Origin of the sequence: Haloarcula marismortui ATCC 43049, assembly GCF_000011085.1 — an archaeon.
Taxonomy (GTDB): domain Archaea; phylum Halobacteriota; class Halobacteria; order Halobacteriales; family Haloarculaceae; genus Haloarcula; species Haloarcula marismortui.
This window is the reverse complement of record NC_006396.1, coordinates 54,187-169,529: the sequence shown is the minus strand read 5'-3', so window position 1 is coordinate 169,529 and position 115,343 is coordinate 54,187. Positions and strand designations below refer to the sequence as shown.

Genomic DNA, 115,343 nt, shown 5'->3' with positions numbered 1-115,343 from the left:
CATCCCGACCGAAGTCGTCGAGCGCGACGCGGACGAATCGCGCGAGTCCCACGAGGAGCGCGTTCTCGACGCCCTTTCGGAGTACGACTTCGACCTTGTCACGCTGGACGGCTATATGCGCGTCCTCAGCGAGACGTTCCTCGAAGGGACACCGACCGCGTTGAACGTCCATCCGAGTCTCCTGCCGAATTTCACCGGGGCGAACGCCCACGAGCAGGTCCTCGACGCCGGCGTGAAGGTGACGGGCTGTACCGTCCACGTCCTTGATGAAAGCGTCGACGGCGGCCCCATCGTCACGCAGGAACCGATTCCCGTCTTCGAAGATGACGACGAGGACAGTCTCAAAGAGCGCGTGCTCTATGAAGGCGAGTTCACCGCCTACCCGCGCGTCATCGAGTGGTTCGCCGAGGACCGCGTCACCATCGACTGGGATGAAGGGACGGTCTCAGTAGAGGGCGACGAGGGCGGAGACTTCCCTGCCCGCCGCATCGTCTCGGATGACCTCGCATCGAGTCTGCGCTATGGGGAGAACCCCCATCAGAACGCCGCGCTGTACACTGACACGACCGTCTCGGAGGCCAGCGTCGTCCACGCCGACCAGCTGAACGAGGGCGCGAAGGCGCTGTCGTACAACAACTACAACGACGCCGACGGCGCGCTAAATCTCATCAAGGAGTTCGAGGAGCCAGCCGCCGCGGTCATCAAGCATACCAATCCTGCGGGCTGTGCGACCGCCGACTCCGTGGCCGACGCCTACGAGAAGGCGCTGTCGACGGACCCGATGAGCGCCTTCGGCGGCATCGTCGCGCTGAACCGCGAGTGTGACGCCGCCACCGCCGAGCAGATCATCGACTCCTTCAAGGAGGTCGTCGTCGCGCCCGGTTACACCGACGCCGCGCTCGACGTGCTGTTCGAGAAGGACAATCTCCGCGTTCTCGATGTGAACGAGAACTTCGAGGTCACCGACAACCTGACCGAAAAGCCCCTCGTTGGGGGCCGACTCGTTCAGGAGCGGGACACCCAGCACCTCTCAGTCGACGATCTTGAAGTCGTCACCGAGCGCGAGCCGACCGACGAGCAGATCGAGTCGATGCTGTTCGCCTGGCACACGCTCAAACACGTCAAGTCCAACGGCATTCTCTTCGCTGACGGGACGGAAACGGTCGGCATCGGCATGGGGCAAGTGTCCCGGGTCGACGCCGTCCGACTGGCCGCGATGAAGGCCGACGAGCACGCAGAAGGGAAAGACGCCGAGGGCGCTGTGATGGCCTCGGACGCCTTCTTCCCGTTCCCGGACGGTATCGAGGAGGCCGCTGACGCCGGTATCGAAGCGGTCATCCAGCCCGGCGGCTCGAAGAACGACGAGAGCGTCATCGAGGCCGCGGACGAACACGACATCGCGATGGTGTTCACCGGTCAGCGGTCGTTCAGACACGACTGAGCAGTAACGAGGGGGTGTCCGAACCTCGATAGACGAGTGCAGCGAGTCTATGGGTGGTTCCGTCACGACTGATGGCGGACTTTTTCCGGGGCGTTGCCGGGCTGACTATCGGCAACGAAAGAGGTTTGATACCGGATACTGAATCAGCGACCGATGGCAGATAATGAAGACAGGGAGGAGGCTGTCCGCGACGCTGTGGACGTCTCTCGAAGCGGTGCGCCGGCGGGTGGGAGTGTCATCCGGGACCGGTTCTCCGCCGACGAGATATTCCAGCGCATCATTGTCGCGGCAGACGAGGAGGTAACAGTTGGGACCCGCGAGATGTTCTTCGCCGGCGTCGCGGGCGGGTTCGCTATCACAGTGACGTTCATGCTGTACGCGTCATTGTACGCGAAGACCGGCGGCGACCCGATATTGAGCGCGCTCCTGTATCCACTCGGGTTTGTCTTCATCATTCTCGGGGATTATCAGCTCTACACGGAGAATACACTCCCACCGGTCGCGCTCGTCCTCGAACGGCTGGCGAGCATCCCGTCGCTGCTCCGTATCTGGGTCGTCGTCCTGATTTCGAACCTCTTCGGCGGGATGCTCGGCGCGCTCGCGCTGGCGACGACCAACGTTCTCTCCGCCGACGCGGCGGCGGCTGCCGCCGGGTTCGCGCAGAAAGCTATCGAGACATCCCAGATAACGCTGTTCTCGAAGGCAGTGTTCGCCGGCCTCATCGTCGCCGGCGTCGTCTGGGTCGATTACTCGCTGCGGGACAGCATCTCGCGGCTCGTGTTGATATACATCTCGTTTCTGGCGATTCCGTTCGGAAACCTCTACCACGTCGTCGTCTCTGCGACGGAGATGTTCTATCTGGTGTTCATCGGCGAACTGGCGCTGTCTGTCGGCCTCTGGCAGTTCGTTCTGCCGGTACTCCTCGGCAACTCCGTCGGTGGCGTCGTCCTCGTGACCGTCGTCAACTACTTCCATACGACTGAACGGCGACTCGAAACGGCGCGGGACGAAGGACCCAAGCGCCAGCTCACTCTCCGAGAGTGGATCTGGGGCGGATGGTCCGCCTCCGGCCGCTCATACGTCCCGGCAACTGACGAAGTTCCCAGAACCGATCCGGAGTCACGAGAGAACGAGCGCTGACACAAACCATTTTAACGCCCTCCGGCTATCGTTGGTGTGAACTGGGTGAAAGATAACCGGCTACTGCTTCTGTTTGCCGCCGTCGTTCTGACGACACTGGGGACCGTCGGGATTGGGATCGTTGGTGTCGTGGCAACACTCGGGGCGCTTCTCGGTGGCGGCGCGGTTGTCCAGACGTTTGCCACGTTCCTGCTTGGCACATTGTTGCTCGTGGGCGTCGATATCGTTTTGTCGGTCGCGCTGGTCCGTGCGCTGGCCCGGCGGGCGTCGGTTCCGAAGAGCCAGCGCGTCGCTGGTGGTCTCGGCCGTCTAGAATCGATTATTCCACCGCTGGCGTCGCTTGGGCTCTCCGATGTGTTCGCGCCACCGGAGCCGACGGTTGAGGAGCGACACGAGGCGCTGACGCGCCGGTACGTCGAAGGGGAACTCTCCGAGGCCGAATACGAGCGGGAACTGCAGGCGCTTCTCGGCGAGGGCGAGAGGACGGAGACGGAACTGCTGGATGACGACATCGCGACTGACCTGTCGCGGCCCACGGCGACCGACACCGAATACGAGCCGGCCCGGGAATAGCACTGAGCGGGTTTTACATGGTCGCCCGACGACAGGTCAGGTATGGACGCACCTACGTTTCTTGAAGTCGAGGTGGAACGGGACGCCGTCGCCTCGGTGCTTGACGCTGTTCCCGGCGTCGCTGTTGTCGACGACGCCACTGCTGTCCCATCACCGGGACCAGCAGAGCCGGATGAGGCCGAGGATTCCGGCCCCAGTCTCACGGACCGCCTCGGGTCGCTGTGGCGACAGTGGGGGCTGCTCGGCACGGGGCTGTCCCTCATCGCGCTCGGCGGGGCTACGGTCGGCCTCTGGTGGTACCGTCGCCGCAACGCTGACGAAACCGATGTTGGTAGTGCTGACGAATATGCGTCGGAATGGGACACGGAAGGCCCGGATGCGACGGCATCACCGGCCGAGTCAGCCGTTGACACGCCATCGCCAACCGAAACGGAGTTCGAGCCGACAGCAGCGGTAGAAGAGGCCGAGGACACGCAAACCCCGGAGACCAAAGAGACAACGCTGGCCGCAGAGATGCCACAAACTGAGTCCGGGCATCGACAGCAGGACCACGGGAGAGAGACCGAGCCGGCTGGCGTCACCGGGTCTGAGATGGGAGCGGAGACGCTGGAGCGAGAGAAACCGGAGCACGATGAGACAGACACCGATGAACGGCCGGAAGCGAAGATCGACCCGGCACCGCTGCTTGGGGCCGCGTTCCTGATTCTGTCGAGCGCGCTCGGTCGGTGGGCCACGCGCGACCGGAACGAACAGGCGTAATTGTCGCTCGCAGGACAGCGAAGGCCGACGGCTGGCGGGCTGTTCGGGGCGTCTTCACGCCGGAGACACGTGCCAGTCCGACAGGCTAAAGCGAGCGGCTCCGATAGCCCGACCATGGAGTTCCACGAGGCCGCGAACTTCCTCTTCGAGTTGCGCCGGTTCGCCCCGCGAGCCGGTACTGATGCCACGCAGGACCTGCTATCGTCGCTCGGTGACCCACAGGAGGGGCTTCGCTGCATCCAGATTGCGGGGTCCAACGGAAAGGGGTCTACCGCGCGGATGGTCGAACGAACGCTACGGGAAGCCGGCCTCGATGTCGGACTGTACACGTCCCCACATCTCGACGACGTGCGTGAGCGAATCCGTATCAACGGCCGGAAGCTCTCCGAAGCCGCCCTCGTCGAGTTCGTCGAGTCGGTCAGAGCGGACATGACCGAACAGGCCGCGGCCAACGACTCGCCCACCTTCTTCGAGACGATGACCGCGCTGGCACTGTGGGAGTTCGACCGTCAGGACATCGACATCGCAGTGCTGGAAGTCGGTATCGGCGGCCGATACGACGCCACGAGCGTGGTCGACCCGGTCGCCAGCGCTGTCACGTCCGTGACGCTCGAACACACCCACATCCTCGGCGACACCGTCGAAGAAATCGCGTACGACAAGGCCCACGTCGCCCCAGAGGACGCCCCACTGGTGGCTGGGACGACTGGCGACGCGCTGGCCGCCGTCCGCGAGGTCGCCGACGACGTTGTGACTGTCGGCGAGGGCGACGATGCCGACGTGACGGCCACGTACGACGGTCGTGAAGGGCTGGAAGGGGCAGTCTCAGTCGACGGTTCCGGCTGGCGCGTCGATACTTACCTCCCGCTGCTGGGCGCACATCAGGCACAGAACGCCGGAATCGCAGCCACGCTGTGCCAGCAAGTCGCGGACATCTCACAGACGGACCTCGAACGCGGCCTGCGAAACGCCCACTGGCCCGGTCGGTTCGAGGTGATGAACGAGTCGCCGCTGGTCGTCCTCGATGGGGCTCATAACCCCGGAAGCATCGAGCGCACCGCGGAGACGCTATCCTCGTTCGACTACGACAACCTCCACGTCGTCATCGGTGCGATGGTCGACAAGGACCACGAGCGCATCGCCGCGGCGCTGCCGGACCCGGACCACGTTGTCGCTTGCCAACCCAACGTCGACCGGGCGGAGTCCCACCACGTCGTTGCGGCCGCGGTGGAGAACGCGACCGATGCCACGGTCGAGACGCGCAGCGACGTTGCAGGGGCGCTCGATATCGCACTCGACGCCGCGGATTCCGGCGACGCGGTCCTCGTGGTGGGGTCGCTGTACGCCGTGCGGGAGGCCCGGACTAATTGGTCACGGTCGCTAGTCCCCAAACAGGTGGATTCGCTGGCCGAGGCTCGGGAAACCATCGAGAGCGCCCATATTACCGATACCGGGGCCTGGCGGATGCGAGGCAAGGGCGTCCACCGCGTCCTGCGTACCCGTGTCCAGCCGCGACAGGCTCAGTACCTCAAGGAGGAACTGCTGTCGCTGGGTGGGGAATGTGCCGTCTCTGGGCTGGACGGACAGGGCGAGGAAACCCTCGACGTGGTCATGATGGCGACGATGGCCCAGTACAAGCGCCTCGCGGAGAAGCTGGACGGCCAGCCCTACGGGCTCGCGTCGTTCGCCGACGAACTGCGGGGGGCGCTGTCCATCCAACAGTCCGAGCCCGACACGTCGGCAGCGTATCCCTGGGACGACGGGACGGCCGTCATGGGTATCTGCAATATCACTCCGGACTCCTTCCACGACGGCGGCGAGTACAATGCCGTCGAGGATGCCGTCGCCCGCGCCGAGCGGATGGTTGAGGCCGGTGCGGACATCCTAGATATCGGCGGGGAGTCGACTCGACCCGGTGCCGAACCAGTCCCGGTCGAGGAGGAAATTGACCGCGTCGTCCCGGTTATCGAGCGGCTTTCGGAGCTAGATGTCGCCATCTCCGTCGACACGCGGAAGGCCCCTGTCGCGCGAGCGGCACTCGACGCCGGCGCGGACATCCTGAACGACGTGTCCGGCCTCGAAGACCCCGAGATGCGCCTCGTCGCCGCCGAGTACGACGTGCCGGTGGTTGTGATGCACTCCATCGAGACACCAGTCGACCCGGACAGCGACATCCACTACGACGACGTGGTCGAGGACTGCATCGACCAGCTGACCGAGCGCATTCTGCTCGCCGAAAAGGCCGGGCTCGACCGCGACCAGATTATCGTCGACCCCGGCGTCGGCTTCGGGAAATCGCCCACGGAAGATTTCAAACTGCTCGACCGCCTCCCGGAATTCGAGGCACTCGGCTGCCCGATTCTGGTTGGGCACTCCCACAAGTCGCTGTTCGGGCTGGTCGGGCAAGAAGCGGGCGACTGTCTGGAGGCGACCATCGCCGGGACGACGCTGGCGGCCGAACGGGGGGCCGACATCGTTCGCGTCCACGACGTCCCGGAGAACGTTGCTGCTGTTCGCGTCGCCGAGGCAGCCCGTGATCCACAGAAATTCGAGGACTGATTCTGACTGCTGAACAGGCGGCCGGATAATCGCCGGACGTGACTGCCGACCCCAAATTTTTAGCCCTTCTGTTTATATTTCTCAATGGTGAGAATTAGGGGCGAACATATAACCCCTATGTCTGTTGACCTTTCGCCATGGCATCTCAGCACGAGCGTACAGGCCCACGAGCGCGTATCACTGAATCTGACAGGGCAGGCGTCGACGGTGTGACGCTCACCGACCGTATCGGGCTGGACGCCGGAGAGATACGCTGGCGGAAGGAATTCACTGGATTTGACGGGTCGGACGTCGACAATCTCACCGCGATGGCAGACGAGACGAACGCCCGAGCCGAAGCTGTCGTCGACGACTTCTACGATCATCTGCAGTCATTCGACGAGACTGTCGAGATTTTTGGGCGGTCAACCAAGTCAGTCGACCAGCTCAAAAACACACAGACGCAGTACCTCCGCGACCTAGTCGCCGGGACCTACGACAAACAGTACTTCGAGAACCGGGCCCGTATCGGGAAGATTCACGATATGCTCGACCTCGGCCCGAAAATATATCTTGGGGCCTACAGCATCTATTTCGAACACTTCCTGCGGACAATCGTCGAAGACCTGCAATCAGGCGACGCTGCCCGGGACGAGGCCCTCGAAGAAATGCAGTCGCGGGCGCTCTCCGTATTCAAACTCCTGAATCTTGACCAGCAGGTCGCGATGGACACCTACATCGACTCGTACAGCCAGCGTCTGGAATCGGCAATCGATGACCAGCAAACGCTGATGCAGGAAGTCGAAAGCGGACTACAGGAGCCAATCGACGAACTGAGCGCCTCAGCCGAGGAGGTCGCACAGACGAACAAGCAGATTACCATGACGGCCGAAACCCAATCCGAGTCGATGGACGAAGTGGCGGGCGAGGTTGCGGATATGAGCGCGACAATCGAGGAGATTGCCTCGACCGCGGAGGAGGTGGCGAGTACCAGCACATCGGCCGAACAAAAGGCTGAACGCGGGAACGAAGCCGCACAGCAGGCCGCGACCATGATGAACGATGTCGACGACGCCGTCGATACGGTTTCCACAGACATCGCCGGCCTCCGAGAGCAGGCCGACGAAATCGATGACATTGTCGAAGTGATAAACGACATCGCTGACCAGACCAATATGCTCGCGCTGAACGCCTCCATCGAGGCCGCACGCGCCGGAGAGGCTGGCGATGGGTTTGCTGTCGTCGCCGACGAAATCAAGACGCTCGCCGGGGATTCACAGGAACACGCGAACCAGATCGAGGACACCGTCACGGAGATTCAGGACGAGACCGTCGACGCCGTCGAAAGCCTCGAAACCGTGACCGAGCAGGTGACTGAGGGCATCGACCAGGTCGAGACGGCAGCCGAACGGCTCGAAGAGATCGTCTCGGCGGTCAACGAGGCGTCACAGGGCATTCAGGAGGTCTCTGCGGCGACCGACGACCAGGCGGCGTCGACAGAAGAGGTCGCCAGCATGGTCGACGAACTGTCGAGCGGCATCGACGATATGTCGGCACAGCTCGACGACCTCGCGGCGACGAACGAAAGACAGACAGAGAAGATTCAGGACGTGGCCGAGACCGCACGTCGACTCGACACAGATACAGCGTAACTTCGAGCGCCAGCCAGCCACATAATCAGAGGGGTGGAACCGGGTTGTACCCGCTCACACACCACCCAAAGAGCTATTCCGGACTGTCGAGAGCACCGCGTATGAACCGACGCGACATCGTCCGTGAGGGCTATGACGATATCGCCGCAACCTACGCGGCCGAGCGTGACGGCGAGGGTCGCGAGCGCGGTCTGGTCGCGGCCCTCGCGGACCGTCTGCCCGCCGAGAGTCGGGTCCTCGATGCCGGCTGTGGCGCTGGGACGCCCGCGATGGACGTTCTCGCAGCCAACCACACTGTCACGGGGCTGGATATCTCTCGCGAGCAGCTACGAACGGCGCGCAAGCGGGTCCCCGGACCGCGGCTCTGTCAGGGAGATCTGGCAGCGCTGCCGTTCCCAGCAGACACGTTCGATGCGATCGTCTCACTGCACGCGGTCATCCACGTCCCGCGAGCGGAACACGCCGCCGTCTTCGCCGAGTTCGAGCGCGTGCTCGAACCGGGCGGTCGGCTACTGACCGCGCTGGGCAACGAACAATGGGAAGGCAACAACGAGGACTGGCTGGAGACCGGGACCGAGATGGCCTGGAGCTTCCACGGCCGCAAGCGCAATCGCGAGCTACTGGCCGAGGCCGGCTTCTCCGTCACCGACGTCGAGACCGTCGACGACGAACTCGGTGGGGTGTTCGCGTTTTTCCGGGCGCGAGCGTAGCCCTATCCCTGCTCACTCCGTCTTTGCCGGTGGCTCGACGGCCTCGGCCTCCGTCTCGGTCACGCGGATGCCCTTCGAAGCGAGGTGGCGCATCTGGCGACGGACGAAGTCCTCCTCGGTCGTCCCTCGCGTCGCGAGAATGACCATCCGGGCGTCACCAGCGGGGCGCATCGTCCGCCCGGCCCGCTGTGCGCCCTGTCTACGGGACCCACCCAGTCCGGAAGCGACGAGCGCGAGTTCGGCGTCCGGCAGGTCGATACCCTCGTCGCCGACGCGGGAGACGACCAGCGTGGTCAGTTCGCCGCGGCGGAACTCGTCAAACAGCTTCTCCCGGCGGGCGTGTGGCGTCTCGCCGCTGATAAACGGCGCATCGATGGCCTCACTAATAGCCTCACCCTGGTCGAGGTACTCGATGAACACTAGCGCCTTCGCGGCCGGGTTCTCGGCCAGCGCGTAGCGTATCTCGTCGATTTTTCCGGTGTTGCTGGCGGCGGCCTGTCGGCGGTCGTGGCCCGACGTGGAACTGTACTCGGACTGTTCGGTTTCGTCCCCCCACGGCACGAGACGGATCTCGACCTCCGGTTCGGCGACGTAGCCCTCGTCGAACAGTTTGCCCCAGTCCGTCCCGATTGGCGGACCGATGAGCGTGAATATCTCCTCCTCGTCGTCGCTCTCTCTGGTCGGCGTGGCGGTCAATCCCAACCGGTGTTTGGTCTGGAGGTCCGCGCTCCGGCGGTGAATCGGCGAGGGGACGTGGTGGACCTCGTCGAAGACGATGAGGCCCCACTTGCGCTGGTCGAACAGCTTCCGGTGGCGGTCCATTCCGGCGGTTCGATAGGTGGCGATAGTGACGGCGCGTATCTCCTTTTCACCACCGTGGTACTCGCCGATATCGTCGTCGGTCAGGGAGGTGTGTCGGACCAGTTCGTCGCGCCACTGTGTCGCAAGTTCGCGCGAGGGGACGAGAATCAGCGTCTCGCCGCCGATGGCGGCCATCGCACCCATCGCGGCGACGGTCTTGCCCGACCCGGGCGGGCCGACGAACACGCCCGAGCCCTGTTCGGTGAACCGCTCCACCCAGTCCTGCTGGTAGTCTCGCAGGCGCAGGCGCAAATCCATCTCGATGGCGTCGCCCGTTTCAAGATCACGGTCGTCCCGGACCGGATAGCCTGCCTCGTACAGCGTGCGCTTGATTTCGGCGGTCGCGTCCTCGTTGACCCACGACTCCGAGTCCGAGATGGGGGCTCGGAGGTGGTCGTCGTCAAGTTTCGGGCGTGCGACATTGCCCATCAGGTCGTCGCTTTCAGCTTCGAGTACGACGTACCCGTCTTCGTGAGTCTTCAGGCGGAACTTCCGGGCTCGTTCCCACTGGCTCGTCACCCATTCTTCGAGGTGAGGCGAGCGCTCGCCCAGCACGTCCCGCATCGTCGTCAGAAGGTCGTCTAAGGACTCGTGGGGCGCGGCCCAGATATCCTCCTCGCGGAGTTCGTACACGTAGCCGCCCGAGCGGTTGGTGTCTTGCAGGCGGGCGAACTGCGAGAGCTGTGCTCGCGTGAACTGGTCGGGATGTTCGACGACGACTTCCCGGCGGTCGGGAAACAGGACCACACGCTCGCGGTCGGTCACCTCGGCAATATCTGTCGGATACCACACGGACTCGACCTCGGACACGTCCTGACGCTCGATGTCGCCGTCGTCGGCGAGACGCTCCAGTGCCGCCCGTGCCTCGTCGGGCGTCAGATCCGTTTTGCGAGAGAACTCCGTCGCCGTCAGATGCGGACGGCCGACGGCGTCGATGGCGTCGTAGACGGCGTCGAGTTCGAGTTCCGGGGTGGAGTCAGAGTCGTCGTCTCGGTCGGCTGGCTCCTCGTCTGTCACTACCGAATGGAGGGGACCGACGCTCAAACGGGTTTCGTCTGGACCGTCCCTGACGCGGGTGTGAATACATACCTTAATATAGCGCCACCTAGACCTGCCGGCATGGTTGAGGGAATCGCGGCTGGACCGTGGTCGATCGTTCCAGCGCTCGTCGCCATCGGTCTCGCCTGGTACACCCGAGACGCGCTTATCGGGCTGTTCGTGGGCATCGTCATCACAGGCGTCCTTGTGGGCGCATTACACCCACAGGCAGTGGGGGTCCCATCGGACCTGATCACCGCTGGCGGTGAGGTGGCGACCGTCCAGCCACAGGCCGAGGACGGGAGTCCCTGGACGGTCGGCGTCGGTGGCATCGTACTTGGCGGTATCTTCGGACTGAAGCTCGTTCCGGAAATAATCGCCACGGCCCCGCTGTTCGGGGAGTGGTACGTCAAGAACGTCCTGCTCGCCATCTTTGCCATCGGTGGGCTGATCGGACTGATGATTCGAGCCGGTGCGATACAGGGCGTGCTGGAGGCCCTGGTGGCGCGGGCCGAGTCCGCCGCAGACGCCGAGAAGGCCGCGTTCCTGGCCGGTATCGCAATCCACATTGACGACTACTTCAACTGCCTCGTGGTCGGTTCGATGATGCGGCCGCTGACCGACAAGTTCGACGTCTCGCGGGCCAAGCTGGCCTATTACGTCGACTCAGCGGGGTCGCCGGCCTCCCGGCTCGCGTTCTACTCGACGTGGGGGGCGGCGATGGTCGGCTTCATCGGGGGCGGCCTCGTCGAGGCACAGCAGCAGGGGACGCTGCCGTCCGGGATGACAAACTTCGTGAACACCGGCGGCGAGCAAGTTACCGCGGCGACCGGGGCCGTCTGGCCGCTGTTTTTCAACACGCTGTTTACTGGCTTCTATTCGTGGATCGCGCTCGGCCTCGCCGGCCTCGTCGCGTGGCAAGTCGTGCCAAACATCTACGGGATGGGGACCGAGGAGTCCCGAGCGAGAAACGAGGGGAAGGTCGTCGGCGACGACGCCGACCCGATGATTTCCGCTGAGATGGACGAATACGAGGTATCCGAAACTGCCACGCCGGACTGGCGGAACTTCGCCTGGCCGATCCTCACGATGATTGTCGTCGGCCTCGGCGCGATGTTCTGGCGGGCCAGCCCCGTCATCTACGTCAAGGGGAAGGAAGGGATGGGGGCCACGCTGCTCCAGCTCGGCAGCTGGCAGCTAATCACGCCGCCAAGCGGTCCCTGGGCGTTCAACATCGGCGGCGTCCAGCTCGGTCTGGCCTCGTTCTCCGCGCTCATCGTCGGCTTCCTGCTGTATCGCTGGAAGGGCGACATCCCGTCGAACGACGACGCGACTGATGCGATGATGGTCGGCTTCAAGGGCATCCTCCTTGCGGCCGTCATCCTGATGTTCGCCAGTTCCATCCAGAACGCAGTGACGATACTGGGTGTTTCGTCGTTCGTGACGAACGTCTTTGGCGGCGTGCCGGCGTTCATCATTCCGGTGGGCGTCTTCCTCGTGACTTCCTTCGTCAGTTTCTCCGACGGGTCATCGTGGTCGACCTACGGCATCATGTTCCCCATCGCCATCCCGCTGGCGTTCTCGACGGGCGCGAACCTCCCGCTGGTCCTCGGCGCGGTGTTCAGCGGCGGCATCTTCGGTGACCACACCTCGCCAATCAGCGACACGACCGTCTTGGCCTCCTCAACGAGCGGGAGCGACCACATGGTCCACGTCAGGAGCCAGGCACCTTACGCCCTCATGGCGGCGGGTATCGCGGCCGTGCTGTTCCTCGTGTTCGGACTGGTGCTTCCAGAAGGGTTCCGCGTCATCCCGTACTGACGGGCGGCGATTTGTCCCCGTCCTCACCGCGTCTGAGCCCCGTGCCGATTAGAAAAGACCGGCATCCTCAATTTGCTTCTCGTAAAGGTCCTCGTACCTCGCCCGGACCTGCGCGTGGTCGAACTCGGCGCAGGACTCGTCGACGGTCCGGCGTTCGAAGCCGGCCGATTCGGTGATTTTGTCGGCGATTTCCTGCGGGTTCGTCACTCGGAACGCACGGTCGCGCTGCTCGATGAGTTCGTGAGCAGACGACTCGGCCTGGTACTCCACGATGCCGATACAGCCACAGGCCATCGCCCAGAGGAGATCTGTGGCGAAGCACTCCCGGAACGCTGTCTGGACAAACACGTGCGCACCCTTATAAATCGAGACGCGCTCTTCAGTGTCGCACGCGCCAGCGAAGGTCACGCGGTCGTCGATACGGAGGTCGGCCGCCTCCTGTTCGTAGTGCGCTCGTTCCGGCCCATCCCCGATGATCGTCGCCGACCAGCCCTTCTGCCTGAGCTCCGCCAGACCCAGCAGTAGCGATTCGACGTTCGCACTGCCGTCCAGTCGGTGGGCGTACACCACGTCAATTTCCTCGCCAGCATCGACTTCACTGACGAGGTCCATGTCGATGCTCTGTGGGAGTATCGCAGTCTGGTCCGCGGTCGCCCCCCGTTCGCGGACCCGCGTGCGGACGAGTTCGGAGGGGGTGATGAGACAGTCGGACGCCTGGAGTGCAAGGCCAGCCCGGCGGTTTTCGGGCACATTCTCGTCCCCGAACCACTCCGTGAGAAGCGGCGCACGCGAAAGCGTTGCACCGGTCTTGGCCGCGAGCGCGACTGACGCTGGCGTCGGGTGAACGTGAACGACATCCGGGCGGTATCGTGCCAACATGACCGGGAGGCGGACACAGAAGGAAGGGACAGTCGGCGAGACGGTAACGGCGCGGTACGTGATGCCGTCACGCTCGCGCTGATTGTCGAACCCCGGCCACCACTGCGAACAGAACACGGTCACGTCGTGGCCGGCAGCGGCGAGTTCGGTAGCCACCCGCTCCAGCCGGGTCCGGCCCACTGTGTCCCGGTACTGACTCGTCTCCATGGCGACGACCGCGACACGCATACAGGGGCGACGACGTGGCCGCTCAAAAAGCCCCCGTTTGTAACAAAAGGTTTTGCCCGTGCCTGCCCTCCCTCCCGTTGTGACCGCGTACGACCTTTCGCGCTATCTCAACGTCCGGAGCGCCTACGGCAGCTCGTTCGCGCCGGACGGGACGCTCGCTTTCCTGATGAACACGACCGGCGTTGCCCAGCTCTGGTCGCTTCCCGAACCCCACGGCTGGCCCGAACAGTTGACGTTCTACGACGACACTGTGAGCTTCGTCGACTTCTCGCCCGAACGCCAGGAACTCGTCTTCGGCATGGACGAGGGCGGCAACGAGCGGGCGCAGCTATACCGGCTCGACGCGGACGGGCACATCCACGAACTCACTGGGATGCCCGACGCGAAACACCGCTGGGGCGGCTGGTCGCCCGATGGTGAGCGGTTCGCGTTCGCGTCGAACCGCCGCGACGAGGCCGTCTTCGACATCTACGTACAGGACCGCGACGCGACCGGCGACGACGCGGAACTGGTCTGGGAGGGCGACGGCTGGTTCTCCGTCGGCGGCTTTTCGCCCGACGGCGAGCGCCTGCTGGTCAGCGAGGCCCACTCCAGTTTCGACCAGGACATCTACGTGCTTGACATCGACAGCGGGAACCGCAGCCATCTCACGCCACACGAGGGGAAGGTCCGCTACACGAGCGCGTCGTGGGGACCGGAGGGCGAGGCGGTGTATCTCGTCACCGACGCCGAAAGCGACACGCTCGAACTTGCCCGCCTTTCGCTTGAGGGCGACCTCGACATCGTCCGCTCGGACGACCAGTGGAACATCGACGGCGTCGCGCTTGACAAGGACAGTGGCCGTCTCGTGTACTCGCGCAACATCGACGGCTACAACGAACTCACCGTCGGCGAACTGACAGGGCCGACAACCATTGAGACGTTCCCGACGCCGGACCTGCCGGGCGGGCTGGCCGGGGGCGTTTCGTGGGGACCCGATGCCGAACGGTTCGCCGTCAGCGTTACCGGGCGGACGGTCAACACCAACGTGTTCGTCGTCGAGACTGAGACCGGCGAAAGCGAGCAGTGGACGGCCGCCTCGACGGCCGGCATCCCGCAGGAGACGCTCATCGAGCCTGAGGTCGTCCGGTTCGACTCCTTCGACGGGCGGGAGATTCCGGCGCTGTTCTCGCCGCCGGACGGTGCAGCTGACGGGGCCGGTGCTGACGGCGACACGCCCGTCATCGTCGATATCCACGGCGGCCCGGAGAGTCAGCGCCGACCGTCGTTCTCGGGCCTGACCCAGTACTTCCTCTCGCGGGGCTACGCCGTCTTCGAGCCCAACGTCCGCGGGTCGACCGGCTACGGGAAGGCCTACACGCACCTCGACGACGTGGAAAAGCGGATGGACTCGGTAAAGGACCTGCGGGCCGGCGTCGACTGGCTCCACAATCACCCGGCTGTCGATCCCGACCGAATCGTGGCGATGGGTGGGTCTTACGGCGGCTTCATGGTGCTTGCGGCACTGACTGAGTACCCGGACCTCTGGGCGGCCGGCGTCGACGTAGTCGGCATCGCCAACTTCGTGACGTTTCTGGAGAACACCGGTGACTGGCGGCGGGAACTCCGCGAGGCCGAGTACGGGTCTCTTGATACGGACCGCGAGTTCCTCGAATCCATCTCGCCGATCAACAACGTCGACCGAATCAACGCGCCGCTGTTCGTCCTCCACGGGGCCAACGACCCGCGTGTCCCGGTCGGCGAGGCCGAGCAAATCGCCGAGCAAGCGGCCGAACAGGGAGTTCCCGTGGAGAAACTCGTTTTCGATGACGAGGGACACGGCATCAGCAAGCGGGAGAACCGCATTGAGGCGTACACCGCTGTCGTCGAATTCCTCGACGACCACGTCTGAGCGAGTCATACTAACGTTGTCGCGGGTCCACTGTACGCGTGTTGTCACCGGTGCACCGGGTAGTTTCAAACCATGAGAGTGTTCAGGCGGATTTATTATGCTGCCGAAGCACCGTTTCGTATGGAGATAGCCGAGCGCTCGCGAGCACGGGTGCAAGAGCGTCTCGCCCGGCTCGAACAGGAGTTCGGCTCGACGCCGGTGGACCAGACCACCTTTTCGGTGGGCTCGGAGGCGTACCAGCGTGCTGTCGAGCGCTCACGGGAGGGGCAGGTCGACGTGCACGCGTTCGTCCACAACGAGTCGGGCGACGTGTTGCTGAGCGACGCTGACGGGTCCTGGGAGATCCCGCAAGGCCAGACACAGGGGGCCGAGCGGCCGGCGACAGCGGTCGAGCGGGTCGTCACCGAAACGGCCGGCGTCGCGTGTACGATTCGGGACGCGGTTCGAGCGACCATCTGTGGCGTGCGAAACGAGGCGGACCCGGACGCCGAGACGGTGTACCGGCTCAGTATCGTGTTCGACGCGGAGATCAAAAGCACCGCGGCCGAAAGCAGTGGCGCTGAGACGACCGGCGAGGCTGAAGCGTCGATCCGGTGGGACGACGCGGGCGATATCGCGGTGGCGGAACTGGTTTAGATAACGCCGGTGACCGTCGCCGCTTCGATGGCCGCTTCTTCACTCATTCCGTCCCCGAGCACCGTGTAGCGGTCGCGGATCTGATGGGCCGTGGTCAGCGCTTCGATCACCGTCTCGTCGTCGATGCCGAGTTCGTCTGCCGTCGTCGGCGCGCCGATGGCCGCCAGCGCGTCTCTGGCGTCTCGCCACTTGCCTTTCTGGCCGCTGTGGAGGTACTCGGTCATTATCGAGCCGACACCGACCTGATGGCCGTGGAGCGCGCCGTCGGGGACGAGCCGGTCCAGCTGGTGGGAAAACAGGTGTTCTGCGCCGCTCGCCGGCCGGGAGGAGTCAGCGATGGACATCGCGACGCCGGAGGAGACGAGCGCTTTCACGACAATCCAGGATGACTCCTCGAGCCCCTGCTTTATCGAGTCAGCGCTCTCGACGAGCATCTCGGCGGTCATCTGGGAGAGCGCGCCGGCGTACTCCGAGTAGTGGACGTTCTTCAGGCGATGGGCGAGCTGCCAGTCCCGAACCGCAGTGTAGTTCGAGATGATGTCGGCACAGCCAGCAGTGGTCAGCCGCCAGGGGGCCTCCGCCAGCACCTCGGTGTCGGCGATGACGGCCAGTGGTGGTTCGGCAGCGACGCTGTGGCGCGTATCACCTTCGGGGACAGAGCCGCGGCCGGAGACGATGCCGTCGTGGCTCGCGGCCGTCGGGACCGAGACGAAGCCCAGTCCCAGGTCGTCGGCCGCCATCTTCGTGATGTCGATAGCTTTCCCACCGCCGACACCAAGCAGGAAGCCCGCGTCGATGTCGCTCGCGTGGTCGATGACCTGCTGGACGGCGTCGAAACTGGCTTCTTCGATGACGATCTCGGATGGGTCGTACCCCTCGTCCTCGAACTGTGCGACGACCTGCTTGCCAGCGACATCGTGCGGCGTCGGACTGGAGACGACCAGCGGCCGGCCAGTCAGGTGGAGTTCGCTGACGGCCTCTATCGTCTGCCCGAGGACTCCGTGCCCGACCACGACGTTCCGGGGGAGGCGAATCCAGGTGCGTTTCTCGAACATGGTTGCCTGTCTCCGGGCACGCGTGAAAACAGTTTAGGTGCGCAGCATCAGTCAGGGCGCCGAAACCGAACCGGCGGCAAATCTTTTGACAAAGATTACACACCAGTTTTCCAAAAACAATTATTAACATCCACGGTTGGGTGCGCCTGTCATGGCACATGACACGACTGATGACGGCATGCAAGCGTCTCGGCGGACGTTTCTGAAAGCGACCGGCGTGGCCACGGCAGCGGCTGCCACCGGCGCAGGTGTTGGAACCGCCGCGGCGCAACCGGACGTCGATTCGCTCGTCGGCGACCTCACACTGGAGCAGAAAGCGGCCCAGATGACGCAGGTCGCGATTAGCTCCTTCGAGGCGGAACCCGAGGAATCGAACGTCCCCGACAGCTTCGGGGTTGACACGGTCGGCGAGTATTTCAGCGAACTCGGCGTCGGGTCGATCCTCTCAGGTGGGGCCGAACCGCCGAGCTTCGACGGCGAGACCGTGGTTCAGGGAATCAATGCCCTACAGGAGTACAACCTGGAAAACGCCGACCACGACATCCCATTCCTTTACGGCGTCGACGCGACACACGGGAACGGCCTGCTGGCAGGGGCAACGGTGTTCCCCCAACGGCTGAACATGGGTGCGACGCGCGACCTGAGCTTGATCGAGGCGGCCGAACGGCACACGAGCGACGCGACGGCGTCGATGGGCGCACACTGGACCTTCGCGCCAACGACTGATCTACAGCGGGACCCCCGCTGGGGCCGTTTCTTCGAGGGCATCAGCGAGGACCCGAAACTCGAAGCGGATGTCTCGCGGGTGCGAGCACGGGCGCTTGAGGACGACGACCGGCTGACGGCGTGTGTCAAACACTTCGCGGCCTACTCGATCCCGAACAACGGCAACGACCGCGCACCGGCCTCGACGTCGCTGCGTGACCTCCGGACGAACATCCTCCCGCCGTACCGGGAGGCACTGAAATCCGAACCCGGGACGGTAATGGTCAACAGCGGGTCGATAAACGGGGTTCCGGCCCACGCCTCTCACTGGCTGTTGACGACGCTACTTCGGGACACCTACGGCTATGAGGGAATGGTCATCTCAGACTGGGACGACCTGAACCGGATGATCACGAACCACGACTACGCACCCGACTTCGAGACGGCGACCGAGATGGCGATCAACGCCGGCGTCGACATGTACATGATCGGTAACGGCGGTGACGCGCCGGGCCCGGTTCAGTTCATCGACACCGTGGTCAGCCTCGTTGAAGACGGTGCGATTCCGATGGAGCGCATCGACGAGGCAGTCCGGCGGATCCTCGAACTAAAGGCCGACCTCGGCCTGTTCGAGCAGCCGACAGTCGACGAGTCCCGCATCGAGACCGTGCTCGGCGGCGCACAGGAGACCGCCGAGACGATGGCAAAGGAGTCGATGGTCCTCCTGAAAAATACTGATGACACGCTCCCGCTATCCGGCGACGAGAGCGTCCTGCTGACAGGCCCCGGCGTCGACAGCAACGGCAACAACACCCGCGCGCTGATGCAACACGGCGGCTGGACGCTCGGCTGGCAGGGGGCCAGCGCCGGCGGCCCGTTCCCGCGCCAGAACCTCCTCGAAGCGGAACTCCGCGCTCGCGTCGGCAGTCTCACGCACGTTCCCACCTCGTACGAGAACACCACCTGGTGGGCCGGCGAGGGCGACGGCGGGAACCAGCAGAGCGACGAGAACGGCAACTTCGACTTTACCGCCGAGCAGCGGTCACGGGTCGAGTCGGCTGGACCTGAATCCGATGTCGTCGTCGTCGTGCTCGGCGAGGGAACCCACAACGAAGGGTTCGGTGACCGGGACGAACTGGTGCTCGACGAGTCCCAGCAGGCGCTTCTCGACACCGTCGTCGAGTCCACCGACGATTCGGCGCCGATCATCGGCGTCATGCTTGCCGGTTCGCCACGGGGGTCTCCAGAAACGTTTAGCCAGCTTGACGCCCTCCTGTTTGCCGGCCAGCCCGGCAGCGACGGCGGGGTCGCTATCGCCGAGACGCTGGTCGGCGAGTACAATCCCTCCGGGAAGCTCCCGTTCAGCTGGCCAGAGAACGTTGGTACCACACCCGTGCAGTACACCCGTTACGACCCAACATCGACAGGCGGGACAGATAACACCGCAATCTACGAGTACGGCCACGGGCTCTCCTACACCGACTTCGAGTACGGGAGCGTCTCGGTCACTCAGCCCACTGTCGGCAACCCGGCGAACCAGTCCGAGGTGACCGTCAGCGTCGAGGTGACAAACACCGGCCGGATGGCCGGCGAGCACATCGTCGAGGTGTTTAACACCCAGTCCTATGGCTCAGTGCTCCAGCCGAGACGCCGGCTGCTCGGTTACGAGCGCGTCTCGCTGGGCCCCGGCGAGTTGACCACAGTCGACGTGACTGTCGACCTGACGGCGCTGGAGGTCGTTCCCGGTGACGTGCTCGGACTTGGCCCGAAGGTCGTCGAAGCCGGTGAGTACGAACTTACTGTCGGCCAAGACGGCCCGACGGCCACGCTCACGGTCCAGAACACGGCGAGCATCACCGATCCCGACCCCGTTCCGGGCCTCCCGGACGGGTCAGGGAGTACCCCCGGTCGGGGCAATAATGGGAACAATGGTAACGGCAACAACACCAGCCGCGACCCCACCATGGAAGACGTCGTTGACTTGCTCGACGAGGTTCGTGGGAGATCCTGAGACAGGTCCCGCAACCTACGCCGGGGTGTTCCCGCCGGCGCACCGGACCCCGAATACCCACTACGCACAGACACATGCCGGCCCGCTCCCACACCCACCAATCATTATGTATGTTCGATTAGATTAGCTGAAACAGCGATCCAGTGACAGAGAATCAGCCAGCACGGTTTCAGCAGGACATCCATGCCTGACTCCACACGCCAACCCAGCGCGCCCGTTCGGGACCGACTCCAGCAGTATGGCCTCTCCGAGACAGAGGCGGAAACGTACCTCGCTGTGGTCGAAAAGGGACCGGCAACAGCCCGAACGGTGGCCGAAACGGCGGGGGTCTCCAAAAGCTACGTGTACGACATCTGTGATTCGCTGGCCGTGGACGGCTTCGTCAGCGTCGACGACCATCGGACGCCGACGGTCATTCGCGCGACACCCCCGTCGGAGGCTTTCAGCGCGCTAAAACGCGAACTGGACACACTGGAGGCGGCAGTACAGACCCGATACGAGGACACCGCGGCCGAGAATAACACCTTCGAGGTGGTCAAGTCCCGACCGACCATCGTCAAACGGCTGGAGCAACACATCGAAGCGGCCGACTGCGAGGTTATCCTTCAGATCCCGGCCCGACGACTCCCCGATATCCGCGACCCGCTCCGCCGTGCCCGGGAGCGGGGCATCCTCGTGCTCCTGACACTGTCGAGTTACGACCGGGCGACGATGGAGTTGGACCTGAAGGAGATCGCCAACGCCGTCCGAATCGGCCTCGACGGCGCGCCTTCGTTGCTTGCGACGGACCAGCAGCGCGGGTTCGTCTCTCCGTCGACGATGCTCAGCTGGGACCACGACGAGACGAACGCGATCACGTTTACGCAAGAGGCTGTCGCAGCAGTGTTGGTTGGTTCCTACCTGGGCAATTACTGGCCGATAGGCGAGGAGGTCCTCGTTTCGCGACCCCCGTCACTCCCGGCTCGGTACGATATGTTCCGCCCCGTCGTGTTCACGACCACGCTTGCGCTCCGGGCTGGTGAGTCCGTCGTCGCCGACCTGTACGCACGGCCGACGGGCTCCGACGACGACTTCGAAGTGATATCCGGTGAGGTGGTTGATGTCCGACAGAACCTCGTTGCGCCCCACAACAGCGATTTCGGGTTCGAGAATTCGCTGGTCGTCGATACCGGAGACAGCCGCATCACCGTCGGCGGATACGGTGCGTTCTTAGAGGACTACGAGGTCAAGCACACGACGCTCCGCCGGGCGTAGTTGTCACTCGGTTAGGCGGTCAATAAGCGCTGCTTCCGTGTCACGGTCAGGTCCGAACTCACGGCCGGTTCGGTCGTTCTCCAGATGTTCGGCGACGGTCACCGCCAATGCCGTTTCGTGGGGCGTCGACGACCAGCCCAGACCTCGGAGCTTTGCCGTCGACAGCAGATGCGGTGAGTCGCGGTAGATGGGGAAATCGTCGGGGGCAAGCCCCGCCGCCCTGAGTTCGCGCTCGCCGACGCCGATGGTCTCGACATCCGTCTCGTGCACTCTGGCAAGCAGGTCGACCCACTCCCGGAGCGTCGGCGCGTGCTCGTCGCCGACGTTGTAGGCCTCGCCAGCCGTCCCTCGCTCCGCGACGAGACGGAGCGCACTCGCCACGTCCTCGACGTAGGCCATCTGCCACAGGCTGAGGCCGTCGCTGGGAACGACGACCCGGTCGTATTCGGCCACGCGGTCGACCCAGTAGGCGAACCGCTCGGTGTAGTCGTAGGGACCGTACACGACGGTCGGCCGGACGCTCATCGCCTGTACGCCGTCCTCCGCGGCAGCGAACACTTCGCGGTCGCCTTCGGCCTTCCGTGGCCCGTAGGTCTCCGCGCTGTCAGTTGTGGCCTGCTCGGCAGTACAGCCTGCAAGCGGCGTCTCCCCCTCCCGCTTGGGCGTCCGTTCAGCCCCGTAGGCCGCGCCGCTTGAGATATACACGTACGCGCCGACATCGGCAAACACGTCGGTCGCCACTCGGACATCCTCCGGAAAGTACGCCACGCAGTCGACGACTACGTCCGGGTTGACCCGCTCGCGAGCAGTTTCGAGTGTGTCCCGCTCACGTCGGTCACCTTCGATGTGGGCAACCTCAGCGTTCGTGAACGGATTCTGACGCCGTCCGCGGGTGAGCATTGTCACGTCGTAGCCTGCGTCGCGGAACTCGGTGACTGTGTGCCGACCGATGAACCGACCGCCGCCGATGACGAGGACACTGTCCATACGCCGTTCTCGGACGGGACCAGCAAAACAGTGTGGCTCACCGCCAGCGTCTGCCGCGGTCTGACAGTCGACACCGAGTGTTTGCTGGAGAGGCATGACGACCGACCCTCTCCAGAGAACAGCACGGCTAAAAAACGAATGAGGTGCGCCCTCGCGTCTGTGGTCAGTTGCCGGCCGTCGCGTTCGTCACGTTCGTCGAGAACCCTGTATCGGCGCTTGACGTGTTCCCGCCCCTGCTCCGGCCAGTCTGCAGGATGATGGGTGTTCCTTCGTCGTCAGTCGCCAGGATGACCTTATCCGAATCGTCGATGCTCTGGACGTACTGCTGTTTCAGCACGACCGGGTTCTCCCGAAGCGCCTCACCGCGAATCTCGATAACTCGGGCGTCGGCTTCGGCCTGAATCTCCTGCCGTTCCTTGTCGCGTTCGGCCTGTTGAATCTCGAATTTCTTCTCTTCGACGCGTTGCTTTGCGATTTCCTTGTCGTTGAGCGCCTGATCGTACGAGTCCGGGAGGTCAACGGTACGAACCTGTACTTCTTCGAGGACGAGCGCTTCGCCCTCGAACGCGGATTCGAGTTTCTGCTGTGCCGCCGCGCCGAGTCGCTCGCGGCCGTCGTTGGTGTATATCTCGCTCGTCTGGATACCTGCGGCCTCATTCCGGAGTTGCGACCGGACAGACGGTCGAATAAGTCGCTCCTCCGCCTGGCCGACGGTCCGCCATTCGGTGACGAATCCCGACGCGTCTGTTTCTTCGATCTTGTACCGGACGGTGATGTCGATGTCGACCGTCGTCCCATTGATGGTCTGAACGGTCACCGCATCGGCTTGTGACGGTCTGTCGCCTTCGCCCTCAGTGTTGGCCATGGTGTAGGTCCGGGGTCGGATTTCCACGTCCTGAACCGAGTCCTTGACTGGCACGATGATGTGTGCGCCCGGCTGGAGTTGATCGCCGGTTACCGCGCCGAACGATTTCTGGACGCCGACGTGGCCTTCGGGGACCTGATGATAGCCACCGAACAGCGCCGTTGCGACAGCGAGGGCGACAACGACGCTGACGGCAATGCGGAGGCCACGGCCGACATCGATATCGATGTCCGACCCGGAATCGGGGTCAGGACCGGGGATGTCACTCATGCTGTGCTCCGATGCGATACGACGGGTGGTTGTACGGGGACCATGTCCAGCACTTTGGCCCGACAGCTATAGGACCAGCGATTGATTGTCACGGTGTCACATTACGACCACAGAACGCGGCTCGATTGTGGCGGAAAAACAGCGCCCTTGACGACAGACAAAACGTCGAACAGTGGCGCTTCAGTCGTCTGTCGAGGCGGCGAAGTCAGCCTCGGCGGCTTCGGCGCTCGCCGCGGCCTTGGCCGGCGGCTCGTTGCGCACGTCGTCGCGCTCGCGGTCGGCGATGACCTCAGCGTAAGCGTCGGGCATCACCTTCGTGAAGTTCTCAACTTCGGCGTCCCAGTCGTCAAGCAACTCCGCCGCTCGGTCGGAGTCGGTGTAGGCGGCGTGGTTTTCGACGAGTCGAGTAATCATCTGGCGGTCCTTGCCTTCGAGCGTATCGGCCAGGGACACCATGCCGGTGTTTGCCTTCGCTGCGAACTCGCCGTCGGGGTCGTAGACGTACGCGACGCCGCCGGACATCCCGGCCGCGAAGTTCTTGCCCGTCTCGCCCAGCACGACGATAGCGCCACCGGTCATGTACTCACAGCCGTGGTCACCGACACCCTCGACGACGCCTTTGACCCCGGAGTTTCGGACGGCGAAGCGCTCGCCGGCCATGCCGTTGACGTAGGCCTCGCCCTGCGTCGCGCCGTACAGCGCGACGTTGCCGATGACGATGTTCTCCGACGGATCGAAGGGTGCCTGATCCGGCGTGTTCACGATGAGCTTCCCACCGGAGAGCCCCTTGCCGACGTAGTCGTTGGCCGTCCCAGTCAGTTCCATCGTCACGCCCTGTGCGAGGAACGCGCCGAAGGACTGGCCGGCCGTGCCGTCGAAGTCGACCCGGATAGTGTCGTCCGCGAGGCCGTCACTTGCGTGCTCGCGGGAGATGCGGTTCGAGAGCGTCGCCCCGACCGCACGGTCGACGTTGGTGATATCGGTGTCGATAGCGACCGGGTCGCCGCTGTAGATGGCGTCCTCGGCGGCGTCGATGAGGTCCCAGTCGAGTTGTTCGTCGACCTCGTGGGTCTGCTCGCGCTGCTTGTAGCGGCCGTCGTTGTCGGCCGGCTCAGCGATGACGCCCGAGAGGTCGAGCTTCTGGGCCTTGGGCTGGCTCACGTCGTCGCGCTGCTTGAGTACGCTCGGTCGGCCGATCATCTCGTCGATAGTCTCGAAGCCGAGTTCGGCCATGATCTCGCGCAGTTCCTGAGCCACGAACGTCATGTAGTTGATGACGTGCTGTGGCTCGCCGGGGAAGCGCTCGCGGAGGTTCTCGTTCTGCGTGGCGATGCCGACCGGACAGGTGTTTTCGTGGCACTGCCGAGCCATCACACAGCCCGAGGTGACCATCGAGGCGGTCCCGAAGGTGTACCCCTCGGCACCGAGCAGGGCGGCGACGGCCACGTCACGGCCGGTCTTCATGCCGCCGTCGGTGGTCACCTTGATGCGCGAGCGCAGGCCGGTGGCCCGGAGCATCTGATTGGCTTCTGAAACACCGAGCTCCCACGGGAGGCCAGCGTTCTTGATTGAGGTCTTCGGCGACGCACCGGTCCCGCCGTCGTGGCCCGAGATGTGGACTACGTCGGCGTTGGCCTTGGCGACGCCAGCCGCGATGGTCCCGATACCGTCTTCGGAGACCAGCTTAACGTTGATGTCAGCCTCGGGGTTTGAGGCCTTGAGGTCGTGGATGAGTTGCTTCAGGTCCTCGATGGAGTAGATATCGTGCAGCGGCGGCGGCGAAATGAGGCCGACGCCCGGCGTCGCGTACCGCACGTGGGCAATCATCTCGTTGACCTTCTTGCCGGGCAGGTGGCCACCCTCACCGGGCTTGGAGCCCTGTGCCATCTTGATCTGGAGTTCGTCAGCCGACGCGAGGTAGTCGGAGGTAACGCCAAAGCGGCCAGAAGCGACCTGCTTGGTCGTACACTCCTTCTCGGTGTCGAACCGTTCGGGCGGTTCGCCGCCTTCGCCGGTGTTGGCGTTGGCCCCGAGCCGGTTCATTGCGATGGCGTTGTTCTCGTGCATCTCGGGCGATAGCGACCCGAGCGACATCGCCGCGGTCTCGAAGCGCTCGACAATGTCGTCGACCGGCTCGACGTCCTCGATGGGGATGGACTCGCGGTCGGAGTCGAATTCGAGTAGGCCACGCAGCGTCTGGAGTTCCTCGTTCTGGTCGTTGACCAGTTCGGCGAACTCTTTGTACGTATCGTAGTCGCCCATCCGGACGGCTTGCTGGATCTTGCCGACCGTGTTGGGGTTCCACTGGTGGTGGATGCCGTTCGAGCGGAACTCGTACTCGCCCTGTCGCGGCATATCGGGCTCTTCCTCGCTCCAGGCGACATCATGGCGCTGGGTGAGGTCGTCCTCGATTTCCTCGATACCGATACCGTCGGTCCGGCAGGTCGTCCCTTCGAAGTACTCGGCGATGAAGTCCGAGGAGAGGCCGACGGCCTCGAAGATCTGGGCACCCTGATAGGACTCGACCGTGGAGATACCCATCTTGGCCATCGTCTTCAGCAGGCCGTCCTCAACGGCAGTGATGTAGGCATCGATGGCATCAGCCAGGTCCGCGCCGTCCGGTCCGGCCACCAGGTCCTCGATGGTCTGGTAGGCCAGGTACGGGTTGACCGCGCCGGCTCCGTAGCCGATGAGCGTCGCGAAGTGATGGACCGCACGCGGGTCACCGGACTCGACGACGAGCCCGACGTGGTTGCGGAGACCGTTGCGGACGAGATGGTGGTGGATGCCACCGACGGCAAGGAGGCTCGGAATCGGCACGCGGCCTTCGCTGGCCGCACGGTCCGAGAGCACGAGAATGTCGTGTTCCCGTGCTGCGGCGTCGGCTTCGGCCCGCACGTCTTCGACGGCCTGGCGAAGGTCGCCGCCCTCTTTGTAGGTGATATCGATGACCTTCGTGGACATGCCGTTGGCGTTCAGGTCCTTGATCGACTGCGTCTCCTCGTCAGTGAGGATTGGCGAGTCAAGCACGAGCTGGCGGGCGTGGCCCTGGCTCTCGTCGAGGATGTTACGCTGATGGCCCAGCCGGGACTCCAGTGAGGTAACGAGTTCCTCGCGGATGTAGTCAAGCGGCGGGTTCGTCACCTGAGCGAACAGCTGCTTGAAGTAGGTGAACAGCGGGCGGTTGAACTGCGAGAGAACCGACAGTGGCGTGTCATCGCCCATAGAGCCGACGGGGTCTTTCCCCTTCTCGGCCATCGGCTCAATGAGGTGGTCGACCTCGTCGTACGTGTAGCCGTACATGGCCTGCTGGCTCCGGAGTGCATCCGCAGGGTCCCGGGGTGCGTTGTCTTCGCGGTTGGCAACCTCGTCGATGTCGACCTGTTCTTCGGCGACCCACTCACCGTACTTGTCGTCGGCGATGTCGTCGAACACTTCCTCGTCGGGGATGACGCGACCCTCTTCGGGGTCAGCGAGGAAACACTGGCCGGGCTGGAGGCGCCCGCGTTCCTTGATTTCGCTGGCGTCGTGTTCGAGCGCACCGGCTTCGGAGGACATCACGAGCGTGTTGTCCTCAAGCACATCGTAGCGGCACGGGCGCAGCCCGTTCCGGTCCAGCACAGCGCCAATACGGTCGCCGTCGGTGGCTGCGACGAGGGCCGGGCCGTCCCAGGGTTCGACCAGCGAAGCGTGGTAGTCATAGAAATCACGCCGGTCGCCAGTCACGTCGTTCATCTCGCCGCGCCAGGCCTCGGGGATGAGCATCCGGAGGGCGTGGGGGAGGTCGCGGCCACCCTGCAGGAGCAGTTCGAGCGCGTTGTCGACGCTCGCGGTGTCTGACTGCTCGGGGTCGTCGATGATGGGCTTGATCTTCTCCAGATCGCCCTCGAACTCGTCGCTCTGGATGTCGGTTTCCCGAGCGCGCATCCAGTTGATGTTCCCCTGAATCGTGTTGAACTCGCCGTTGTGGATGACGCGACGATACGGATGGGCGAGGTGCCACGCGCCCAACGTGTTCGTCGAGAATCGGGCGTGGACCATCGCGAACGTCGACTGCATCTGCTCGTCTTCGAGGTCAGGGTAGTAGTCTTCGAGTTGTTCGGCCTTGAGCAGGCCCTTGTACACCACGACATCGGTTGCAAGCGAGACGACGTAGAATCGTTCGTGGCCCGGCGGCTTTTTTTCCTCGACTGTGTTTTCGAGCGCCCGGCGGCCGATGTATAGCTGGTTCTCGAAGGCGTCCCCGGTTTTGCCCGTTGCGGAGGTAACGAAGAACTGAACGATGTCGGGCTCGGATTCGAGCGCCGTCGCGCCAAGATCGCTGTTGTCCGTGGGAACGTCGCGCCAGTCGAGGACATCGAGGCCCTCAGCGGCGAGTTCCGTCTCGACGAGGTCTTTCAGACTCTCGGCGACCTCGTCGTCTTGCGGGAGAAAGAGCGTGCCGACGGCGTACTCGCCAGCGGGTGGCAGGTCGGCGTCGACTTCGGCAGCGAAAAACTCGTGTGGAATCTGGAGCATGATGCCTGCTCCGTCGCCCGTATCTTGCTCTGCTCCTGTCGTCCCTCGATGTTCGAGGTTGTCGAGGAGTTCGAGTCCGTCCGATACAACCCAGTGGTCGCTCTGGCCGTCGAGGTCCATGACGACTCCGACACCACAGTTCGACCGTTCGTCCGTGGGATCTGCAAGCCCGGCGTCGCCTGCAGAGAGACCTGTCTGTCGCTCAACCATGTGTTTCACGACTGGGGATGCAACTATAAGAGGGTAATCCTAATGGTATTAGTGTTGTTTAACCCCACATTAGGGAATATATATTTATAACGATTGTTCGAACTGTATCATCATTTATAAGAAGTCGTCTGCAGGCCGGCGGTTCACTTGGTGTTCAGCCGAGCACGGGTGCAGATGACTGCTCGATACCAGAAACGTAGGCCGTCATGTCAGTTGTCGTTAACATTCCGACGACTCCTTCCGTCTCATCAACGACAGGAAGGTGGTGGACACTGTGGTCCAACATCACGCTTGCGGCCGCCTCAACCGGGTCGTTTGCCGTCACTGTAACCAGATCCGTCGTCATGAATTCGGACACGTCTAACCCCGCCGTATCGCCACCCTTTGCGGCGATTTCGACGAAGTCCGTGGAGGTGAGAATCCCCAGCAACGCTCCGTCAGCGTCGACGACAACAACAGAACTGATGTTCTCGTCAAGCATCCGCTTGGCGACCGCTTTCGCGTTCGCGTCGGCGGCAACAGTGGTGACAGGCGATGACATAATTCGTCCGACAAACACGTCGTCCATGACAGTCGATAACATAGGCCGAGATATAACCGTGTTGGTTCCGGATATCTATCCATTTCACCTGCTGAGAAATATATAAGGTCTTAATATTCTGCGCTCGCCACGATGTATGCACCCCTTCAACTATTGGCCTCCTGTCTCCGATATCCCACTCCAACTGGTCGGTTGCATCAGGGCTGTCGGCCTTCCATTGCTGTCGTAAACTGTCTGTAGAACTGTATTTCCTACGACGGTATCTGTTCGCCGTTTGGCGTTTGTATGACTGTAGTCTGACGGCGATTTATATACATAGGGACAGCAGTGATTATCGGGGGCACGGAGGAAAATGTCACACGCTCCCCGACCCCATCCTTCCTTCATACTGCTAGCTGTACCTTCGTGAGAACGCATACTCCCTCAGCGGTGGCAATATGCTTCACGGCAGTATCAGCCGGCATCTATCTATACAAGCCCATCGTATATGAATTAAACTATGTCTGGTCATGCTCCCAGCGTCGCTATCGCCTGTCAGGGCGGCGGCAGCCACACCGCGTTCACCGCCGGCGCGCTGAAGCGACTGCTACCCGCTGTCGACGCTAATTACGAACTCGTGGGACTGAGCGGAACCTCCGGTGGCGCACTCTGTGCGGTCACCGCGTGGTACGGCCTGCTCAGCGCCGGCCCTGACCGCGCGGCCGACATGCTGGATGATGTCTGGTGCGACGTCGCCGCGGCCGACCCTGGCGAGTTTCTAGTCAATGAGTCGCTCGTTTGGCGCTCGCGCCTCCAACAGCTCATGTTCCCCATCCCGGAGGTCTCGCCGTACGCAGTGCCGGGCAATGCCGGCCAAGATTGGTATCTGGACCTGCTCGACCGACACATCGACTTCGACGACTTCGACTCGCTCGCGGCTGCGACCCCGCCGCACGTGACCATCGGTGCGGTTGACCTCAACAGCGGCAAGTTCGAAACCTTCTCAGACGACGCCATTACCCCGGAGACGGTGCTCGCGTCCGCCGCGTATCCGCTGCTGTACGAGGCCGTCGAGATGAACGACCACTGGCACTGGGACGGCCTGTTCTCGCAGAACCCGCCAGTCAAGGAGTTCCTGACCAGCGAGCGGCCAAAGCCCGACGAACTCTGGGTCATCCAGATCGAGCCACAGACCTACGACGGCGTCCCGACCTCGCTGGCGGAAATCACCGACCGCCGGCAGGAACTGTCCGGAAACATCTCGCTGAATCAGGAACTGGACTTCATCGAAACAGTGAACGACTGGGTACGGGCTGGCTATCTCCCCGACGAATACAGACACGTCGAGATCCGACACCTGCGACTCGCCAGGAAGCACACTCCGTCTTCGAAGGTGGACCGTGACCCGCGGTTCATCGAGGACCTGCTCGAACGCGGCGAGCGCGAGGCCGACGACTTCCTGAACCGGATCGCCTGATGCCCACTCGCTCCGCTCGGGCCCGTTCAGTAGCTCTTGGCGAAGTAGGCCGTCTCGTTCCGACCTTTTACTTCCTCGGGTGCGCTCGTGATACGCTCGCACCGCTCGTCGCAAAACGTCGGCGAAAACTTCGGTCCCTCGCTCCGCTCGGGCCCGTTCAGTAGCTCTTGGCGAAGTAAGCCGTCTCCTCGGCGTCCTCACCACAGATGGCGCAGTCCTCGTGGATCGGCTCCTCGTCGCGGTCAAGGGGCACCATCACGATTTCGGCCGCGATAGCGTCCTTGATCGGCTCCTCGCAGTCCTCGTCGCCACACCAACCACATTTCACGTAGCCGCCGTGCTGGCCGATAGTGCCGAGGATTTCCTCGCGGGACTCAGCCTCACGGATTTCGCCTTCCAGCGTCTCCTCAGCGCTGGCATATAGCTTGGCGTGGACGGTGTCGAGGTGGTCGGTAACGGTGTCGGCGATGCCGTCGCGGTCGACCGTCTCGGTTTCGCCGTCGGGCCGGTGGACCAGCGTGGCCTCACCGTCCTCAACCTCGTGGGGGCCGATTTCGACACGGAGGGGAACGCCGTGGAGTTCGTGTTCGTTGTACTTGAATCCGGGATTGCGGTGTTCGCGGTCGTCAAGTTCGACCCGGACGTCGGCCTCGTCCAGTTCGGCGGCGAGGTCGGCGGCGTAGTCAATGACCTCGTCCTTGTTGTCCTCCTGCCAGATCGGGACGACGACGACCTGATCGGGGGCGAGCGCTGGTGGAAGGACGAGCCCCTGGTCGTCGGAGTGGGTCATGATGAGCGCACCCATCGCGCGCCAGGACAGTCCCCACGAGGTCGTGTGGGCCGTGTTCTCCTCTTCGTCGGCGTCGGCGTAGGTGATGTCGAACGCCTCGCCGAAGGAGGTCCCGAGGTAGTGAGAGGTGGCGGCCTGCACGGTCTTGCCGTCGGGCATCAACGTCTCGATGGTAGTCGTCGTGTGCGCGCCGGGGAATTTATCGTGAGGGGGCTTGCGGCCCTTCAGCGGCGGCATCGCCATGACCTCCTCGTAGAGGCGAGCGTACTGGTCCAGACGAGTCATCGTCTCCTCCCACGCGCCGTCCTCGTCGGCGTGGGCGGTGTGACCCTCCTGCCAGAGGAACTCCTTGGTGCGGAAGAACGGCTTCGTCTCCGTTGCTTCCCACCGGACGACCGAACACCACTGGTTCAGTCGCATCGGGAGGTCCCGGTGCGATCGAGTCCACTGTGCCATGAACGGCGCGATGATGGACTCGCTGGTAGGCCGAACCGCGAGACGCTCTTCGAGTTCATTGTGGCCGCCGTGGGTTACCCACGCCACCTCGGGGTCGAACCCTTCGACAACGTCTTTCTCTTTCTCAAGATAGCTCTCGGGGATAAACAGTGGGAAGTAGGCGTTCTGCACGCCAGTGTCCTTGAACCAGCCGTCGAGGTTGTTCTGGATACGCTCCCAGATAGCGTAGCCGCGTGGGCGCGTAACGATGAACCCGCCCATAGGGGCGTAGTCCGCGAGGCCGGCCTTCTGGACGACCTCGGCGTACCACTCGCCGGGTGAATGCTCCTTGCTCTCGGTGATGCCGAGTTCCTGCTCGCCACTCATTAGGTGTGTCGTGGCCCACGGCGCTAATAAACTCCCCGAAGGGTGGTGAGCCGCTGGCACGCCGACCGACCCAGTTCGATGCCCCACTCCGCGCCGCGAGGACCGTTGTATCGGGGCCGGTATCAGGCCTGTTCAGCCCGAATGGAGAGGGCATCTCCGGGCCCAGGAGTGCCGAAAGTTGACGCCGCGGACCCGCCGCGAAGGAACAGTTCCTGATACGGGTCGTCCCCGCCTGCTGACCCCGGGACGATAGCGAGGGACCCTTCCGGAACGTTCGACACAGCGTCCCTGACGACGGCCTCACAGGACTCGCCGTTGAGTTCGACAGTGACTGTGTCGCTCTCCGGTGTGAACGCTGAGTGGCGGATCGAGGTCTTGACGTTCCCGTAGCCGTCGACGTGACAGACCACGGACTCGGGCGGGGCCGGCACGTCGTCGAGTGACCGCTCCGCCCCGAGAGATGAGTGATTCCCGTTTGCGATTTCGGCGACGCGGCGCGGGAACACGTCCCGCGAGCGGAACTGACCGGTGTCCGCCGGCAGTTCGATCTCACGGAAGGTCGCGGCGTGGTCGGCAATAAACGAGAGGTTGTAGCCGGCATCGACGGCGACGACGGGGACGCCGTTGTCCAGTTCGAGATAACAGAGCGCCCCGCCGGTGTCGGCTCGCTCTGGCGTCGACTCTGTCGTTCGTGGTGCCGTGTTCGAGTAAATCAGCAGGTCGTCGAACGTCGGATTGTGGACACCGAGTTGCGCGATCCAGAATCCAGTGGCGACCGTCGAGAATGGCTTGACTTCGGTCGACTGAACGGTCATCGTCGGGTCAGCGGCAGTGAGACGATGGACGACTTCTGAGAAGGCCGGGTCGGCCGGGCCGTAATCCGCGATGAGATGAACGAACGTGCTCATGTGAAGCTCCGGTCACCACCACGTCGGTACGCCTGTATAATCTTGTGCCTTGGTACCAGATGCAGAACTATCGAGCGTCCCTGACGACGCCGACTCAGGCACCGATTGTCGTCAGGGAGGCGATGGAGTCGGCGACGCGGCGTTCCATCCCTGTCCCAGCGAATCCCGGCACGGGGTCGACACCCTGTGCGTAGAACTCCGATTCGCTTTCGACAAACTCGACGCAGAGTGCCCGCGCGCCGAAGCGGTCTAGCAACTCCCGGACGCGGGCCGCAAGCGTCACCTCGACGGTCTCCTCGCTGATGATACGGTCCAGCCCGGACACTTCCGACCGGACCTGAATCGCTCGCAGATGGGTTTCGCGGCCGTCGTTGACGGCGAAGTACTTGTACTCCACCGGCTCCTCCTGAACACAGGCCTGGTAGAAATCACCCTCGTCACTGTTTACCGGCACACCGTCCCAAGAGTAGCGAGTGCGGGGGATGTAATCGCAGTCGGGCTTCTCGAACCAGACGGTCGGCACCTGACAGCCGACCTGCTCCAGTCCGTGCAGGGCGACGAGTCGGCAGGCAAGCGCCGTCGTCGGCAGGAACCCGTTCCACGTCTCAACGCCAACGCTGTCGGCGTACCGAAGGGCGCTGAATGACTCCGGCCCGAGCGTTGTATTGACGAGTGCAGATAGGTCGTCGATATCGGCTTTGGCCACCGGGTTTCCGGGGCGGAGAAACTGGATGTCAAACCCCCGAGCGGAGAGCCGCTCTGCGACGGCACCAAACACCAGGTGTTCAGGCTCGCAGATGAAGCCGATGCAGTCCATACCGCCACGTCTCAGCGGTCCGATAAAAAAGTCGCGCAAAACCGAACGACTGAGGCACCGTGGTTGCGAAGTGACGGCCTGATGAACCTGCTCAGTATTGGAGGGCATTCCGGTGCCGAGAGCTGGGACATCGTCGCCGTCGTTGTCCTCTCTGCCGTGGCCGGTGCAGTCCTGTGCGGGCTCGCCCTGGCCGCGTACCGACAGCGCGGGACGCGTGCATATCTGCTGATTGCGCTCGCACTCACCGCGCTGTTCGTCCGGCCACTCATTGCGCTGCTATCTGGGTTTTCAGTGGTTTCAGCACCGACCCACCATCTCCTCGAACACGCGCTCGATACCGTCTTTGTCGTGCTCGTCCTCGGCGCAGTGTACTACGCCCGGACAGTCGAGAAACGCCTCGATGAGGAGGGACTATGAGCGACACCAGAGTTCGGATTTACCGGCATATCGAGTCGAATCCGGGCGTCCACTTCCGAGAATTAACACGGGCGCTGGACCTCGCAACGGGACAGGTCCAGTACCACCTGTCCCGGCTTGACCGCGTTCACAGCGAGTCGGTCAACGGGCGCACGCATTACTACACGTCGTCATTTGACTCATGGGAGCGCCACGCAATCGCCTTCCTCCGTCGCGAGACGGCGAGAGACATTCTCCTTACGCTCATAGAGCGCGAAACCGCTCGCCCCGACGAGGTAGCCGACCACCTTGATATCGCCCGGAGTACGCTCGAACACCACCTGCGCGGTCTGGTCGAATACGACATCGTGGAAAAGCGCCGAGACAGTGGCCGGGTGACGCTGGCGCTCTGCCGGCCGGACCTGACGGTCGAACTGCTCGCGGCAGTTGAGCCCACGGTATCCAGCCGCCTGTCGGGCCGCTTCACCCGGCTACTCGACCGGCTGTTCGAGAGCGAGTAGCCCGGTTTCCGTGGGCAGCGGGTGCTTTCGAGTCCTGTACCACAATCCAATTGCACGGGCAGCCCATAGCGTCGATGATGACTGAACGTGGGATTTCCCGACGCGAGTTCGCCAAGAGCGCCGTGGCCATCGGCGGCACCGCGGCGCTGGCTGCCTGTCTCGACCGCGGGTCGGGAACTGTACCCAAGGGAACCGACGACCCCTCGTCTCTCCCGGCGCGTCAGCACGCCTGGGACGCGTCGCTGGCGACGGACGACGCGGGGAACAACCGACTGTCGCGACACCACGTCCTCCTATTGCTTGACTACGCCAGCGACGGACCGCCGACCGATGCCGACCGCGAGCAGGTCGAAGCGGCGCTTCGAGACCTCGAACGGGCCTACGAGTGGAGCAACGAGGGACTGCTGTTCACGCTCGCATACAGTCCGGCCTACTTCGACCGCTTTGAGGCCGACGTAGCCGGTGTCGACCTGCCCGAACCAATGGCGCTTGCCCCCTTCGAGGACCCAGAACTCGACACACCAGACGCACTGCTACACCTCGCGAGCGATGACGAGCGGGCCGTTATCGCCGCCGAGGAAGCGCTGAAAGGCAACCGAGACACGGTGAACGACCACGAGATGAGCGCTACCTTCGAGGGTGTCCTGCGCGAGGCGGAGCGCCGGACGGGATTCGTCGGCGCCGGTCTGCCCGCCGAGAATCAAGACGTCGACGGGGTTCCGGACTCCGAACCGGTCCCCGAGGAGGCCCCGCTGTGACGGGATTCGTCGGCGCCGGTCTGCCCGCCGAGAATCAAGACGTCGACGGGGTTCCGGACTCCGAACCGGTCCCCGAGGAGGCCCCGCTGTTCATGGGATTCAAATCCGGGTTCAAGGAGAACCAGGCTTCCGAGGACCGGGTAACGGTCGATTCGGGGCCGTTCGCCGGCGGCGCGACCCAGCACCTCTCGAAAATCCGGCTGCAACTCCAGCAGTGGTACGAACAGGACTCCCGAGACCAGCGCGTCTCGAAGATGTTCTGTCCGGCCCACGCCGCCGAGGACAAGGTCGAAGGCGTCGGCGAGAACCTCGGCACTGACAACGGTGCCGGTGAGTGCCCACAAGACGTGGTCGACAGCGGCCGGCGAGAGGGCGTTGTCGGCCACGCACAGAAGATGTCCCGCGTCAGAGAAGACGGAACACCGACGCTCCTCCGCCGGGACTTTAGTTCGACCGACGGCGGTGAAGCGGGATTGCACTTCCTCTCGCTACAGCGTTCTATTGCCGACTTCGTCGCGACAAAACAGGCGATGAACGGCACCGATGTCGCGAACGACTCCGCTGTCGGGCAGCGAGTGAACAACGGTATCCTCCAGTATATGACGGTCACGCGACGCGGGAACTACCTGCTTCCGCCACGCTCGCTGCGTTCCCTGCCCCGAGCGAACCCGGACACGTGAGCGGTAGGCGGAGCCACGCAGTCCTGCTTTCGGCCGCCGTACCAGAACGGTCTTTCAGATGAGGACCCAAAGACGGTCTATGAATCGACGACAGTTCCTCGCCAGTGCCGGCCTCGCCGGCACGACGGTCCTGGCGGGGTGTGGCTCGCTGAGTTCCCAGTCGACACGCGCTCCACCGCTGGTCGAGAACCGCCCTGACGCCACGTACCGCCCAACCCACGCAGAGGGGATGGGGATGGCCGGCATAGCGCAGGCGGGCGAGTACATGGTCGGACTGAGCTACTCCTTTCCCCACCGGTTCTGGACAGTAACCGGGACGACAGCCGAAAAGGTCGACATCCGGAGCGAGGACAGCGTCCACCTGATGGCGACTATCTGGGACCCCGAAACGGAAATGGTACTCCCAGTGTCCGCCGGCCTCTCAATCACAATCGAGCGCGACGGCGAGACAGTCGCCGACAAGTCCCCGTGGCCGATGATCTCCCAGAACATGGGGTTTCACTACGGCGACAACTACACACTCGGTGGCGACGGCGTCTATCAGCTCTCGGTCCGCGTCAACGGGATGGGCGAGCGCCGGCTGGGTGCCCTCGAAGGCCGATTCAACGAGGCCGGCGAGGCGACGGTCGAATTCGACTTCGCCCAGAACACGCGCGACCAGCTCTCCTTTGAGGAGTTCCCGGACTCACAGGGCGAACGCGCGGCGGTCGACCTGATGAACATGGATATGGTGCCAACCTCGCAGGTCCCCGAAGTGTCGGCCCTGCCCGGAACGGTCCTCGGGACGGACAAAGGGAGTGACGGCGTCTACGCCGTTACGTGGCTGCAGGACGCGGCGTTCCTTGCCGACGGTGAGTCGTACCTCGCCGTCTCGGCTCGGACACCGTACAACCGCGTTCCCCTCCCGATGATGTCCCTCGACGGAACCGTAGAGGCCGACAGCGAGACGCTGTTTGAAGACGCGCTGACCGCCGCGGTCCACCCCGAACTCGGATATCACTACGGCGCAATCGTCGAGACAGCAGCGCAAGCGCCGTCCGTCAGTGTCGACGTCGTCGCCCCGCCACAGGTGTCTCGTCACGAGGGATACGAGACAGCGTTCCTGACGGCGCCTTCGTTCTCGTTTGCCAGCGGCTAACCGCGATTAATCCATCCATTCGACGTAGTCCGGACACTCGTCGCATTCCACGCGGGTCGCCCATCTCTCACCGCGGTCGTGGTTCAACGGCGCCACCTTGGTGACGTTGACGTTCACTGAGCCGCATTTCGGACACTGTCCTGGTATTTTGGAGTTGGACATCGTCTGGTTTCCTCTTGGCTAATACACAATTCTCAGTTGTCAGTAATGTTATTTTCCCCCTGAATTACACCCAGGCCGGCAGCGTACAACTCACAGCACAGTCAACACTGACTGTAGAACAGAACCGGCCAGTTGCGGTTCTCGGAGGCTACATGGTCAGTACAATGGTAACTACCCAATAGGGAGACGGAGAGGGATGTGAACGGCCGCTCCAGCAATACCCAGAGGCTGCAGTAGACTGCAACACCACGCTTACGGCCCCCTTTCAGTCAGTCGAACCACTCGGTGTAATCGTGACAATCGCGGCACTCGGCACGGATGCTCCACTCGTCTCCGCGCTCGTGAAAGGACGGTGCAACCCTGTGTATCCGGACAGCGACTACTCCGCACTCTGGACACTGACTCGGAACCGGCTCACCAAACATGCATTGGGACTATCTGTATAGTCACAATCCCATTCTTGGTTCATATTTCCTCCCTAAAATAACATAATACTCGTTATATTTAAGATTTAAATGGCAGAAAGCATAACAGACAGATACAGCAACAGTATACCCGATTTCACTCCACAGCGAACGGATTCTCAGTCTGTTGCCACGGCCAACCCGGGACGCGTGTCTGGACCCCAGCCGCGAGCGCAGCATCAAGATCGTCAGCACCCGCAGTGGCTGTGTCATCGCCGTGGGTTCGTACGTCCGCAAGGTGGAAGGTCGCCTCTGCAAGCAGTCGGAGCGGTTGCTCACCGGCGATCATAGCCGCCAACTCGCGGCCGAGGAGTTCGTCGACGACAAAACCCGGGTAATCGTCAGTAACGTCCAGTCCTCGGAGCAAACGGACCAGCGCGGCGACGTTGACCGCCCGGTCACCGTCGGCGAACACCTCGTCGATAGCAGCCGTGTAGGCGTCGTCTGTGAGCGTGTCAACGTCAACACCGAACTGCGAACCCAGATAGGCTCGCGTTTCGTTTACTAGTGGGACAACGTCGTCGCCCCGCTCCTGCACCCAGTCGTACTCTTCGTGGACAGTTTCAGGCGTCAGTCGCATGCTGGGGTCTCACGTGGAGGCCGCTTACCGCTTGTGGGCGCACAGAGCGGCGACTGCGGGACAGTTCCGACCTCCGTATTGCGAAGGCTTTTATAACACGAGGGGAATACTGAGAAATAGAGGACGGTTTTCCGGACATCTCTCCACGTCCGGAGGCAACTCACCGATAACTGATGACTTTATTAGAGAGCGTACATCCCGCGGCACCAGGTCGGCCCGCACCAGCCGTGGACGGCCCCGCTACCGGGATGACCCGTTTTGAGCTATGAGCACTGTAGACAAGCAACTCGAAGACGTGAAGGCAACGATCGACGAGGAAGTCCCGCGCCGTATCTCCGTCTCGGATGTCACGTACGAGGGACCGGAACTCGTCATATACACGCGTGACCCGAAGGAGTTCGCCGCGAACAGCGACCTCGTTCGCCGGCTCGCATCGAAGCTCCGGAAACGCATCACGGTCCGACCGGACCCGGACGTACTGGCCCCGCCAGCCGAGGCCGAAGAGGCGATCCGGGAGCTCATCCCCGAGGAAGCCGGCGTCATGGACCTGAATTTCCACGCTGACACCGGTGAAGTCGTCGTCCAGGCACAGAAGCCCGGCGTCGTCATCGGTCGACGCGGCTCGACCCTGCGTGAGATCACGCAGGAGGTCGGGTGGACACCCGAGGTCGTTCGGACGCCACCCATCGAGTCCTCGACAGTCGAGAACGTCCGGAACTTCCTCAAACAGGAGCGCGAGGACCGCCGTGACATCCTCGAACGCGTCGGCCGGCAGATCCACCGCGAGCCGATGTCGGACGACGAGTACGTCCGCATTACGACGCTGGGCTGCTGTCGGGAGGTCGGCCGCGCTGCGTTCATCCTCTCGACGCCGGACACGCGAATCCTCATTGACTGCGGTAACAAGCCCGGTGCCAACGGCGAGCAGCCGTATCTGGACATTCCGGAGGCGTTCGGTGCCGGGACCAACGGCATCGACGCCGTCGTCCTGACCCACGCACATCTCGACCACTCAGCGCTGGTCCCGCTCCTGTTCGAGTACGGCTACGACGGCCCCATCTACTGCACTGAGCCGACACGGGACCTGATGGGACTCCTGACACTCGATCACCTCGACACCGCCGCGGACGACGGCCGCACCCCGCCGTACGACTCCGAGATGGTCCGTGAGGCGATCAAACACACCATCCCGCTGGAGTACGGTGACGTGACGGACATCGCGCCCGACATCAAGCTGACACTGCACAACGCCGGCCACATTTTGGGCTCATCAGTGTGTCACTTCCACGTCGGCGACGGGCTGTACAACGTCGCCTTCTCCGGCGATATCCACTACGACGACACGCGTCTGTTCGACGGCGCTGTCAACGACTTCCCCCGGGTCGAAACGCTCGTGCTGGAGTCGACCTACGGCGGCCGCAACGACTACCAGACCGACCAGGAAGACTCGGAGCGAAAGCTCAAGCAGATCATCCAGAACGCCTACGACCGCAACGGGAAGGTCCTCATTCCGACCTTCGCCGTGGGGCGGTCCCAGGAACTCATGCTCGTCCTCGAAGAGGCGATGCGGAACGGCGACATCCCCGAGATGCCGGTCCATCTTGATGGAATGATCTGGGAGGCGACAGCCGTTCACACGACCTACCCCGAGTATCTCCGCGACGGCCTGCAGGATCGCATCTTCGACGAAGACAAGAACCCGTTCTTGGCTGACCGGTTCAATCCTATCGACGGCGGTGACGAGGAACGGGAAGAGATCGCCGACGGCGATTCCTGTATCATCCTCTCTACGTCCGGGATGCTCACCGGCGGCCCGGTTATGTCCTGGCTCGACCAACTCGGCCCGGACCCGGATTCGACGCTCACCTTCGTCGACTACCAGGCGGAGGGCACACTCGGCAAACGAATCCAGCGCGGCATCGACGAGGTTCCTGTCAGCGGCAGCGGACGCAACGAGAAGGTCCCACTGGAGATGACCGTCGAAACGGTCGACGGCTTCTCCGGGCACGCCGACCGACAAGGGCTAGAGAACTTCGTGAAGACGATGAACCCCCGACCTGAGAAAATCCTCTGCGTGCACGGCGACGAATCCGCGACACAGGACCTCTCCTCGTCGCTGTACCACGACCAGAACATCCGGACCTTCGCGCCGGAGAACCTCGAAACGTTCCGCTTCCGCTGACCCGGTCGCTGCTCTCTGTTCGCGGTCAGTAGTCAGACAAACCTCTATACCGCAAGCGGGTGAAGCAGCACGTATGGACATCATCCAGTATCTCGACGAGCTCGAGCCGGTCGGGATGGTACTCATCGGACTCGTGCTGTTCATCATCCCGGAACCTGCGACATCGACGCTTGGAATCGGCCTGATAGTGCTCGGCGGCGCGTGGTGGTTCTACGAGTGGAACCGCTGAAATAACTCGGATGAATCACGACCGCATTCACGCACGGGAACCGTCACACCACCGCGACCGCTGGACGGTCGGCACAATCACCGAGATAGCGGAGCGCGATGGCCACTGTGTCGTCACTGTCGAAGACGAGTCCAGTGAGCCAGCTGAGCTCGTCGTCACCATGGCCATTCGGGACCTGTTCGTCAGTCGGCTAGACATCGGCGACGACGAAAGTCCGGTCGGCGAGCGCGTCTGGTTCCGGAAACGCGGCGGGCAGTAGCGAGCCGCTGGCGCGTCCGGGATGCGACCGACGGTGACTACGACAGGTCGACGGTCCGGTCGGCCCAGTGCCGGAGTCGGTCGAGCGCGTCCCGCTCGGCCCGAGACACCGGGTCATCGACGCCCAGCTCGTCGCTGTCGAAGGCGTTGAGGACGGCTACGTCCGCCTTCTCACAGTATCCGGTGAGCCGGCTGACCGCAACGGAATCGTGCTGGAACGGAATCGTCGCGTCGTTGACGAACACCGCCCGGGGAGTCTCCGGGAGTGCGTCCAGCTGTTGCTCGGCACGGCGAGCGTTGTCCCGGGCGAGCGCGACCGCCTGCTCGGCCGTCTCGCTCTCAGCCCGCGGTGCACTGGCGTCAATGCGACCGAGCCAGACCGCCTCCGGCACAGTGGTGAAGCGGTCAAGGCGACCGCCCAGAATTGTCCCGTCGCGTTCGAGTTCGGGTGCGAAATCGAGGACGACAACACCCTCGGTGCCCTCGCTGTCAAGCCAGGCGTTGAGGGCGGCCGCGGTCGTCCGCGTCTTGCCGGCGTTGGAGGGACCAGTGACGAGCGTCGACCCCGAGAGCGGGAACTGGAGACCGGTCACGCGAGGAGTTCCTCCCGGAGGAACTTCCCGCCGAGGCCAGCCATAGCGAGACCGAGCGCGATAGCGAACGCCAGCACGAACCCTGAAAGTGGGCCGACGCCCCCGCCGAGCTGTTCGACAACGAAGTTCGCGGCCAACCCGCCCGAAACAGCGATGAGCGCCAGCCCGCCGACGTTGGCGAGCAGCGAGTTCGACTCCGGAACCGCAGCAGAGTTCAGGAGATAGAGGACAAGGGCGATGGCGAACGGCGTGCCGACCGTGCCGAGCGCGAGCACGAGGACGAGTTGGCCGAGGACGTTCCCGCCGATGAACGCGCCCGGTGCAGACAGCAGCGCAACGGCGGCGAGCAGGCCGCGGTAACGGTTATCCTCGATAGTGGTACCCCAGCCGAGTTTGTCGGCGAGCAGGAACGGCGGGACGATGGTGTTGCCTCCGAGCGTCGACACGGCAGCACCCCAGAGGCCGAGCAGGAACAGCCAGCGGGCGCTGTCGCCGACTAGCGGTCCGAGGGCCTCAGCAGCGCCGACCGTCGTGAGGTCGCCAGAGGTGAGTACGCTCGCCGTCACCAGAAAGATGGCGAGGCTATAGATGCCAAAGGCCACCAGCATCGACGCCCCCACGTCGACCGTCGCGAGGTCGTAGTCCTCGCGGGTCCAGCCGCGTGCCCGCATCGTGTAGGAATGCATCGTGATGAGCGTGATGTGGACCGCGCCGCCGAGGATGCCGGCCGCGACCAGTGCGCTCCCGGACGGGACCGAGGGGACCAGTCCGGCCACCGCCGCGCCGGCGTCGATGGGCACGACGAACAGACTGGCGACGAACGCGACGACGACCAGCAGGACGAGGATTTTCGCGGCCAGTTCGAGGAAGCGATAGCCCCCGCCCGCCAGCCCTGCTGCGAGGATGAGCGCCCAGACGACGCCCCAGATGCGCGCGTCGATACCGGTTACCGTCGCCGAAACGGTAGCGACGGTCTTCATGATGACGAGCTGTGCCACGCCGGCGGCGAGTACCGCGTCCCCGACCAGTAGCCACGCCCACGTTTCGCCGAGGTGGTCCTCGACGACGGCGACAATGCCACGCTCGGTCAGCAGTCCCAGCCGCATCGCGAGATACTGCGCCAGCGCCCCCGCCCCTGCGGAGAGGACGACGACCCACAGGAGACTGTAGCCGAACGCACCCCCAGCAGTGACGAGGCTGGCTATCGTTGCCGGGCCGGCGGCGATTGCGCCCGCAATCCAGGACGGTCCCATCGCTTCGACGTAATCACTGATTGTCCCGCTGCTCACAGCCGAACTATCGACGGTTTCGGTCGAACTCATACCTCCGGCTTGGGTGAGGCCCCCTGAAAACACTGCCGACATATTGTTCGGTGGTATTCGGCAGTAATTCGACTGCTGTACTGCGATTACGGGAAAATGGAAGCGCTGGCCGAATTGACAGACCACACGCTCACCGGGCGGACCGCTACCAGAAAGAGTACAGACTGCGTCGGCTCAGAGTTCGACGGTTCCGAGGTCCGATTCCAGTTCGTCGACGTGGTCGTTGTATGCGTCGACGAAATCCGCGAACTGCGGGGCGTACTCGCGGATGTCGGCTGCCGAAGGGGGTTCGTACTGCGAGAGGAGATAGAGCCCGTTGCTCCCGCCGACCCGGAGGTACGACGCCCCGTCAGTGTCCCATTTGAGTTCCCAGCGCGTACCGCCGATTCGGCTGGTGAAGGTCCCGTAGTCGCCGCCCTCGTAACGCTGGAGTTCCCGCGCGATCTGGTCACAGATTTCGCGGACGCGGCCGAGGACACGGTCGCGTTCGGCCACGACGCCATCGGTTGTTGCGATTTCCGGGAACTCTGTCGACACGTCGTCAAGCACGCCGTCGAGCGACGCGACGTAGTCGTTGAATCCCTCGACGAAGGCGTCGTAGTCGGCGAGCGCGGCCGCTAGCGGCTCCGGCTCTGGCGGCTGTTTGGTCGAGATAACGTACGTGTCCGAGCCGCGCGACGGCGAGAACCGCAGATACTCCAGATCGCCGCCCTCGTACTTGACGGTCCACTCGCCGCGGTCAGTCTCGATGTCTGCCTGCCCGTAGTCGCCGCCCTCCAGCCGGGCGAGCTGGTAGGCGACCTGTCCGGCGTGGTCCCGGACCGCCGCGACCAGTTCGTCACGCTGCTGTGCAACAGCCGTTGCGTCGGCAGGGTCCACCGGTGGCCACTCTGTCACAGTAGACGGAAGCGACGGAACGGCAATAACAGGCTCGGTCGGCTACTCGGACTCCAGCAGGGCGTCGTCGCCGTGGCGCTCGCGGAGGCCCTCGAAGTACTCCCGCTGTTCATCAATGTTCGATGTCGATTCGTCGTACACGTCGGTAAAGAGGTCCGTCGGGTCCGGCGCATGGGACTCAGCGTTGTCAATAATCTCGCCGAGGCGCTCGTCGATGGTGTCGTCCATCACGTCAATTTTTCCGTCGTCCAGCAGATTGCAGTTTCTGAGGAACGCCTCCATGCGGTCCAGCGGGTCGCGTTCGCGCCACTCTTCGACCTCCGCGTCGTCCCGGTACACGTCCGGGTCGTCGGCGGTCGTGTGCGCGCCGAAGCGGTACTGGACAGCCTCGATGAAAATTGGTTCCTGCTCGCCGCCGTTTGCTCCCACAGCCCGCTCTCTGGCGGCCTCGGTGACGGAGTAGGTCGCCAGGGGGTCCATCCCGTCGACCTGCACGCCGTCGAAGCCGTAGGCATCGGCCTTCTGTGCCAGCGTCTGACTGGCGGTCTGGCGCTCTCGGGGGACAGAGATAGCCCACTGGTTGTTGTTGCAGAAGAACACCGTCGGCGTCTCGAACACGCCGGCGAAGTTCATCGCCTCGTGGAAGTCTCCCTCGCTGGTGGCCCCGTCGCCGAAGTGGACGACGCCAGCCCGCTCATCGCCCCTTTTTTTTGCTGCCCACGACCAGCCGACAGCGTGGGGGAGATGCGCGCCGATAGAGATGTTCAGCGGGAACACGTTCACGTCGCCAAGAGCGGCGTTGCCCGCTTCGTGACCCATCCAGTAGAGGACGTACTCCCAGGGGAGCCCGCGAGCCACAAGTGCGCCGTGTTCCCGGTACTGATAGAAGATCGTGTCCTCGTCGGCCAGCGCGTACGTCGACCCGACCTGTGACCCCTCCTGACCCGCCAGCGACGAGTAGGTGCCGAGTCGGCCCTGTCGCTGGAGGCTTATCATCCGCTCGTCGAACCGGCGGGCAAAGCGCATATCGCGGTACATCGACACCAGCGCCTCGTCGGACAGGTCCGGAATGAGGTCCGGGTCGACGATTTCACCGTCTGCATCGAGCGCCTGTATACGGTCGTCGGGTGCCCGATTGAGAACGTCCTGTGTCATTTCGTACCCTACACTCGGAGAGGACCGTCAAAAAGCTGTGTTCGGCTCCGGTCAGTCGAGCCACTCCAGCACGCGCCGACGTCCTGACCCGAGTATTCATGCCGTGTCCGCCCAACGTATCCATGATGCTCGGCAAAGAGGGCCCAGCGGCGGACAGTGAGCGGGTGACGCTCTGGCGGGACCACCACCTATCGCACACCCATGCGGTACTCTGGACCGTCATCCTCGTCGCAACAGTCGGAGATATCCTCCTGACGATGACCGGGCTCACGGTCGGTCTGCAGGAGGGGAACGCCGTCGTCAGCACGATGCTTGCGGAGTTCGGGCTGGCTGGCCTCTGGCTGGTGAAGTTCGGGGCGATGCTGTGGCTGGTCGCCGGATGGCGACTGCTCTCCGAGCGCAACGCGACGGTCTTTCTTGCCCTGTTTGCCGTGGTGACGCTCGCGGTCGTTGCCTACAACTCAGTCACCATCCTGCAGTACCGCGGGGTAATAACGGCTGTTGCGGGCATTTGAAGTGCTGAGGCGTCAGGATTCAGGAACAGCGGGATTAAGTACCACTGGGTGTGACCACGGTGTAATGGATAGACGGTCTTTCCTGACAGCGGCCGGCGCGACGGTGTCCGTCTCGTTTGCCGGCTGTGCGGGGCTGGGCGGCAGCGACGAATCGAGCACCGGGGCGTCGAACACGGACGAGTCAACCGCCTCCGGGACGAGTACCGGGAGCGCCGACGGTGCCGACGAGACGCTGGTCGTCGGGACCTACAGCGCGTTCGTCGACTCGCCGTCGACGAGTCCAGGCGCGTGGGTGAAACAGCGCTTCGAGGAGGAGTTCGACGCCCGCCTGATCTGGCAGACACCGAGCAACGAGGTCAACCACTACATCGAGCGCCGGAACGCCGGCGTCGACATTGAGGCGGATATGTACCTTGGACTGAACACCGACCACCTCGTCCGAGTTGACGAAAACCTCGACGACGGGCTGTTCGCCGATGTCGGCGATGTGGCTGGACAGGACGACATCAAATCTGGGCTGCAATTCGACCCCGACGGGCGGGCGATTCCCTACGACACTGGCTACATCAGCCTGGTGTTCGACGGCACAGCGACCACAGCGCCGGAGACCTTCGATGGCCTCCTTGCTGAGGAACACGCTGGCGACCTCATCACGCAGAATCCGTCCAGTTCGGCTACCGGCCGGGCGTTCCTGCTGCACACGGTCAAGCAGTTCGGCCCGGACGGCTATCTGGACTACTGGAGCGACCTGCAGGACAACGACGTTCGGGTGCTTGGCTCCTGGAGCGATGCCTACAGCGCGTGGTCGGGCGGCGAAGCGCCGATGGTCGTCTCCTACTCCACCGACCAGGTGTTCGCGGACCAGAACGACGCCAATCTGGAAGAACACCAGATCCGCTTCCTGAACGACCAGGGCTACGCCAACCCGGAAGGGATGGCGGTCTTCGATGGAGCGGACACGCCCGACCTCGCCCGGGAGTTCATGGGCTTCCTGCTGCGCCCGGAAATCCAGGGCGAAATCGCCGTCCGGAACGTCCAGTTCCCGGCAACAGAATCAGCCGACCTCCCCGAGGACTACGCCGAACTGGCCCAAGAGCCCCCGGAACCAGTCACGTTCGGCTACGACGAACTCAAGGGCTCCGTCTCGGGCTGGATCTCCGACTGGGAACGGCAGTTCGCCTCGAACTAACGACGACGGACTGTGGCCCGAGATTTCGACGGCGGCGCGGATGGTGCCGACAGCGAAAAGATGACAGAGACAGCGAGTAGTCCATCCAGCAAGCGAGGCCGAACCGTCCGCAACACTATCGAGCGTCGGGCAATCGTCGGGCTCGCGGTCGGCACTATCGGGCTGTTGCTCGGCATCTTCTACTACCCGGTGGCGACAGTCTTTATCGACAGCGTCCTCGTCGACGGCCGCTGGACGGGACGGGTGTTCGTCTCGATACTGCAGGATCCGTTCTATTTCGGGGAGCCCGCGCGGTTGCTCGCTGGCGAACAAGTGGGAGCCGTCATCGAGAGCGTCCTGTCGCCGGACCGGCGGCTGGGCGTCATCGGCTTCACGGCATATCAGGCGGCCCTCTCAACCGTTGCCAGCGTCGCCCTCGGCCTGCCGGCAGCGTATCTGCTCGCTCGTTATGAGTTCCCCGGTCGGCGAACGCTCCGATCGCTAACGATTCTCCCCTTCGTCCTCCCGTCGATAATGGTCGGGGTGGGCTTCGTCGCCACGTTCGGCCGGAACGGGACGCTCAACGCCGTGCTCGGCGCGCTCGGTCTGGGACAGGTGAATCTCCTGTTTACGCTAGAGGCTGTTGTCATCGCTCACGCGTTCTACAACGCGCCCCTCGTGGCGCGGGTGACCACCGCCGCCTGGGAGTCCGTCGACGCCAGCGCGGTCGAGACGGCCCGGAGCCTCGGCGCGAGCCCCTTCCGAGCGTTCCGCGACGTGGTCGCCCCGCAACTGTATCCATCGGTGCTGATGGGCGCGGCGCTTACTTTTGTGTTCACCTTCAGTACGTTCCCCATCGTCCTCGCCTTGGGCGGCTTCCAGCTTGCGACCGTCGAGGTGTTCGTCTACCGGCTCATCCGCGACCTAGAGTACGCCGAGGCGGCCGCCCTCGCGCTGATTGAACTCGGCATCTCGCTGGGGCTGCTGTACGCGTATCTCCGCTACGAGGCCAAGCATACCGTCCGGTCGCGGGGGATTCGACCGCTGCCCCGCCGACAACTCAGGCCGCCGTCACTCTCAGTCCGGGAACTGCTCCCCCGACTGGGGCTCGCTGTCTACGCCGTCGTCGCGCTGGCGGTGTTCGTCGCGCCGATAGCGAGCATGGTGCTCGCCAGCCTCAGCGGGCCGGAGGGACTGACGCTAGCGAACTATCAGTTCCTCATCGACCGCCAGACGACCGGCGCATCGTTCCAGGTCCAGCCGTGGGATGCGGTCAGGAACTCACTGCTGTTCGGGATCGCCTCGCTCGCCGTTGCCCTGCCGATGGGCGTCGTCGTGGCCGTCCTCACGACCCGGGACTACCGCGGTCGGAAGCTCGTCGACGCCGTGGCGATGGCCCCGCTGGCCGTGTCTGGCATCGTCGTCGGCCTCGGCCTGCTCCGAGGCCTCGTCTTCGGCGTCGAAGTCGGCGGGACTCGTCTCGCCGTCGGCGGCGGCTTCGCCATCATCGCCGCCCACGCTGTCGCGGGCTACCCGTTCGTGGTTCGGACGGTCGCGCCCGGCCTCGAAGGTATCGACCACAGGCTCGTCGAATCTGCCCGCGCACTCGGCGCGCCGCGTGCCAGAGCGCTGCTGGACATCGAACTGCCGCTCGTGTGGCCAGCGGTCATCGCTGGGGCCGCCTTTGCGTTCGCTATCTCTATCGGGGAGTTCTCGGCGACCATTGTCCTTGCCTCCGGGACGAACCAGTTCACGATGCCAATCGCCATCGAGCGGTTCATCGGCCGCCGGCTCGGTCCCGCGACAGCGATGGGCGTCGTTTTGCTCGTGGTCACCAGCGCGAGCTTCCTGCTCATCGACCGGCTGGGAGGTGACGAGGTTGGGTTCTAAGGAGCCCCCCGCAGACGGTGCTGCCGTGAACCGGACCGCCCCGTCGGCCGTCGAACTCGACGGCGTCACCAGACGCTACGGCGAGACGACCGCCGTCGAGGACCTGTCGCTTTCCGTTCGGGACGGCGAGTTCTTCACGCTGGTCGGACCCTCCGGCTGCGGGAAGACGACGACGCTCCGGCTCATCGCCGGCTTCGAGGACCCGACGCAGGGCGAAGTCCGGTTCGGCGGCGAGTCCGTCACCGGCGTCCCCCCAGAGGACCGCGACGTAGGCGTTGTCTTCCAGAACTACGCGCTGTTCCCGCACATGACCGTCGGGGAGAACGTCGCCTACGGGCTCTCGTTCACCGACCCGCCAGGCGGCGGCAGTGACGAGGCCCGGGTGCGCGAACTGCTTGAGCTGGTGGACCTCGGCGGCATGGCGGACCGGGACCCCGACACGCTCTCGGGCGGCCAGCAGCAGCGGGTGGCGATGGCCCGCGCACTGGCCCCCGGCCCCGACGTACTCTTGCTCGACGAGCCGATGAGCGCGCTTGACGCGAAACTCCGGGAGCGCCTCCGCGTGCAGGTCCGCGAGATTCAGCAGGAACTGGGAATTACGACGATTTACGTCACCCACGACCAGGAAGAGGCCCTGGCCGTGTCCGACCGCGTGGCGGTCATGCGCGACGGGACGCCGGAACAGGTCGCGCCGCCGCGGACCATCTACCGCGAGCCGGCGACGGCGTTTGTCGCCACCTTCGTCGGCGACAACAACGTCCTCAGCGGTACGGTGACGGCGGTACGGTCGACCGTCCGCGCCGAGGACGCCGACAACTCTGACGATGAGAGTGGATATTCCATCGCAGACGTGACAGTCGACGACACCACGCTCTCAGTGGCCCTGAATGGTGACAGCAACCCGGCCGCGGCTGTCTCGTCCGGAGACCGGCTCACATTCTGTGTGCGACCGGAACGCCTTGCTGTCGACGCCGGCCGAAATGCGGTGACAGCGACGGTCACGAGTGCGGAGTTTCTCGGCGAAACCACGCGCGTTCATCTCGACTGGGAGGGCCGCGAACTCCTGTTGCGAGTCGAAGACCCGCCGACCGGGGCCGTGACAGTCGGCTTTGCCCCGGCGGACGCACACATTGTCGACAGACAGCCGTAAGCTATCAATCCCCACGCCGACACCGGAATGGTGTCTGTTTTAACCCACCTGTGGTTATCGCCGATATCAATATGACACGCGGTGCCGTCGCAAGTGGTCGGAAGAGGCGTATCGGAGCGTGTCGACAGGGCTGGCGGAAATCACCACCCATAGGCTGGAGTCATGCCGGAGTCCAGTCAAATAGGCGCGACGGGGGTCAGTGATGGTCGAGTTCGAACCCCGACTGTTCGACGATATCGACCCGTCTGAACGGCCATCATTGGGGGCTGCACTCGTGCCGATCGCGGGGATGATCGTGTTCCTCAGCGTGGGCCTCATTGCCTTCGATCTGGACCCACAGTTCCCGCTGTTCTGGGGAATTGCCTTCACCGGCCTATTCGCACGGTACCACCTCGGGCTCTCGTGGTCGGAACTGTACGACGGTATTGCCAGTAGCCTGCTCATGGGAATGCGGGTGATTCTCATCATGTTCACCGTCTATGCGCTCATCGCGTCGTGGATTCAGGCGGGCACGATTCCAAGCCTGATGTACTTCGGGCTGGAACTGTTCACGCCAATGGTGTTTCTCCCGGTAGCAGCTATCCTCTCCGCAATAATCTCCTTCGCCGTTGGTTCCTCGTGGACGACGGCCGGGACGCTCGGGGTCGCGCTCATCGGGATCGGTTCGGGACTGGGTATTTCAGAGCCGATGACCGCCGGCGCGATTCTCAGCGGGGCCTACACGGGGGACAAGCAGTCCCCGCTCTCGGATACGACGAATCTGGCCGCAGCAGTGACAGACACGGACCTGTATGAGCACATCAACGCGATGCGGGCCGGCACGCTCGCCGCGTTCACGATTGCCGTCGTCCTGTACGCCGGCCTCGGGCTGCGAGCGGCTGGGGCTATCCCCGCCAACCGCGTTGCGTCAATCCAGGCGGCGATAGAGAGCACGTACGTCGTCTCGCCGCTCGTGTTTTTGCCGGTCATCGTGACCTTTGGGCTTGCACTGCGTGGCATCCCCGCCCTGCCGACGCTCGGGACAGGTGTCTTCGCGGGCGTTGGGACCGCAATGCTCGTGCAGGGAACCGGATTCGGCGCTGCGTGGTCGGCGGCACAGTCCGGGACAGCCCCAGAGACGGGCATGGAACTCGTAAACGGACTCTTAGAGAGCGGCGGCCTGACCGGCGGCGCGTGGATTGTGACGATTGCGATTGCCGCGCTCGCACTGGGCGGCCTGCTTGAACGGGCCGGCGTGCTCGCGGTGCTCTCCCACCATCTCGGGCGACTCTGCCACAGCGTTGCGAGCCTCACGGGCGTCACCGCTGTGTCCGCCGTCTCGATGAACATTCTCGCGGCGGAGCAGTACGTGAGCATCGTGGTGCCGGGGATGACGCTCGGTAATCTGTACAACGAACAGGGGCTCAAGAGTCAGAACCTCTCCCGAGCCATCGAAGCGTCGGGAACGACGACGAGTGCGCTTATTCCGTGGAGCAGCGGCGGACTGTTCATGGCCGGGACGCTCGGCGTCCCGACGCTGGAATACGCGCCGTACTACTTCTTCGGCTTCCTCTCGCCGCTCGTGCTCCTGTTCATGGGGGTGACCGGCTGGCAGATCGTCTATGCGGACCGAGCCGACAGCGAAGAGCCGGCCACGGGGCCCGGTGGTGCCGGATCGGTGACAGCGGGCGAAGACTGATCGGCCCCGAACCGCCTGCGGTAGCGAATCGGTGACCACATCTGGAAGTCGTCTTCTGGCCTTCGAGACGCGCGTGTGCGTGTGCGTGTGCGCGCGAAGCCCTCATAAGTCCACAGCCCCTACTTTAGTTGATGACACCACAGAAGCCATCCGCTGACGGCGAGCAGGCTGCCGACGGTCGGGCGAGCGACGCGGGTCCGGCAGTCGACTACGAGACGGTGTCGGTCCCAGTGCTGGTCGTCGGCGCTGGCGCTGCCGGGGCGCGGGTCGCAATTGGACTTGCCGAGAACGGTGTCGAGCCGCTGGTCATCGGTAAACGGGACCACGGCGACGCGCACACGACGTGGGCAGCCGGCGGCATTAACGCCTCGCTGGGGTCGCTCGATCCCGAGGACGACTGGACCATCCACGCGGCAGACACGCTGGACGAGGGGCATTTCATCAACGACCCAAAAGCGGTCGAACTGACGGCCAAGCATATGCCCGACCGAATCCGGGAGCTTGACGACTGGGGGATGCCGTTTGACCGTACCGAAGACGGGAAAATCAATCAACGGTACTTCGGCGCGCAGTCGTTCCGTCGGACCTGCTTCGTCGGCGACCGGACAGGCGAGGCGATGCTGGATACGCTCGTCGACAAGGCACAGAGTCTCGGGATTCCCTACCGCGACAACGTGATGATTACCCGCCTGCTCTCGGACGGCGATCAGGTCTACGGCGCGGCCGGCTACGACATGGAGAGCGGCGAGTTCATCCTCTTCGAGTCGGACCACATCGTTCTGGCAGCGGGTGGCTCCTCTGCCCTGTACAACCGCCATTCCTCGCGTGATGAGGAGAACAACGGCGACGGCCCGGCGCTGGCGCTCGAAGCCGGCGCGTCGCTGATGGACATGGAGTTCGTTCAGTTCCACCCGACGGGGATGGTCGGCGACCGCTACGGCGAGGACTGGGACGGCCGACTCGTCACCGAGGCGGTCCGCGGCGAGGGGGGTCGACTACTCAACGCTGATGGCGAGCGGTTCATGGAGGAGTACTCGCCGGACCAGATGGAACTCGACGCGCGGGACGTGGTGGCCCGCGCCATCGCGCAGGAGCTCCGCGAAGGCCGCGGAACGGAGAACGGCGGCGTCTATCTGGATATCTCCCACCGCGAAGACGAGTACATCAAATCGCGGCTCCCGCGGATGTACGAGCGGTTCATGGATCTCGGCGTCGACATCACCGAGAAGCCGATGGAAGTCGCACCGACTGCCCACTACTCGATGGGCGGCGTCGACATCGATTTCGAGAGCGGCGAAACCGGCGTCGGTGGGCTCTATGCCGTCGGCGAGACGGTCGCAGGCGTGCACGGTGCGAACCGACTCGGCGGGAACTCGCTCGCGGAGACGGTCGCCATCGGCGCGCTCGTCGGCGACCACGTCGCAACGCAGGTGACAGGCGACGACCGCAACGGGGCCCTGCCGGACGGGCAGCGTGCTATCGCTGAGCGTGAGTTCCAGTCGCTGCGGGAACTAGAGGCATCGGACGGCGACGAGACGCCCGAACAGCTCCTCGCGGACCTCGGCGACCTGCTGTGGGAGCATGCTGGCATCCTCCGCACTGACGAGTCGGTGTCGGCAGGGCTGGAGAAGCTCCGAAACCTCCGCGAGCGGACGGGGAACATGCATGTTGACGGCGACCGAACCAGCCTGTCGTTCGAACTCGCTGTCGACCTCTCGTTCAGCCTCACGGTGGCCGAAGCGCTGCTACTGGGTGCGCGCAAGCGCGATGAGTCCCGCGGCGCACACTACCGCACCGATGCGCCCGACGTAGACCCCGACTGGCGGCGGAACATCCTCGTGGACCAGGGTGACACAGGACTCGAACTGACGACCCGTGGTGTCGCAGAACCGAGCGACGCAGTCAGCGAGGCGGTTGATGTCGGCTACGAGCTTGACTACCACCACCTCGAGTAGGGGACGCTTCGGGAACGCTCTCGGCCTGTCGGGGCACTACTCAAACGTTGATGGGCTCGTGGTTTTGGCTCCGCTGTTGTGTCCGGGATAGCATCCGCTGTGTTGTCTTTCAAATCGACGCGACTTCGCCGGCTACTCCTCGACAGCCACAACCGCTGCCATAATTTCGTCGACCAGTCGCGGGCTGTACGTCCAGAGGCCCCGGAACGGCCCGTCAGCAGTTTCCTCAGCAACGAGTGCACACTTGTTCTGGTCGTCACCGGCGGCGTCGAACGCCAGCAACCACACCTGTTCGAGGGCGGTGTCTGTGAGTGGGTGGAACGTGATTCCGGGAATCGTCGGCGGCTCCCAGTCCGCCTGTCCGTACACGTGGATGTCGAGGGCCGTGTCGCTGGCAAGCGTCTCGTATCGGGCGCGCTGAGAGCGGAAAATCGACAGCGACTGGAAGCTCACTCGAAGGGTTCCGTTCCCGACGCGGTAGGCCCTGTCCTCGAACTCGCGAGACGTTTCAAGCAACTGTGCCGGCGTGAGCGATGAGAGGAGCGTGTTCGCGAGCGCCGAGTAGAGCAGCTGTCGACCCGGGTCACTGTCAGGCGGTCCGCTGTCGTCGGAACCGATCGCCGGCGTACACAGGAACGCCTGCAGCGCGGTGAGCGGGACTGTCTCTGCGAACGCGCCGTCCCGACGGATGACGACGAACGCATCCTGATGGCCGGTCGGGAGTTTCCGCCAGATGGCGTCGATTCCCTGGCTTGCCAGACGCTCGACCACAGCCGTGGCTGCGGGCGGGCCGTACACAGTCATCGCTACGTCCGAACCCTCAAACCGTCGGAGGAGCGTGCTGACTGTCATCGGCCCATCGTTAGTGTTCGTGGTCTGCCTCAGCGCCGTCCAGATCGGTTATTGTCGCAAGAATCTCGGTCGTCGACGGCGGCAGCGATGCCAGCGTTGCGGTCTGCTGGTCAGCATCGTAGGTAACGATGCCAGCGTCATCGAGAACGGGAAGGTGGCGGTGGTGGAGCGCAGTGCGGGTATCGTCCCAGTTGCAGGCGTCGGCGTCCCGTCCACGTGCTTTGACCCAGCCCACGACCACGTCCGTGAGTTCCGTGACTGTGGCCGAATCGTGTTCGGCGAGGTATATGTATATCATCCGCCGAGGCTCGGCTGCCAGCGCCCGTAGCAGCGTATCAAGTCGCTCGGACGGTAATCCCGATGTCTCTGCAGGCTGCTCGTGCTGGTCCATGTCAACCAATTATCCACTCCCAGTATTAATATCATTGGCCAGTAGTTAGTCACAGATGTGACGGAATCCATTTACGTGCCAGCACCGTCTAAAATGTATGAACTACGAGTCCGCTCTACAGCGTGCGTACGACGTGCTACCAGACCAGCCCCGGGAGGCCGGTGAACGGCTCTCGATTCCGGACCCGGAAGGCCAGACAGACGGGGCGTTCACACGCCTGACAAACTTAGAGGCAATCGCTGACGCCGTCTCACGGGACGCACAGCACCTCCACCGGGCCATCCAGCGCGAGTTCGGGACCAACGGTCAGTTCGACGGCGGCGAAGCCCGCTACAACGGCTCGTTCGACACCAGCGATTTCGAGGCCGCTATTGACGCGTACATCGCCGAGTACGTCACCTGTTCCGAGTGTGGCCTGCCCGACACCGTCCTCAAAAACGAGGACGGCGTCGACATGCTGCGCTGTCAGGCCTGTGGTGCGTTCCGCCCGGTCGCCAAGGGTGCGAGTTCGAACACGCAGCAGGACCGACCCACGCTCGAAGAGGGCGAGACCTACGAGGTCAAGATTACCGGCACTGGCCGCGAGGGCGACGGCGTCGCCGAGAAAGGGAAGTACACCATCTTCGTTTCCGGAGCGCGCGAAGGCCAGGTCGTCGAAGCCTACATCGAGAGCATCAGCGGCACGCTGGCGTTCGGTCGAGTCGCCTGAAGCCTGTTTTCCGCGGCGCGGCTACGTTTCTTCCTTATTCCCAGAGGTCCGTCGAGAGATATCGTTCGCCGGTGTCTGGCAGGACGACGACCACCGTTTCCTCGGGGTGTTCGGTGGCGTACTCCGCGGCCGCGTGCAGCGCCGCTCCCGATGAGATGCCGACCATAATCCCTGCCTGGCTGGCAAGGCGCTGGGACGCTGCCACGGATTCAGCCTTACTCGCGGTCCGCACTTCGTCGATGAGGTCACGCCGGAGAATGTCCGGCACGAACCCGGGCCCGATGCCCTGAATGTCGTGGCTGTCCGGGTCAGCCGCCGAGAGCAGTTTGGACTGTTCAGGCTCAACAGCGACTGAAGTGAGGTCCGCGCCGACCCTTTCCTTGATGTACTCCGAGATGCCGGTGATCGTGCCGCCGGTCCCGACACCGGCGACGACCGCGTCCACGTCGCCGTCGGTATCGGCCCAGATCTCTGGACCGGTCGTCTCACGGTGGGCGCGCGGGTTCGCCTCGTTCTCGAACTGTCGAGCGCGGACGGTGCCCGGCGCGTCAGCCAGTTCGTTCGCGCGCTCGATTGCGCCGCTCATCCCGCCGTCGGCCGGTGTGAGTTCGAGGTCCGCGCCAAGCCCCGAGAGCAACTGCCGGCGCTCCTCGCTCATCGATTCAGGCATCGTCAGCACGCAGTCGTAGCCCCGTGCAGCGCAGACAGCGGCCAGCCCGATACCGGTGTTGCCGCTGGTCGCTTCGACGACCATCCCGTCGTCGGTGAGATCCCCGGACTCGGCGGCCGCCTCGACCATGTACAGCGCGATGCGGTCCTTCACCGAGTAGGGGTTGGCCGCTTCGACCTTCCCGAGCAGATTGCCTGCAAAGCTGTCGAGACAGACCAGCGGCGTGTCGCCGATGAGGTCGGTCACGCTGGCTGGGACAGTGCCGTCGTCGTCTCGCTGTGCGTACGACTGCATACACCGGGAGAAGACGATTGGCCCCCGTAACAGAGCACCCAGAATACTGTGGGTCGAATACATTCACTCGATTCCGAGTCTCCAGAAGCTTATGTTGTCTCCAGCCAATCGTTTCAGTAATGCCTGAGATTACCGTCTCTGAGGGCCTGTACCGTCAGCTATCCGCCGCCGAAGATCAGGTCGACGAAGACACGCTCTGGAAGATGCTGCACCAGTTCAAGCGCCAGAACACGCCGAGCGAGTAACGCCGTTGCTATCCCACCGGTTCGATGAGTTCTGGCGAGTCGTTGGCAGGGCTGTTGACCGCTGACGAAACTGGATAGGTCTGCATAGACCCGTCGTACGGGTCAAGTAGTGTGGCCACGTCGTCGGCGCTGCCGCGAAGCCACGTTGACTCCTCTGAGGGGTCCAGAATGACGGCCATCCGGTGATGGAGGTCGGCAACGGCCTCGTTCGGTTCGGTCGTCACAATCGTGAATGACTCGACGATATCGTCTTCTCCGCCCGAATCACCGCCGCTTGCACCGAACTCTCCCAGCCCAGTCTGTCGCTGTGGCGGCTTCCACCGCTCGTATAGTCCCGCCATCGCGAACAGGTCGTCGTCCGGCAGCGCCACGCGGTACGGTTGCTTGCCGCCGCTCGTCTCAACCCACTCGTAGAACCCATCAGCAGGGACCAGACAGCGTCGAGACTCGTACGCCTCGGCGAACGACCGTTTCTCGGCCAAGGTCTCAGCGCGGGCGTTGATATGCCCGTGGTCCGTTCGGCTGTCGGCCCAGGTCGGAATCAGGCCCCACTCCATTCGCTGGATTGTGCCCGGTGACTCGTCGGTGATGACCGGCAGGTCCTGACTCGGAGCGGCGTTGTATCGGGACTCGTAGTCGAAGGAAAACTCGGCGTCGAACCGCGTCTCAATTTCCTCGCGAGGGGAGAACAAACTGTAGCGGCCACACATAACCTGTGGTTGGCGTTCCCGCTGGATAAATCCACTACTCGCGCATCCACTCGCTTGCCTGTGGCTCCGCCGGGTCGGTCCTGACCTCGACGAGTGTCGGCGCGTCGGTCTGGACTGCTTCGTGAACCGCCGTGCGGATTTCGGACGGCGTGTCGGCCTGCGTGGCTTCCATCCCCATCCCGGCAGCGACAGTCCCGAAATCGATCGGCGTCCTGTCCCATCCGTACGCCTGATGATCGAGGTCGTAGCTGCGCCCCGCCTCCTCGCTGATAATCGCGTAATCATCGTTGTTGAGGACGACGACGGTAATTGGGAGATTCTCAGCGACCGCAGTATGAAGCTCGTGGACGCACATCATGAGGCCACCATCACCGGTCAGTGCAACGACCGGCGTGTCCGGATTCGCTAGCTGTGCCCCAATCGCAGACGGTAGTCCGGTGCCCATCGTCGCCCACGACCCGGGGTTGACGTAGCTGCGTGGGCCGTACGCCGCAAACGTATTCAGCGCCCAGACGCGGAACCCCCCGGCGTCGACAGCGGTGATGGCATCCGAAGGGAGTGCGTCTCGAAGGACTTGCAGCACATGGACGGAGGTCAGCGGCGGTTCCGAATCCACGAGCGGTTCGATTCGACGCGCTGTGGCGTCACGGACAGCCTGTGCGCGTTCGGCCCCGTCCGTCTTCGAGGCGGGAGCGGTGTCAGCCGCCGCGATTCTGTTCTCAATCGCCGTCATCGCGTCCGCGGCATCTGCGAGGATGCCGACAGTCGGGTCATAGCCCGTGCCGAGGTCGTCAGCGTCAATGGTGACCTGAATGAGTGTCTCAGGCAGTTCGACCGACCACCCGCGTGTCCCGTGTGCGTCGAGGTCAGAGCCGACGGCCAGCACAGCGTCGGAATCGGCGAGACAGTCCAGTAGCTCTGGGCTCGCGCTGCCGGCCAACACGCCGGCACTGAGGTCGTGATCCTCGGGGAACACGCCCTTGCCCTTGTACGTCGTTACGACAGGCGCGTCGAGTCGCTCCGCGAGGCTTCGGAGCGCCGCCGTCCCGCCCGACGCTCGCACACCACCGCCGGCCAGAATAAGGGGCCGCTCGGCCGCGAGCAGATGCTCGGCGGCTGTCGAAACTTCTTGTTCCGGGACAGTATTTGAACTCGGAGCCGACGGTGTGCTTGCACCGGCGAGCGGGACATCCATCTGCAAGTAATTCTTGGGGAGCCCGACTCTAACCGGCCCTTTCGGGGGTGTTTGCGCGATCTGTACTGCCCGGTCGATTGTCGCCGCTGTCGTTTCGGGGTTTTTCAGTAATATGTTCTCTTTGACGACGTTGTCGTAGGTGTCCGGTGGGGTTTCGTGGATCGCATCACCGCCCCGGAGCGCAGGCTCGGTTTCAATGGCGAAATGCACCAGCGGCGTGCAGTCGTTCAGCGCGTTTTTCAGGCCGTTCATCGCGTTCATATCGCCCGGGCCGGGGACGACAACAGTGCTCGCTATCTCCCCGCTCGTTTCTGCATAGCCCCATGCCTGATGTGAGACCGCCGTTTCGTGTCGTGCCACGACAAAGCGGATGTCGTCCCGGTTGCCGATGGCCTCGTTCAGCGGGAGGGATTGCTTCCCCGGGATTCCGAAGACGGTATCGATGCCGTTCGCGACGAGACGGTCTACCACCGCCAGACTAACGCGCATACTGATTCCTCACTCGTAAGACAATTCACTCTCATGACTTTAGTTCGCCGCCGGCCATGCTAGACCCCAGAGCGCGTCGGGTCGCCACAGTCGCAGGGGAGAATATACTACCGAGCCCTGCACGGCCCGCGAATTTAAATCCGAAAGCGCCCAACTACGTGACAGATGACCACGGACCCCTCGTTCAGCATCCCAGCCCACCCACAGCGGCGCTTTCCCCACGGGAGCGGGGTCGAATACGAGGGCGGGACGGAGTTCCGACTCATCCCGGAACAGGAGCAGGCGACGCCGGACCTCGCCGAGACAGTCGTCGACATTCTTGCGGCTGGGCCGTACCGCTACGGTGATTTCCACGACCTGCCGATGCCGCTGTGGCTGGTCCGCGACGAGGAAACAACCGACGTGTTCCGCGTCGCGGTCCGCGACGGAACGGTGCGATTGCACGTCCTGCCGACCACAGAGTCCGACGGACTACAGCGGTTCTTTGAGCGCCTGTGTGAGACTGGTGAAGGGGGGTCGTGGGCTGTGCAACGACACGTCGACGGGCAGTAGCCGGGCCACCGGGGTCGCGCAGACCCAAAACCGTCTTACACACCTGCCTCCATGTCTTGGCCATGACCGTCTCTCGCGAAGTCGAGCTAGAAGGCCACATCATCGACTCCGGGATGATGCAGTCCTGTTTCGGCATCATCATGGACCTGGGCGGCTCCTTTTCCGTCCAGAAGTTCGATATCGGCCGCCACAAAGACGAGGAGTCCTACGCCCGAATGCTCGTCGAGGCCGACGACGAGGCCCAGCTACAGTCGATTGTCCACGAACTCCATCAGCACGGTGTCAATCCGTCCGACCCGAAAGACGCCACGCTCGTCCCCGCGCCCGACGACCAGGTCGTCCCACATGGCTTTTATTCGACGACGAACCACCCGACGTTCATCCGTCACGACGGCGAGTGGATCGAAGTCGAGGACGTGGAGATGGATTGCGCCGTGGTTGTCGAGGACGGTGACGCCAGCGAGGCGCAACGCGCCTCGGAACAGCCGAGCGGCGGCGACGAAACGCCGCGAGACGGCCCCCGAGCCTACACGAAAGTTCTCAACGCCATCGAAGAGGGCGACATGGTCGTCACCGACGAAACGGGCATCAAGGTCCAGCCGCCGGAGCGGCCCCGTGACTCCGGCGGCGCGTTCGGCTTCATGCAGGGCGGCGTCTCATCGGAGCGGCCCTCGGAGTCGACCATCCGCAAGATCGCAAACGCAATCGAGGAGACAAAAAAGGAGGGCGGCAAGGTGATGGCGGTCTGTGGGCCGGCGCTCATCCACTCCGGCGCGCGTGAAGACCTCGCTCGCCTCGTCCGGGAGGGCTACGTCGATATGCTCTCGGCCGGCAACGGCTTCGCCGTCCACGACATCGAGCGAGATATCTACGGCACCTCGCTCGGGATGGACACCGAGAGCCTTGACCACCCCCGCCACGGCCACAAACACCACATCTACACTATCAGCGAGGTCATCCGCGAGGGCGGCATCGAGGAGGCCGTCGAGTCCGGAACCATCGAGTCTGGCGTCATGTACGAGTGTATCGACAACGACCGACCGTTCGTGCTTGCGGGCTCTATCCGCGACGACGGCCCGCTGCCGGACACGATCACCGACGCCGTCGAGGCCCAGAACGCAATCCGAGAGCAGGCCCACGAAGCCGACATGGTACTGATGCTCTCGACGTTGCTACACTCGGTTGCCGTCGGGAACTGTCTCCCCTCGACAACGCGGGTCGTCTGCGTCGATATCAACCCCGCGACGGTGACGCAACTCCTCGACCGCGGCTCCGCACAGGCAGTCGGGATGGTCACCGATATCGGCACCTTTGTTCCGATTCTGGCGGAGCAGTTGCTTAGTGAAGAATAGGACGACCACGAGCGGAGTGAGTGGTCGACTTTTTCGCCCACGTTTTTTCGGAGTGGTGCGCGACCACAGGAGGTACACCCGAGCTAAAAAAGTGGATTGCGGACGTTCGTGCCGATTCTTGCCGGGCAGTTGCTCGACGGCAAATAGATATCAGTAATCGATACCGCGGAGGCAAATCAGCCGACAACTCGCTGGCTCCGTCGTTATCACACGTTGGTTTCTCACGAGATGCTTATTACTCCCCGTCCGATACTCCTTCTATGTCCTCTTCCGAGCGGCAGTTCACGCAGCTTTCTAGCGGTATTTCCGGCCTTGATTCGCTTCTCAGAGGCGGACTGGTGGAAGGGCGGCTCTATCTCGTTATCGGGCCGCCCGGAACCGGCAAAACACTGCTTGGCACGCAGTTTCTCGAAGCAGGACTTGAAGCCGGCGACGACGTGCTGTTCATTCATGCGGAGGAATCTGCGTCCGATCTGCGGGCGAACACTGCCGAACTCGGCATCGATATCAGCAACGCGACGTTTCTCGATGTCGGTCCCGACTCGGAGTTCTTCGAGGAGGCTGAGTCGTACGACGTGGTCAAGCCACGAGACGTTGAAGACGGGCACCTGATTTCGGATATCCGCGAGGCTATCGAGCGGGTTGACCCGGACCGCGTTCTCATCGACCCCATCACGCATTTCCAGTATCTCGAACCGACCGAGTACCAGTTTCGCAAGCGCGTCATCTCCTTCGCGCGCTTCCTGCAGGACAGGGAGACGACCGTGCTGGCGACCAAGACGCCGAGCAATCAGATGGACACGCAACTCAGGTCGCTCAGCGACGGCATCATCTCGCTCAGCTACGGCGACGAGAAGGCAGGTCGGCGGATTCGACTGCGCAAGCACCGCGGCATCGGCCAGCAGGACGGCTCACATGGGATGGAGATCCGCGACTCCGGCGTCGAAGTGTATCCGGCGCTCGAACCGGAACAGCGGACGCGGTCGTTCGACCCCACGCAGTTTTCCGCCGGGGTTCCGGAACTGGATTCGCTCCTCGATGGCGGACTCGAACGCGGAACAGTAACCATTCTTAGCGGCCCCTCCGGTGTCGGCAAGTCGACGACAGCGACGGAGTTTCTGGCTTCCGCAGCGGCAGACGGGTCCCCGGCGCTCGCGTACCTGTTCGATGAGTCAATCGACACGTTCAGCCACCGCTGTGAGACGTTCGGGATACCGCTCTCGGAGTTACGTGACGAGGGAACACTTCTCGTTGAGGAGGTCGAATCGCTGGCGCTGTCGCCCGAGGAGTTCGCAAACCGCGTCAAGACCCAGGCCGAGGAGCGTGGGGCCGAACTCGTAGTTATCGACGGCATCGCGGGCTACAAGAACGCGATCAAGCGCGGCCAAGACGACGTGGAACTGCGTCGGCGGCTCCACGCCCTGACACAGCAGCTCACGCGCGGGAACACGGCTGTAGTCCTGATCGACCAGCGCAGAGACGTGACCGGGCTGCACGAGCCGACGAGCGAGAACGTCAGCTACCTCGCTGACAACATCGTCTTCCAGAACTACATCGAGGTTGCGGGCGAACTCCAGCGTGTTGTCGGCGCACTAAAAAAGCGCGTCGGCGGGTTCGAAACCGTGCCTCGCCGGTTCGAGATAACCGCCGACGGCCTACAGGTCGGCGACCCCGTCTCAGGAATGCACGGCGTGTTTGAGGGCGTCCCTGAACAGCATGGCGACGGCAACAATCAGTCGTCCACTCACTAACCACCGATGGCTGACATCCAGTTACTGCTGGCCGGCGATGGCAACCGGGACGCGCTCGCCTCCGTCGTCGCCGAACACCACACGCCGATCACGGACGGCGAGTTCCGGGAGGCCGACCTCCACATCGTCGACGAGTCGTCGTTTCCGAAATACAGAGCAGCGATAGAACAGTACAAACACCGGGCAGATCCGGTGTTTTGCCCCGTGATTCTGGTCCGTCGTGAGGAGACCCCGGTCAGGATTGACCTCCCCGATATCGACGCTGCGGAACAGCCACTCGTCGTAAACGATATTGTGACAGCGCCGGTGGATACGCAGGCGCTCTTTCGGACTATCGCGAACCTCCTCGCGCGGCGCAGCCACACCGAAGACCTCGCCGAAAACCTCAGGGAGCAAAACAACGAACTCCGGCGGTTCAGAAACGCTGTCGAGCACGCGGGGCATGCGATTCTGATAACGAACACGAACGGTATCATCGAGTACGTTAACCCGGCGTTCGAGGAACTCACCGGATTCAGCGCTGAGGAAGCGATCGGTCGGACGCCGCGGATACTCAAATCCGGTGAGCAGGGCGAACAGTTCTACGAGCGGCTCTGGGACACAATCTGTCGCGGCGAGGTCTGGACGAGCGAGATTGTAAACGAGCGCAAGTCCGGCGAGCGGTTCATCCTCAATCAGACCATCGCCCCGATTCAGGACGCAGACGGGACGATACAGGGGTTCGTCGGGATTCAGAACGAAATCACCGGGCGTCGACTGCGCGAGCAACAGCTCACCGTGTTTCACCGGATTCTCCGCCACAATCTCCGGAACAACGGAACGACGATCAGCGGACGTGCAGATATTCTCTCAGAGCTAGTCGACGACGAGGACGCGCTTGCTCATCTTGAGACGATCAAAGGGAACGTTCAGTCCCTGCTCGATATTAGCGAGAAAGCCCACCACGTGCAGGAACTGCTCGCGGACTCAGTTACCGACGATGTCGAGCGCGAACTCGAAGCCGTCCTCAGTGATATCACAGACGGGCTGGCCGCAGCATATCCCGACGCCGAGTTCGTCGTCGAAAGCGACGTCACGTCGTCGACGATAGATGCAAAGGTTGTCCCGGCGTTGCAGGAACTCATCGAGAACGGTATCAAGCACTCTGACGCGTCGGCACCGCGAGTGACCATTCGGGCGGAGCGCCACGACACGACAGCGACAGTGACGGTGTCGGACAACGGGCCGGGCGTTCCGGACCAGGAGCGCCGGGTCATCGAAGCGGCGGAGGAAAAGCCGCTCGAACACGGGTCCGGGCTAGGGCTGTGGTTCGCGTACTGGCTTATCAGCTACGTCGGTGGCGATATCGACATTCAAACCGATGGTGACGGGACAAGTATCGCCGTGACAATGCCCGTGCGGTGACGACAACCACGCGTTCAGATGGCGACCCACGCCAGCACAATGACGGCCGCGCCGACTACTGTTGACCCGACGGCGTGCGTCCGGAGTTCGTCGAGCAGGTCGTGAGAGTGGTCGTGGAGTTCACAGACCTCATCGATCTCGCTGCCGGCTTCGCAGTTCGGCAGGAAGTCCATTGCAACGTGGAGGAAGATGCCAGCGGCGAACCCGAAGATGACCGCGTTGAGAAGCGCTGACTCCGGAACTGGCAGCAGCGCGGATGGGATCGCCGTCAGACCAACGCCAGCCGCGGGGAGCAACAGCGCCGTGGCGGACTTGTCGCTACGTCCGAGCCGCCGGGCGGCGGCGTAGCCGGCCGGCCCTTTGTGCGAGACGATGGCGAGGCCGAGCAGGATACCCAGGTCCGGCATCGAAGCGTAGACCAGCCCGATGACCAGTCCGGCCGAGAGCGCGTGGGCGGCGATAGCGATCGTGGTCATGTCGAAGGACGTCTCGATGTGGGTCAGTCGATGACCGATAGTGTGGGTGCCGTAGCCGGTGACCAGTCCGGCGGCGATGCCGACGCCGCCGATTCGTGCTGCGCCGGCCTGACCGCCCAGTCCCATCGCCTGCGGGACGAGGAACATGGCCGCCGACGTGACCATCGCACCGCTCGCGAGGCCGTAGCCCCAGACCAGTCGGTAGGGGTTCGTCTCGTCGGCCCGTGCACCGAGCCACGCGCCCAGTGCCATTGCTGCGAACGCGACCCAGGAGATAACGAGGACTTTCACAGCCCCACCGGTGACGGCGACGGCTGACAGGACCGCCAGACCGACGACACTTGCGATACCGGCGGCGGACACCCGTCCAGAGTTATTAAATACTGAGTTTGAGTTAATAGACATTATCTACATTCACCGGCCTGTTACCAATAAACCCATCGATGGCGGTTACCGGGTCGCCGACCGATAGTCGCCCCAGTCAAGGACACCGCCGTCCAGCGCTGACGGGTCTGCATCGCGGAGCGCCCAGAGAACCATTTCGGCGACTGACACTGGGTCGCGCCCGCCGTCACCGGAGAGGTCCGTCGCGACCTGTCCGGGGTCGACTGCGCCGACCGGCGTATCGAGGTCGGCCGCGAATCCGCGAGCAATAGCCTCTGCGGCAGCTTTCGAAACCGCGTAGGAGCCGTAGCCGGGCATTCCCTCGCGGGCGACGACACCCGTCGGGACGACGATTCGGGCATCCGGGCCGAGGTGCGGAACGGCTTCCCGGATCGTCGAGAACACGCCGCGGGCGTTCGTCCGGATATGGTCGTCGAAGGCAGTGTAGGATTCCTCGGTGAGCGGCGTCTCGCCGGCGGTGCCGTGGTAGACGCCGGCGTTGGCGACAACGTACTGTATTGCGCCTCCTTCCCGCATGGCAGTTTCGACCAGCCGTTCAACGTCGTACTCATCACGTACGTCCGTGCGAATCGCGGTCACGGAGCCACCAGCGTCCCGGATATCAGCTTCGACCCGCTCAAGCGCCTCGGCGTCGCGGGCACAGATGACCGTATGTGCGCCTGCACCCGCTACCGCGTGAGCTATCTGCTCGCCGATACCTCTACTCGCACCCGTGACGACAGCGGTCGCGCTGTCCATCGCTGGGACCATAGCGGTGGTACCGCTGCCAGCCACAAGGTCGTTGCTCTCACCGCAGTGGGGTGGGAGCGGTAGTCTCTTGTCGAACGCCCGCTACCGACCGGGCATGGACATCACGATTGCCGAGTCGACGGTCGAGGGGACGGCACAGGCACCGCCGTCGAAGAGTTACACCCACCGGGCGGTGCTGGCCGCGGGCTACGCGGACGGCGCAGTGGTCCACGACCCGCTCGTGAGCGCAGACACGAAGGCCACAATGCGAGCCGTCGAAGCATACGGCGGCAGTGTTTCGCTGGCTGAGGACGAGTCGACGGTCGAAGTGACGGGCTTCGACGGCCGGCCGGAGACGCCGGACGACGTGATCGACTGTGCCAACAGCGGGACGACGATGCGACTGGTCACCGCCACGGCCGCGCTGCAGGACGACCTCGCGGTGCTGACTGGTGACGAGTCTCTCCGGTCGCGCCCGCAGGGGCCGCTACTCGATGCTATCGGACAGCTGAATGGCGACGCCGAGTCGACCCGCCACAACGGGCAGGCCCCGCTGGTCGTCGGCGGCGGCATCGACGGCGGGGCAGTCGAAATCCCCGGCGACGTGTCCTCACAGTACATCACTGCGCTGTTGATGGCCGGAGCCGTCTCACCGGACGGCATCGACATCGACCTGACGACCGAGCTGAAGTCGTCACCGTACGTCGACATCACGCTGGAGGTGCTGGACGCGTTCGGCGTCGACGCCGAGAAGACCGACGCTGGCTTCACCGTCGACGGCGGCCAGACCTACGTCCCCGACGGCGGCGACTACAACGTCCCCGGGGACTTCTCGTCGATGAGCTACCTGCTCGCGGCCGGCGCGCTCGCCGCCGAGGACGGCCTGCAGGTCACGTCGGCGTTCCCGAGCGCGCAAGGTGACGCCGCCATCGTTGACATCCTCGACCGGATGGGGGCCGACCTCGACTGGGACGAGGAACACGGCGAAATCACCGTTTCACAGTCCGAGCTGACTGGCATCGAGGTCGGCGTCGAAGACACGCCGGACCTCCTGCCGACCATCGCGACGCTTGGGGCCGCTGCCGACGGCGTCACCCGGATTACCGACGCCGAGCACGTCCGGTACAAGGAGACTGACCGCGTGAGCGCGATGGCCGAGGAACTCACGAAGATGGGCGCGGAGGTCGAAGAACACCAGGACGAACTGTTCGTTTACGGCGCTGACAGCGACCTCGTCGGCACAACCGTGGAAGGCCGTGCGGACCACCGCATCATCATGTCGCTGGCCGTCGCCGGCCTCGTCGCCGACGGCGAAACGACGGTGACCGGCGCAGAACACGTTGACGTGTCCTTCCCTGACTTCTTCGACGTGCTCGACTCGCTTGGCGCTGCTGTCGAGCAATAGGGTATCGGGTCACCAGCAGGTCGGTTTTTGCAATGAAAGAGTATTACGTATCTGATAGATAAGTGCGCTTTTACGCGACGAAGAACATTCACAACACACGTTGTGAATCAAACGAGCGCTTCCGAACAGTCTACTGCGGACCCTACGACAGTCCTCTACGTCGATGACGACCAGTTGTTGCTTGATTTGCAGGCCGATATTGCCGACGAGCGCGAGGCAGTCGAACTAGTAACGACACCAAACACCGACCGGGCGATGACAGTGCTGGCCGACCGCGAGTTCAACTGCGTGGTGGTCGGACGCCGGCGCACTGCCTCGTCAGAGGGCAACTTCGCCCGTGCGGTCAACACGAAGTATCCGGACGTAACGCTGGTACGGTACACCTGGGAGCCCCGGCCTGACGACACAGATGAGGTGTTCGATGCGGTTTTCGAGAAACAGGTCAAGGGGGCGAAGACGGTGCAGTTCCTCGACCGGGTCAGGTGGCTCGACGACTGACGGGCGCATCTACAAGGTTCAAATGCCCGCAACCCCGACACCACTGTAATGAACGGCAACGAGTTCGGTCGTCTGTTCCGCATGACGACCTATGGCGAGTCTCACGGGGAGGCGATGGGCTGTACCGTCTCCGGCGTTCCGGCGGGCGTCGAACTCTCAGAGGAAGAGATACAGAAAGACCTCGACCGGCGCAAGCCCGGCCAGTCGATGATCACCACCTCCCGGGGCGAACCCGATAAGGTGACGATCAACTCCGGGATTCAGGACGGCTACACGACGGGGACGCCTATCGGGATGGTCATCCAGAACAAGGACGCCCGCTCGGGCAAGTACGAGCCCTTCATCACGGCCCCGCGGCCGTCTCATGGTGACTACACCTACTCCGCGAAGTTCGGGACCCGGAACTGGGGCGGCGGCGGTCGCTCCTCTGCCCGCGAGACCGTCAACTGGGTCGCTGCTGGCGGCGTCGCCAAGCAGGTCCTCGAACAGTCCGACTACGATGTCCAGATCAAGGCCCACGTGTGCCAGATCGGCGACGTCGAGGCTGGGCCGGTCACCTTCGAGGATATGCTCGAACACAGCGAGGAAAACGAGGTTCGCTGTGCTGACCCCGAGGCCGCCGAGGAGATGCGCGACGTGGCCGACCAGCACCAGAAGGAGGGCGACTCCATCGGCGGCGCGATTTACTTCGAGTGTCGCGGCGTCCCGTCCGGCCTCGGCGCACCCCGGTTCGATAGCTTCCCGTCCCGGCTCGGCCAGGCGATGTACTCCATTCCGGCGGTCAACGACTTCGAGTACGGCATCGGCCGCGAGGCCCGGACGACCAAGGGCAGTGAGTACACCGAGAACTGGGAGTTCGACGAAGACGGTCACCCCACGCCTGTCGGCAACGACCACGGCGGGATTCAGGGCGGCATCACGACCGGCCAGCCCATCTACGGCGAAGTGTCATGGCACGCGCCGGTGTCGATTCCAAAGACGCAGGAGACTGTCGACTGGGAGACCGGCGAAGGCAAGGAAATTACCGTTACCGGCCGCCACGACCCGGTCCTGCCGCCGCGGGCGGTCCCGGTCGTCGAGGCTATGCTCGCCTGTACGGTCCTTGACTTCATGCTCCTTGGCGGCCGCATCAATCCCGACCGACTCGACGGTCGGCCAGGCGAGTACGACACCGACTACCACCCGTCCAGCCCGCAGAACGACCCAGAGGACGCGGACACCCACGCAAAAACTATCGACGACGACTAACATGGACGCACAACAGGAGTCCAAGTCGAACCCGTTCGGGATGGACGAGGAGTGTCAGAACTGTCCCGCGCTGTGTGAGACGCGCGAGAACGTCGTCCACGGCTACGGTGACGTAGGGGCCGAGTTCATCGTTCTCGGCGATTCGCCCGCAGTCGGCGCTGACGAGTCCGGTCTCCCCTTTACCGGCGAGAACGAGCGCGAACTGCTCGACATCCTCGCCGCGGTCGATATGTGTTCGGACCCGGACGCCGACAGGCCGCAGCTACAGAACACCTTCCTGACGTACGTCACCCGTTGTCGCCATCCCGACAGGGAGGCGACCGACGAGGAAGTCGTCAACTGCGAGCCGTATCTCAACAGCGAGATACGGATGATCAACCCCGAGATCCTACTGCCGGTCGGACAACGGCCGCTCGAAGAATTGGCCTTCGAGTACACGACGATGAGCGAGGACGAACTCGACATTGAGGACCGCCACGCGACGACGATCCGCGGCCGCGGGTTCGAGATCCTCCCAATGATTCCGCCAAGCGAACAGACCGACGAACAGCGGACGGCGTTTCTGGAACACTTCAGCGAGACGCTTGGACAGGACTATCGGCAAACAAAGGGCCGACGCGGCCGGTAGTCAGGTGTCAGACTGGACTTCGGTCGCAGCAGCCTGAAGTAACTCTTTCGGGCTCGACACTGTCCCGTACTCCGTTGCTGCCTGTAGACGGTTCTCGGCGTCGTGGCGGTACTGGCTCGCCTGTGTCGACTCACCCTGTTCGCTGGCGTAGGTCATGCCGCTGAGCCATTCGGCGGCTTGCCAGAGGCAGGTCGCTTTCTTGCGTGCTCGTTCCGACCACTCGGTCAGCACGTCGTCGTTCGCTTCGCGAACAGCCGTCGTGAACTCCTCGACGCTGTCCTCGAAATCCGACGCGGCACTGTCGAACCCACCGCGAGCGAGCGCCAGCTCCCCGTCTTCGACGGTCGCCAGCGCATCCGATAGCTGGCGGCGCGCCTCACGGTACCGTGTGTAGCCGAGACGGTACGCCCGCTGTGCCGCCGCCGTCCCGGATAACGTGGCTTCGCGGTCGCAGTCGCGGCACACGACCTTCGGTTGCGGCTCTCCAAGCACCCGATACTCCGACCCACATCCATCACATCTGTAGGTCTGGGGTTGCTCCATATAGTTTCTATTAGTTATCAAGTATTCCTCACATCTTATAATTGTTCCGTGGCTACACCGGAACACAAGCGACTAATCACAGTCGGGCCGAGAAGACAGTATGACTACGGTAACTGTACTGGCTGACCCGCCAGTCGAAGGGTTCGTGTTACAGGATCTGGCGGGCGGCATCGTAGACGACGCCGAGGCCGCCGAGCTATACGAAGCCATGTTGCTCGATGTCTGTCGTGCGGTGGAGATCAGCGGTGCCGAGTTGTTAGTGAACTATCGACCTTCGGAACAGGTGCCAGACGGTGTCGACCCCGAGACCGCGGTTCGGGAGCCAGTGACAGAGGCGCTTGAATCACCGGGCAACGCCCGATTCGAGGTCCAAGTCGGGTCGACGTTCGCTGGTCGGGTCGGGAACACAGTGACGCACCTCCTTGACCGGGAAGACGTCGCAACCGTCGCCGCCGTCGAACCGACAGCGGCACTGTTGAACCGACAACTCATCGACAGCGCGGCGATGAAACTCCGGTCCAGCGGCGTGGTTCTTGGCCCCGCTGCGGGCGGCCGCGTCTACTACGCCGGGTTCGGCGAGCCGATAGATTTCGAGGACAGCTACGCCACCCCGACGGTCAAAACTATCGGCGAACGTGCTGGAGATGCCGGCCTCGACGTGGACTTTCTCCCGCCGTCAGCCGTCCTCGAAACGCGAGCAGATCTCGAAACCATCGTGCCGCTGCTCCGGGCCCGGAACCGGGCTGGTCGGGTCGTGCCGGTACGGACGACAGCGTTCCTCGATGACCTCGGAATACGTGTCATTGACGATGAGGGTTCGGCGACTGTGGTCAGAGAGACCGACAGGTCTTAGAAGGCCCACCGAATATGCTTGACTGCGGTGGGATGGCAGAGCGGCCTATTGCGCCTGCCTTGAAAGCAGGTATCCTCACGGATTCCTGGGTTCAAATCCCAGTCCCACCGTATTTTGCCACGAACAAACCGTGAGTGGCAAGTACGCCAGCTGGGATTTGAAGCCGACGAGTCGCAGCCCGCGCAACAGCGTGAGCAGGACCGTCTCGGCTCGGTTCAAATCCCAGTCCCACCGTATTGCTCCGAGCGAATACGCGAGGAGCCGTCGGTACACACTGGCGAGTTGAACCCTGCAAGTCCCAGCGCATGAACGCAGCACGTGTGACATCTTGCTCTGAATGACATCGAGACCAGTAGCAACAGACTACGTGGGTGACAGACGCCACCGCGAGGCTGACAGAATTCGCTGCCTTCCGATTCGTAAGGACAGTTTACCGGATCGAGGCAATCGGGCGGTTCTATGTCGGTGGTCTGGATTATATTTGAGTAATGGTACGTGAAGAGAGGTCCCCAGAGCAGCATCTTCCGAGCCTCCTCTCGGTCTGTGTCGTTGCTCTCCTCCTTGCAGCGACAGCGGCAGACCCTGCTGCTGCTGCACCACGACTGTTCGTGTCTGGCGCATCGAAAGAGGTAAACACGATACTGGCCGGTGAATCGGTAAACGTCACCGCAACGGTCAAGAACACCGGGAGCTCCGAGGGTGCGATGAGCGTTGAGTACGTGGCGAACGGAACGACGAAAGCAACCGAACGGGTAGCCGTCGATTCCGGGTCATCGGCAAAGCGGACACGGGCACTAACGTTTAACACACCTGGGACATATCAGATTACGGTCAAAAGTCCAAAACGGTCGGCTGGTACCGTTCAGGTCAAGAAAGCGACTGCGATGACGATACGACAGGATGCGACTAGCCGACAGACCGAGGTCCGTGGCGGCGCGGTTCCAACGACGAAGCCATACGAAGTCGAGATGCCGAGCGCGATGAACCGGACGTTCACGGTCCAGTCATGGACTGTAAACGCATCCCAGCGGTCGTTCACACAGAACGTAACCGAGTACACAGACCCCGCGGACGCAGACATCGCGGTACCCGATAACGACGATGCATCGGTGTTCGGTGTGGTTACCGTTGGCTCGTCAGCAGGGGTTCAGCCGTCGTCGATGCAGTTCGTGTTGAACCGCTCGAACCTCCAGTCGGCCGGGATCGATGCTTCGGCGGTCCGCGTGTATCACCGTGTGAACGGGTCATGGCAAGCCGCTGAAACGAGCGTTGTTGAGGAGCGGACTGATCAAGTCGTATACGAAGCGGACACGGCGGGCGCATCGGCCTATGCGATTGGGAAGATCGAGCCTGCATTCAGCATCACGCGAACCTCAGTCGTCAGCGAGCAGGCTCCTGAGGGGCAACGGGTCGTCGTTGAAGCGACGGTCGCCAACGACGGCAGTATCGAGGGCCCCTACGACGCACAGATGCGGGTGGACGATGCGGTCGTCAACCAGACCTCGGTGACTGTGCCAGCGGACACCGAACAGACGGTGACGCTGTCGACGGTCGTGACGACGCCGGGGACGTTCCAGATCAAGTTCAACGATGTCAACGCCGGCGAGATTCAGGTAACCGAGAGCCAGGTCCAGACCGACGGAAACGGCGGCGCTGAACCAGAAACGGAACCGACGGGAACAGAGCCAGCGATCCAGACTGAACCCGCGGTTGACGGTGACGGCGGACTCGGCCCGCTTCCGGCGACAGTCATGGGTATCAGCACGATGCTGGTCATCGGCGGACTCCTCGGTGCGTTGCTGCTGTTCGGTGTCGTTATCGCGCTCCTCCGACGGGGTGGCAGCCGGAACGACAGCGGCTTCGAACTGTAGGCGGGGAGAGAAACCCTTTTTGTGCCAGTGTCCAGAGACTCGCGTATGGATTGGCCACACGATCCGGACGGCGAGGAAGGAAGCGAGGGCCGGCGCAAGTACGGTCACGCTGTGCTGGCGAAGAAAGTCGATGAGGACGAAGACTTCCCACTGACCGCCGAGGAGTACGTCGAACAGTACGGAGACCACCCGGTTCGGATCGATTACGAGACGGTCGTCAGCGTGGCGGACATCTTCGAATACGTCGATCAAGAGGAGTTCGAGGACTTCCCGGACTTCCACAAATCGCTTGGGCGCGCGCTGCGCGAGGCGGACTGGTGGCCGTACAGACTCGAACAGGCCTGATTGTGTAGTGTGTGGGCACGACACATACTTGTGGGTGGCCGGTGTAGCGTCGCGTATGGCGACGACATCTTCAAACGGTGACCGGACCGGACACGGGCTTCCCGAGGAGGTTGTTGCTGACCTGTTGTCGAATGACACTCGTCGGCGCGCGCTCTCGATACTGGCTGACCGCGATGAGCCAGTAGTCGTGTCAGACCTCGCGGCAGCGGTTCTCGCGGTCGAGCGTGACATCGAGCCAGCAGCGGTCCCGGACACTGCGAGGGACGAACTCACCGAGGAGCTGTTCACGGAGCACCTGCCAAAACTGACGGCGACAGACACCGTCACGTACGATTCGATGGTTGGAACCGTCGAGATACAGCGCTACGATGCGGTGCCAACTACCAACCGCTAAACTAGGCCGTGTGTCCGGAACTCGACACCGGTTCGGACCAGCTACCAGTCCGTTCTGCGGGTATATTCCGACAGAGCAATACCTATTGCTTCCAAACTGTCGATGGACAGTGACCAACACCCAAATCACCCATATACAGATTGATAATTACGGGCCGTGGACTGTGACGCCTGAACCCCGCCGTGAAGTCGATCTTCAGACGCTCCAGTCCCGGTTGTACGCTGACCTCGCACAGTTGGTCGGGAACCGCGACGGCTACATCTTCTTCTCGCGGTTCGACAACATGATCGCCGTAACGAACGGATTGGACGAGGCAGCACACGCACTCATTCAGGAATCCGTCGGTAATCGCTACCCCGTGACGATGAGCCTCTCTGTCGCAACGGGAACGACACCCGTCTCGGCGCTGGGAACGGCGACGGAGCAACTTCAGGAGGCCGGGAGTGCACAGGACAAGGGGCGACGAGAAGTGCTACGTGGCCAGACAATCGACGAGGAGTTCCGGAAACCGACAGACGTGCAACTCGCGCATTTCGATGTCGACGACGCCACCGAGAAGTACACCGACCAACTCAACGAGTTCGACACGTTCATTCAGATCGAGCAGGGCTACGCAGCCCTCATGAAGTACATGCGCGAGGCCCACAACTCGCTGTCGTTTTTCGTCGGCGGCGACAACGTCATCGCAGTCTGTCCGGACCTGGATGAAGCGGACTACCACGACGCAATCAGCCACGTCCGCGAAGAAGTCGACGTGGAGCTGAAAGTCGGCGTCGGACGCGGGCGGACGGCAGCGACGGCCGGGATGGATGCCAAGCACGCACTAGAAACCTGTCGGGCGACTGGCGAGGCCGTCACCATCGAAACCGAGACAAGTGAATAACTTGTGAACCACGCGATATAAACGTAGTGGAGGTATCTTTTAGACCAGTCATGTGGTAATGACACACATGAACGGTGAGGTCACTGTGCGGGAGGTTATGAACAGAGAGTACGTCGGTGCAAGCGAGTCCGACGACCTCCTTGAAACGACGGAGTTGCTGATCCGAGAGGATCAGCATCCGATTCTCGTGTTACGGGGGAACGAACCAGTCGGTGTCGCGACGGACAGAGACGTACTGGCATACATCGTCGACGGCGGTGACCCCGAGACTGCCACCGTCGGCGACGTGATGCGTGAATCCATTCCGACAATTGGCCCCGATGCTGGACTCCCGGCGGCCCGGGACCGAATGGCGACACGGTCCGCTGAGTTCCTCCTAGTAACGGCTGACGGAGAGCCGCTCGGGACGCTGACTGAGCACGATATCCTCTCGACTGCACGATTAGAGAGCGAGTCGACAGACGTCGTCGAACAGCCCTCGCCGGTTGCGACAACTGGGCAGGAAGCCACGACCGACGGGATGCAATCCGCCGCCGAGGATTCGTTCGACAGTCAGGGCATCTGTTCCGCCTGTAGCACCTTTACGCGGAATCTGGCCTCGTTCAACGGACAGCTCCTCTGTGCGGACTGTCGTGACGTCTGAGCCACTCCAGCGGCCTCTGCCCGCAAAGACGGATACAGCGGTGTAGCCGAACTGTTTTGACCGTACAACACGGAGTAGCACCGTGGAAATCGCCACCGCCTCGATGGATGACGTGGACACCATCGTCGACCTGTGGGTCCGACTGGCGGAGAGCCAGCGTGCCCACGGGTCACATCTGTTCGGGGACCGCAACCGGACTGCGGTCCGGGAGACTGTCGTACAGCGCATCGTCGCCGAGAATGTTCGTATCGCCCGCATAGACCAGCACATCATCGGGTTCGTCATGATGACTCTCGACAGTGGCCGGTACGAACAGGACGAGACCCGGGGCATCATCGAGAACATCTTCGTCGAACCGGTCCACAGGAACCAGGGAATCGGCAGCGAACTGCTCGATACGGCGGAGGAACTACTCCGCCAAGCCGGTGCAGATATCCTTGCGCTGGAAGCGATGGCAGACAATGAGTCCGCCCGACAGTTCTATCGAGCACACGGCTACGCACCACACCGAATCGAACTCGAAAAGCCGACCGAAAACGATACTCTCTAAACGGTCCCCACACAACGCAGGTATGCAACCGTGCCAGGGGAGCTTGGGTGGTCCAAGCACTCGACTTGTAATCGAGAGTTCGTGGGTTCAAATCCCACCCCTGGCTTCGGCGCTTTAACTCGGAACTGAACTGCAAAAAGACAGCCGAAGCCACCGCTTTTCGATTCGTTCCCGAAGTGTAGCCGTGACCCGTGATCGGTATCTGTGGCGCGCCCGGTTCGCTCGACACCATCCTGTTGGAATACGTGGGCACGGCTCGGAGCCAGTGTCGAGGAAGCCGTAACCGTGGATATATTTTGAATTAAATTGTGGCTAACAATACTGGAATGGCATTATTCGGGGTGTATGTGGGGGAGAGACAATCAATGCAGGGTGGGTAGAGACGACCAAGTGACGATTACGCTAGCGGCTGTTCTCGGGTTTCTCTTAGTTGAGATAGCAACGCGGACAGCTATCTCGATGGCGTATGTCGGTGGCGCGTTCGTCGCAGCGACCGTTCTCATTGGTCCCACAACACCGCTCGGTGGCGTCGCTGGGCTCATCATCCACGACGGCTTCCATGGGACCATCGGGTACTGGACGGCAGGCACGGCGGCATGGGTACTGGCTTTTGCCTGTGGGGTCGTGTGGCTCGCTAGCGGACTCTCTAGCGGTCAGGAAAGGCAGGGCCTGAAATCGATGCACCGGGTAGCTCCGGCCTATGCCGGAATCATGCTGGTCAGTGGGGTCAATGCAACAGCGTTTGGGGCATGGCTGGTAATGGTTCTGGGGGCGCAACGCTTCTACACGGCCGTTAGTGGATTCCTTCCGGGAGTCATCGCGGCTGTTGGATTCAGCGTGTTTGGACTGGCCGCTATTGGAGCCGTCAAACGTCTCGGTAGCTATGTCGGCCAGACAGACACTCGTGGCCACTCGTTGTTCGAATCTGAGAGCCACAGGCGAAACCCTGAGGGGCCGACCACTGGGACGGCTATCGGCGTATTTTTCATCGGCACTGTGTGGCTGTTTGGCGTCTCGGCGCTCGATGTTTTCGTCCACGATCTGGGACTGTATCCGACAGCAAGCGCATTCCGCGCGTTCGTCAACGGCTTGCTCGGCAGCGGTTCGCCGATAGCCACTGTTGGGACAACCGCCCTGCTCAGTGTGTATAATTACGGTGAACTGGCAGTGGTTCTCTCAGCGCCAGTCGCGCTAACCGCTATGCTTTGGTGGTGTACCTACCACGAGCAGGTCCTCTCATCCACTGTGCATGGTGTTGGGATTATCAGCGGAGGGCTGTCCAATGACTGAAAACCAGTCCGAGTCAGACGATGGTGTTCCGAGCAGACGCCAATTTCTCACAGCCCTCGGTGGCACGGCATTCGCGGCTGCAGGCTACGGATATGGCACCGACTCTCCCGAGTTATTGGCTGCCGATTCTGCGACGGAGTCTAGCTCCCATCCAGCATCGGCAGCCCACATCGACGCGCTGACGGCTATCGCCAGCGCGGTGTACCCGTCAGAGGTCTCCATAGAGCGGTCGTTCATCGAGAGCCGCGTGTTTGGGCGGGTTGAACCGGAACCAGATCATTTTGACAAGCTCGTTACTGCTATCGAAGCGGTCGACGATCACGCCAGCGCACGCTTTGGTGGCAGGATTGCCGACCTTTCAGCAGGGCGGCGGCGACAGGTCTTGCAGTCAATGGGCGTGACCACAGTGCATCCCACTGCTGACGGAACAACTGCGGAACGGGTCCGGTTTTATCTCGTAGGCGACCTGTTGTACGTCCTGTTTACGTCTCCTGCGGGTGGCAAACTGCTTGGGGTCGAGAATCCGCCCGGACATCCCGGTGGGCGAGAGGCATACCAGCAAGGGCCGGAGGGAGGTGAACGATGACGGCCGCAGACGACCGAACTCCGACTGAGGCTGACGTCTGTATCGTCGGGGCAGGGCCGGCTGGAGCCTTCACTGCCTACTCGCTGGCACGGCGCGGGCACGATGTCGTGGTACTCGAGGCGGGCGAACGGTTGAGTTCAGAGGACCACCACCGACGCATGGAGATGTGGCTGCGTCCGAACTTCGAACGTGACGCGTTCTGGCGTAATGGCGAACGGGATAGATACACGTCGACCGGCGACATCAATGCACGGCTTAACGAGACCCGTGTGAAGGCGGTCGGTGGCACGTCCTTACACTGGGACGCAAACACACCGCGGCTTCACCAAGAAGACTTCGAGATGAACACGCGGTACGGGGTAGCACAGGATTGGCCGATCAGCTACGACGACCTTCAGCCGTACTACGTGCGCGCCGAACGGGAGATGGGCGTTTCAGGGGCCGATGACAACCCACACGGGCCGCCGCGAAAAGAGCCCTATCCACTGACAGCGTTCGAGCCGAGCTACTCGGATTCGCTGTTTGCCGAGGCCTGTGAGGAACTCGGAATCGCGATGGCGTCCCAACCGAAAGCCATCAACTCCGAGGAATACGATGACCGCTCCGAATGCGTCGGATACGGCGTTTGCAACGCCTGTCCGTCGGGGGCGAAGTACAGCGCCGAAGTCCACGTCCGGAAGGCCGAGTCAGCTGGTGCGCGGATCGTTGATCAGGTGCAGGCACTCTCCGTGGAGCACGACCGGACGGGTGACTACGTGGAATCAGTCGTCTACGCGACCCCCAACGGGCGTCAGTACCGGCAAGAGGCAGACCACTTCGTCATCGCGTGTGGCGGAATCGAAACGCCGCGGTTGCTGCTGTTGTCGGATTCGGACGTGTATCCGGATGGATTAGCCAACTCCAGCGGGGCAGTCGGTCGGTACCTCATGGACCACCCTAGCGTTAGGACGACAGGGACACTCGAAGAGCCGACACGACAGAGCAATATCGGCTGGGTTTCCAGTCGGAGCGATCAGTTCTATGCGCACGAGGAGACCGGCCCCGGGAGCTACCACCTCACGTTTAGCAACACCGCGAAGTCTACGTCAGGAGGTGCGCAGTCCAGACTTCCACCGACATCTCCATCGCGGTTCCTCGACATCGTTCGCAACCCGACTCCGGATGCACTGGCTGAACTCGCGACAGACCCGCTCAACGAGATGCAACTGGGTGACGCTCTTGAACTTCCGACGACTTCGGGACCACCGTATCCACTCTCGATACGTGGCGCGGGCGAGATGCTGCCGCGGCCTGACAACCGGGTCACACTGGATTACTCGAAAACAGATAACCACGGCCGACCGGTGCCGTCGATCAATCTTTCTGACGGAGCCCACGCTCAGGAGACGATGGAGCACTGTTTAGAGATCCAAAAGTCGATTCTGACAGAGCTCGGTGCCGAGATTACCGATGTGAAAACTCTGAGCGGGAGAGGAATGAGTACGCACCACATGGGAACAACGCGGATGGGTACTGATCCGGCAGAAAGTGTAGTAAACGAACAGTGTCGGACACATGACCTCGCGAACCTCTGGATCGCGTCGTCGAGCGTATTCACCACCGCTGGAGCGAACAACCCAACACTCACGATTGCTGCGCTCGCGCTGAAGACGGCGGATCACATCGACGAGGAGCTGTGATTGCCACGCTGGCAGACGCCCTGTGCGCCGCCAGAGACGGCCATTGCATGCCGCGTCTTTGCCACCGTACCGTGGTTGGCACTACCGGAGAGGTCTACGCTTTTACCGCTGGAGGGCGTACGGGAGAGCATGAGTGAATCTGAAGAAGAACTCCCGGACAACGACGAAGAGTGGCGCGAAATACTCTCCGACGAAGAGTACCGAATCCTCCGCGAGTCTGGAACAGAGCCGCGGTTCAGCAGCGACCTCATCGACGTAGAGGACGAGGGCGTCTTCACCTGTGCCGGCTGTGGGACGGAACTGTTCGATAGCGACAGGAAATTCGAATCAGAAACCGGCTGGCCGAGCTTCTGGGACGTGTATCAGGAAGGCAACGTCGAAACACGAGCGGACAACAGCCACGGGATGGAGCGAACGGAAGTCGTCTGTGCCGAGTGTGGCGGTCATCTGGGCCACGTGTTCGACGACGGACCAGAGCCGAGCGGGAAGCGGTACTGCATCAACGGCGCGGCGCTTGACTTCGAGTCAGAGTAGCGACCACCGGAACCCTTTTTTCCGTCATTGAAGTTGATACGGCTAGACGTGACTGAACATGGGACCGACGAGGCGGGCGACGACGGGGCCGGACCATCGGTCGACGAGTCGCTGGTCGATGAACCACCGACTGCGACTGCCGAATAGCCACAGCCGGAGAGTCACCTGCTAGCTGAGAGCCTCCGAACGTTTCCGTGGCTCCGCGCGGCCGGCGTCGCAGCCGGGACGCTGGCTGTCGAGTATCTGCTCGTCGCCCTGCTGTTTCTCGTCGGCCCGTCGTCGGTCGACCTGCCAGAACTGTCGGACCGACTAGTCCAGTACGGGTTCGTGCTGTACAACGCCCACCACGTGCCGACGCTGGTGACGGCATCGGACGCAGAGGTGTACGGCTCGGCCGCACGGAACGTCCTGTACGGCGCACAGGGAGCGAGCATCCCGCCGATAGTCTATTTTCTGATTCCGATTGTCTCGCTGCTTGTCGTCGGCGCGCTGTTTGAGCGCTATCGCGGCGATGCCCGGTCGGACAGCCTGCTCGAGGAAGCGGCGCTCGTCGGAACCGGCATCGGCTTCGGCTATGTCGCAACGGGATTCGCCGGGAGCTTCGTGTTCGTCCGGACGGTCATGTTCGATGGCGGCGGTGAGGGACAGGCCGCACCTGCGGTGCTATGGCTCCTCATTCTGCTGTTTTTCCTCCCACTGCTATTTGCGAGTCTCGGCGCGGCCGCTCGCTATCTCTACGCCGACTGGGCTTCGGGCGCGTAAGTCGTCTCGATAAGCTCGAGGATGCGGTCAGACTCGGCCATCGTGACGCCGCGGTCGTCATCGACTAGAACCGGGACCCCCCGCTGACCGGAGACCCGCTTCACCTCGTCGCGTTTCGAGTGTAGCGCCTCGACCCAGACGCTGTCGTACTCGATACCGAGTTCGTCCAGTCGGTCGGCAACCTTCTCACAATACGGACAGCCGTCGAGCTGGTAGAGCGTCAGGCTCATACTGGCGATACGGACGCCGTCCTCAAGGTGGTTGTGCTCGAAAAAACGCGGCGGTCGACCTGGCGTTACTCGTACAGCCAGGACGAGTCGATCTGGTCCCAGTCGACGAGTTCAGCCTCGTCGAAGAACAGCTCGATTTCGCGCTCGTTTGCGCCCTCGTCCTCGTGGTCGGAGCCGTGGATGACGTTCCGACCGAGGTCAAGCCCGTAGTCACCACGGATGGTGCCGGGAGCCGATTCGGCGGGGTCCGTCTCGCCCATCATGGTGCGGACCTGCCGAGTCGCGTCCTGACCTTCCCAGACCATCGCGAACACGGGCCCGGAGGTGATGAAGTCGACAAGCCCGTCGAAGAACGGCTTGTCCTCGTGCTCGCCGTAGTGCTCCTCGGCGAGCTCTTGGTCGATCTGCATGAACTTGCCGCCGACCATCTTCAGGCCGCGGTCCTCGAAGCGGGAGACGATGTCCCCGATGAGACCGCGCTGGACGCCGTCAGGTTTGACCATCACGAACGTGCGCTCGTGTTCGGACATCAGGCCTCTGCCTCCTCAGCTTCCTCGCCCGCCTCGTCCTCAGCATCTGCGTCGGCCTCGTCGGCGTCAGCTTCTTCGGCGTCAGCGTCAGCTTCTGCCTCGTCGGCGTCGGCAGCAGCTTCCTCGGCTTCGTCAGCTTCGGCTTCTTCAGCCTCGTCCTCGGCCTCACCGGCTTCACCGCGAGCGGTGTCGGTCCATTCGAGGTTGCGGGCCTCGCGGCCCAGGTCAGCGTTGTTCTCGCACTTCGAGGAACAGAAGTGCGTCGTCGCGCCGTCCTTGTGGACGAACATCGTGCCCGTGCCGGGTTCGATGTCCGTGCCGCAGTAGTCACATTCGCGTGTCCGGGGCATGGTTACTGCCCTCCGATGGTGTCGGCTTCGCGAGCCGTCTCGCGGAGCTGAAGCACGTCACCTTCGCGGACCGGGCCGAGAACGTTGCGCGTGATGATGCGCCCCTGATTCTCGCCTTCGCGGATGCGGCACTTGACCTGCATGGCCTCGCCGTGCATCCCCGTCCGGCCCACGACTTCGATAACCTCGGCGGGCGTGGAACCGCTGCTTTCGGATTCCTCAGCGCTCATCCGAGGTCACCTCACCGAAGCTCCTCGACCTTGTCGGCGATGTCCTCGACATCGGCGTCAGCCTCACCGGCGTCGGTGACGGCTGCAGCGGCCGAGCCGACTTCGAGCCCGGCGGCGTGACCGAGGTCGTCCTGCTGCTCGACGAAGATGAAGGGAACGCCCTTCTCGTCGGCAAGCTCCGGAATGTGCATGACGATTTCCTCGGGCTGGACGTCTTCGGCGACGAAGACGAGCTCAGCGGAGCCGCGCTCGATGGACTTGGTCGTCTCGTTTGTACCCTTCTTTACTGCGCCTGTGTCCCGGGCAACCTCGAGCGCCTCAAGGGCGTCGTCTTCGAGGTCCGCGGGAACGTCGAAATCTACGTATACTGGCATTTGTATGTTCACCTCCTGCGCGCGAGCTCAGGCTCCCCCGCCGTGTCCGGGCCGCGAGGCCCGTCACACCGTGATGGTGTGTATCCTGAAAAGGCTGGGAGCATCATCAACTCGGCGCAGGCTGTACCCCATTCTGTGCTACCGGCCCTAAAAGCGCTTTCGAAGCCGAAATCCCGTGCCAGCCCGCCACACGGGTGCTGTCGGGGGGTCTGCCTATTCCGCGGCCGCCGACGCATCGGCCAGCGCGGCCCGCGCGTCCGAGACGAGACGGGCCACCACCTCACCGGCGGGCCGGACGTCCTGTGCGAGACCGGTGCTTTGCCCGGCGTAGTGTGGCAGGGCCTCGACATCGCCGGTCATCCCCGCAAGCGGGGGCATATCAGCAAACCGACTAATCGGCTCGCCGTCGGGCATCTGTGCAATTTGTTCGGGGTCGCTACCGTCGCTTTCCCCACCTGAATCGGCACCGGCCTGCTGTCGGACCTCGTCGGTTTCGAGGACTCGGTGTGGCTGGTCCGGCCAGCCCCGGTCGAACAGGTCGGTAAACCGCGTCGCCGTCTCTGGCGCGTCAACGATTTGTTGCCGGTATGCCTCGTGCGCGCCTGATTCTTCGGTCGCCACGAACCGAGTGCCGAACCAGCCGCCGTCAGCATCCAGCGTCAGCGCCGCCGCGAGGCCGCGACCATCCCCGAGACCGCCGGCCGCGACGACCGGGACCGGAACCCCGTCGGCCACCCGCGGGAGCAACGACATCGTCGTCACGTCGCTCTGGACGTGGCCACCAGCCTCCCGGCCCTGTGCGACCACTACGTCGGCCCCGGCGTCGACGGCCGCCCTGGCCTCGGCAGCGCTGGCAACCGTGACCATCACCGTCCCGCCGACCTCGTGGACCCGGTCGATGTACGGCCCGGCATCGCCAAATGAGAAGGAGACAACCGGTGCGCCAGCGTCCAGACAGGCGTCGAGACAGGCCGACGGCGAGAGCACACCTGTGGACTCGTCGAGGACGACGTTGACGCCGACCACGCCGTCAGTCGCGTTTGCAGCGTCCGTGTACGCGTCTCGGATCGCGTCGGCCTCACGCCACGACATCGCCAGCATCCCGAGGCCGCCCGCGTCAGCGACTGCTGCGGCCAGGGACGGCGTCGAGACGCTCCCGACTGGTGCCTGCACGACTGGGTGGTCGATACCGATCTCGGAACAGAGCGGGGTCTGGAGGGGAGCCATGCCGACGACTGTGTCCGGTCCGATAAAAAGCGTACCTGGGGAGCGCCGTGACCGTCAGGTCCATACTGGCGCGTCCGCCACCACCGGTATGGACATCGCGCGCTCGCTTCGAGCGGAGGCCCGCCGCGCGAACGAGCGGCGGCTACTCGTTCTGGCGGGCGACCCCGACCGGACGCGGGAGCGAGCGGCAACAGCGCTCGATTTGGCGGACGTTCCCAGCGCGGAGACGACCGTCGTCGGTCCGGAGCCGTTCCTCGACTGTGAACACCACGACCAGTCCCGTGCCGAGGAGCTTCTCGGCCGGACGCGGACGGCTGTCGTCTTCGACGCCCACGAGGAACTGCGGCCGGACGCGGTCGGGCGGACCGTCGGTGCGGTCGACGGCGGCGGCCTCTACGTCCTCCTCGCGCCGCCGCTGGAGACGTGGCCCGAGGAACGCGATGGGTTCGACGCCTCGCTCGCAGTCCCGCCCTTCGGCGTCGAGGACGTGAGCGGCCACTTCCGCCGTCGGTTCGTCGAAACGTTGCGAGCACACCGAGGTATCGCTATCGTCGACGTCGACAGGGGCACTGTCGAGCAGGACGGCCTGACGGACCCGCCACCGAGCCGCCCGGTTCCAAGCCCGACCCCGCCAACCGACGCGTGGTTTCGCTCTGAGACCTACGCTCAGTGTCTCACCGACGACCAGCGCGACGCGGTCCAGGCGTTCGAGTCCCTGCAGACCGCCGGCGAGGCAGTCGTGGTCGAGGCCGACCGGGGGCGAGGGAAATCCAGCGCCGCCGGGCTGGCTGCCGGAAACCTCGCCGCGGCGGACAGGGACGTACTGGTGACCGGGCCGCAGTACCGGAGCGCCGCCGAGGTGTTCGTGCGGGCGGCACACCTGCTGGAGGCGTTCGGCGTCGACTTCACGCGCGACCGTTCGTCAGACCCCCAGCGGCTCGACGTTGCAGGGGCGGGCTGCGTGCGGTATGCGCCGCCGGACGAAGCGGCATCGCTTCCGGATGGTCCCGACGTGGTCATCGTCGACGAGGCCGCAGCCCTGCCGGTCCGGCGACTCGAACAGTTCCTCGACGCGCCAGCGGTCACCTTCGCCACGACCGTCCACGGCTACGAGGGGGCAGGCCGGGGCTTCTCCGTCCGGTTCCGTGACCGACTTGCCGAAAGCGACCTCGCCGTCACCGACGTGTCGATGACGACGCCGATTCGATACAGCGACGCCGACCCTGTGGAGGTGTGGGCGTTCCGGGCGCTGTTGCTGGACGCGCGCCCGCCGGTCGACCAGCTTATCGAAGACGCGACGCCGGAGACCGTGGAGTACCGACAGCTGTCGGCGGCTGACCTGCTCGCCGACACGCACCTGCTCCGGGAGGTGTTCGGCCTGCTCGTGCTGGCGCATTACCGGACGGAACCCTCGGACCTGGCCCGACTGCTTGATGCACCGAACCTCACCGTCCGGGCGCTGACCCACGAAGGCCACGTCGTTGCAGTGGCGTTGCTGGCACAGGAAGGCGGGCTCTCGGCGTCGACCCGGGCTACGATGTACGAAGGCGGACGCGTTCGCGGGAATATGCTCCCAGACGTGCTATCGACACAACTCCGGGACGAAGCCGCCGGGGTTCCGGTCGGCCAGCGAGTCCTCCGCATCGCAACCCACGCTGCGGTCCGGTCCCGTGGACTCGGCTCCAAACTCCTCTCGGAAATCAGAGCGGAGTTCGCCGACCATGTGGACTGGGTTGGGGTCAGCTACGGTGCAACGCCGGAACTCGTCCGCTTCTGGGCGGATAACGGCTACAACACCGTCCACCTCGCAACCTCACGGAACGCGACCAGCGGCGAGTACTCCGTCGTGATGCTCGACCCCTGTTCCGACGACGCGGCGGCGCTCGCGGCGCGCCACAGGGAGTGGTTTCAGGACCGAATCGCGGCGGTGCTGTCGGACCCACTCGACGACTGTGACCCCGACGTGGTTCGAGCCGTGCTTCGAGCGACCGACGGCGAGCGGCCGGTATCGCTCTCAGAGTGGGAATGGCGGCTGGTTGCCGGCGTCCCCGGCGGCGCGTCGGTTCTCGACACGAACCCGAAGCCGTTCCGTGACCTCACCCGCCGACACCTGTCGCACCCAGCCGACGCGACCGCGCTCTCGCCGCGGGAAGAACGCCTGCTTGTCCGAAAGGTCTTGCAGGCACATCCATGGTCAACTGTCACCGAGGAACTGGCGTTCGTCTCTGAGCGTGAGTGCATGCGTACCCTCGGCGGAATAGTCGAAAGGTTGACGCGTCTGTACGGCGACCCTTGGGTACAGGAGGAACTCGACAGACACCTATGAGCCTGCTTGGCCTCGAAGCGCTGCTGTTCGTGCTCGCGTTCGCCCTGCTAGTCGGCGGTGTCATCGGTAGCCTCACGCCCCAAGTCCCCGGCGCGCTCGTCTCGCTCGCCGGCGTCTATCTCTACTGGGTCGCCAGCGGCATGACCGACCCCGGGACGCTCTTGCTGGCCCTGTTGACGCTGGTTGGCCTGCTGACGTGGGCCGTCGATATCGCGGGCGGAGCCGTTGCTGCACGCGTTGGCGGGGCGTCGAACTGGACGGCAGCCCTCGCCGGCGTCGTAGCGCTCGTTCTCTTTTTCGTCACCGGCCCGCTCGGCATCCTGCTGGGCGTCGCCGGGACGGTGTTCGTCGTCGAGTTCTATCGGCAGGAGGACGCCAGAGGGAGCGCGAAGGCCGCGCTGGTAACCACCGTCGGAATGCTGGCCTCCGGCGTCGTCCAGGCCTTGCTGACCGCGTCGATACTGGTCACCATGATTGCCGTCGCGCTTCTATGACACAGTGTGCGGAGGACGGCTGCGAAAACGAGGCCGCGGTCGAACTCCACATCCCCTGGGACGCGAACCGAGACGTGTGTCCGGCCCACGCTCGCGTCTGGGCGCAGAAGGACGGCGTCGTCCCAGCGCCGATGGACGGCCAGGAGGACGAGTGGCCATAGACTGCTGTCGCAGAAATTGACGCTTTAATTCACACGTAGGTACCGAGCTAAGAGGGTGTCAAACGTTCACGAAGAAAATATAATAATAATTGGGTTTGAATACGACAATTGAGGCATGTTATCATGAAACGCGAGATGCTCACCACCGACTTCATCGACCGTGCAGCGGACATCTACGACGACGTGACCGGTATCGTCGCCCATGACGGCACCGAGTACACGTACGCGGAGGTAAACGAGCGGGTCAACCAGTTGGCACACGCGCTGTCGGACCGGGGCGTCTCAAAGGGGAGTCGCGTGGCCCTCCTCGCGCCGAACACACACTACTTCATCGAGACGCTGTACGCGACAAACAAACTCGGCGCGGTGTTCGTCCCGCTGAACTACCGGCTCGACCCCGCGAAAATCGAGTATATTCTGAACGACTGTGAAGCCGCGACGGTCATCGCCGACTACGACTTCGCGGAGAAGGTCCAGCCGGTACGGGACGACATCCCTGCGGAGACGTTCATCGGCTACGAGCCCGACCGTATCGACGGGGAGTGGGAGGCGTACAGCGGTATCCTCGATGGGCAGCCGACAGCCGAACCGGACCGACCGGAGATGGCCGAGGACGACGACGCCAGCATCAACTACACGTCCGGCACAACAGGGGACCCGAAGGGCGTGGTCAGGACCCATCGGACCGAAAGCTGGCACTCGCTGGTGCTCAATCAGCACATGGAGATACGCGACGACGACACGTACCTCTGGACGCTCCCGATGTTCCACTGCAACGGCTGGGGCCACACCTACGCTATCACCGGGACCGGCGGGACGCACGTCTGTCAGCGGACCTTCGACGCCGCGGACACCTTCCGTCGGGTCCGCGAGTACGACGTGTCGTTCATGTGTGGCGCGCCGACGGTGCTGAACAAGCTCATTCAGCACTACCGAGCAAACGACGGCGACGTAGTGACACAGGGGGACCGCGACGTGCGGATCGCGACGGCCGGCAGCGCCCCGGCGACGGCGACCATCGAGCGCGTCGAAGACGAGTTTGGCTGGCGAATCATCCACATCTACGGCCTGACCGAGACGGCCCCGATCATCACGACCAGCAACTCCCCGCGGCGTATCGCCGAACGGGGCCGTGAACTCAAGGTCAAGCAGGGCTCAGAGACGCTGTGTACCGACATCCGAATCGTCGACGAGGACGGGACCGACGTGCCACGCGACGGGGCGACGATCGGCGAGGTCGTGGTGCAGGGCAACCAGGTAATGGACCGCTATCTCAACAAACCCGAGATCACCGAGGAAGCATTCAACGACCGCGCCGAGGGGTACTTCCACACTGGGGACCTCGCGGCGTGGGACGAGGACGGGATGATACAGATCATGGACCGCCGGAAGGACATCATCATCTCTGGCGGCGAAAACATCTCCTCGATCGAACTGGAGGACGAACTGTACGACCACCCCGGTGTCCTGAAAGCCGCGGTCATTCCAACTCCGAGTGAGGACTGGGGCGAGACCCCGATGGCAATTGTCGTCCCGACGGCCGACAGCGACGCGACCGAACAGGATATCCTCGAATTCCTCAGAGAACGCGTCGCGAGCTACAAGGTCCCTGCAGGCATCGACTTCCGGGACTCGCTTCCTGAAACGGCGACTGGGAAAATCCAGAAGTACGAACTCCGCGAAGAGTACTGGCAAGAGCAGGAGCGGATGATCGGCCAGGAGTGAGCGCGGCGGTGGCTGTGAGACGCTGGGACGATATTAACACGATTCTTTATTAGGTTTCCAACAGTCGGTCACACCATGCATCTAGGAGTCGTCGTGCCACGCGTTGATGACCACAGCACAATCGAGCTGGCCGTCGAAGCCGAAGGACACGGCTACGATTCGGTCTGGCTGAACGAACTGTGGGGCGCTAGCTCCGTTGTCGAACTCACGGATATCGCGACACGGACCGACGATATCGAGATCGGCAGCGCGATACTCAACGTCTTCTCACGGTCACCGGCCGTGCTGGCGATGACAGCGACGACCCTCGACAGGGTCTCGGACGGACGGGCAGTGCTGGGGCTGGGAACGAGTACAGCCCGGTCCATCGAGAATATGCACAGCATGGAGTTCGAGCGACCGGTCCGTCGCGCCCACGAGACGATCGATATCATCAAACAACTCATGACGGGCGACGAGCGGGTGACCTACGACGGTGAGGCGGTCTCGGTCAGGGGCGTGCCGCCGCTAGACCGTGACGTGCCGGTGTACCACGCCGCCCTCGGGCCGGCGAACAGGCGAGTCGTCGCCAGACTCGCTGACGGCTGGCTGCCCCACATGATTGCGTTCTCCGAACTGGAGTCGGCGTTCGACTACATCGCAGAGACGGCACGCGACGCTGACCGGGACCCAGACGACATCACCGTTGCACCGTACGTGCCGGCAGTTGTCCACGAGGATTCCGAGCGAGCGACCGAGGAACTCCGGCAACACATCGCCTACTACGTCGGCAGCGGCGAGGGGTACCGCCGGGCTGTTGCGGAGACGTATCCGGACCGAGCGGAGCGCATCGCCGACGCCTGGCAGGCGGGTGACCGCGGCGAGGCGACGGAGCTCGTCACTGACGAAATGACGGCTGATCTCGGCATCGCCGGGACGCCGGAACAGGCGCGAGAGAAACGGGATAAAATTGCGGACAGAGCTGTCATCGACCGGCTTCTGCTAACTGTGCCACAGCAGGTCGACGGGGAGCTGGCTCGGAAGACAATTCGGGCGCTGGGGCCGAATTAGAGGTCAATTTCCATCATCACCTCGTCGGCGTACTCGTCGCCGAACTTGTAGTGGTCCTCACGGATGGCGTCAGTGTCCCAGCCGTGGTCTTCGAGGAACTCGATTGCGTCCTCGTTCGTCGATGGGACAGAGTTGTACAGCTTCTCGTAGCCGTTCGACGCCGCCCACTCGGTGCCCCGGGCGAGTAACTGCGAGCCGATGCCATGGCCCCGATACCGTTCGAGCACACCCAGCGTTAGCTCTGCCGTGTGACTGAGCTTCTCAACTTCGGGATGTTTGAGGTGGACCCACCCGACCACGTCGTCGTTGATGCAGGCGACGAAGAAGATGCGTGACTCCAGCTCGTTGTGCCGGAGCAGCACGCCCTCGCTGTCCACCACGTCGGCGACGGTCTCCGCGTCGACGTACTCGCCGCCGCCGATAGCGGCTCGGATGGCCCCGACAAGGCCGGTCAGGTCCTCCTGACGGGCCTGCCGAATGGTGAACTCGATGTCGTCGGCCTCGAACTCCTCCTCGACGGTGTCGTTGTAGGCGACGCGGAGTTCCCCGTCGATCTCCTCCAGTACGCCGTCGCGTTTGAGTATCGCAACGTGATGGCCGAACGGTCGCGGGTCCATCTGTAGCGCCGACCGAGCGCCTCTCGGTCCTACAGACCCGTGTGATTCGACGTACTCGTAGATGTCCCGTCTGTCCTCGTGGTCGAACTGCAGTGGCTCTGTCAGCTCCATGGTATCTGCTACCACTACACAGTACTTAATCCTTTATCAAAAACCATGTACTTTTAACTAAACAGTCGCTACTGCTCCGGAACACCGGTCAGAAGCACTGCCACATCCCGAGCGTTGTGTGTATCGACGAGCAGTTCTGCGGCCGCTCTGACGCTGTAGGTGCCGGCTAACTCCACGCCGTAGCAGGCGGCGTAGCAGTCAAGCCAGTCGTTCATGATCCGTTCCAGTCGCTCGAACTCCGCCCCGGAGAAGCGGACCCACGACCCGCCGGTCCGGGCCTCACAGTACAGAGCGACCGTGGGGCCGAACCCGTCCCGAAGGAGTTCCATCGCGCGCTCCTCGTCCGGCGGGTCGGGATCCAGCGACTCGCGGGTCTGCTCGGCCCGGCGGGAGAGCACCCGAAGGCGGTCGTCGTACTGGCCACTCATCACCGAACGGGTCACCCCTGGTTGAACTCCACGCCTTTCCCGCCAGCGGGGTGTTCCCACTCGGTGTCGGCGACGATAGCACAGGTGCCACACTCGACGCAGGGCTGGGTGTCGAGGCTCACGAGGTGTTCCTCGCTGCCGTTGGTCTGGACCATTTCGTCGCGGTAACAGCCGCCGCCGAAGTCTTCGGCGCTGACCGGGCAGGCCGTGACGGCGGTGCCCGAGGCCTCGAAGGACTTGTCGACCAGTTCGATGTGCGGGTCACCCACGTCATAGGTCAGGTCGCCGATACGGTCACCCAGGTCGGGTGGCGAGACGGTGTTCTCGTCGGTCACGGGCTCACCCAGTTCCTCGGCAATGACCGTCGGCAGCGTCACGTAGGGCAGTTTGGTGTCGGGAATCATCGACACCAACCGCGGTGACGAGTAGGCCCGTTCGAGCAGTCCGGCTGCCGCGCGGACCCCGAACCGGCCGACGGCGGACTCCGCGATAGCGTTCGAGAGGTTGTCGACAGGCCCGAGTTCGCCGAGCTGTCCGAACACCCTGTACCCGGTCGGCCGGAGCTTGTCCATCACGCCCTCGTCGTGGAGCTTCTTCTCGTACAGTTTGCCGGCCTGAGACGGGTCGCCGCGTGCCCTCGCGTCGGCGAACGCCTCGGCGGCCAGCGCCCCGGCAGTGACCGCGTGGTTCATCCCCTTGATGATGGGTCCCTGTGCCTGCATCTGGCCGGCGGCGTCGCCGACCAGCACGAGGCGGTCCTCGTGCGGCGAGGGATGGGCCGCCTTCTTCGAGTCCGGGACGAGTTTCGCGCTGTACTCGCGCTCGTCGTATTCGTCGCCGAGCCACTGGGCCATGAGCGGATGCGTGAGCAGGCTGTCGAGCAGTTCGTGGGGCTCGGCCCGCTCCTCGGCGATGGAATCGAGGTGGAACACGGTGCCGATAGACAGCGAGGACTCATTGGTGTAGAGGAAGCCGCCACCACGGACGCCGTCGAACAGGTCGCCCGAGAACAGGTGGGCCGCGCCGTCGTCGGAGGCCACGTCGAAGCGGTCGTTGATGACCTCCGGCTCCATGTCGACGACTGCCTTGACGCCCTGAAACCACTCTTCGGGCTCGTCCCAGTCCATCAGCCCGGCGTCGCGGGCGAGTTCGGAGTTGACGCCGTCGGCCGCCACGATGATGTCGGCTTTGATGGGGTCCAACTCCTCTGTCGTCACGCCGACAATTTCGCCTCGTTCGCGCAACAGGCCGGTGACGTGGACCTCGGTCAGCAGGCCGCCGCCGGTCTCCCGGGTGCGCTCGTGGACCTGCTGGGCGAGCCAGGAGTCCATCTTCCGGCGCAACACCGCGTCGGCCCACGCCGTGTCGTGGTGATGCAGGTCGCCGATGTCGAAGGATTTCACCCTGTCGCCGGCGATATTGTGGATGAGGTTCTCCGTCACCGGCCGCTCCGCCGCTTCCTCGCGGAAGTCCGGGAACAGGCCGTCGATGGTGTAGGGTGCCGACTCCTCGGCGTAGATGAGCCCGCCCGAGACGTTCTTCGACCCGGCGTCGACGCCGCGTTCGAGGACGAGCGTTTCGACGCCGTTGCGGGCGAGCGTCGCCGCCGCAGCGGCCCCGCCCGGGCCACAGCCGACGACGACTGCCTCGTACTTCTCGGCGGTGTCAGTCATCGCTGGCCTCCATCATCGCACCCAGTTCACCGGTTTCGACCGCCTCCGTCAGGCGCGGCAAGACCTCGAATAAGTCGCCCTCGATGAGATAGTCCGAGAAGTCCCGGATATCGGCGTCCGGGTCGGTGTTGACGGCGATGAGCGTATCGGACTCGTCACAGCCGACCTTGTGCTGAATCGCTCCGGAGATACCTGCGGCGATGTACACGTCGGGTTCGACTTCCTGCCCGGACTCGCCGATCTGTCGCTCCTCGGTGACGTACTGCTCGACGTGGCCGTCGAAAGAGTATGATGAGGTGATGACTCCGCGGGACAGTCCCAGATCGGCGTCGTCGAAGGCGTCGACGAGGTCCAGCGCCTGCTCGATGCCCCGCGTCGGGTCGTCGCCGATACCGCGGCCCACGGCGACAATCACGTCGTGGCCGGAGAGGTCGACACCGCCAGAGAGGCGGTCGTACTCCTCGACCTCGACTGTGAACCAGTCGTCGTCAATGTCCATCCCGTAGTCGACGACCTCGCCGTCGCGTTCGTAGTCGGGGTCGGGCATCTCGAAGCTCCCCGGAATCACCGACGCCCCTTGTGGGTGGAAATCCCGGTGGGGTTTGTCGATACAGAGAATCGTCGAGTACTCGAACCCGGAGAAGTCCGGGCGCTTCATATGGAGCACGCGCTCGAACTCCTTCTTGTCGCCGGCGGTGCCAACCTTCGCGGGGTTGGATATCATCGCGCTCTCGATATACAGCCCCGAACAGTCCGACGCTAATCCTGAGTCGAGTTCCCCCTGAACGAGCGCCGAAAGGTCCCGACCGTTGTTCGTCGCCGGGAAGACGGTGTAGCGCGGTTCGTGGTAGTCCTTCCACTCGGTCTCCTCACGACCATCGGCGGCCAGGTCGCCACCCGCTCTGGCCATGTCACAAAAGATTTCGGTGTAGGGCTGGTGGCGGAAGCGATCAAGGCGGTCGTCCTCGTGATAGACGACGAGATCCGCGCCGTAGGCGATGACATCTTCAACGTGGTCGCTCGCGGCGGCCCCGATGAGCACAGCGACGACGCGCTCGTCCTCATCGTACGCCGCGTTGTAGTCGTTCATCAGTTCCCGAGCCTTCCCGAGCATCTCCTTCGAAACGTCCACGAGGTCGCCGGCCTGCGTCTCACAGTAGACCCACATATCGCGGTACTCCGCGCCGACGGTTCCCTCGACCCACTGCTTGTCGTTGGTCGGGTGGTCGAGTTCGGGGTACTTCTCTTCCGGCGGGACGTACTCGACCTCCGTCACCGCCTCGCCCTCGGCTTCTTCGGTCCCCTCGACGGATTCGATTCGACTCTCTATCTGGGATTTCGCTGTCTTCCGGTCCTGGCCCGCTTTCTCGCGTTCGAGCAGGTCCCGGAGCACGTCGGCGTCGTCAACGTCTCGGACCATGTTCGCCACATCGGCGACAGTAAGGTCGGAGAGGTCGACGGCTTCCGGATCTATCTCGCCGTCATCGTCGCTTTCGACCTTCTCGATGCGGTCCTTGATAAGCGTCTTGACGGGAACCCGGTCCTCGCCGTCTTCCTCCAGTGCCAGCATCGCCTGTAGTTCGTCGGCGTCGTCAACGTCCTTGATCTTCGGTCCGAGTTCGGCGATCTCGTGTTCCGTGGGATCGATATCAGGCATTGTCAGTCACCTGCCGCGTACGGCGTGAGTTCGTCCAGTACCGGTTCTAATGCCTCGCGTTCGTCGGCCTCGATAACCGTCGCTTCTCGCTCCGAGGGGGCCTTTGGAATCGGGTCAACGCCGGCGACGATGGTCGGCGAACCGTCCAGACCGATGTAGTCCGGGTCGAGGTTGAGGCCTTCGTGATCCCAGATCGTGAGGTACTCCTCGTACTCCGTGGCCCGCTCTTGAGTCTCCTCGCGGAGGTCCTTGTGTTTCAATCGGTGGCTCGCCTTCCGATAGGTCGGTTCGAACTCGGGGTCGGCGACGATGAAACACGGCATCGGCGCTTCGACCGTTTCAATCTCGGAGATGTCGCCGTCGACCAGTCGCTTCGCCCGAACGGTGCCCGCGTCCTCGTCGATATCGAGTGAGAGAACATGGGTGATTATCGGCCAGTCCAGACACCAGCAGGTCTGTGGACCGGTATGGCCGGTCTCGCCGTCGGCCGTTTTGAACCCGGCAAACACCAGATCAGGCTGCTCCTCAAGGTTCTGGAGGCCAGTGGCGACAGTCATCGCAGTCGCCCAGGTGTCCGCGGCCCCCATCTCGCGGTCCGAGAGGAGATACAGGTCGTCTGCGTACACGTCCCGCATTCCTTCCTGCAAGACCTCTTTGTACCCCGGCGGCCCCATGCTCATCAGCGAGACGTGGCCGCCGTTGCGGACTTTCGTCTGGAACGCCGCACGGAGCGCGTGCTTGTCGTTGGGGTTCATCACCGTCGGTGTCTTTCCCCGTTCGAGATGCCCGTCCTCGTCGAACGATACCTGTCCCTCGCGGAAGTCCGGAACGCCCTTTGTCATAACAACTGTATGCATGGTACCATGACCCTCGTGAGTGTATCTCACACAAGAATCTATAATAAATGTATGTTTACAATTCTGAATGACAGGTATGCGACCCTGTCTCAGGGGACGGAGAATCCGGGCAGCGCCCAGTATATTGACGAACCGATAGCTACAGGTCGTTCAGATTCGGGGTGCGAAGTACGACAATCCAGCGAAAACAGGAGCGTTCGTAACTTAGATGCGACCAGCGCGACCCGGGTCCACGTCGATGGCGTCGACCGGACACACATCGACACAGAGCATACAGTCGATGCACTGGTCCTCGTGAGCCGGGTCAGCCTTGATCTCGCTCTCCGGATGATCCGGCGTGTCGACCCACTCGAATACGTCGACAGGACAGTCCTCTAGACACGCACCGTCGGCGATGCAGATGTCGAAGTCGACGGCGACGTGTGTCCCGTGGATGCCCAGTTCCTCGGGCTCGTCGACCGGGCCCCAGACATTGTGTCCGTCGTGCTGTTCGACAACGTCGCGGTTCTCCTCAAACTCCGGGTCTATGGCCATTGGTATCTTATCTCACTTTTGGGAGCTACTTAACTTTTCGACCTGACCGTCAGAATCCGGGGCCGTCGCGGCGATCCGAGCCGTGAACATCCCCCGACCCGAGGTCGCTGATGCGGTCAGTCGGTCCTGACAGGTCGCCGCCGGGCAAGCCGGTATCATCGCCTGCGCCTCTTGGGCCGTCAGTGTCCGGACTGTCGGTTCCGATTCGCCGAATGAACTCAACGGTCCGTTCGTACACGTCGTCGTACTGGGCCCCGTGGAACGGGAACCCGTGGTCCGACGGCACCGTCTCGTGGACCACATCGGTCATGGGGCCGAGCGCGTCGGCAAGCAGTTCGGACTGAGATGGCGGCACAACGTCGTCTTCAGAGCCGTGGAGCAACAACGTCGGCGGGGCGTCGGTATTCACCTGACCGACCGGCGAGGCGAGGTCGTACGCCGCAGGTTCGTCGTCGGGCCCGCCGCCGAGATACGCCCGATGGCCCTCACCCGCTGGGACATCAGTCGCGGTATCGAGCGCGTGGAAGTCATAGACGCCGGCGTAGCCGACGGCGGCCGACAGTGCCGAAGACGCGCCGGGGTACAGTTCGGGTTCGAATCCGGGTTCGTCCGCCGTCAGCGCGGCCAGGACGATGAGATTCGCGCCGGCTGAGTGACCGACACCCACGACTCGGCTGGTGTCCGCGCCGTAGCTTTCTCCCTCCGTCCGGGCCCACTCGATAGCGGCCTTTACATCTACGAGCGCCGCCGGAAACGTCCATTCCGGTGCGAGCCGATACTGCGGCTCGATGACCAGAAAGCCGTCCGCGGCGAGGTCAAGCGCGTGCCGGGCGAACTCACCCTTGTCGCCAGACGTGAACGCGCCGCCGCGGACGAGCACGGCGACCGGTTTCGGGCCGCTGGCCGCCGCTGCGTCGTACAGGTCGAGCGTCAGCGTCTCGCCGTCCACCTCGTGGAACGGGATGTCGCGCTGCACTGTCACTGACTCCGGGGCGCGTTCTGTCACGGGCATTGGTCGGGCCGTCGTGGACATAAGCCCGACGCTATCAGCTCTCGCCTCGGGGTCGAACGACGCGCCGGCACCGCGGTCTGCTGGGAACTAGCTTGAGCGTCAGGTGCCTCGTTCCGAACGAAGCGAACAGGTCGGTTATCGGGCGGTACACCTGCGGCCCGACGGTCAACCTTCGACCTTGATCTGCTTGCCGCGGGCCGTCGCGCCTACCTCGACGGGCAGGCGCACCTCGAGGATACCGTTGGTGTAGTTCGCGGCGATACCCTCATCGTCGACCCGCTTCGGGAACCGGAAGCGTCGGTGGTAGGTCCGACGCTCGCCGCGCTGTTCGTCCTCACGTTCGGCGGCGATGTTCAACATGCCGTCGTCCCAGGAGACGTCGATGTCCTCGACATCAAAGCCCGGGAGCTCGACGTTGAGGACGAACTCGTCGTCCTCTTCGTACAGTTCGTAGTCGTCGCTACCGGTTTCGAACAGGCGGGACGGAAGGTCAAGACCGCGCATCCAGGAACTCGGTGTGGTTGTTGGCAGTGCCATTGGCCATCACCTCGTATCCATTTGACAGTTGTGTTGCGGTTCGTAAAAAACCTTACGTACCTTGAGGTATGGGAACAAACAACTAGATACCTCACTGCGGTCTTAAGAGCAACCACCGCGAGCAGGACCCAGTTGCACTAGAGCCCCAAATCCGGGTGCTACGGAACCGACTACAGACAGCCGTTCTTCTTTACTGTCAATGCGCCGTTAACCAATAAAATAAAGTGACGATGCGACGATATTCAGTGGAACGATGTACGGCCGCTTCGTGACGGCTTTATGGGTCCTAGCTGGCCTTTCCGCAGTGTTTTCACTGCTCGCGTGGCGTAAGCGTGAGGGACCTGGCGGGACACCGATGGTGGTGTTTCACCTCGCCTTAGCAGTCGGTGCTTCCAGCTACGCTGTCGACATCACCGCGACGGCGCTGTCGACCCAGTTGCTGGCTCGGCAGGTCGCAACCATCGCTCAGGGCGTAGTCGCCATCACCTGGCTGTACGCCGCGTTGCAGTACGCCGACTTCGACAGGTCGGTGACGCGGCGAGCTGTCGGGTTCCTATCGCTTGACCTGTTGGTGCTTGTGGGCGTGTTCGTCTTCCCGGGCGTATCACTGTTCGACCTCCCGCCCAGCGGCTCTGTGGGGTCACTGGTGGTGGCTCCGGGGGCTGGGCTCACAGCAGTGTTCGTCGCCCACATAGCGACGATTCTGATTGCGGCGCTTGCCGGGACAATCGTTCTTATTCAGTTGTTCGTCCGCTCGCGGCACCTGTACCGGACACAGGCCGCGGCCGTCCTCATCGCGGCGCTGGCTCCCTGGACCATTGCGCTGACCCAGCAGTACTTCCTGCAGATTCCCGAGGACGCCACGATTTTCGCCTGGGGAGTCTCTGGGATAGCGATGACGACCGGCCTCTACACGTTCAAGACGCTTGACCCGGTACCGGCCGCGCAGGAAACTATCGTCGAGCAGATGGGGGACGGAACGCTCGTCGTGGACATCGACGGCTGTATCAGCCACGCGAATCCGGCGGCTGAAACCCTCCTCGCTGGCCCCGAAGAGTCGCTCGTGGGCCAGCAAGTAGAGGCCGTTATTCCGACCTGGGACAGTCTCACAGTCGACGACGAACAAGCAGACTGGTCGGAACTCGCGCTCTCCGTGGACGGCCAGCAGCGGTTTGTCGAACTCGAAGTGACACCGTTTGCCGACCGGTTCGACGGACTCGTTGGTCGACTCGTCGTCCTCCGGGACATCACGGAGCGGAAGCGACGCGAGCAACGGCTGACGCAGTACAAGACGATTTTCGAGGGCGTCAGCGAACCCGTCTACGTCCTCGACGAACACGACCAGTTTGTCACGTACAACGACCCGTTCGCCAAGCTGGTCGGTACCGTCGAGGACAGTCTCGTCGGCGAACGCTTCGAGACTGTGCTAGGGCAGATGGGAACCGAGCCAATGGACGGCGGCTCGGAGGAGGTCCTGATCCGGACCGCATCCGGTGAGCAGGTCCCCTGTGAAGTCGACGCGGCGGACATCGAACTGGCCAGCGGTGAGTCCGGCCGTGTCGGCATCGTCCGTGACATCTCACAGCGAAAAGAAATCGAGTCCGAACTCGCAATGACGACCGAGCGCCTCGAAACGCTCGTCGAGGCTGCCCCGCTCGCGATTGTTGCACTTGACGCCAGCGCGACTGTCGAAGTCTGGAATCCCGCCGCGACGGAACTATTTGGCTGGCGCGCCGACGAGGTGTTGGGCGACACGGTTCCCGTTATCCCGGCCGAGAACCGACGACAGACCGCCGAACTTCACGCGCAAGTCCTCGAAGGGGAGCGTCTGTCGGGCCACGAAACAGAGCTTGAACGAAAAGACGGGAGTCGTGTCGACGTGAGCCTTGCCGCCGCCCCGATTCGCGATCTCAGTGGCACCGTAGTTGGCAGCGTCTCTGTTGTCACGGATATCACCGAACGGAAGCGGCGGGAGCAACAGCTGGAACTCCAGAACGAGCGGCTGGACGAGTTCGCCAGCCTCGTCAGCCACGACCTCCGGAACCCCTTGCAAGTTGCCAGTGGCCATCTGGAACTGGCGTCACAAGACGCTGACTCGGGCGTGCGCGAATCGATAACGGCCGCAACGGACGCCCTCGACCGGATGGAGACGCTCATCGACCACACCCTGACGCTGGCCCGCGAGGGGCGTGACATCAGCGACCCCGAACTGATATCGCTCCGGGAGACGTTTTCCCGGGCCTGGGACGCCGCACCCACGAGCGCGGCCGAACACCGGGTTCGGGACTCGCCGGAGCACGTACTGGCCGACCCCGACCGCCTCGCCGAACTGTTCCAGAACCTCGTGCAAAACGCCGTAGAACACGGCAGTGACGGTGCCACTCCCGGAGCTGGGCCAGCGGCCGATGGCGGAGGAGTAGTCACCATCACGCTCGGAGCCACGCCGGACGGCTTCTACGTCGCCGATGACGGCCCGGGGATTCCGCCGGACCAGCGCGACGCCGTCCTCGAATCGGGCTACAGTACCGACGACGACGGCACCGGCTTTGGCCTGGCGATAGTGGAGACGATTGCCGAGGCCCACGGCTGGGAGCTAACGGTTACCGACAGCGAAGCCGGCGGTGCTCGATTCGAGTTCAGTGGTGTCGAGACTGGGAGTCAGGGGGAAGAACCGACAGCTGGGTCGTTGTGACGGCGGCTTCAGGGATGGGTAAAGTACGCGACGGACTCCGTATCCGAGTCGTCCGCAACCTTGTCGAGGCGAGCGAAGCCAATGCGTTCGAACTGCACCACGTCGTCAGTGTCGTAGTTGCGCAGTCCCGGTTCGGCCACGCCTGATACGTCGCCGTCCATCGTCCGGAGGCGGAGCGCTGGGCCGTCAGCCGGTGCCCAGTGAATCACGTCGACGCCCTCCTCACGGACGGCGTCGATATCGTCGCCGGTGTACTCGAAGGCGTCGCGAGTGTGTCGCACGCAGCCGTAGCCCTTGAGCCAGATACGATCGCCGTGGTCTGGCAGGTCGTCACCCTCGACGACGACACCGCTGGTCACCGGAATCTCGCGGCGGCCACGCTCCTCGTAGTCCGGGTGCAGCGGCGGTTCGCCGGCGTCCGGCCCGCCGACGATCTGGCGCTCAACGAGGCCACCGTGGTCGTCGCTGTCCCGGACGAAGAACGCCCGGTCCGAGTCGTCGTCGATGAGGTCACGGTTGTTCGAGTAGATCGAGGACATCGCCAGGTCGACGTTCGAGGTGGACGTGCCCAGCTGAATCATCGCATCGACAACGGCCTCGCCGCGGATGCCGCGCCGTTCGAGGCTGGCGACGGTCGGCGCTCGCGGATCGTCCCAGCCCGCCAGTTCGCCGTCCTCAATGAGTTCGGCGATGCTTGACGTGGACAGCGGCACGTCGTACTCGTCGACCTGGACGTGGCCCCAGTGGATGACTTCGGGGTACTCCCAGTCGAAGTAGTCATAGACGAACTGCTGGCGCTTCGCGGAGTCCTGCAGGTCGATACCGCGGATAATGTGGGTGACACCCAGCAGGTGGTCGTCAAGCCCGCTCTGGAAGTCCAGCATCGGCCAGCAGCGGTACTGCTCGGCCGCCTCGCGTGGATGGGGCGTGTCGACCATCCGGAAGGCGACGAAGTCCCGCAGCGCGGGGTTCTTGTGAGTAATATCGGTCCGGACCCGCAGGACCATCTCGCCGCTGTCGTACTCGCCGTCGACCATCGCCTCGAACTCCGAGCGCGTGGTCTCGGCGTCCTTATCCCGGTGGGGACAGGCCTCGCCGTTGTTCTTCAGGTCCGAAAACTCACCCTGCGGGCACGAGCAGGTGTAGGCCCCGCCCTTGTCGATGAGCTTGCGAGCGTACTCGTAGTAGGTCTCGACGCGGTCGCTGGCGTTGACCACGTCGTCCGGTTCGAAGCCGAGATAGTCGATTGCGTCCAGAATTGCGTCGTAGGCATCCAGATCCGGCCGCTTGGTCTCGGGGTCGGTGTCGTCGAAGCGGCAGATGAACTCCCCGTCGTAGCGCTGTTTGTACGTCCCGACGACAGCGGCCATCCGCGCGTGGCCGATGTGCCACGGCCCGTTGGGGTTTGGCGCGACGCGCATCCGGACGGTGTCGTACTCCTCGGCGCTGGGCAGGTCCGGCAGTGGGTGGTCCTCGCCCTCGTCCTCAGCCTCCAGCTCTTCGAGTTTCTCCGGAGCGAGTTCGGCCAGCCGCTCGCGGCGCTCCTCGGCGTCCATCCCGTTGACCCGCTCGACGACCGGCGCGATAACGCCGGGTATCTCGTCGCCGTACTCGCGGAACTCCGGGTTCTCGCCCATGAGCGGGCCCATTATTGCGCCGACCTGTGCCTCGCTATCGTGTTTGACCGCGTTGAGGAGGGCGTTTGTCTCCGCCGCCTCCGTGATTCGGTCTCGCAGCTCGTCGTCCATTATCGGGACCTGCGACTGGGAGGGTCAAAACGCCGTCGGACCACCTTTTTCATCGTCGGGTGGCTCGCGATGCTCGCCACCACTCCTTGACAAACGTGGGCGAAAAAGGCTGGAACCTCACTAAGTTCGGTTCCGGTGAACCGCGCTCGCTTCGCTCGCGCGGATGCTCGTCTTTACGGGTCACTTCACATCCACCAGAGACTCCGCAACCCTGTCCAGCGCGCTAATACCAGTCACCTCGCCGGACTGGTCGGGAATCGTCCACACGTCAAGGTCGGGGAGCGACTCCCGAAGCGCGGCAATAGACTCTTGCTGTACCGCCTGCTTCCCCTGACAGCGCTGACAGTCGCCGGCGTCCTCGATGACCTTGTTCACGACCAGCGTCGTTACCGGCACGTCGAACTCGCGGAGCTTCGCGACCAGCCGCTCCGTCTCGCGGACAGCCATCGTTTCGGGAATCGTGACGACCCGGAACGCGGTCTGTTTGGGGTCTCGAAGCACTGTGCCGACCCGTTCCATCCGCGTGCGCATCTCGGTGAAGTCGTCCGGGCCGTCGTCGCGCCGGCTCGCCATCGGGCCGAACATCATCGTCCGGGCAGTGTTGACTTTCCGACGAACTTGGTCCCGGAGGTCCATCGCCGTGGCAACGCCGCGGTCCATCACCGACGGGAGGTCAAGCAGGCGGAGCGTGTGACCGGTCGGGGCAGTGTCGAACACCACGCGGTCCCAGCGGTCGCTCTCGATGTACGTCGCCATGCCCTCGATGGCTGCCAGTTCGTCGCTACCGGGCATTACGCCGGATGTGAACAGGTCAGCGATTTCCTCTTCGTCCATCCGGATGCCGGCATCGGAAAATTCCGACGCCAGCACCTCGAACAGTGACCGGTAACGGTCAATACCCGTCTGTGGATCGACCTCGACGCCCCACAGCCCCGACCGGATTTCCGTCGGGTCGCCGCCGACCTCGGTCTCGACGGCATCGGCCAGCGAGTGCGCGGGGTCGGTGGAGACAACGAGTGTCTCGTGGCCCGCCGTCGCCAGCCGATAGCCAGTCGCCGCGGCCACGGTCGTCTTGCCGACGCCGCCCTTGCCGCCGTAGAGAAGGAACCGAGTCACACGGCTGTCTATGAACTGATACGTCTTAGTTGCTGACCAGCACCATTCAGGGTCAATAGCTACCCTACTGCCAGACGCGGACGACACCGTCACTGCGACCGACGGCAATGCTCAAGCCGCCGTCGTCAGTCGGTGTCGCCGCAACGTTCGAGGCGAGCGACGCGCCGATGTCACGCTGGGCTGCCTGCCGAACGCCGTCCTGCCGCTGGAGTGCGACGAGCTTCCGGCGCTCCTGGGTCGGAACGGCCAGCGTCTGTCGGCCATCGCCGAGCAGATCTCCGGCGAGTCCACCGTCGAGGATACGCGAGCCGAATGCGTGCGAGGAGACGCCGTCGTAGCGGGCCGCGATTGAGAGCCGGTCACCGTCGATACGGTAGAACTCCACCGTCCCGCCGATGTGTGGGGTGCGAACGACGGCGATTTCGGGCGCCCCGTCGGGGGAGAACGGCGCGACACAGAGCTGGTGGCGCCAACGAAAGCCCGTCCCGATTGCGGGCCCAGTCGCGACGCGCTCGCCGTCCAGTCCGTAGGCGACCACCCGAGCGCCCTCATCGGGCCCGGTGACGGTGACGAGTACTTCGGGGTCACCATCGTCGTCAATGTCCGCAAGAATCGGTGCTACACCTTCGACGACCGTTGGTTCAGGCAGTTGAACTCGGCGGCGGACGGTCCCACTTCCGTCTGCGACAAACAGAACGATAGCGCGGGCCTCGACCTCGTCACCGAGCGCTCCGTGGTCGTATCGCTCCGTCGCACCGGCGAGCACAGCAGCGACATCGTCCTGCCAGACGATTCGGGCGTCGGGCAGAGCATCCTCGATGAGCAGGTCACCGTCCACGCGGACGGCCCCAGCCTCTGAGACTGTCACGATAGTACCATCGGGAAACTGGACGGCGTGGGTGTTGGGTCCTGTCTCATCGGCAGTGAGGAACCGAACGCCGTTGTCCTGAACAACCACGGCTGGTGGCTGGCCCGCCGGCAGGTCGGGTTCGATGACAACCGATTCAACTCGGTCCTGACTCACCCGAACCGCCTCTGGGGCCCCTGCCTCTGGAACGACAACCCAGAGACTCCCGCCCTCGACTGGCAGTCCGACGAGCCACTTCGGGTGGCCCTCAATGGCGATGTCTATCGGGTCGACGGCGTCGAACCGGCCCGAACCTGAAATGTGACGATTGCCGGAGGGCTGAAGATGCGTGTAGCGAACCGTCTCCGTGGTGCTGGTCACCGTTGCTGTCGAGCGTGGTGTTGTGGTCCGCTGACTCGTCGTTCCACAGCCAGCGAAAAGTCCGGCGACACCGGCGAGAACGGCTCGCCGGGTCTGGTCCATGCTCAGTAGTCGCGCTCGACGAGGTAGTTCGCGATGCCTTCGAGCAGGTAGCGGGCCTCGTTGTCCGGCAGGACTTCGAGGTTCTGCTTGCCGCTCGCAATGAGGTCCTGCCCGGTCTGGCGGGCGTATTCGATTGACCCTACCTCTCGCAGACGCTCGACGGCGTCGTCGATTTCGGCTTCCGAAACGGCCTCGACAGAGTCCGTGTCGACGAGGTCGCCCACGTCGACGCCCTGCTGGCGAGCGTGCAGCGTCACCAGCGTCTGCTTGTTCTCGACGAGGTCGGACCCGCGCTGCTTGCCGAGTTTCTCAGAGGGCGTCGTCAGGTCCAGCAGGTCGTCCTGAATCTGGAACGCACGCCCCACGTCGAGCCCGTAGTTGTACAGGGCATCGACCGTCTGCTCGTCGGCCCCCAGCAGCGTGGCCGGAATTGAGGCAGCCGCGCCGTACAGCACGGCCGTCTTGAGTTCGACCATCTCCAGATACTCCTCGGGCGTGACAACATCGCGTTGCTCGAACTCGATGTCGAGGGACTGGCCCTCGCAGATGCGGGTACACGTCGTTGCGAGTCGCTTGTTCGCGTCGACAGTCCGTTCGTGAGCCGCGCCCGTTTCGAGCAGGAACTCGAACGCTTTCGAGTACAGCGTGTCGCCGGCGAGAATCGCCGTCGAGAGGTCGTACTCCTTGTGAACGGCGGGCACCCCGCGGCGGAGCGCGTCGTCGTCCATGATGTCGTCGTGGATGAGCGTGAACGTCTGGATGACCTCGATGGCGAGGGCGGCCGACATCATATCGGCCTGCCCGCCTTCGAGCGTCGGGAAGTCACGGTAGTCTGCCGTCAGCGGGTCGACATCGAGCAGCGACTCCGCGACCAGCAGCAGGACCGTCGGGCGGAGTCGTTTCCCGCCCGCGTCCAGCAGGTATCGCGACGCCTCGTAGAGGTGGTCCGGCTTCTGCACCGGAAGGTCCTCTGGGAGGGCGTCGTTGACCCGGTCTCGTCGGGCGACAATCGCGTCTTCGACCTGCTGATGGCGTTCGGACATCGATTTACTCGGTGAGCTTGATCATGTTGCCGTTGCGGGTGATGTGGAGGTCCCGTCCGGCTTTGTAGCCCATGTTTTCCGCGAGGTCGACGTACGGTGCGAACCCTTCGAGGCTCTGGTGAGCCGGGATGATGTTCTTCGGCTGGAGCGCGTCGATCATTTCGTAGTGGCCCTCTTCGCGGAGGTGGCCCGAAACGTGGATATCGTCGTAGATACGCGCGCCCTGCATGCCCAGAAGCTTCTCGGACTGGTAGCGCTGGCCCTCGTTGGTTGGCTCCGGAATGACCCGAGCCGAGAAGAGGACCTTGTCGCCGTCGTCTAGCTCGTAGGGCGTCTCGCCGCGGCCCATCCGGGTGAGCATCGCGCGTGGCTCGCCTTGATGGCCAGTGACGATCGGGAGGAAGTTCTCCTTGCCCTCGTTCATGATCCGCTTGAACGTCCGGTCGACAGACTTGCGGTGGCCGTACATTCCGAGGTCTTCCGGGAAGTCGACGAAGTCGAGTCGTTCGGCGGTGCCGGAGTACTTCTCCATCGAGCGACCGAGCAGCACCGGCTGGCGGCCGATGTCGTCGGCGAACTCAACGAGGCTCTTGACACGAGCGATGTGTGAGGAGAACGTCGTCGCGACGATACCGCCGTCGTAGTCGGCGACGCTGTCCATCACGTCTTTGAGGTGGCGACGCGCCACGGATTCGGAAGGCGTACGTCCCTTCTTACCCGCGTTCGTACAGTCCTCAATGTAACAGAGGACGCCCTCGCCCTCGCGGCCGATCTCGCGGAACCGCTTCATGTCGATAGGGTCGCCGATGACCGGCGAGTGGTCCATCCGCTTGTCCAGCCCGTAGACGACCGAGCCTTCCGGCGTGTGGAGAACAGGGTTGATAGCGTCGATGATGGAGTGGGTGACGTTGACGAACTCCAGTTCGTTGCGCTCGCCGATGGACATCGTCTCGCCGGCGTCCATCTTCACGAGGTCGTTCTGGACGCCGAACTTCTCCTCGCTCTTGATCTGCTGTTTGACGAGTTCGATGGTGAAAGGCGTCGCAACAATAGGTGCGTCGTAGCGGTGGGCGAGCTTGGATATCGCGCCGATGTGGTCCAGGTGACCGTGTGTCGGGACGATAGCCTTCACGTCGCCTTCCAGGTCGGACATGACCCGGTCGTCCGGGATGGCACCCATGTCGATGAGGTCCAGCGAGTGCATCCGTTCCGTCTCGACGTTGTCGTGAATCAGTACCTTCGAGAGGTTCAGGCCCATGTCGAAGATGACGACGTCGTCCCCTGCACGGACGGCCGTCATCTGTCGGCCTACAGCCTCGTAACCGCCAATTGTCGCAATTTCGACTTCCATAGTTGTAGCTCCGAGTGGAAAGCCGGCCGCGGGCATCCGGTGGGGCACGGCAACGACGGTATCTGCAATGTAGGCGACTTCGTCCGCGTCGGCGCTCCAGGCCAGTCGGGTACGCCCGTAGCCTGTGCAACCGCAGTGGGAGGGACTTCCGTCCCGCAACTTACATCCGCCGTCTGCCGGCCGCCAAACCGCAGTCCACGGGCGGCCGTGCGCTCGGTTACTTCGGTCTACAACGGCGCTTCTTAAAACGGTGTGGGTTCGTCCCTACTCGTCGTCTAAGGGGTCGGAGAGGGGGTCGTCGTCACCTGAAACATCGAAGCCAGTGACACCGTCATCTGCAAGCGTCGAGTCCTCGTCAGCAGGTGTCTCAGCGTCCTGAGACTCCGACTCGTCCTGCATGCTCTCGTCAACCTCGGGTCCGGGTTGGTCGTCATCAGTGCCGCCAAACAGGTCGTCCGTCGTTCGCGGGCCCCCAGACGTGTCTGCCGCACCAGATTCGTCGAGTAATCGGGTGTCCTGAGTCACGGCGTCGTGCTGGTCCGCCTCGTCAGCATCGAGTGAGCCGACACCAGTCGGTTCGGTATCGGCGTCAGGTTCGGTCTCCCAGTCGTCGGCTGGTGCTTGCTCATCTGCTTCCCAGTCGTCAGCCGCCGTGGGTTCCTCGCTCCCCGTGTCGAACTCCGCAGGGTCCGGCGGCGTCCATTCCTGTGGTTCCGTACTCGGCTCTGGTTCTTCAGCGGCGTCCTCAGCGAGCAGGTCGCGGTCCGACTGCTCGCTGGGTTCGGACCGGGGTTCTACCGTTTCCGAGTCGCCGGCGAGATCCGCCGGGGATGGCTCCGCAGTGGTGTCGTCCACGGTTTCAGGTTCCGGTCCGGCAACGTTTTCAGCCGGCTGTTGCTCCGATAGCGGTTCGTCTTGGGCCGCCGCTGTCTCCACTGCGTCTTCGGCTGTCGCTGGGGCCATCGTCTCGTCAGCAGTCGGTGGTTTTGAAGCGTCGTCGGCGTCCAAGCGGCCCGTATCTGTCGCTGGGACATCGTCTGCCACCGGGTCATCAGCTGTCGCCGAGTCAGCATCCGCCAGCGGGTCTTCGTCGGCTGCCGTCACCGGAGCGCCGTCAGTCCCGGCCGTCGCAGTGTCGGAGGCAGCAGACGGCGCTGCCGCGTCGGATGGGTCGGAGTGTTGCTGTGCGGGCGCGTGGATTCCCGAGTCACCGGCCGAGTCAGTGTTCGGCTCGGAGTCAGCGACCGGTTCCGACACGTCGGACTCGCCGGTCGCCGGCTCGGCAGCCGCCGGGTCAGCAGCCGGCTCGGTATCCCGGGAAACAGCGGGCTCAGGCTCGGTCGACTCCGGCATCGGGTCATCGGACTTCGAAGCCGGTTCGGTAGCGGATGCAGCGCTACCATCGGCAGTGTCAGTCGCTGTCTGGTCACTTGCCGGAGGACTCCCAGCTGCCACATCGCTCGCATCAGGCTGTGCCGTCTGGGCCGCGAGCGTGCCCGCCATCGTCGCGTCGGCGATGAGCTTGTGAGTCAGGCCAAGCAAGCCGGAGAGCAACAGGAGGCCACCGAGCGCGCCGACGACGATGCCGAGTACCGCACGATAGCCCGCGTTCCCCGAGAGCGAACTGAACGAGCCGTTCTGTATCAGCACGTACCCTGCAGCGATGAGGCCGCCACCGACGCCGGCGACGACAAGTAATGTCCCGAGAAACCTCGTTCCGTATCGATAGACGTCGGTCAGACCTACTGCAGACATAGTCGCATAATTGATAACAGAGAACAAATATGTTACGACGGCCGGTGAAGTGATATTTAAGCTACCTGTCCGTCGAGAGCAAGCAGTGATACCGCTCCATCAGTCAGTTTGGGCTTGACTTCGAGTAATCGTGCTCTGAGCAGAATTCACTGACGACAGGACTGGCAGTCCCATCAATCGGCGTCATCACCAGCGATAGTCGTCCCCGGACTCTCACCGGCGAGAAACGCGGAGAGCGCGTCAGGGCCGAACACGAGCGCAGGGGCCGAGAGTGCGAGCAGCGCACGGACCTTGCCGGCCATCCCGCCCGACACGTCCGTCGCGTCGCTCCCACCAAGGGCCGGTGCTACAGCCTCGAATGCCTCGATGCGGTCGATGACGACCCCGTCTTCATCGAGAACGCCGGGAACGGTCGAGCAGACGCCGACGCGGTCGGCGTCGACAGCGGGCGCGAGTTCGACGACCAGTTCGTCGCCGCTCAGAACCGTCGCGCCCGCACCGGCGTGTGCGACGAGGTCGCCGTGGAGGACCGGGACAAACCCCTCGTCGAGCAGCGTCGTGACCTGCGCCGTCGGCAGCGAAAGGTCACTGTCGGCGTCGCGTGTGGCCGCCGAGAACGGGTGGACCGGAACAGCCGGAACGCCTGCCCCGGAGAGCGCATCTACGACGGCGGCGTTGAGGCGGCACATCGCACCGTGGATGGCCTGCACGCCGTCGACATCGTGGGTCCCCTCGGTCGTGCTGACGCCGTAGTCGGCGGCGTGGTGATGGCCGAAGCTCCCGCCGCCGTGCACGATGACGATATCCTCGCCGACCGGCGATTCGGCGATAGCTGACACCGCGGCCGACAACGCAGCCCGGTCGACCGTCTCAGGGTCGTCTTTATCCGTGATGACGCTCCCGCCGAGTTTGAGGACGACCGTCATTCCTGCCGGACTCCGTCGGTGTCCAGCTCGGCCCGGAAGACATCCTCACACCCCGGCGTGTACTTCAGCGCGGTGAGCGCGTCGTCCGTTTCGTCCAGTGCGACGATACAGCCGCCGCCGCCGGCCCCGGTGAGTTTCGCGCCGTGGGCGTCGGCGTCGCGGGCCGCCCACACCATCGAGTCCAGCGACCGCGAGGAGACGCCCAGCGCCGAGAGCAGTCCGTGGTTGAAATCCATCAGCTCCCCGAGCCGTTCGTAGTCGCCCGTTCCCAGTACTGACTCGCCCTCGCGGACGATGTCGCCGATTGCTGCGACGGTGTCGGCGGCGAAATCGTACTTTCCACGGAGGTCCCGGACGCCGGCGACCAACGCCCCAGTATCGCCGGCCCCGCCGTCGTAGCCGATGACGAAGGGGAGGGTGTCGATGCCCTCCAGCCGCCGGCAGTCGTCGCCTTCCACGCGGACCGCCCCGCCCATCGCCGAGCAAAACGTGTCCGCCCGCGAGGCTTGCCCGTCCTGAACTGCGTGTTCAACCTGATAGGCGCGGTCGGCAATATCGCTCGCTGACAGTTCGACGCCGAGTTCTCTGGTCGCCGCGTCTATCGCCGCGACGACGAGCGCGGCCGACGAGCCCAGCCCCGCCCCAAGCGGGATGTCGCCTTCCACAGATATCTCGAAGCCTGCTTCAGGGGCATCGGCCGCGTCACGGGCCTGTGCGACCGCTTCGTTGACGTATCCCATCCCAGCTTCGACGAGCGATTCGGCGACATCCACGTCCGGATGGCTCTCCCCGTCACCGGAGTACTCGACAGTAAAGCCATCCAGTTGCAAGTCGTTCGCGTGAATACGTAATCCCTCGTCGATCTCGGTTGCCGTCACGTGCACCCGCCGCTCAATGGCGCAGGGCACCGCCGGCTCGCCGTAGACGACCGCGTGCTCCCCAAACAGGTACACTTTCCCGGGAGCGCTCGACGTGACCATACCCGCCCGTGTGCACCCAGGGCGTTAGGCGTTTTCGGAGTCGACGGTCAGGATGACCATCGAAGTCCTATTCGGACACGGCGTCAACGTCGGTAAATTCGAACCGCGCGCCGCCGTCAGCCCCGCTGACGACTCGGACCGTCCAGCCGTGGGCGTCGGCGACCTGTTTCACGATGCTCAGGCCGAATCCGGTTCCCTCTACCGCGGTCGAGTAGCCGGCTGAAAACACGTCCCCGCGCTCGGGCTCTGGAATACCGGCACCGTTGTCCTCAACGTAGAAGCCGTCAGCCAGTTCGCCGACCGTCACGCTCACGTCGTCACCGCCGTGTTCGACCGCATTGCGGACGAGATTCTCGAACAGTTGACGGAGGCGACTTTCGTCGGCGCGGATGGGCCGGTCTATGTCAGTGCGGAGCGTCGCGGCTTTCGTATCGACGTTTTGCCAGCACGTCTGGACAAACTGTTCGAGGTCAACCACGACGGGCGAAGCGGGTGACGCACCATCGCGTGCGAGCGTAAGCAAGTCATCGATGAGCGTATCCATGCGCTGGTGTGCAGTGTCGATAGCGTCGATATGCTCGCTGTCAGATTCCTCACGTAGGAGTTCGAGCTGTCCGCGTGCAACGGTCAACGGGTTCCGCAGGTCGTGACTAACGACGCTGGCGAACTGTTCGAGCTGTTCATTTTGCTGTTCGAGTTCCTGCTCGCGCTCCTTTCGCTCCGTGATGTCTCGACTGATCGCCAGGAAGCGATCCTCTCCTTCGAGATTGAATCGAAGCAAATGCACTTCGACCGACATCGTCGACCCGTCGCGGCGTTCGTACAGGCCTTCGAACTTGCGGCGCTCGTCGACACTGAACCCGGAAAGCTGGGTCTGCACGTCCTCGGCGTCGAACATCAGGTCGAACTCCCAGATCGACCGTCCAAGCACCTCGCTTTCGTCGTACCCCAGTTCCGCGCAGAATCGCTGGTTCACCTCGCAAATCGTTCCGTCGGCGTCGAGCACATCGATCATATCAGGCGAGTTCTCGAAGAGGGCTTCGAGCCGCGATGACGTTTCCTCTAATCGTTTCTCGCGGCGCTTCCGCTCGGTGGTATCCTGCTGGAACCCGACGTAGTTGACGACTGTGCCGTCGTCGTCGCGAACTGGCGCGATCCGAACCCGGTTCCAGAACTCGGTCCCGTCTTTTCGGTAGTTCCGGAGTTCGACCGACACCTGCTCCCCTGCGTCGATAGCGTCCCGTAGTGCATCGACAGGCTCCGGGTCGGTGTTCTCGCCCTGAAGTATTCGGCAGTTCTTCCCGAGCAGCTCCGGGAGCGAGTAGCCAGTCAGCTCGCGGTAGTGGTCGTTAGCGTAGATCAGCGGGTTGTCCGGCTGGTTGGGGTCAGTGATGGTGACGCCGACCGGGGCCTCGTCTATCGCGCGCTTGTTCCGGAGTAGCTCCCGTTCGCGCTCTTTCTGCTCGGTAACATCACGAGCTACGCCGACGATGCCGTCGATAGTACCATCGACGACCAGCGGCGTTAGTTGGTACGCGACCACCGCGTGTCCGTGGCCGGGGAACTCCGTTTCGATTTCGCCGCTAAGTTTCTCCCGCGTTCCGTCGAGCAGTTCCTGATAACAGTCTGTCTCACCCTCGGCTCGAATACGCGGAACGAGTCTACTGGTCTGTCCTTCGAGCTCATTGCGCGTCGTGTCGTACCACTCTGCGATGGTCTCGTTGACGATTTCGAACCGGTCTTCGGCATCGTAAATACAGGCAGCCTCCTGCATGGAGTTGACCATCCGCTCGTAGCTCTGGAGCGCTCGGTTCCGCTCGCTGACCGCCTGCTGTGAGCGGGAGTGGTCGACGGCGTCACTGATTCGGTTCGCCAGCCCGGCATACTGTTTGGCACCCGGCTCTTTCCTGAGGTAGTCCGTCACACCGGCCGAAATTGCCTCGCTGGCGACTGCCTCGCTCCCCTGTGCGGTGTAAATAATAAACGGCAGGGCCGGGTACTCGTCGCGGACCGTTTCCAGAAGCTCGATGCCGTTCCCATTGGACAGGCGGTAGTCGGAAACGAGACAGTCGACAGGCTCGGCAGCCAACCTTGCCATAGCCTCGTCGACGGTGCGAGCCGTTTCGACGGTGAAGCGGTTGTTCTCGCGTTCGAGAGCCGTCGACAGCGTCTCGGTGTCGTCCGAATCGGTGCCAACGTAGAGGACCCGGACCCTGGCGTCCCCGACGCCAGCGGTTTCAGGCGTCATTCGGCATCCCGTTCAAGTCCGGTGGTTGCGCCGGGATAGATGTCACTCCACCGACCAAGGATTACCGGAGCGATGTAGCTCTGTGAACGGTCTATAGACAGGGCCGGGCGCAGGACGACTGCAAACAGCGTGTGACGGTTGTCGCCAGAGATTGTCTGCAGCAGTGTCATGATGGGTAGGTAATTAGTTGCGGTCGTGGTCTTCCCGTAGTGACCGAGGCCGAAATCGGTCACCAGTGCGACGTGCAGGGCCGCTGTTCTTGCACGCTTACACGGGACTCTGCAGTAAATAGCTGGTGACCAAATCAACTGGCACGCCGAACTTACTCTGTAGCAACCGGCAACGACGCCGGAGCGATCGTGTCGGCGTGCGTGTTACCGTTCCTGCACGCGCATGGACATTTTCTGTCGGGGATGGGCGGTCAACGACGGCAACAGCTCAAGTGGCGTCTCTCCCTGGAACTCCAGTCGGTACTGGCTGGCCGTCGTTGCAGTGATGAGTTGCGCCTCAAGCATGGCAAGATGCTTCCCGATACAGTGGCGCGGGCCACCCCCGAACGGGAAGTAGGCGAACCGGGGCCGCTCGCTCGCTCGCTCGGGCTTCCAGCGCTCCGGGTCGAACGTCTCGGGGTCGTCGTAGAACCGCTCGGAGCGGTGAACACCCCACTGTGGGACCATCAGCGTCGTTCCCGCCTCGACCTCGTAGCCTGACAGCGTCACGTCTTCGGTCGGCTCCCGGAAGATGGTGTACACCGGCGGGTAGAGCCGCATCGCTTCCTGAATCACCCATTCGAGGTAGTCCAGTTCACGGACGTGTTCCATCCCCGGCCGGTCGTCGCCAATGACGTCGTCCAGTTCCTCGTGGACTCGCTGTTCGACCTCGGGGTGTTCCGACAGCAGGAACCAGGTGTAGGTCAGCGTCAACGCCGTCGTGTCGTGGCCCGCAAGCAGCATCGTCATCATCTCATCACGCAGTTGCTCGGGCGACTGGTTCCCATCGTCACGGGCACGCAAGAGTACCGACAGGAAGTCCATCGGACCGTCCTCATCCGTCCCGAGCGAGTCCTCGCGGACCTCGATAATGTCGTCCAGCACCTCGTCCAGCGTCCGCACGGCGCGGTTGAACTCGGCGTCGTCCGGCATCGGCATCCACTGTGGCATAGCAAACCGGATCGGGTCCGGTTCGAACCGCTGGCCCAGCGGCAGCAGTTGCTCCTCGATGGTCTGGACTCGCTGTTCGGAGAGTTCGACGCCCATCATCAGGTCCAGAATTACGTCCAGCGTGACCCTAGTCATCGACTGCTCGGCGTCTATGACATCGCCGTGGGACCAGTCGGCGATGCGGTCCTCCGCGTGGCCGGTGATGCGGTCGGCCATCCCCGACAGTCGCGCCATCGAGAACGCAGGGTTTGCGAGCTTTCGCTGCTGCTCCCACGTCTCGCCTTCGCTCAACAGCAGTCCGTCACCCAGCAGATCCCCGAGCGCATCTCCCTGAAAGTCGGGCTTGCGGAACCGGTCTGCCTCCGAGACCAGCACGCGCTCGATTGCCGTCGGGTCACACAGCATGACCGTGTCCATCGGCCCCATATCGAATCGAGCGACGTCGCCGTAGGCCCGTTCCAGTGCCGAGATGAACCGGAACGGGTCCCGAGCGTACGTGCGACTACTGCCGAACAGCGGTTCGCCCTTCGGTCCGGGCGGCGTCTTTGACATCGACTACTGTTGGTGTCGGACACGCTTGAATGGTATGCCAAATGTCGGGCAGCGGGCGGTTCACGTGCATTCAGAGCCAGCGGTTGGCGTCTAGGTCCCAGTCGGTGTGTGCCGATATCCAGACGCCGCCGAGACCACCGAGAGCGCTGAGACCGACAGTGTACAACAGAAAGAACGCGAACACGAGCGCCAGAAACAAGTCGTACCCCGGTGCGCCGGGCGGAATCCCGAACCCGAGGAGGCCGGCGATGTACAGCGCCGGGATGAAGAGGGCGAGCAAAGGGACCATCGCACAAGCGCCAGCCAGCGTCCCCAACCAGAGCCCGGTTCGGTAGCTGCCGCCGTGGTTCGCCGCGGCCACGGCACCCCCAGCCACCGACGAAAAGGGAACGAACGACAGCGCAACCGTGACGAGCGCCCCGATACCGGCGTTGGTCACCGACTCACGCATATGCGTTCTCAGTAGTGGCGTCCCCCGTGATGTAGTTACCGCCGGCGCGGCTAGCCGGTCAATTGCCGATGGTTGTGTCGTGCTTGACGTAGTTACCCAGCCAGCCGCCGAGCGCGCTCAAGCCGAGGAAATACGCAGCCGTCATGACTGTTCCGAGGACGAGCACGAGCAGTCCCACCGCGCCGAACACGCCCAGTGCTTCGGGCACAAATGCCAGAAATGCGGCCAGAAAGACGAACACGACCACGAAGAAGACCAGCGATATCGCCAGCCCGACGACGCCGGACAGCAATCCGACACGGACGCCGTCGTCTCGCTCGCCGCCTTCGAGATAGCCGGCGATGCCACCACCGAGTAGCGGCGCAAGCGGGACGAATCCACTCAGCAGAGCGGTTGCGACGGCACCGATGACGGCGTTGACGAACGTGTCTCCCTCTGCCATTTGCCAGCCCTACTCCGGGGCTTGTGGTAGGTCTTGTGTTGGCGATACTGGCATCGCCACTCGCACTTCGACAGCGAGAAAACGAACGGTTCAGCGACGTTAGATGTCGGACTCGAAGTCGTCGAGTCCGTACGTCGGCTCGGCACCGCGGCGGTCGAGCGTCTCGTTGGCCAGCAGCCAGTAGACGACCGACAGCGCCTTGCGCCCCTTGTTGTTCGTCGGGACGACCAGGTCGACGTTCGACGTGGTGTTGTTGGAGTCACACATCGCGATGACTGGGATGCCGACCGTGATGGCCTCCTTGACAGCCTGGGCATCACCGATCGGGTCGGTGACGACCACGATGTCAGGCTCGATGTAGCCGTCGTAGTCGGGGTTGGTCAGCGTGCCGGGGATGAACCGGCCGGTGCGGACGCGCGCGCCGATCGCTTCGGCGAACTTCTCGGCCGGGAACCGGCCGTACTGGCGCGACGATGCGGCCAGGATCTGCTCCGGCTCGTAGTTGGACAGGAAGTCCGCGGCGGTGCGGATACGCTCGTCAGTCATCGAGACGTCCAGCACGTAGAGCCCGTCGGTCCGGACGCGGTGGATGAACCGCTCCATGTCCTGGGTCTTCTGCTGGGTCCCGATGTGGACACCGGCGCCGAGGTAGTCCTCGACGGGGATGAGGAGGTCAGCTTCCGACTGCTCGTCGGGCATGACGTCCTCGTCCAGCTGTGGGCCGGCGGCCTCGTCGGCCTCGCTTTCATCGTCAGTTGGTTCGGCCTCTGTCGCCTCTTCGGCGTCGTCGGCGGGCTGTTCGGCTTCCGTTTCGGTCTCCGCGTCGACCGCTTCGTCGTCCTCGTCGGACGGGTCGAAGTCGGAATCGGACGCGTCGAGACCTTCTTTTTCGTTGCCGCTCATACTGCGTTGTCCTCGATACGGATTAGTTCGTTCAGCTTGGCTGTGCGCTCGCCGCCGACCGCGCCGGTCTTGATGAACGGTGCGTCAGTGGCGACAGCGAGGTGTGCGATCGTCGTGTCTTCCGTCTCGCCGCTGCGGTGGGAGACGACGGACTCGTAGCCGCTTGCCGTCGCCAGTTCGATGGCGTCGACAGCGTCGGTAAGCGTCCCGATCTGGTTCGGCTTGATCAGGATGGAGTTCCCGGCGTCGGCGTTGATACCGGCCTGCAGGCGCTCGACGTTGGTGACGAACAGGTCGTCGCCGCAGACAAGCGTCTGGTCACCGACCTGTGCGGTCAGGTCCGCGAAGGCCTCGTAATCGTTCTCGTCGAGTGGGTCCTCGACGTAGACGAGGTCGTACTCCTCAACCTTCCCGGCGATGTACTCTATCTGCTCTTCGGTGGACTTGACGCCGTCGTCATAGACGTAGCCGTCCGCCTCGTCATCGTAGAGTTCCGCGCCAGCAACATCGAGGCCGAAAG

The 115,343-nt window shown here is 63.5% G+C and carries 105 protein-coding genes, 2 tRNA genes and 1 pseudogene (2 of these 108 only partly in view); 56 read left to right on the top strand and 52 right to left on the bottom strand.

Annotation, left to right across the window (positions count from 1 at the left end; all coding sequences use genetic code 11):
- The 7 genes from purH to RR_RS04830 all read left to right on the top strand — a co-directional run.
- Positions 1-1,441, top strand: the 3' portion of a protein-coding gene (gene purH / locus RR_RS04860; protein ID WP_011222879.1) for a bifunctional phosphoribosylaminoimidazolecarboxamide formyltransferase/IMP cyclohydrolase. 140 nt of this gene lie to the left of the window's left edge; only the last 1,441 of its 1,581 coding nucleotides appear in the window; its start codon lies off the left edge, out of view; its stop codon occupies positions 1,439-1,441.
- 153 nt (positions 1,442-1,594) lie between these two features.
- A complete protein-coding gene (locus tag RR_RS04855; protein ID WP_011222877.1) occupies positions 1,595-2,581 on the top strand; it encodes a formate/nitrite transporter family protein in 987 nt (328 codons plus the stop codon).
- 36 nt (positions 2,582-2,617) lie between these two features.
- Positions 2,618-3,154, top strand: a complete 537-nt coding sequence (locus RR_RS04850) for a hypothetical protein (RefSeq protein ID WP_004963019.1) — start codon at positions 2,618-2,620, stop codon at positions 3,152-3,154.
- Between the two features lie 42 nt (positions 3,155-3,196).
- Entirely contained in the window at positions 3,197-3,913 is a 717-nt protein-coding gene (locus tag RR_RS04845; RefSeq protein ID WP_011222876.1) for a hypothetical protein, read from the top strand.
- A gap of 114 nt (positions 3,914-4,027) precedes the next feature.
- Positions 4,028-6,472, top strand: coding sequence for a dihydropteroate synthase (gene folP, locus RR_RS04840; RefSeq protein ID WP_011222875.1), 2,445 nt, complete (start codon positions 4,028-4,030; stop codon positions 6,470-6,472).
- A 137-nt stretch (positions 6,473-6,609) separates the two neighbouring features.
- Positions 6,610-8,103 carry a globin-coupled sensor protein gene (locus tag RR_RS04835; RefSeq protein ID WP_011222874.1) on the top strand — a complete coding sequence of 498 codons (1,494 nt, stop codon included), beginning with the start codon at positions 6,610-6,612 and terminating at the stop codon, positions 8,101-8,103.
- 101 nt (positions 8,104-8,204) lie between these two features.
- Positions 8,205-8,813, top strand: a complete 609-nt coding sequence (locus tag RR_RS04830) for a class I SAM-dependent methyltransferase (protein WP_011222873.1) — start codon at positions 8,205-8,207, stop codon at positions 8,811-8,813.
- A 12-nt stretch (positions 8,814-8,825) separates the two neighbouring features.
- On the opposite strand, the gene RR_RS04825 is transcribed toward RR_RS04830, so the two are convergent.
- The gene (locus RR_RS04825; RefSeq protein ID WP_004963031.1) at positions 8,826-10,691 is read right to left on the bottom strand and encodes a DEAD/DEAH box helicase; all 1,866 of its coding nucleotides are present in this window, start codon (positions 10,689-10,691) and stop codon (positions 8,826-8,828) included.
- A 102-nt stretch (positions 10,692-10,793) separates the two neighbouring features.
- Here RR_RS04825 and RR_RS04820 point away from each other — a divergent pair, with 102 nt between their 5' ends.
- Positions 10,794-12,533, top strand: coding sequence for a Na+/H+ antiporter NhaC family protein (locus RR_RS04820; protein ID WP_049938706.1), 1,740 nt, complete (start codon positions 10,794-10,796; stop codon positions 12,531-12,533).
- Between the two features lie 48 nt (positions 12,534-12,581).
- Here RR_RS04820 and RR_RS04815 read toward each other — a convergent pair whose 3' ends face one another.
- Positions 12,582-13,640, bottom strand: coding sequence for a glycosyltransferase (locus tag RR_RS04815; protein ID WP_011222870.1), 1,059 nt, complete (start codon positions 13,638-13,640; stop codon positions 12,582-12,584).
- A 79-nt stretch (positions 13,641-13,719) separates the two neighbouring features.
- On the opposite strand from RR_RS04815, the gene RR_RS04810 reads away from it, so the two are divergent.
- Together RR_RS04810 and RR_RS04805 are read left to right on the top strand one after the other, a co-directional pair.
- Positions 13,720-15,531 carry a S9 family peptidase gene (locus tag RR_RS04810; protein WP_049938704.1) on the top strand — a complete coding sequence of 604 codons (1,812 nt, stop codon included), beginning with the start codon at positions 13,720-13,722 and terminating at the stop codon, positions 15,529-15,531.
- Positions 15,532-15,651: 120 nt separating this feature from the next.
- Complete coding sequence (locus tag RR_RS04805; protein ID WP_007188304.1) at positions 15,652-16,167, top strand: hypothetical protein; 516 nt, start codon at positions 15,652-15,654, stop codon at positions 16,165-16,167.
- Here RR_RS04805 and RR_RS04800 read toward each other — a convergent pair.
- Complete coding sequence (locus tag RR_RS04800) at positions 16,164-17,222, bottom strand: NAD(P)-dependent glycerol-1-phosphate dehydrogenase (protein ID WP_011222867.1); 1,059 nt, start codon at positions 17,220-17,222, stop codon at positions 16,164-16,166. The two genes, RR_RS04805 and RR_RS04800, sit on opposite strands and share 4 nt — an antisense overlap.
- Before the next feature lie 151 nt (positions 17,223-17,373).
- On the opposite strand from RR_RS04800, the gene RR_RS04795 reads away from it, so the two are divergent.
- Together RR_RS04795 and RR_RS04790 are read left to right on the top strand one after the other, a co-directional pair.
- Positions 17,374-19,938: a glycoside hydrolase family 3 protein gene (locus RR_RS04795; RefSeq protein WP_011222866.1), complete on the top strand. Its 2,565-nt coding sequence runs from the start codon at positions 17,374-17,376 to the stop codon at positions 19,936-19,938.
- Between the two features lie 183 nt (positions 19,939-20,121).
- Entirely contained in the window at positions 20,122-21,192 is a 1,071-nt protein-coding gene (locus tag RR_RS04790) for a TrmB family transcriptional regulator (RefSeq protein WP_011222865.1), read from the top strand.
- Positions 21,193-21,195: 3 nt separating this feature from the next.
- On the opposite strand, the gene RR_RS04785 is transcribed toward RR_RS04790, so the two are convergent.
- The 4 genes from RR_RS04785 to RR_RS04770 form a co-directional block, all read right to left on the bottom strand.
- Positions 21,196-22,179: an NAD-dependent epimerase/dehydratase family protein gene (locus tag RR_RS04785; RefSeq protein ID WP_171814229.1), complete on the bottom strand. Its 984-nt coding sequence runs from the start codon at positions 22,177-22,179 to the stop codon at positions 21,196-21,198.
- A 163-nt stretch (positions 22,180-22,342) separates the two neighbouring features.
- On the bottom strand, positions 22,343-23,314 hold the full coding sequence (locus RR_RS04780; RefSeq protein ID WP_011222863.1) for a prohibitin family protein: 972 nt from the start codon (positions 23,312-23,314) through the stop codon (positions 22,343-22,345).
- 180 nt (positions 23,315-23,494) lie between these two features.
- Complete coding sequence (gene gltB, locus RR_RS04775; RefSeq protein ID WP_011222862.1) at positions 23,495-28,042, bottom strand: glutamate synthase large subunit; 4,548 nt, start codon at positions 28,040-28,042, stop codon at positions 23,495-23,497.
- A gap of 154 nt (positions 28,043-28,196) precedes the next feature.
- On the bottom strand, positions 28,197-28,610 hold the full coding sequence (locus RR_RS04770; protein ID WP_049938701.1) for a CBS domain-containing protein: 414 nt from the start codon (positions 28,608-28,610) through the stop codon (positions 28,197-28,199).
- Positions 28,611-29,082: 472 nt separating this feature from the next.
- On the opposite strand from RR_RS04770, the gene RR_RS04765 reads away from it, so the two are divergent.
- Complete coding sequence (locus RR_RS04765; RefSeq protein ID WP_011222860.1) at positions 29,083-30,039, top strand: patatin-like phospholipase family protein; 957 nt, start codon at positions 29,083-29,085, stop codon at positions 30,037-30,039.
- Positions 30,040-30,196: 157 nt separating this feature from the next.
- Here the strand turns inward: RR_RS04765 and proS are convergent, their stop codons facing one another.
- The 3 genes from proS to RR_RS04750 form a co-directional block, all read right to left on the bottom strand.
- Positions 30,197-31,651: a proline--tRNA ligase gene (gene proS / locus RR_RS04760; protein ID WP_011222859.1), complete on the bottom strand. Its 1,455-nt coding sequence runs from the start codon at positions 31,649-31,651 to the stop codon at positions 30,197-30,199.
- 122 nt (positions 31,652-31,773) lie between these two features.
- On the bottom strand, positions 31,774-32,559 hold the full coding sequence (locus RR_RS04755; protein ID WP_011222858.1) for an SAM hydrolase/SAM-dependent halogenase family protein: 786 nt from the start codon (positions 32,557-32,559) through the stop codon (positions 31,774-31,776).
- A 94-nt stretch (positions 32,560-32,653) separates the two neighbouring features.
- Positions 32,654-33,376: a hypothetical protein gene (locus tag RR_RS04750; protein ID WP_049938700.1), complete on the bottom strand. Its 723-nt coding sequence runs from the start codon at positions 33,374-33,376 to the stop codon at positions 32,654-32,656.
- A gap of 81 nt (positions 33,377-33,457) precedes the next feature.
- Between RR_RS04750 and RR_RS04745 the strand changes: the two genes are divergently transcribed.
- The 4 genes and pseudogenes from RR_RS04745 to RR_RS04730 all read left to right on the top strand — a co-directional run bounded on the left by RR_RS04745 (position 33,458) and on the right by RR_RS04730 (position 36,869).
- Positions 33,458-33,793 (top strand): DUF7471 family protein, encoded by a 336-nt coding sequence (locus RR_RS04745; RefSeq protein WP_007188293.1) that lies wholly within the window; start codon positions 33,458-33,460, stop codon positions 33,791-33,793.
- Entirely contained in the window at positions 33,790-34,293 is a 504-nt protein-coding gene (locus RR_RS04740; protein ID WP_011222856.1) for a winged helix-turn-helix transcriptional regulator, read from the top strand. The genes RR_RS04745 and RR_RS04740 overlap by 4 nt, the downstream gene beginning before the upstream one ends.
- A 77-nt stretch (positions 34,294-34,370) precedes the next feature.
- Positions 34,371-35,731: pseudogene (locus tag RR_RS04735) on the top strand (Tat pathway signal protein).
- A gap of 79 nt (positions 35,732-35,810) precedes the next feature.
- Positions 35,811-36,869 carry a DUF7350 domain-containing protein gene (locus RR_RS04730; protein ID WP_049938698.1) on the top strand — a complete coding sequence of 353 codons (1,059 nt, stop codon included), beginning with the start codon at positions 35,811-35,813 and terminating at the stop codon, positions 36,867-36,869.
- Positions 36,870-37,592: 723 nt separating this feature from the next.
- Here the strand turns inward: RR_RS04730 and RR_RS04725 are convergent.
- The gene (locus RR_RS04725) at positions 37,593-38,075 is read right to left on the bottom strand and encodes a hypothetical protein (protein WP_004963111.1); all 483 of its coding nucleotides are present in this window, start codon (positions 38,073-38,075) and stop codon (positions 37,593-37,595) included.
- Between the two features lie 265 nt (positions 38,076-38,340).
- Here RR_RS04725 and RR_RS04720 point away from each other — a divergent pair, with 265 nt between their 5' ends.
- The 3 genes from RR_RS04720 to RR_RS04715 all read left to right on the top strand — a co-directional run bounded on the left by RR_RS04720 (position 38,341) and on the right by RR_RS04715 (position 40,745).
- Positions 38,341-40,257: a beta-CASP ribonuclease aCPSF1 gene (locus tag RR_RS04720; protein WP_011222852.1), complete on the top strand. Its 1,917-nt coding sequence runs from the start codon at positions 38,341-38,343 to the stop codon at positions 40,255-40,257.
- Between the two features lie 73 nt (positions 40,258-40,330).
- Positions 40,331-40,486: a hypothetical protein gene (locus RR_RS22265; protein WP_004963115.1), complete on the top strand. Its 156-nt coding sequence runs from the start codon at positions 40,331-40,333 to the stop codon at positions 40,484-40,486.
- A gap of 10 nt (positions 40,487-40,496) precedes the next feature.
- Entirely contained in the window at positions 40,497-40,745 is a 249-nt protein-coding gene (locus RR_RS04715) for a hypothetical protein (RefSeq protein WP_011222851.1), read from the top strand.
- Between the two features lie 37 nt (positions 40,746-40,782).
- Here the strand turns inward: RR_RS04715 and RR_RS04710 are convergent, their stop codons facing one another.
- From RR_RS04710 to pdhA, 4 genes are all read right to left on the bottom strand, one after another.
- A complete protein-coding gene (locus RR_RS04710; protein ID WP_049938696.1) occupies positions 40,783-41,337 on the bottom strand; it encodes a hypothetical protein in 555 nt (184 codons plus the stop codon).
- Entirely contained in the window at positions 41,334-42,659 is a 1,326-nt protein-coding gene (locus RR_RS04705; RefSeq protein WP_049938694.1) for a divalent metal cation transporter, read from the bottom strand. The genes RR_RS04710 and RR_RS04705 overlap by 4 nt, the downstream gene beginning before the upstream one ends.
- A 174-nt stretch (positions 42,660-42,833) precedes the next feature.
- Entirely contained in the window at positions 42,834-43,538 is a 705-nt protein-coding gene (locus RR_RS04700; RefSeq protein WP_004963124.1) for a hypothetical protein, read from the bottom strand.
- A gap of 60 nt (positions 43,539-43,598) precedes the next feature.
- Positions 43,599-44,711 (bottom strand): pyruvate dehydrogenase (acetyl-transferring) E1 component subunit alpha, encoded by a 1,113-nt coding sequence (gene pdhA / locus RR_RS04695; RefSeq protein WP_011222848.1) that lies wholly within the window; start codon positions 44,709-44,711, stop codon positions 43,599-43,601.
- Positions 44,712-44,833: 122 nt separating this feature from the next.
- On the opposite strand from pdhA, the gene RR_RS04690 reads away from it, so the two are divergent.
- The 6 genes from RR_RS04690 (at position 44,834) to RR_RS04665 (ending at position 53,067) form a co-directional block, all read left to right on the top strand.
- Positions 44,834-45,226, top strand: a complete 393-nt coding sequence (locus RR_RS04690) for a DUF5658 family protein (RefSeq protein ID WP_004963127.1) — start codon at positions 44,834-44,836, stop codon at positions 45,224-45,226.
- A 64-nt stretch (positions 45,227-45,290) separates the two neighbouring features.
- Positions 45,291-46,415, top strand: a complete 1,125-nt coding sequence (locus tag RR_RS04685) for a thiamine ABC transporter substrate-binding protein (protein WP_011222846.1) — start codon at positions 45,291-45,293, stop codon at positions 46,413-46,415.
- 12 nt (positions 46,416-46,427) lie between these two features.
- A complete protein-coding gene (locus RR_RS04680) occupies positions 46,428-48,284 on the top strand; it encodes an ABC transporter permease (RefSeq protein WP_049938692.1) in 1,857 nt (618 codons plus the stop codon).
- Positions 48,285-48,309: 25 nt separating this feature from the next.
- Positions 48,310-49,434, top strand: a complete 1,125-nt coding sequence (locus tag RR_RS04675) for an ABC transporter ATP-binding protein (RefSeq protein ID WP_049938689.1) — start codon at positions 48,310-48,312, stop codon at positions 49,432-49,434.
- A gap of 202 nt (positions 49,435-49,636) precedes the next feature.
- Positions 49,637-51,112 (top strand): Na+/H+ antiporter NhaC, encoded by a 1,476-nt coding sequence (gene nhaC, locus RR_RS04670; RefSeq protein ID WP_004963135.1) that lies wholly within the window; start codon positions 49,637-49,639, stop codon positions 51,110-51,112.
- A 131-nt stretch (positions 51,113-51,243) separates the two neighbouring features.
- Entirely contained in the window at positions 51,244-53,067 is a 1,824-nt protein-coding gene (locus tag RR_RS04665) for an L-aspartate oxidase (RefSeq protein ID WP_007188284.1), read from the top strand.
- A gap of 132 nt (positions 53,068-53,199) precedes the next feature.
- On the opposite strand, the gene RR_RS04660 is transcribed toward RR_RS04665, so the two are convergent.
- The gene (locus RR_RS04660) at positions 53,200-53,919 is read right to left on the bottom strand and encodes a DICT sensory domain-containing protein (RefSeq protein WP_011222843.1); all 720 of its coding nucleotides are present in this window, start codon (positions 53,917-53,919) and stop codon (positions 53,200-53,202) included.
- 10 nt (positions 53,920-53,929) lie between these two features.
- Entirely contained in the window at positions 53,930-54,310 is a 381-nt protein-coding gene (locus RR_RS04655; RefSeq protein WP_011222842.1) for an ArsR/SmtB family transcription factor, read from the bottom strand.
- 97 nt (positions 54,311-54,407) lie between these two features.
- Here RR_RS04655 and RR_RS04650 point away from each other — a divergent pair, with 97 nt between their 5' ends.
- The gene (locus RR_RS04650) at positions 54,408-55,019 is read left to right on the top strand and encodes a translation initiation factor IF-2 subunit beta (protein ID WP_004963147.1); all 612 of its coding nucleotides are present in this window, start codon (positions 54,408-54,410) and stop codon (positions 55,017-55,019) included.
- A gap of 34 nt (positions 55,020-55,053) precedes the next feature.
- Here the strand turns inward: RR_RS04650 and cysK are convergent, their stop codons facing one another.
- Positions 55,054-55,983 (bottom strand): cysteine synthase A, encoded by a 930-nt coding sequence (cysK, locus tag RR_RS04645; protein WP_049938687.1) that lies wholly within the window; start codon positions 55,981-55,983, stop codon positions 55,054-55,056.
- A 119-nt stretch (positions 55,984-56,102) separates the two neighbouring features.
- Here cysK and RR_RS22925 point away from each other — a divergent pair, with 119 nt between their 5' ends.
- Positions 56,103-56,228: a hypothetical protein gene (locus tag RR_RS22925; RefSeq protein WP_004963153.1), complete on the top strand. Its 126-nt coding sequence runs from the start codon at positions 56,103-56,105 to the stop codon at positions 56,226-56,228.
- Positions 56,229-56,236: 8 nt separating this feature from the next.
- Here the strand turns inward: RR_RS22925 and RR_RS04640 are convergent, their stop codons facing one another.
- Positions 56,237-56,938 (bottom strand): SOS response-associated peptidase, encoded by a 702-nt coding sequence (locus RR_RS04640; RefSeq protein ID WP_007188280.1) that lies wholly within the window; start codon positions 56,936-56,938, stop codon positions 56,237-56,239.
- Between the two features lie 34 nt (positions 56,939-56,972).
- Entirely contained in the window at positions 56,973-58,622 is a 1,650-nt protein-coding gene (locus RR_RS04635) for a thiamine pyrophosphate-binding protein (protein ID WP_011222840.1), read from the bottom strand.
- 165 nt (positions 58,623-58,787) lie between these two features.
- On the opposite strand from RR_RS04635, the gene RR_RS04630 reads away from it, so the two are divergent.
- From RR_RS04630 to RR_RS04615, 4 genes are all read left to right on the top strand, one after another.
- Entirely contained in the window at positions 58,788-59,174 is a 387-nt protein-coding gene (locus tag RR_RS04630) for a hypothetical protein (RefSeq protein WP_007188278.1), read from the top strand.
- 62 nt (positions 59,175-59,236) lie between these two features.
- Positions 59,237-60,526 (top strand): hypothetical protein, encoded by a 1,290-nt coding sequence (locus RR_RS04625; RefSeq protein ID WP_011222839.1) that lies wholly within the window; start codon positions 59,237-59,239, stop codon positions 60,524-60,526.
- Positions 60,527-60,786: 260 nt separating this feature from the next.
- A complete protein-coding gene (locus RR_RS04620) occupies positions 60,787-62,277 on the top strand; it encodes an ATPase domain-containing protein (RefSeq protein WP_011222838.1) in 1,491 nt (496 codons plus the stop codon).
- Positions 62,278-62,283: 6 nt separating this feature from the next.
- Positions 62,284-63,681, top strand: a complete 1,398-nt coding sequence (locus RR_RS04615; protein ID WP_011222837.1) for a PAS domain S-box protein — start codon at positions 62,284-62,286, stop codon at positions 63,679-63,681.
- Between the two features lie 14 nt (positions 63,682-63,695).
- Here RR_RS04615 and RR_RS04610 read toward each other — a convergent pair whose 3' ends face one another.
- Both RR_RS04610 and RR_RS04605 read right to left on the bottom strand, forming a co-directional pair.
- Positions 63,696-64,562 (bottom strand): ZIP family metal transporter, encoded by an 867-nt coding sequence (locus RR_RS04610; RefSeq protein ID WP_011222836.1) that lies wholly within the window; start codon positions 64,560-64,562, stop codon positions 63,696-63,698.
- Positions 64,563-64,607: 45 nt separating this feature from the next.
- Complete coding sequence (locus RR_RS04605; protein ID WP_011222835.1) at positions 64,608-65,312, bottom strand: SDR family NAD(P)-dependent oxidoreductase; 705 nt, start codon at positions 65,310-65,312, stop codon at positions 64,608-64,610.
- A 94-nt stretch (positions 65,313-65,406) separates the two neighbouring features.
- Between RR_RS04605 and aroA the strand changes: the two genes are divergently transcribed.
- The 4 genes from aroA (at position 65,407) to RR_RS04585 (ending at position 69,070) form a co-directional block, all read left to right on the top strand.
- On the top strand, positions 65,407-66,696 hold the full coding sequence (gene aroA, locus RR_RS04600; protein WP_011222834.1) for a 3-phosphoshikimate 1-carboxyvinyltransferase: 1,290 nt from the start codon (positions 65,407-65,409) through the stop codon (positions 66,694-66,696).
- A 102-nt stretch (positions 66,697-66,798) separates the two neighbouring features.
- Positions 66,799-67,194: a hypothetical protein gene (locus tag RR_RS04595; protein ID WP_049938682.1), complete on the top strand. Its 396-nt coding sequence runs from the start codon at positions 66,799-66,801 to the stop codon at positions 67,192-67,194.
- Between the two features lie 48 nt (positions 67,195-67,242).
- Positions 67,243-68,442, top strand: coding sequence for a chorismate synthase (aroC, locus tag RR_RS04590; protein ID WP_004516749.1), 1,200 nt, complete (start codon positions 67,243-67,245; stop codon positions 68,440-68,442).
- 1 nt (position 68,443) lies between these two features.
- On the top strand, positions 68,444-69,070 hold the full coding sequence (locus tag RR_RS04585) for a uracil-DNA glycosylase (RefSeq protein ID WP_004963190.1): 627 nt from the start codon (positions 68,444-68,446) through the stop codon (positions 69,068-69,070).
- Here RR_RS04585 and RR_RS04580 read toward each other — a convergent pair whose 3' ends face one another.
- Positions 69,071-69,613, bottom strand: a complete 543-nt coding sequence (locus RR_RS04580; RefSeq protein ID WP_011222832.1) for a hypothetical protein — start codon at positions 69,611-69,613, stop codon at positions 69,071-69,073. It abuts the gene before it with no gap.
- 100 nt (positions 69,614-69,713) lie between these two features.
- Between RR_RS04580 and RR_RS04575 the strand changes: the two genes are divergently transcribed.
- The 14 genes from RR_RS04575 (at position 69,714) to RR_RS22780 (ending at position 80,003) form a co-directional block, all read left to right on the top strand.
- Entirely contained in the window at positions 69,714-70,466 is a 753-nt protein-coding gene (locus RR_RS04575) for a hypothetical protein (RefSeq protein WP_011222831.1), read from the top strand.
- Between the two features lie 26 nt (positions 70,467-70,492).
- Positions 70,493-70,576, top strand: a tRNA-Ser gene (locus RR_RS04570).
- Positions 70,577-71,074: 498 nt separating this feature from the next.
- Positions 71,075-72,337: a PGF-pre-PGF domain-containing protein gene (locus RR_RS04565; protein WP_049939128.1), complete on the top strand. Its 1,263-nt coding sequence runs from the start codon at positions 71,075-71,077 to the stop codon at positions 72,335-72,337.
- Between the two features lie 45 nt (positions 72,338-72,382).
- On the top strand, positions 72,383-72,682 hold the full coding sequence (locus RR_RS04560) for a DUF5785 family protein (RefSeq protein WP_004593490.1): 300 nt from the start codon (positions 72,383-72,385) through the stop codon (positions 72,680-72,682).
- A gap of 55 nt (positions 72,683-72,737) precedes the next feature.
- Positions 72,738-73,076: a DUF7344 domain-containing protein gene (locus RR_RS04555; RefSeq protein ID WP_004963201.1), complete on the top strand. Its 339-nt coding sequence runs from the start codon at positions 72,738-72,740 to the stop codon at positions 73,074-73,076.
- Between the two features lie 109 nt (positions 73,077-73,185).
- The gene (locus RR_RS04550; protein WP_004963204.1) at positions 73,186-73,959 is read left to right on the top strand and encodes a GTP cyclohydrolase III; all 774 of its coding nucleotides are present in this window, start codon (positions 73,186-73,188) and stop codon (positions 73,957-73,959) included.
- 67 nt (positions 73,960-74,026) lie between these two features.
- Positions 74,027-74,602 carry a CBS domain-containing protein gene (locus RR_RS04545; RefSeq protein WP_004963207.1) on the top strand — a complete coding sequence of 192 codons (576 nt, stop codon included), beginning with the start codon at positions 74,027-74,029 and terminating at the stop codon, positions 74,600-74,602.
- A gap of 82 nt (positions 74,603-74,684) precedes the next feature.
- A complete protein-coding gene (locus RR_RS04540; protein ID WP_171814228.1) occupies positions 74,685-75,152 on the top strand; it encodes a GNAT family N-acetyltransferase in 468 nt (155 codons plus the stop codon).
- A gap of 32 nt (positions 75,153-75,184) precedes the next feature.
- Positions 75,185-75,258 (top strand) — tRNA-Thr (locus RR_RS04535).
- Between the two features lie 266 nt (positions 75,259-75,524).
- Complete coding sequence (locus tag RR_RS04530) at positions 75,525-76,442, top strand: hypothetical protein (protein WP_232508547.1); 918 nt, start codon at positions 75,525-75,527, stop codon at positions 76,440-76,442.
- Positions 76,435-77,028: a gluconate 2-dehydrogenase subunit 3 family protein gene (locus tag RR_RS04525; RefSeq protein ID WP_049938679.1), complete on the top strand. Its 594-nt coding sequence runs from the start codon at positions 76,435-76,437 to the stop codon at positions 77,026-77,028. The genes RR_RS04530 and RR_RS04525 overlap by 8 nt, the downstream gene beginning before the upstream one ends.
- Positions 77,025-78,707 carry a GMC family oxidoreductase gene (locus tag RR_RS04520; RefSeq protein ID WP_011222826.1) on the top strand — a complete coding sequence of 561 codons (1,683 nt, stop codon included), beginning with the start codon at positions 77,025-77,027 and terminating at the stop codon, positions 78,705-78,707. Before RR_RS04525 ends, RR_RS04520 begins: the two co-directional genes overlap by 4 nt.
- 129 nt (positions 78,708-78,836) lie before the next feature.
- The gene (gene msrB, locus RR_RS04515) at positions 78,837-79,241 is read left to right on the top strand and encodes a peptide-methionine (R)-S-oxide reductase MsrB (RefSeq protein ID WP_004593495.1); all 405 of its coding nucleotides are present in this window, start codon (positions 78,837-78,839) and stop codon (positions 79,239-79,241) included.
- A 327-nt stretch (positions 79,242-79,568) separates the two neighbouring features.
- The gene (locus tag RR_RS22780) at positions 79,569-80,003 is read left to right on the top strand and encodes a hypothetical protein (protein ID WP_232508546.1); all 435 of its coding nucleotides are present in this window, start codon (positions 79,569-79,571) and stop codon (positions 80,001-80,003) included.
- Here the strand turns inward: RR_RS22780 and RR_RS04505 are convergent.
- From RR_RS04505 to RR_RS04480, 6 genes are all read right to left on the bottom strand, one after another.
- Positions 79,976-80,233, bottom strand: coding sequence for a glutaredoxin family protein (locus RR_RS04505; RefSeq protein ID WP_004963227.1), 258 nt, complete (start codon positions 80,231-80,233; stop codon positions 79,976-79,978). The two genes, RR_RS22780 and RR_RS04505, sit on opposite strands and share 28 nt — an antisense overlap.
- Positions 80,234-80,298: 65 nt before the next feature.
- Positions 80,299-80,763 (bottom strand): nucleoside-diphosphate kinase, encoded by a 465-nt coding sequence (gene ndk / locus RR_RS04500; RefSeq protein ID WP_011222824.1) that lies wholly within the window; start codon positions 80,761-80,763, stop codon positions 80,299-80,301.
- Positions 80,763-81,113, bottom strand: a complete 351-nt coding sequence (locus RR_RS04495; RefSeq protein WP_011222823.1) for a 50S ribosomal protein L24e — start codon at positions 81,111-81,113, stop codon at positions 80,763-80,765. The genes ndk and RR_RS04495 overlap by 1 nt, the downstream gene beginning before the upstream one ends.
- 2 nt (positions 81,114-81,115) lie before the next feature.
- Positions 81,116-81,343 (bottom strand): 30S ribosomal protein S28e, encoded by a 228-nt coding sequence (locus tag RR_RS04490; protein WP_004516764.1) that lies wholly within the window; start codon positions 81,341-81,343, stop codon positions 81,116-81,118.
- Positions 81,344-81,354: 11 nt separating this feature from the next.
- Entirely contained in the window at positions 81,355-81,717 is a 363-nt protein-coding gene (gene rpl7ae, locus RR_RS04485; RefSeq protein WP_004593501.1) for a 50S ribosomal protein L7Ae, read from the bottom strand.
- Between the two features lie 213 nt (positions 81,718-81,930).
- Complete coding sequence (locus RR_RS04480; protein WP_011222822.1) at positions 81,931-82,944, bottom strand: NAD(P)H-dependent flavin oxidoreductase; 1,014 nt, start codon at positions 82,942-82,944, stop codon at positions 81,931-81,933.
- On the opposite strand from RR_RS04480, the gene tmcA reads away from it, so the two are divergent.
- From tmcA to RR_RS04460, 5 genes are all read left to right on the top strand, one after another.
- Positions 82,943-85,270, top strand: a complete 2,328-nt coding sequence (gene tmcA / locus RR_RS04475; protein ID WP_011222821.1) for a tRNA(Met) cytidine acetyltransferase TmcA — start codon at positions 82,943-82,945, stop codon at positions 85,268-85,270. The two genes, RR_RS04480 and tmcA, sit on opposite strands and share 2 nt — an antisense overlap.
- The gene (locus RR_RS04470) at positions 85,267-85,764 is read left to right on the top strand and encodes a DUF456 domain-containing protein (RefSeq protein WP_011222820.1); all 498 of its coding nucleotides are present in this window, start codon (positions 85,267-85,269) and stop codon (positions 85,762-85,764) included. The genes tmcA and RR_RS04470 overlap by 4 nt, the downstream gene beginning before the upstream one ends.
- Positions 85,761-85,925 (top strand): hypothetical protein, encoded by a 165-nt coding sequence (locus RR_RS22260; RefSeq protein WP_011222819.1) that lies wholly within the window; start codon positions 85,761-85,763, stop codon positions 85,923-85,925. The genes RR_RS04470 and RR_RS22260 overlap by 4 nt, the downstream gene beginning before the upstream one ends.
- 123 nt (positions 85,926-86,048) lie before the next feature.
- Complete coding sequence (locus RR_RS04465) at positions 86,049-87,650, top strand: class I adenylate-forming enzyme family protein (RefSeq protein WP_011222818.1); 1,602 nt, start codon at positions 86,049-86,051, stop codon at positions 87,648-87,650.
- A gap of 75 nt (positions 87,651-87,725) precedes the next feature.
- On the top strand, positions 87,726-88,700 hold the full coding sequence (locus RR_RS04460) for an LLM class flavin-dependent oxidoreductase (RefSeq protein ID WP_004963254.1): 975 nt from the start codon (positions 87,726-87,728) through the stop codon (positions 88,698-88,700).
- Here the strand turns inward: RR_RS04460 and RR_RS04455 are convergent.
- The 8 genes from RR_RS04455 to RR_RS04420 all read right to left on the bottom strand — a co-directional run bounded on the left by RR_RS04455 (position 88,697) and on the right by RR_RS04420 (position 96,126).
- Positions 88,697-89,428 (bottom strand): GNAT family N-acetyltransferase, encoded by a 732-nt coding sequence (locus RR_RS04455; RefSeq protein ID WP_011222817.1) that lies wholly within the window; start codon positions 89,426-89,428, stop codon positions 88,697-88,699. The genes RR_RS04460 and RR_RS04455 overlap by 4 nt on opposite strands.
- A 68-nt stretch (positions 89,429-89,496) precedes the next feature.
- Positions 89,497-89,856: a hypothetical protein gene (locus RR_RS04450; RefSeq protein WP_011222816.1), complete on the bottom strand. Its 360-nt coding sequence runs from the start codon at positions 89,854-89,856 to the stop codon at positions 89,497-89,499.
- Positions 89,857-89,867: 11 nt separating this feature from the next.
- Positions 89,868-91,529, bottom strand: a complete 1,662-nt coding sequence (locus tag RR_RS04445) for an FAD-dependent monooxygenase (RefSeq protein WP_011222815.1) — start codon at positions 91,527-91,529, stop codon at positions 89,868-89,870.
- On the bottom strand, positions 91,522-93,186 hold the full coding sequence (locus RR_RS04440) for an electron transfer flavoprotein subunit alpha/FixB family protein (RefSeq protein WP_011222814.1): 1,665 nt from the start codon (positions 93,184-93,186) through the stop codon (positions 91,522-91,524). The genes RR_RS04445 and RR_RS04440 overlap by 8 nt, the downstream gene beginning before the upstream one ends.
- Before the next feature lie 2 nt (positions 93,187-93,188).
- Positions 93,189-94,043: an electron transfer flavoprotein subunit beta/FixA family protein gene (locus RR_RS04435; protein WP_011222813.1), complete on the bottom strand. Its 855-nt coding sequence runs from the start codon at positions 94,041-94,043 to the stop codon at positions 93,189-93,191.
- 204 nt (positions 94,044-94,247) lie between these two features.
- Positions 94,248-94,577, bottom strand: a complete 330-nt coding sequence (locus RR_RS04430) for a 4Fe-4S dicluster domain-containing protein (RefSeq protein WP_004963273.1) — start codon at positions 94,575-94,577, stop codon at positions 94,248-94,250.
- A 49-nt stretch (positions 94,578-94,626) separates the two neighbouring features.
- Positions 94,627-95,589, bottom strand: a complete 963-nt coding sequence (locus RR_RS04425) for an alpha/beta hydrolase (RefSeq protein WP_171814227.1) — start codon at positions 95,587-95,589, stop codon at positions 94,627-94,629.
- 165 nt (positions 95,590-95,754) lie between these two features.
- Complete coding sequence (locus tag RR_RS04420) at positions 95,755-96,126, bottom strand: Hsp20/alpha crystallin family protein (RefSeq protein WP_011222811.1); 372 nt, start codon at positions 96,124-96,126, stop codon at positions 95,755-95,757.
- Positions 96,127-96,379: 253 nt separating this feature from the next.
- Between RR_RS04420 and RR_RS04415 the strand changes: the two genes are divergently transcribed.
- The gene (locus RR_RS04415; protein ID WP_011222810.1) at positions 96,380-98,818 is read left to right on the top strand and encodes a PAS domain S-box protein; all 2,439 of its coding nucleotides are present in this window, start codon (positions 96,380-96,382) and stop codon (positions 98,816-98,818) included.
- Between the two features lie 8 nt (positions 98,819-98,826).
- Here the strand turns inward: RR_RS04415 and RR_RS04410 are convergent, their stop codons facing one another.
- The 15 genes from RR_RS04410 to eno form a co-directional block, all read right to left on the bottom strand.
- Complete coding sequence (locus tag RR_RS04410; protein ID WP_011222809.1) at positions 98,827-100,566, bottom strand: glutamate--tRNA ligase; 1,740 nt, start codon at positions 100,564-100,566, stop codon at positions 98,827-98,829.
- Positions 100,567-100,746: 180 nt separating this feature from the next.
- On the bottom strand, positions 100,747-101,682 hold the full coding sequence (locus tag RR_RS04405) for an ArsA family ATPase (protein ID WP_049938670.1): 936 nt from the start codon (positions 101,680-101,682) through the stop codon (positions 100,747-100,749).
- A 64-nt stretch (positions 101,683-101,746) separates the two neighbouring features.
- Positions 101,747-103,012, bottom strand: a complete 1,266-nt coding sequence (locus tag RR_RS04400) for a hypothetical protein (RefSeq protein ID WP_011222807.1) — start codon at positions 103,010-103,012, stop codon at positions 101,747-101,749.
- Positions 103,013-103,014: 2 nt separating this feature from the next.
- Positions 103,015-104,055, bottom strand: a complete 1,041-nt coding sequence (gene idsA3 / locus RR_RS04395) for a geranylfarnesyl diphosphate synthase (protein WP_004963288.1) — start codon at positions 104,053-104,055, stop codon at positions 103,015-103,017.
- 4 nt (positions 104,056-104,059) lie between these two features.
- The gene (locus tag RR_RS04390) at positions 104,060-105,406 is read right to left on the bottom strand and encodes a ribonuclease J (protein ID WP_049939126.1); all 1,347 of its coding nucleotides are present in this window, start codon (positions 105,404-105,406) and stop codon (positions 104,060-104,062) included.
- A 264-nt stretch (positions 105,407-105,670) separates the two neighbouring features.
- On the bottom strand, positions 105,671-107,161 hold the full coding sequence (locus tag RR_RS04385; RefSeq protein ID WP_011222805.1) for a hypothetical protein: 1,491 nt from the start codon (positions 107,159-107,161) through the stop codon (positions 105,671-105,673).
- A gap of 173 nt (positions 107,162-107,334) precedes the next feature.
- Positions 107,335-108,087 carry an isopentenyl phosphate kinase gene (locus RR_RS04380; protein WP_011222804.1) on the bottom strand — a complete coding sequence of 251 codons (753 nt, stop codon included), beginning with the start codon at positions 108,085-108,087 and terminating at the stop codon, positions 107,335-107,337.
- Positions 108,084-109,067, bottom strand: coding sequence for a mevalonate kinase (gene mvk, locus RR_RS04375; RefSeq protein WP_007188244.1), 984 nt, complete (start codon positions 109,065-109,067; stop codon positions 108,084-108,086). The genes RR_RS04380 and mvk overlap by 4 nt, the downstream gene beginning before the upstream one ends.
- Positions 109,068-109,134: 67 nt before the next feature.
- Entirely contained in the window at positions 109,135-111,315 is a 2,181-nt protein-coding gene (locus RR_RS04370; RefSeq protein ID WP_011222803.1) for a PAS domain S-box protein, read from the bottom strand.
- Positions 111,312-111,548: a hypothetical protein gene (locus RR_RS04365; RefSeq protein ID WP_049938668.1), complete on the bottom strand. Its 237-nt coding sequence runs from the start codon at positions 111,546-111,548 to the stop codon at positions 111,312-111,314. Before RR_RS04365 ends, RR_RS04370 begins: the two co-directional genes overlap by 4 nt.
- Positions 111,549-111,689: 141 nt before the next feature.
- The gene (locus RR_RS04360; RefSeq protein ID WP_004963311.1) at positions 111,690-113,027 is read right to left on the bottom strand and encodes a cytochrome P450; all 1,338 of its coding nucleotides are present in this window, start codon (positions 113,025-113,027) and stop codon (positions 111,690-111,692) included.
- Between the two features lie 70 nt (positions 113,028-113,097).
- A complete protein-coding gene (locus RR_RS04355; protein ID WP_011222801.1) occupies positions 113,098-113,478 on the bottom strand; it encodes a DUF5518 domain-containing protein in 381 nt (126 codons plus the stop codon).
- Between the two features lie 58 nt (positions 113,479-113,536).
- Positions 113,537-113,920, bottom strand: a complete 384-nt coding sequence (locus tag RR_RS04350) for a DUF5518 domain-containing protein (RefSeq protein WP_007188239.1) — start codon at positions 113,918-113,920, stop codon at positions 113,537-113,539.
- A gap of 99 nt (positions 113,921-114,019) precedes the next feature.
- Complete coding sequence (gene rpsB, locus RR_RS04345; RefSeq protein WP_004963334.1) at positions 114,020-114,823, bottom strand: 30S ribosomal protein S2; 804 nt, start codon at positions 114,821-114,823, stop codon at positions 114,020-114,022.
- Positions 114,820-115,343, bottom strand: the end of a protein-coding gene (eno, locus tag RR_RS04340; protein WP_004963339.1) for a phosphopyruvate hydratase. Its footprint extends 682 nt past the window's final position; only the last 524 of its 1,206 coding nucleotides appear in the window; its start codon lies off the right edge, out of view — the gene reads right to left on this strand; the stop codon is at positions 114,820-114,822. The genes rpsB and eno overlap by 4 nt, the downstream gene beginning before the upstream one ends.

Excerpts from the sequence above, each read along its gene's own strand:
- RR_RS04770 (WP_049938701.1), bottom strand. The coding sequence starts at position 28,610 with ATGGACGACGTGTTTGTCGGACGAATTATGTCATCGCCTGTCACCACT.
- RR_RS04720 (WP_011222852.1), top strand. The coding sequence starts at position 38,341 with ATGAGCACTGTAGACAAGCAACTCGAAGACGTGAAGGCAACGATCGAC.
- RR_RS04425 (WP_171814227.1), bottom strand. The coding sequence starts at position 95,589 with ATGCCCGTGACAGAACGCGCCCCGGAGTCAGTGACAGTGCAGCGCGAC.
- RR_RS04440 (WP_011222814.1), bottom strand. The coding sequence starts at position 93,186 with ATGCCTGATATCGATCCCACGGAACACGAGATCGCCGAACTCGGACCG.
- RR_RS04845 (WP_011222876.1), top strand. The coding sequence starts at position 3,197 with ATGGACGCACCTACGTTTCTTGAAGTCGAGGTGGAACGGGACGCCGTC.
- RR_RS04625 (WP_011222839.1), top strand. The coding sequence starts at position 59,237 with ATGACCGTCTCTCGCGAAGTCGAGCTAGAAGGCCACATCATCGACTCC.
- RR_RS04795 (WP_011222866.1), top strand. The coding sequence starts at position 17,374 with ATGGCACATGACACGACTGATGACGGCATGCAAGCGTCTCGGCGGACG.
- RR_RS04780 (WP_011222863.1), bottom strand. The coding sequence starts at position 23,314 with ATGAGTGACATCCCCGGTCCTGACCCCGATTCCGGGTCGGACATCGAT.
- RR_RS04470 (WP_011222820.1), top strand. The coding sequence starts at position 85,267 with ATGAGCCTGCTTGGCCTCGAAGCGCTGCTGTTCGTGCTCGCGTTCGCC.
- pdhA (WP_011222848.1), bottom strand. The coding sequence starts at position 44,711 with ATGACACAGGACGTTCTCAATCGGGCACCCGACGACCGTATACAGGCG.
- RR_RS04715 (WP_011222851.1), top strand. The coding sequence starts at position 40,497 with ATGAATCACGACCGCATTCACGCACGGGAACCGTCACACCACCGCGAC.
- RR_RS04745 (WP_007188293.1), top strand. The coding sequence starts at position 33,458 with ATGAACCTGCTCAGTATTGGAGGGCATTCCGGTGCCGAGAGCTGGGAC.
- RR_RS04380 (WP_011222804.1), bottom strand. The coding sequence starts at position 108,087 with ATGACGGTCGTCCTCAAACTCGGCGGGAGCGTCATCACGGATAAAGAC.
- RR_RS04830 (WP_011222873.1), top strand. The coding sequence starts at position 8,205 with ATGAACCGACGCGACATCGTCCGTGAGGGCTATGACGATATCGCCGCA.
- RR_RS04520 (WP_011222826.1), top strand. The coding sequence starts at position 77,025 with ATGACGGCCGCAGACGACCGAACTCCGACTGAGGCTGACGTCTGTATC.
- RR_RS04490 (WP_004516764.1), bottom strand. The coding sequence starts at position 81,343 with ATGAGCGCTGAGGAATCCGAAAGCAGCGGTTCCACGCCCGCCGAGGTT.
- rpl7ae (WP_004593501.1), bottom strand. The coding sequence starts at position 81,717 with ATGCCAGTATACGTAGATTTCGACGTTCCCGCGGACCTCGAAGACGAC.
- RR_RS04725 (WP_004963111.1), bottom strand. The coding sequence starts at position 38,075 with ATGCGACTGACGCCTGAAACTGTCCACGAAGAGTACGACTGGGTGCAG.
- ndk (WP_011222824.1), bottom strand. The coding sequence starts at position 80,763 with ATGTCCGAACACGAGCGCACGTTCGTGATGGTCAAACCTGACGGCGTC.
- msrB (WP_004593495.1), top strand. The coding sequence starts at position 78,837 with ATGAGTGAATCTGAAGAAGAACTCCCGGACAACGACGAAGAGTGGCGC.
- mvk (WP_007188244.1), bottom strand. The coding sequence starts at position 109,067 with ATGGTCACGTCGAGCGCTCCCGGGAAAGTGTACCTGTTTGGGGAGCAC.
- RR_RS04415 (WP_011222810.1), top strand. The coding sequence starts at position 96,380 with ATGTACGGCCGCTTCGTGACGGCTTTATGGGTCCTAGCTGGCCTTTCC.
- RR_RS04465 (WP_011222818.1), top strand. The coding sequence starts at position 86,049 with ATGAAACGCGAGATGCTCACCACCGACTTCATCGACCGTGCAGCGGAC.
- RR_RS04815 (WP_011222870.1), bottom strand. The coding sequence starts at position 13,640 with ATGCGTGTCGCGGTCGTCGCCATGGAGACGAGTCAGTACCGGGACACA.
- RR_RS04650 (WP_004963147.1), top strand. The coding sequence starts at position 54,408 with ATGAACTACGAGTCCGCTCTACAGCGTGCGTACGACGTGCTACCAGAC.
- folP (WP_011222875.1), top strand. The coding sequence starts at position 4,028 with ATGGAGTTCCACGAGGCCGCGAACTTCCTCTTCGAGTTGCGCCGGTTC.
- RR_RS04560 (WP_004593490.1), top strand. The coding sequence starts at position 72,383 with ATGGATTGGCCACACGATCCGGACGGCGAGGAAGGAAGCGAGGGCCGG.
- RR_RS04400 (WP_011222807.1), bottom strand. The coding sequence starts at position 103,012 with ATGGACCAGACCCGGCGAGCCGTTCTCGCCGGTGTCGCCGGACTTTTC.
- RR_RS04360 (WP_004963311.1), bottom strand. The coding sequence starts at position 113,027 with ATGTCAAAGACGCCGCCCGGACCGAAGGGCGAACCGCTGTTCGGCAGT.
- aroC (WP_004516749.1), top strand. The coding sequence starts at position 67,243 with ATGAACGGCAACGAGTTCGGTCGTCTGTTCCGCATGACGACCTATGGC.
- RR_RS04630 (WP_007188278.1), top strand. The coding sequence starts at position 58,788 with ATGACCACGGACCCCTCGTTCAGCATCCCAGCCCACCCACAGCGGCGC.
- idsA3 (WP_004963288.1), bottom strand. The coding sequence starts at position 104,055 with ATGTCCGAACGCCATCAGCAGGTCGAAGACGCGATTGTCGCCCGACGA.
- RR_RS04575 (WP_011222831.1), top strand. The coding sequence starts at position 69,714 with ATGACTACGGTAACTGTACTGGCTGACCCGCCAGTCGAAGGGTTCGTG.
- rpsB (WP_004963334.1), bottom strand. The coding sequence starts at position 114,823 with ATGAGCGGCAACGAAAAAGAAGGTCTCGACGCGTCCGATTCCGACTTC.
- RR_RS04450 (WP_011222816.1), bottom strand. The coding sequence starts at position 89,856 with ATGAGTGGCCAGTACGACGACCGCCTTCGGGTGCTCTCCCGCCGGGCC.
- RR_RS04800 (WP_011222867.1), bottom strand. The coding sequence starts at position 17,222 with ATGTTCGAGAAACGCACCTGGATTCGCCTCCCCCGGAACGTCGTGGTC.
- RR_RS22260 (WP_011222819.1), top strand. The coding sequence starts at position 85,761 with ATGACACAGTGTGCGGAGGACGGCTGCGAAAACGAGGCCGCGGTCGAA.
- RR_RS04545 (WP_004963207.1), top strand. The coding sequence starts at position 74,027 with ATGAACGGTGAGGTCACTGTGCGGGAGGTTATGAACAGAGAGTACGTC.
- RR_RS04480 (WP_011222822.1), bottom strand. The coding sequence starts at position 82,944 with ATGGCTCCCCTCCAGACCCCGCTCTGTTCCGAGATCGGTATCGACCAC.
- RR_RS04435 (WP_011222813.1), bottom strand. The coding sequence starts at position 94,043 with ATGCATACAGTTGTTATGACAAAGGGCGTTCCGGACTTCCGCGAGGGA.
- aroA (WP_011222834.1), top strand. The coding sequence starts at position 65,407 with ATGGACATCACGATTGCCGAGTCGACGGTCGAGGGGACGGCACAGGCA.
- RR_RS04555 (WP_004963201.1), top strand. The coding sequence starts at position 72,738 with ATGGCGACGACATCTTCAAACGGTGACCGGACCGGACACGGGCTTCCC.
- RR_RS04805 (WP_007188304.1), top strand. The coding sequence starts at position 15,652 with ATGGAGATAGCCGAGCGCTCGCGAGCACGGGTGCAAGAGCGTCTCGCC.
- RR_RS04455 (WP_011222817.1), bottom strand. The coding sequence starts at position 89,428 with ATGGAGCTGACAGAGCCACTGCAGTTCGACCACGAGGACAGACGGGAC.
- RR_RS04755 (WP_011222858.1), bottom strand. The coding sequence starts at position 32,559 with ATGAGCACGTTCGTTCATCTCATCGCGGATTACGGCCCGGCCGACCCG.
- RR_RS04430 (WP_004963273.1), bottom strand. The coding sequence starts at position 94,577 with ATGGCCATAGACCCGGAGTTTGAGGAGAACCGCGACGTTGTCGAACAG.
- gltB (WP_011222862.1), bottom strand. The coding sequence starts at position 28,042 with ATGGTTGAGCGACAGACAGGTCTCTCTGCAGGCGACGCCGGGCTTGCA.
- RR_RS04685 (WP_011222846.1), top strand. The coding sequence starts at position 45,291 with ATGGATAGACGGTCTTTCCTGACAGCGGCCGGCGCGACGGTGTCCGTC.
- RR_RS22925 (WP_004963153.1), top strand. The coding sequence starts at position 56,103 with ATGCCTGAGATTACCGTCTCTGAGGGCCTGTACCGTCAGCTATCCGCC.
- RR_RS04820 (WP_049938706.1), top strand. The coding sequence starts at position 10,794 with ATGGTTGAGGGAATCGCGGCTGGACCGTGGTCGATCGTTCCAGCGCTC.
- RR_RS04495 (WP_011222823.1), bottom strand. The coding sequence starts at position 81,113 with ATGCCCCGGACACGCGAATGTGACTACTGCGGCACGGACATCGAACCC.
- RR_RS04420 (WP_011222811.1), bottom strand. The coding sequence starts at position 96,126 with ATGGCACTGCCAACAACCACACCGAGTTCCTGGATGCGCGGTCTTGAC.
- RR_RS04640 (WP_007188280.1), bottom strand. The coding sequence starts at position 56,938 with ATGTGTGGCCGCTACAGTTTGTTCTCCCCTCGCGAGGAAATTGAGACG.
- RR_RS04655 (WP_011222842.1), bottom strand. The coding sequence starts at position 54,310 with ATGGACCAGCACGAGCAGCCTGCAGAGACATCGGGATTACCGTCCGAG.
- RR_RS04635 (WP_011222840.1), bottom strand. The coding sequence starts at position 58,622 with ATGCGCGTTAGTCTGGCGGTGGTAGACCGTCTCGTCGCGAACGGCATC.
- RR_RS04750 (WP_049938700.1), bottom strand. The coding sequence starts at position 33,376 with ATGGACTGCATCGGCTTCATCTGCGAGCCTGAACACCTGGTGTTTGGT.
- RR_RS04460 (WP_004963254.1), top strand. The coding sequence starts at position 87,726 with ATGCATCTAGGAGTCGTCGTGCCACGCGTTGATGACCACAGCACAATC.
- RR_RS04390 (WP_049939126.1), bottom strand. The coding sequence starts at position 105,406 with ATGGAAGTCGAAATTGCGACAATTGGCGGTTACGAGGCTGTAGGCCGA.
- RR_RS04525 (WP_049938679.1), top strand. The coding sequence starts at position 76,435 with ATGACTGAAAACCAGTCCGAGTCAGACGATGGTGTTCCGAGCAGACGC.
- RR_RS04790 (WP_011222865.1), top strand. The coding sequence starts at position 20,122 with ATGCCTGACTCCACACGCCAACCCAGCGCGCCCGTTCGGGACCGACTC.
- RR_RS04660 (WP_011222843.1), bottom strand. The coding sequence starts at position 53,919 with ATGACAGTCAGCACGCTCCTCCGACGGTTTGAGGGTTCGGACGTAGCG.
- RR_RS04730 (WP_049938698.1), top strand. The coding sequence starts at position 35,811 with ATGAATCGACGACAGTTCCTCGCCAGTGCCGGCCTCGCCGGCACGACG.
- RR_RS04740 (WP_011222856.1), top strand. The coding sequence starts at position 33,790 with ATGAGCGACACCAGAGTTCGGATTTACCGGCATATCGAGTCGAATCCG.
- RR_RS04620 (WP_011222838.1), top strand. The coding sequence starts at position 60,787 with ATGTCCTCTTCCGAGCGGCAGTTCACGCAGCTTTCTAGCGGTATTTCC.
- RR_RS04505 (WP_004963227.1), bottom strand. The coding sequence starts at position 80,233 with ATGAGCCTGACGCTCTACCAGCTCGACGGCTGTCCGTATTGTGAGAAG.
- nhaC (WP_004963135.1), top strand. The coding sequence starts at position 49,637 with ATGGTCGAGTTCGAACCCCGACTGTTCGACGATATCGACCCGTCTGAA.
- RR_RS04370 (WP_011222803.1), bottom strand. The coding sequence starts at position 111,315 with ATGACGCCTGAAACCGCTGGCGTCGGGGACGCCAGGGTCCGGGTCCTC.
- RR_RS04580 (WP_011222832.1), bottom strand. The coding sequence starts at position 69,613 with ATGGAGCAACCCCAGACCTACAGATGTGATGGATGTGGGTCGGAGTAT.
- RR_RS04835 (WP_011222874.1), top strand. The coding sequence starts at position 6,610 with ATGGCATCTCAGCACGAGCGTACAGGCCCACGAGCGCGTATCACTGAA.
- RR_RS04665 (WP_007188284.1), top strand. The coding sequence starts at position 51,244 with ATGACACCACAGAAGCCATCCGCTGACGGCGAGCAGGCTGCCGACGGT.
- RR_RS04350 (WP_007188239.1), bottom strand. The coding sequence starts at position 113,920 with ATGGCAGAGGGAGACACGTTCGTCAACGCCGTCATCGGTGCCGTCGCA.
- RR_RS04585 (WP_004963190.1), top strand. The coding sequence starts at position 68,444 with ATGGACGCACAACAGGAGTCCAAGTCGAACCCGTTCGGGATGGACGAG.
- RR_RS04610 (WP_011222836.1), bottom strand. The coding sequence starts at position 64,562 with ATGTCTATTAACTCAAACTCAGTATTTAATAACTCTGGACGGGTGTCC.
- RR_RS04855 (WP_011222877.1), top strand. The coding sequence starts at position 1,595 with ATGGCAGATAATGAAGACAGGGAGGAGGCTGTCCGCGACGCTGTGGAC.
- RR_RS04690 (WP_004963127.1), top strand. The coding sequence starts at position 44,834 with ATGATGCTCGGCAAAGAGGGCCCAGCGGCGGACAGTGAGCGGGTGACG.
- RR_RS04410 (WP_011222809.1), bottom strand. The coding sequence starts at position 100,566 with ATGGACGACGAGCTGCGAGACCGAATCACGGAGGCGGCGGAGACAAAC.
- tmcA (WP_011222821.1), top strand. The coding sequence starts at position 82,943 with ATGCCGACGACTGTGTCCGGTCCGATAAAAAGCGTACCTGGGGAGCGC.
- RR_RS22265 (WP_004963115.1), top strand. The coding sequence starts at position 40,331 with ATGGACATCATCCAGTATCTCGACGAGCTCGAGCCGGTCGGGATGGTA.
- cysK (WP_049938687.1), bottom strand. The coding sequence starts at position 55,983 with ATGCAGTCGTACGCACAGCGAGACGACGACGGCACTGTCCCAGCCAGC.
- RR_RS04705 (WP_049938694.1), bottom strand. The coding sequence starts at position 42,659 with ATGAGTTCGACCGAAACCGTCGATAGTTCGGCTGTGAGCAGCGGGACA.
- RR_RS04385 (WP_011222805.1), bottom strand. The coding sequence starts at position 107,161 with ATGTCTGCAGTAGGTCTGACCGACGTCTATCGATACGGAACGAGGTTT.
- proS (WP_011222859.1), bottom strand. The coding sequence starts at position 31,651 with ATGAGTGGCGAGCAGGAACTCGGCATCACCGAGAGCAAGGAGCATTCA.
- RR_RS04765 (WP_011222860.1), top strand. The coding sequence starts at position 29,083 with ATGTCTGGTCATGCTCCCAGCGTCGCTATCGCCTGTCAGGGCGGCGGC.
- RR_RS04445 (WP_011222815.1), bottom strand. The coding sequence starts at position 91,529 with ATGACTGACACCGCCGAGAAGTACGAGGCAGTCGTCGTCGGCTGTGGC.
- RR_RS04785 (WP_171814229.1), bottom strand. The coding sequence starts at position 22,179 with ATGGACAGTGTCCTCGTCATCGGCGGCGGTCGGTTCATCGGTCGGCAC.
- RR_RS04615 (WP_011222837.1), top strand. The coding sequence starts at position 62,284 with ATGGCTGACATCCAGTTACTGCTGGCCGGCGATGGCAACCGGGACGCG.
- RR_RS04605 (WP_011222835.1), bottom strand. The coding sequence starts at position 65,312 with ATGGTCCCAGCGATGGACAGCGCGACCGCTGTCGTCACGGGTGCGAGT.
- RR_RS04355 (WP_011222801.1), bottom strand. The coding sequence starts at position 113,478 with ATGCGTGAGTCGGTGACCAACGCCGGTATCGGGGCGCTCGTCACGGTT.